The following is an 84,199-nucleotide window of genomic DNA, read 5'->3' as shown; positions in this document are numbered from 1 at the left end:
CACGCAGCTCAGAATGAACCGAAGCATTCAGGCGGAGGGTTCATTTGCAAATGTAAAAGAAGACATGAACTTCAGAAGATATTTGTATAAGGGGACGAAGAATGTTCTTGCACAAAGTGTGTTGCTTGCAATCGGATTCGATATCAATAAACTGCATCACAAGATCATGGCCGGCCGAACAGGAACTCATCTTTTTGAGCTAAAGAAAACGGCATAATTTTTGATCCTTAAAAATCAAACTCCTGTATCTGATCCGAAGATATCTTCGGACTATTAAGTTACTCTAAAAATATGAGATATGAGCAGAAAGCAGATATAAGTACCGATTTTTAGGCCTGAAAAAGGGCCATCGTCCAGATGATTTAATCATCTAATGCGACAGCCCCTTTAAATATATATTATTATAAACCGTACTGAGCCATGATATTGCTAAATTCCTGTGAGTTTGCAAATCCGCTTATAACTCCATCACGGGTATTTTCACCTCTATCAAGCTGTCCTACCCAGTTTGCAAGTCCTGCATCATCATACTCTCTTCCGAGGAATGTGCGATATAAAACCTTTACAAATTCTGTGTTAGTAAGGTTTTTATTAGTAAACTCCTGAGAGTGGAAGAATCCGTTTGTTGAAACATTAAGGATATTTGATCTTGAAGAATTCGCATTAATTCTTCCGCACCAGTCATTAAGACCATCTACATCATAGTTTCTGCCAAGCGCCTGTGTATAAAGGCGGCTGACAAATTTTGTAACGCCTGCGTTTTTATCACGTTCCTCTGTAAGTACAAATGTTCCCGGCTGAATACCATATGATGCACAAAGGTTAGCAAATTCTTCACTGCCTACAAATCCTGCAAATATTGCATTTACCGACATTCCTGCATCAAGCTGTGATGTCCAGTCAGCATATCCGCCTTCATCTGCATCTCTCCCAAGCATTGACTGATAGCAATCGTTTACAACTTCTCCAGTTGATTTGCCTTTTCCGGAATATTCCTGTGAACAAAGAACACCCTGTACAATATCTACTGCCTTTTTCTCACCGCTTGTAAGAGAGTTTGTCCAATATTCAAGACCTTCCGTCTCAGGTGAACGATTCAGACATACTTCATAAAGGCTGGTTACAAAAATAGCAGCTCCATCTGAAGGTGAGATATTGATTACATTTATTTCAGATGATGTTGAAGGTGTTTTCTGCGGTTCTGTTTTCTGTGGTTCTGACTTCTGTGGCTCTGTCTTTTGTGTTTCTGTTTTCTGAGGTTCTGTCTTTTGCGGCTCTGTCTTTTGTGTTTCTGTCTTCCACAGGGCATAGAGTGTTATGGTCTGGCCGTTTTGAGTAGCCAAATTCCTAACGGTTGCTTTATTAGCATAAGTTACTCCACTGCCATCTGCCTTGGTGTTCCACCCCAGGAAAATACTATTAGCCTTAGTATAGGTGCATTCAGGAAGGACATAGTCTTTTTCATTCACACAACTATACAGACTTGACATATAACCCCTGTCGCCACTATTCCTATCGAAAGAAATTGTGTAAGTAATTTTGGGCTTTACATTAACAACATCACTTATGTGATTGCTGCCATCTGTTCCTGTCACTACACATCTGAATTCTTTGTTATATGTATCTGCAGTTACATAAAAAGACAACTTGTCTGTATTGTTGCCAGACTCAGAACAATTGATCCAACTGTTATTCCCAACCGCTCTGTACTGCCATTGATATTTCCTTACTCCTGTTGCTATTATTTGAAAGGTAACATTCCTTGAGGTAGCTTCAATAACACTCTCAGGCTGTTTGGTAATTGCAGTTTGTTCGCTGTCCGCATCTATTAAAGTTAACTGTTGTGTCCAGGAAATCTTCTCTGTAATTCCATCTTTAGCTGTAAAATTCACTACATGGAAGCATCCGACAGATGACGCCGCAAAAGCTCCCAAAAGGTCAGTGCTGTATATCGAGTATGAGGTCCAGTTTGCAATTAGTTCATCTGGAGTCTTTTTTCCTACGTTTCCAAGTTCAACTCCATCTTTCCACTGTGCTGTAAGAGTATTCCATTTTTGACCATTTGGACGATAGTATGAGTTATATATGGCATACTCTAACGCTCTTGTATCAGAATCAGCCTGTGTGCATTCATTATATGTGAGCTCGTCAAGTCCCTTCTCTTTACGATACTTGTTGGTAAGTTCCCACGCTTTTTTAGCATAATCATGATCAAAATAGCCTTTTACTTCTACAAATGTACCATCTGACTTTTCAATCCGATAAGTATCATATGGATGAATGTCTTTTGATTCAATTACTTTTCCACAGTAATCACAACGTTTTTCCATACGCCCATACTCGGTGGCCGTGGCTTCCTTTGTTATAACATAAGAACAGGTGATTTGATGACCATCAATAAATGATTTATGATCACAGATGTCTGGATCTGCTTTCCATTGAGCGTAGAGGGTTATAATCTGTCCCTCTTCGGTAGCGAGATTCCTTACGGTCATACCATCTGAATAAGACTTACCTGTACCATCTGCTTTGGTGTTCCAACCTACAAATTTGTTACAGTCCTTTGTGAACACGTTTGCATTAAGCTTATAGTCCTGACCATTGATACAGGTCATACTATTCATATTTTTATAATTTCCTGTGTTACGATCAAATTTAATAGTGTAGCTGAAAGGATCAACAGGCATAGATTCAGAACTATAATCGTTGTCGTTAAGAGCCAATTCTGAAAGATCATAAGAATAGAGGTTTAACATGTCATTGCTGTATGTGTATGAAATCTCTTTTTTAGTAGAATTGGTTTTCCGAGTTATAATGTATCCGGAATTAACGTCACCGGAGGTGTAACCCTTCATGAAAAGACCTGTATTACCCTGAGGCATAATATCCCCATCGCAATTAGTAACGTCAGTGAGATAGTTTTTATCATCAATATGAACTATATTCCACATATGCGGGCCTCCGTTCATCTCACCCGTAACGGAAAGAACATAGAGGTCATAGTTATTAAAACTACTTATATCACACAAGTACTGAAAGGCTTTTGAATAACCTTCGCAGACAACGTTAGTTTCCGGGTCATCATCAAATACATAAATTAGTTCCCATGGATTACTACCCATGGTGGATACGCTATTGTGTGAAGCGGTGTAATTGTATTCTACCAAAGAACAGATTTTTTCTTTGAAAGCAACAATCTTTTCGAAATCGTCAAGGTCTGCAAAACTGTCAGCGATATCTTGTGCGTTGGCTAAAGCTGTTGAAGTAGCACTGGTTTTTTCAGTATCCGCCTTATATGTGTAGTAATGGCTGTCATCTGACGCCAACCCATAGGATTGCGATACAGAAAAAGAAATAATGAATTTTGCTACTTGAATAAAGCCATCTTTGGTTCCTGCAGTTTCGGAGGTCTTTTTTATTTCTCCATTGTTTTCGCCAAAAGAATAAGCGAAGCTTCCAATGGCGTATTGTCGGCCAAACCAATAAAGTGACTCTGGGTGGTCTGATATTATTGCAGTTATAATCTTTGTACCATCAATTTCAAGTTGAGCTTTTAAACTCTCAATCCCCTGATTCTTTTTGTCTGTATTTATGTTGCGAGTCCATATATTGTTTGAATATGAATAGTCAAACAAATCTTCAACTTGAATTTCGTCGAGAGATATTCCAAGTTCTTCCGTAGTTAACTCAATCTTAGTATCGCTTGTCTGTCCGCTGGCCACCCTGGAAATCAAATCATAAGCTTTGTCATAAAGCTTTTTTTCATTATCAGTTAAGCTATTGTAAGCTGAAGCACGTCTGAAAAGCATAGTACTAAGAGCTGTATCCTGCTCGAAGTAGTCAACGCCAAATTGCTTATCAACATATTTTGCAAATAGTTTTTCCTCATCGGGGAGATTGTCAACCTCATTCTCCTCTATGTTAACTGTGATGGTCTCAGGCTCCATTGCCTCGATGTATGATTCGTCAATGGAAAAAGAGCTATCAGCGGAACTTTCACTTGAAGATGTGCTTGTACTGGCATCGGAATTGCCACTTAAGGAGGCACTATCACTGGCAGAGGAATTGTCATTTAAGGAAACGCTGTCACTGGCAGAAGAATTGTCATTTAAGGAAACACTGTCACTGGCAGAAAAATTGCCATGAAGTGATCCCGTTTTCTCTGTGCTTTCTTTGTTTGAATCTGTATCAGCCTCATTGGAAGAGGGGATCGTAGTTGAATTTATATCCGAATATATTTTTTCGCCGTCAAGTGTTGTGGCCTCATCGCTAACTGGCGCTGTATCATTGTAGACTGACGAAGTAGCTTCGCTAAGACTAGTGCCTACGTCAGAAGTCTTTTCTGAAGACGCTGAGACTTCGTCTGTTTCTAAATTTTCTTCAGTATCATCAAAAGACTCTTCTGATAAAAGAATGGTTGCAACATCACCAGTATCTTCAGCGAATGCAACCACAGGATATGTGAAGAACATTATTCCTGATAAGAGCAAAGAAAGAAATCTTTTTTTCATTGAAACCCTTTCTACCTTTTTGGCATGTAACCGATATATCATTAGGTTTATTCTAATTAGTCCGAATTTCATTATAGACGATGAGACATAACGTGCAATACGGTAAAACGATTTTTCAATATGTTTTGAAAGGATGTTGCAACATATTTTAAAATGAGTGAAATATATTTGGCGCTTACTTTATCACTAAGTATATTGTTTTTACAATAGTTCTTTTTCTATTCTTTTCTCAAAAAAAAGACGCTCAATGTAGTGATAAGCTACATCAAGCGCCTTTTATTATGAGTTTTTGAAAATTATAGTCCGTACTGAGCCATGATATTGCTAAATTCCTGTGAGTTTGCAAATCCACCGATGACTCCATCACGAGTATTTTCGCCACGATCAAGCTGTCCTACCCAGTTTGCAAGTCCTGCATCATCATACTCTCTTCCGAGGAATGTGCGATACAGAACCTTTACAAATTCTGTGTTATTAAGGTTTTTATTTGTAAACTCCTGTGAATGGAAGAATCCGTTTGTTGAAATATTGAGAATATTTTCTCTTGATGGATTGGCATTTATTTTTCCGCACCAGTCATTAAGTCCATCTACATCGTATGCTCTTCCAAGGGCCTGTGTATAAAGGCGGCTTACAAACTTTGTAACACCAGCGTTTTTGTCACGCTCTTCTGTAAGTGTAAATGTTCCTGGCTGAATACCATATGATGCGCAGAGGTTAGCAAATTCTTCACTTCCTACAAAACCTGCAAAGATAGCATTTACTGACATTCCTGCATCAAGCTGTGATGTCCAGTCAGCATATCCAGATGCATCAGCATCTCTTCCAAGCATTGACTGATAGCAATCGTTTACAACTTCTCCGTTTGATTTGCCTTTATTGCTATATTCCTGTGAGCAAAGAACTCCCTGTACAACATCTACTGCTTTCTTCTCTCCGCTCATAAGACTGTTTGTCCAATAATTTAGTCCATCCGCTTCAGGTGAACGGCCAAGGCCTACATTATAAAGACGTGTAACAAAACTTTCTGCTCCTGCGGAAGCTGATGTGCTGTTGACTTTGATTGTATAATTCACATTAGTTGGATGTGAATAATAATATCCATCTATCTTGATATAATATGTTCCCGCTGCAGCATCAAATACATCAGACGATATTGTTTTTAAATTGTTAGCAGAAACCTTTTGTTCATATATGTTTTTACCTGATGGGTCGATAAGTCTTACTGTCCAGTTACTACTGCTATCTAAATGTTTGTTACTAAAATCTAATGATATCTTACCAGGAGAGTTAACAGCAAAACTATAATAATCAACATCCTTGTCATTATATAAGTTACCATTTATATTTTTACCAGTTGATATAACTGTAGCTTTATCAGTACTATCATTATCTTCAAATTCCCAGTCTGTCGTTGCTGTAAAGTTAGCTTTGATATAATAATTTACATTAGTTGGATGTGAATAATAATATCCATCTATCTTGATATAATATGTTCCTGCTTTTACTCCATAGGTTGGTGATGATACTGTTTTTAAATTGCTTCCATATACATTGGTGGAATAAATATCACCACATTCTGTTCCAATTAACTTAACTGTCCAATAATTAGAGCTCGAACCTGAATCATTTCTAACATTTCTAAAATCAAAGGATATTGTGCCATTTTCTGGTGCTATAAATTTATAATAATCAACATCCTTGTTATTATATAGATTTCCCTCAATTTCTTGTCCCGGGATAATCTCATTTGCTGTGTCAGCACTTTGGTTTAATTCATTTTCCCAATCTGTTGTTGCTGTAAAATTTGCCCTAATAGTATAATTCACATCAGTTGGATGTGAATAATAATAACCATCTATCTTGATATAATATGTTCCCGGTTTTACGCCATATGTTGGTGAAGATACTGTTATTAAGTTGCTTCCATATACCTTGGTGGAATACATATCACCACATTCTGTTCCAATCAGCTTAATTGTCCAATAATTAGAAGAACTTTCACTTGGTTTATTACTAAAACTAAAAGATATAATTCCTGTCTCTGTCGTAGTAAATTTATAATAATCTATGTCCTTATCTGTTGATAACACTCCAGAATAGTCTTTATTAGTTTCAATTACTGCTGCTGTGTCAGAATTTTCATTAGGTTCAAATTCTTCATCTACAGCCACACCACTATCATATGTCTCAATTTCATATATCTGTTTCAGCTGCTCTTCTAACTCCTTGCCTTCCAAAGCTGTTGAGCTTGCTAATGAAGCATTTAATGCGTCTCCAGAAATACCTTCTGCTGCCGATATTATCTCAGAGCTTTCTGTCACAGCTTCCAATACTTCTGTTGAAGCTTCAGTTAATGAAGCATCTCCCTCTGCCAAACTAGCTTCCTCTGCTGATACAGCCTCTACTGAGCCTTCTGTTACAGCTTCCTGTGATTTTTCTGCTCCATCTGTAATTTCATTTACCACATTTTCTGAGCTATCTGTGTTAGCTAATGATATTTCTTCCTGTATTTCTACTTCACTATCTATCAGCTCCCCAACATTTTCTACAGCAAAAGATGTTATTCCCTGCGACAATACAAGTGTCATTGCAGTAATTAAACATATCAACTTCTTTTTCATATATAATCCTTTCACACAACAAAACTCAATTCTTTTCCTTAATAATTAAGTGTTTTATCAGAAATAAAAAAAAATCTATAGAGACTCACAGTCCCTCATTCAATGTTTATCCGCTTCTGATATATTCATTTTTGTTCCAAGGCAAACTATCAATTAATTGCTTGCTCAAGGATATTTTCTGAATGCATCCTTGTCATCCCATCCCCCTTTTCATTATCTTGTTCCTATGTATTGCTCATATTATGATGCTAGCACGAATATAAATATAAAAAATTGTAAGCATTTCCATTTTCCCCAATATATCGTGCCATAATTCAAGCCAATATTACAGTATATGTTTTAGTTAATCCAAAGTAAAGTAACATAAAATAATTTTTATAATAGATTGATTATAAATTTCATTCTGCGCCCACAATATTTGCATATATATTTCAAAAAACTAATATTTTCTCCCCCTATTTGCCATTACGTCAACATACGGAATAACAATATTTAATATATTTTTAATAATACAATTTCTACTACTAGATGTCTATCACTATTTCGTTAAAAACGCTATATGTTGTGTTTACAGCAACTTAGCAAATTATCACGGATGTTTGACAGTCTAGCCTCATAAATCTTAGTTCATAATCCCCCCAAGCCCGCATAAAAAAAGAACATGTATAAAAAGGCGCTTGATGTAGTGATAAGTTACATCGAGCGCCTTTTATTATAAGTTAATGAAAATTATAGTCCGTACTGAGCCATGATATTGCTAAATTCCTGTGAGTTTGCAAAGCCGTTGATGACTCCGTCACGAGTATTCTCGCCACGATCAAGCTGACCTACCCAGTCTGCAAGTCCGGCATCATCATACTCTCTTCCAAGGAATGTACGATAAAGAACCTTTACAAATTCTGTGTTATTAAGGTTTTTGTTTGTAAACTCCTGAGAATGGAAGAATCCGTTTGTTGAAACATTTAGAATGTTATCTCTTGATGGATTAGCATTTATTCTTCCACACCAGTCATTAAGACCATCTACATCATATGCTCTTCCAAGAGCCTGTGTATAAAGGCGGCTTACAAAGGCTGTTACTCCTGCATTTTTATCACGCTCCTCTGTAATTTGATATGTTCCGGGAGCTATTCCGTAACTTGCACAAAGGTTAGCAAACTCTTTGCTACCAACAAAACCTGCAAATATCGCATTTACAGACATTCCATTATTCAATCTTCCAGTCCAGTCGTTGTAACCTGCACTATCTGCTGCACGGCCTAGCATGGCCTGATAGCAATCATTAACTACTTCTCCATTAGATTTACCCTTGTTAATATATTCAGGAGAACATAGAACTCCCTGAACAACATTAACCGCTTGAGCTTCTCCACTCATAAGTTTGTTTGTCCAATCATTAAGACCTGCCGGTTCAGGAGAACGTCCAAGTGCAGTTTCATAAAGACGTGTTACAAAAGCTTTTACTTGTTCATCGTTATAAAATACATTAACTCTTATCCTATATGTTGCAGCACCAATCGAACTATAACTTCCACTTCCCATCGTCACATAAACATAATATGTTCCTGCTGAAACTGCAGCTTTTCCAATGTTTGTATAACCTTGATTAGTACCTTGAACTTCCTTTTCAAAAATATTGCTATAACTACTAGTATCTCTAATCAATTTAATTTTCCAGTTGGAACTAGTATTTACGTAATCATTACTAAAATCTACTGATATATAAGCGTCTCTTTCGACCGAAATCTTGAAATAATCCATATCCCCTGAATTATCTAAGCATCCTGATTTTTCTTTACCACTTTCTATTGGATTTGCAACACCCTTATTTCCATTGCTCTCGTATTCCCAAGAATCTGAAGGCGTAAAATCAACTTTTACTTTATATGTATTGGCACCAATCTGACTATATGTACCCGATCCCATCTCTACTCTTACATAATATGTTCCGGATGCTACTCCATAATTGTTTGAAGTAACCGTTCCTTTATTATCACCTTGAATTTTGCTTTCATAATATGTACGTTTATCATCTACTAATACAATCCTCCACCCCGAACTAGTATCAACGAAAGCATTAGTAAAAGATATATTAATATATCCCGGTTCATATACCGTAAGTTTGTAGTAATCTTGATCACTTGAGTTATCAATACATCCTGCTTTCTCTTTGCCATTTTCAATAGGGTTAGCAACATCTTTATCTCCATTACGTTCATATTCCCATGAATCTGAAGGAGTAAAATCAACTTTCACTTTATACGAAGCCGTACCTATCTGGCTATACTGCCCCGATCCCATCGTCACTCTTATATAATATGTTCCTGGTGAAACACCATAATTATTTGATGTTACCGTTTTTTTATTATCTCCTTGTATATTCTCACGATAGTATGTATGATTATCATCTAATAGTAATACGCTCCAATTAGAACTGGTATCAACGAAAGTATTAGAAAAAGAGAGATTTATATAGCCTTTGGTATCAACTGTTATTTTATAATAATCCTCATCCCAACTAGCACTTAAACTTCCGGTTATCCAGTTTCCACTTGTTATTCCATTCGCAGTAGCCTTTGAACCATTGCTTTCTTGCTCAAAACTAGTTACTCCGTCATCATATTTCTCAATTTCATATATTTCTTTTAGCTTTTCTTCTGACTCTTTATTTTCCAGCTCTGTAGTACTTCCAGTTGCTGTATCTATCACATCTCCAGAAATGCCTTCTGCTGCTGATATTATCTCAGAGCTTTCTGTCACGGCTTCCAATACTTCTGTTGAAGCTTCAGTTAAAGATGCGTCTCCCCCTGCCAAACTAGCTTCCTCTGCTGATGCCGCCTCTACTGAGCTTTCTGCTACAGCTTCCTGTGATTTTTCTGCTCCATCTGTTACTATATTTACTGTATCTTCTGTGCTCTCTGTGTTAGGTAATGCTGTTTCTTCCTGTATTTCTATCTCACTATCTATGAGTTCCCCAACATTATCTATCGCAAAGGATGTTATTCCCTGCGACATTACAAGTGTCATTGAAATAATTAAGCATATTATCTTTTTTTTCATATATACATTCCTTTCCCACAACAAAACTCAATACTTTTCCTAAATAATTAAGTGCTTTATCAGAAGTAAAAAACCATCTTATGGAGAGACTTATCATCGCTCACTCAATGTTTATCCACTTCTGATATATTCATTTTTGTTCCAAGACAAACAATCAATTAGTTGTTTGCTCACTTGCTAAAGGATATTTTCTGAATACATCCTTGTCATCCCCCCTCTTTTCAATATTTTGTTCACATGTACTGCTCATATTATGATGCTAGCACGAATATAAATATTATAAAGCATATAAGTATTTCCATTTTTTCAAATTAACTCAATCGATTCTTCATACACTTAGCTTACAATCCAAAACCTGCAAGCATATTTGCAAATTCCTGAGAACCACCAAATCCATTCATGACATCTTCTCTGGAAGCTCCATTTGCAAGTTTGGATAACCAGTCTGCTTTCCCTGCTTCATCTGATGGTCTGTCAAAGAGTGCCTGGTAAAGATCCTCAACAAACTCATCGTTGGTGCGATTTTTAAGTACATACTCTTGTGAATTAAAGAATCCTGCTTTTGCTACTTCTGCAGCCTGCCACTCCCCACTTACGATGCGCTGTGTCCAGCTATTTATACCATCTTCTTCTCCATGACGTCCAAGAGCCTTTACATACATTCTTTCAACAAAAGCTCTTACCTGAGCATTTGTTTGCTGACTTCCTGCATCAAGTGTTCCTCTTGTAATACCAAATTTATTACAAAGATTTGTGAACTCTTCTGAATTAACAAATCCTGCAAGGACAAAGCGTCTTGATGTGCCATTATTAAGCTGTGCAAGCCAACTCTGATATCCGCCTTCATCTGGATCACGATCAAAGAATGTATGATACAGAACATCAAGATACTGCTCATTCGAAAGATTTCTATTTACGAACTCTGTGCTTTCAATAAATCCCTGTGCAATCCCAGCTCCATCATTTGTTCCATTTTTCAACTGGCTCGTCCAATCATTTAAACCACTTTCATCATAAGAACGGCTTAATGCAACAGTGTACATACGAGAGACAAACGCCACTACCGGGTCAGCAAAGATGTCAGTAACATTCACTACAACAGAACCATATGGTTTATTTGTGCTTGTATTATACTTATCTTTTGCTGTTGCCCGTATCTCAACCTGTCCGGCACCTATTGCAGTAATCAGTCCGTTTTCGCTTACTGTTGCAACTGAAGCATCACTTGAAGTCCATTCATATTCTTTATCTGAAGCATTTTCAGGTAAAACCGTGGCCGAAAGTTGCATTTTATCATCAACATTAAGCTCAATTGAATTATTACCGGCAACGTTAACCTGTGTTACGCTCTGATACACCTCAATAGGGAAGGTATTCTTAACCACGCCATCATTTGTTTCAGCTACCAACGTAGTCGTTCCTAGCTTTATTCCGGTGATATAAACATCCTGATTATTATTTGTAACACTAGCTATGGAGCTGTCCGCAACACTCCAATTTACATCTTCATTTAAATAAACATCATAAGGGTTAAGGCTTGCCTTGATTGTTTCTTTAGTACCTACTGCAACCTTGATATCTGGTTTAGAAACCTCAATTTTAGTATCTACTACTTTAACATGAGCAGTAGTCATAAAAACCATATCCCCAAGCTGGCAGTTTGCTGTAAGCGTGGTTTCTCCAACTTTATTCGCCTTTAAAGAGCCATTTGAGATAGAGGCGATACTACTGTCGGCAATTTCCCAGGTTGGATTAGTCGCAACCACTTTTTCAACGTAGGATCCATCATCACATACTTCAAACAATATATCCATATTAGAGAGGCTGTATGTTGTTCCCAGCTGTTGCCAGTGCTTATCTCGTGAATTTGGTCTGTACGCATCACCATGCAAAGACTCTTTAGTATCTATATACACACATCCTATATTGTCTTCAGATATAGCCGCATTCTTGATACATGTGCTGTTATCAGCACTTGTCTCTACATATGAGGTGGATCCACTTTTCGAAAATTCCTGTACCCAGTAATATTTTCCCTGATACTTAACGCATGCAAAACCACAGTCAGTAAATGTACTACTTAACATATTTCTGCGGTGTTCCTGACCTTCATAGAGATCATCATCTTCCTTCCAGGCGTTAAACACTTGATTAGCATTAAATTGCCCACATGCTATGTTTTCACCACTCGACATGTAAGTATATCCTAGATCATTATATGTTTTAGTGAATTTTGCCCCATCAGCTCTGTAATGGTCATAATTCAGTGCAATTTCCACGGCACGCTGCATTGCAACTTTCTCAAGATTATAATCATAATTCAGAGTGCTGAGAGTTGGCGTTGTCTTTGTCGTATTGTCACTATTCCAATACCATGCCTCACTTCCTGTACGAAAAGAGTTCACCATATCTAACTCTTTTCTTGCTTCTGTCTGGCAGAATGTAACCTTTAACGGCATTTGATATACATTTGCAGCCTGTACAGGCATTGATGGAAATAAAGTAAGAGCCATTATTAAAATGATCAGTAGAATTGCTGTAGTCCGTCGTTTCATTTCTTCCTCCCGAGGTTATCTACATAAGAGCCGTGAAAAGACATATCGACTTTTCACATCTCTTTTCTTAAAAACACTCTTCTAACTTGCTATATATTCTTGAATACATACTTTATAGTCCGAATCCAGCAAGCATATTTGCAAATTCCTGAGAACCACCAAAACCATTCATGACATCTTCTCTGGAAGCTCCATTTGCAAGTTTGGATAACCAGTCTGCTTTTCCTGCTTCATCTGATGGTCTGTCAAAGAGTGCCTGGTAAAGATCCTCAACAAACTCATCGTTGGTGCGATTTTTAAGTACATATTCTTGTGAGTTAAAGAATCCTGCTTTTGCTACTTCTGCAGCCTGCCACTCCCCACTTACAATGCGCTGTGTCCAGCTATTTATACCATCTTCTTCTCCCTGACGTCCAAGAGCCTTTACATACATTCTCTCAACAAAAGCTCTTACCTGAGCATTTGTTTGCTGACTTCCTGCATCAAGTGTTCCTCTTGTGATACCATAATTATTGCAGAGATTTGTGAACTCCTCTGAATTAACAAATCCTGCAAGGACAAAGCGTCTTGATGTGCCATTATTAAGCTGTGCAAGCCAACTCTGATATCCGCCTTCATCTGGATCACGATCAAAGAATGTATGATACAGAACATCAAGATACTGCTCATTTGAAAGATTTCTATTTACGAACTCTGTGCTTTCAATAAATCCCTGTGCAATCCCAGCTCCATCATTTGTTCCATTTTTCAACTGGCTCGTCCAATCTTTTAAACCACTTTCATCATAAGAACGGCTTAATGCAACAGTGTACATACGAGAAACAAATGCAGTAACCTGATCTGTAGAACTGTTATTTGCATTTGCAAAAGCAAAAGTACTAAAACTTGTTATGGTAAATTTAGCCTTAGTTCCATTTTCAATAATTGCAGGAGTAATTTTTTCATAGGAACCATCACTCTTAAAATGTAGAATAAACATGTCAGTAGTATTCATTCCTGCAGGAATAGGAAGTGTGATAACTGCCGGTATTTCCAGATTAGTAAGTTCAGTTTTTGTATCTCCCTTTACATCTACGAGTTTCATATCGAAAGCTATTACATTTTTATAAATATCGGTATCATATTTTGGATCTGTAGGTGTAGGTGATACATTAAGATTAACTGTTGAACCTGCCTCAGCATTAAGCCCTGCTCCTATAACAGATATTCCTTCGGTAGGAATTGATTCAACTTCAGAATTAGTGCTAACAGTAATTCCATTTTTCTGATTATAAGTATTCTCAAGCTTACTTAAGTTCTGCTGGGTAGCTTCACTATCCTGTATGGCATTACACATAGCACTGGCGTTATCTTGTGACTTAAGCTGATTAACTACATCGTTAACAGTATTTTCATCTGCATTTGCCGCACTTGCAATATTATCTTGAATTGCCTGAGCTTGTGATGTTCCACCATATGGTTCTGAAGCCAAGGAATTATTACTGTTTGCCCATTTATTTATGTCTTCACTATACGCTATTACTCGAAAAGTATATGTATGTCCTTCAGTATCTGCCATATATTGTGAAAAATTAGCTTTTGTTATACTGGCCGGCGAGTATAAACCTATAACAAACTGATCATCACGACTCAGTATCGCCATATAACTCTGTGCATGTTCAACCGGATCCCATTCTCCGACATTTTGCTGCTCACTACTCCAACGAAGGTTTCCAGGTGTTGCAAGTTCTTCTGAAGGTCTATTATAAACAAATGGTGCACTCTCTACAGAAACAGCACCATATGACATATCCCTTGAACCATCACTGTTATCAGCAGACATCTTTACTTTAAAAGTATAGATTCCTGAATAATTCATATTTGTATTGAATGTATAAGAGCGCGTAGACGTACCATCACTGGAACCTCTGCTTGTTGAAATCTGCTTTCCATCTTTATACAGAGCTGCTACAACATATCCTTTTGTCGAATCAACTATATCAATATATCCCACTCCCGGCTTAGTCTCATCCCATCTTGGATTTTCCGGCGGAATATACTCATGAGCTTCCTGACCTTCTGTAGCCATTACAGGTAGTTTAGCTCCAGAAACCATCATCAGACCAACCATCAACGCTGCAAGTAACCTTCGTACGCCATTCATAGGCTCTCCCCCCACATCTTTTAACATACTTTTCTTCATTTCGTTCCTCCTAGTTTTTCTACACCCCAATTTTCTATTCCATCAGCAAACGGAATAACAACATTTTATATATTTTTAATAATACAATTCCTACTACTAGATGTCTATCATTATTTCGTTAAAAAAGCTATATGTTGTGTTTCAGCAAATTTGCAATGATACTTTTGCTATCATCAATGAACTATATAAAAAGACGCTTGTTGTAGTTTATTGGCTGCGCCAAGCTCCTTATTCATTTCCACATAGGAGATTCCCAAATGAATATTTCCAAAAACACTCAAAATAAAATTTATATCGCTATAATAGCAATTGCTTTAATAGCGATCATTGGACTGACTGTTGGATACTTGAAAGAGCGCAAGGCATCTATTGATGATTCAGGTGAAACTACAATAGCTACCATGAAACCAAAAGAAGACAAAGTGGTAGTTACCATAAATACTGAAGTTATTCAGGATGGCCTTACTAATATGGGAATCCTTATAACACAGGAATACTAGTCTCTTAGAGACACTCGCAGTAATGATCGTCACCTCGTGCATCATCCCGCTTCTTGTCTTTGTGTTCCTCGTCTGGCTTGTTAAAACACTATTTTCATCGAACGTTCTTACACTAGATAGCAGCACATTAGAAAAGCTCTCTGATAAAATATCTGGTAAAATAAGAGAATAACTTTACTATATGATACGCAAATGATGCACAGCCAAAGTGCAAAGAAAGTGTCTTGCGAAGGATTTATTTCGAGCAGATGATACATGGCAATATAAAAATAGCGCTAGGACTTATGCTTTGAATAACATGAAATAAGTCATAGCGCTATTTTATATTGTCTTATGTATCACTGTGAGAAATACCCGAGTGAGCAAGACACTTTCTTTCCCTTTGGCGTCCTTCTCGCGTTACCTATCGCGCAGCCACTTCTTATAGCTCATCGCTCTTTACTGCAACCGGTCTTGAACATGTAATCTCAAGGTTTCCGTTTCTCTGACGGATTTCATCGATCATTCCTTTAGTTGAAGCTTTTTCTCTCATAGCAACTTTGTAGTTAAGCTTATAGAGGCTTCCCATTCCTGATGTCTTAACTTCCTGAAGCTCGGCCTTTGTTGTATATCTCTCAAATATGTCATCAAAAATCCCTTCAAAATCGAGACTCTCCGGAACAGTTATCTTTACTGTCTTTTCTTCATTAGCACCCTCACCAAAGCTGCAGTTTGAAAGAATAAGATTAGCTACTGAAATGATAACTGCAAAAATTGCTGCAAGTCCGATATATCCCATACCTGTTGCAAGGCCTACAGCCATAGCCAGGAAGATAATCGCGATTTCTTTTCCTGAACCAGGTGCTGAACGGAATCTTACAAGTGAGAAGGCTCCCGCTACTGCGACACCTGCGCCAACATTTCCGTTAACCATCATGATAACCACTCCAACAATTGCCGGAAGTAATGAAAGTGTTAAGATAAAGCTCTTTGAATAGCTGTTCTTTATCGTATACATGAAAGCGATGAAAATACCTATCGCCAGGGAACAAAGGGTTGCTATAAGAAATGTTGCTCCTGTTATTGTTCCGTTTGTAAAAATTGATCCAAAAATTAAATCTGTCTGTGTTGTCATTTTATATAATCTCCTTCCAATTATCCTTTTGTTTAGACTGCTTTGCGAAACACGGCCACGTTTGATTCCTCTTTTTTCTGATCAGGTACTATGCCATTCATGATCATTTCATTGGTCTGTCCATACATATATTCGAGATACCCTCTTCCATATTTGGAAAAAGAAATCTTTCTGATATTAAGTTCGTCGAGAATTCTTGCAAGTTCCATTGACATAGCTCCTGCAATCTTAAGCTCCATAAGGTGCTGTCCCGGAAGTAAAATATCTTTTCCAACATTTCCTTGTGAAAGGCTTAAATTCTCTGTCCTCCATCTGATATTTCTATCAAATGTGATCCTAAGATCCGGATCTGAAATGCCTGCCATTGCTATTCTGTCATAAGAGATAGCCATTGCCGGTCTGATTCCTTTGTAGTACTTGAGGAAATAATCAATCTCATTTGAGATCTGTGTTTTGTTTTCAATTTCCTTTCCATTTACGAGGTAATCAATTGCTTTGGCATAAGGCATTGAGATTCTTCTTTTGTAGACGACTCCTGCATATTTTTTCTTGATCTCTATAAAAGCATTTGTGTCATCACTTGCAACGCCGTAAGTACGAAGCCTTAACTTTTCCTTGTACTTTGGTTTTTCAAGTGATCTTTCGATAAGCTTAAAATCCGGAGTGTCAAAATATATATTTAAAATGGAGGTCTCTCCATAGCTGTCTATAGCAGCCATTCCTTCAAGCCTTTTCATAAGCTCATTGTATTGAATATCATCCAGCAAATATTTAACTTCGATTCTCTGAAATACATCTTTGAAACCTGCCATGATTTTTCTCCATTTCTTTCTCTATGTGATGTTTTATCTTATGATGCCATTCTAAAATTGAAACCTAAAAATAACTTAAAACGATTTATAGTTTATAAATTCTTAATAAAAAATCGCAAAAAGCCCGTAGCCAAGGTCTTTTTCGCATGATTATTTATGCTATAATGTCATTAAGTAACACCTAATTACATCAATTGTTTTCTTATCACTAAAGGGGGAGGTGTCTATGTACAAAAAGGGAGATAAGGTAATCATTCTTGATTACAACGGAAAACCTGCAATTCCAAAGGTTGTTGCAGAAATTGAAGATGTTTACGGAGAAGACAGGGTAAGGCTTCATCTGCCTGATAATGCCTGTTGTCTTGAGTTTACGGATCGATTTGAAAAGATCGATGATGACACTTATGATGAGATTCTACATGCTGTTCAAGAGAGGGAGAAAGAAATGCCTGTAGATCTTCAGCTTGATATCCGCAAGTTTGCTTCAAAGCATCCTCGCAGAAGGAAAGACGAAATCATTAAGATGTTTAATCAGGATAAACGCTATGTTTCAATCCTGAATGCCTATATGGGCAGAGTTATGATGTACGGAAAAGAGAATATCAATGAAAGATTTCTTTTTGAGTATAAGGAAGCTCTTTTTGGAATAGTTGAAACCAGAACTTTCTTCCATGAGCTTGATGATTCTATTTCTATTCCTGAGCTGACTTAAGAGAAAGACCTATTCCAATAGTCATGAATAGGAATGTTGTGGATACAGTTGTGGAAAAAGACACAACGCTGTTAAGCAAATATGAAATTATAGGGAGTGAGCAGATGATAGCTGCTGGCTCCTTTTTTATTATTTTTTTCAATGAGTATCCGATAAATCCATAGTATAGAGTTGCTCCTACGATTCCTCTTTCTATCAGAATTGTCAAAAGTTCGCAGTGAGCGTTTGTAAGCCTGTTGCCCTCAAGAACATTCAAAAGAGAATCTGCCCACATCGGGTTGTGATAAGCATATGAAAAGTAGCAATCCTGACCTACTCCAAATATCTTTTGCCAAGATGACAGATTAAGGAACATATCTAAAGAAATCTGCCAGATAAAAAGTCTGCCATTTCCGAAATTGTAAGGTATCCTGCCATCAATAATTACTACTGTACAAACTACAGCAAGAGCCAAAACTAATCCACAAAAGACTCTCCTGTACAGGGTCTTTTTCCACAAAAAATCTATTTCATCCAGAAAAGCCGACAATCTATATAAGAAAAATGATGCCGCAATAATAACAATCCCTATGTGATTACTGCACAGGGAAATTAGCACATTCCCTTCATAATTATAAGCTTTGGAATTAACGAGCATTATAAGATTGACTATCTCTGCAGACAATCCAAATGTAAAAATCTGAACCAGAAACCTGTGAAACGACGCTCTATCTGAAAGAGAAAAAAACAGTAACAGTCCATAAGTACCAAGTATTACAAGAAGTCCGCTGTCAGCTCCCTGTAGTAAAAGTGCCATTAGCCCTGCCACAGTGTATAAACTGCATGCATAAAAACTATTGCTTCCGGGCCTTTGAAGATATGATAATCCTACACCTGCCGGAACAAATATAGATAAGAATCCCACATACCAGTTGATGTTTCCAATGGTTGCAAGAAAAGATGCGTTACTTCCATAAATTTCAATCGGATAAATACCGAACCTTCCAAGTGATCCAATAATAAATATAAGAAACGGTGTTATAAAGACTGCTGCAAAAACATACTCATCTACATAGAGGCCTTTAGTAAGAAAATAGCAATCAAGGATCATTATCGCAGTAGTCAAAAAACCTATTCTCCATCCCTCCATACCAAGAAAAGATGTTTTTATGTCGCAGGAAAAAAGCATTGTTACGAGATTTGTTAAAAAAAGTGATCTTAAAAGAATGTCATGAACACCTTCACTTTTTCTGGTTAATCCAACAAGAAAAGAGGCTATAAGGATAAATACTCCGCCAATTAACATGTACATTCTTCCTTTTGCCTCGCCAAGTTTATAATAACCCTGCTCCATATACAAAGGCAGAATGGAGCACAGCATTATCACATGTATAGTTGAAAATATTTTTAGAATCTTAGTTCTCATGGTCTATGAATCCCGGTTTAATTTCAAAAAAGACTTTTTTTCTTGTTGTCGGATGCTTAAATCCAAATTTATAACAGGCAAGACATACTGTCTTTATGCCATTTTCTTCTGTATACTGCAGTGACTCTTCGTTCCCATATTTGACATCTCCAACAATAGGATAGCCAAGGCCTGCCATTTGAACTCTGATCTGATGAAATCTTCCGGTCATTAGCTTGATTCTCAAAAGAGTTGTCTCCTTACCGGTAGATACTACTTCATAATCAAGGGCAGCTTTTTTCACATCACCGTTTATAAGCCGTATCTTCTCACCATCTCGGCTAGTAATAGTGCTTTCATTAAGAGTATCTTTTTCATCATCAGAAAAGATAGCTGCTAATCCACTATCTTCTCTTCTGCCAAGATAGTTTTCCACATGTCCTTCCCTTGGTTCCACATTTCCATAACAAAGAGCATAGTAATACTTATCTGTAGTGTGCTTTTTTATCTGCTCTGCGAGACTTGATGTTGCTTTTTTATTTTTGCCCATTACAACAACACCCTCTACGGGCTGATCAAGTCTATAGACGCTTCCCACATAAGCAGGACCTCTGCTGCCTTCCTGTCTGTTTTTCCTTGTGAGGTAGTTTCTTACCTGACTTACAAGGTCCATTTTACCGGGACCTGCTCCTTCCGTGGCAATCCCTGCTGGTTTATGACATACTATTATGTCGTTGTCTTCATATATATACTCTATTTTTTTCATTATCTACAATTCAAATTTCAGTCTATAAGATTTTACTATTATAAAAAAGAATGTCGCTTGCGACATTCTCGCGCCTGTTATAAAAAAATAGCGGCAGTGTTACCTGCCGCCACAAAATCAACGGTTATCAAACTTTGAATCTGTAACCAACGCCCCAAATTGTCTCAATATACTGAGGGTTTGAGGTATCGTATTCGATTTTCTCACGGATCTTTTTGATGTGAACAGTTACAGTCGCAATATCTCCGATTGAATCCATGTTCCAGATCTTACGGAAGAGTTCTTCCTTGGTAAACACGTGGTTCGGATTTTCTGCAAGGAAGGTGAGAAGATCGAACTCCTTGGTTGTAAAGCTCTTTTCTTCACCATCAACATATACTCTTCTGGCTGTCTTATCAATTCGAAGTCCTCTGATTTCTACATAATCATTGGATTCATGACCTGATCCGACAAGCCTTGAATATCTTGCCATGTGTGCCTTAACACGAGCCACAAGCTCTGATGGGCTAAATGGCTTGGTAATATAGTCATCCGCTCCAAGACCAAGACCTCTGATCTTATCGATATCATCTTTTTTGGCTGATACCATAAGAATCGGCACATCTTTCTTTTCTCTGATATGTTTGCAAACCTCGAATCCATCCATGCCTGGAAGCATCAGATCCAATATAATAAGATCAAAATCCTCTGCAAGGGCAGTCTGAAGACCTGCATCTCCTGTGTTCTCTATTGCGACCTCAAAATCACTAAGCTCCAAATAGTCTTTCTCGAGGTCGGCAATAGCCTCTTCATCCTCAACAATAAGAATTCTACTCATACACGTATCTCGCCTTTCTTTGGATTTTATGTTTCGTTATCTACTGTAACTGCTTCGGAACCGTTGGCAAATTCTATATACTTTCTAAGTACAAAATGCATACAGGTTCCTTCTCCCTCATGGCTCGTTGCCCAAATATAACCGCCATGATCTTCTACTATCTTTTTAACTATAGACAAACCAATTCCACTTCCTCCCTGTTTGGAATTACGGGAAGCATCTGTTCTGTAGAACCTGTCAAAGATATTCGGTATATCTTTTTGAGCTATTCCTTTACCGTTATCTTCAAGCTCTATTCTTATGGAATCAACTTCATCCAGAATCCTTATATCTATCTGCTCTTTTCCATCAGTTCTCTGCATGTATTTTACACTGTTGCTGACAATGTTATTGATTACACGCTTGATCTGCTCAGGGTCTGCAACAATCTGTGTATCCGGGCCGGTAAGATTGGAATAATTGAGTTTGATCTGTTTACTCTCAAGATCAGCTCCGATTTCCTCAACACAGTCACCAAAATACTCTGCCACATTAAGCTTAACAAAGTTATAAGGGATTCTGTTGTTATCAATACTTGAGTACAAGGTAAGTTCATTAATAAGGTTGTTCATATCATTAGCCTTGCTATTAATGATCCTTATGTACTTCATCTGCTTCTCAGGATTATCAGCAACACCTTCCAAAAGTCCCTGTGAATATCCTTTGATAGCAGTAATAGGTGTCTTCAGATCGTGAGAGATATTACTGATAAGCTCTTTGTTTTGCTTTTCTCTCTCTATCTTTTCATCAGCTGATTCCTTTAATCGAAGTCTCATGTCTTCGTAATTGCGATACATGGCTCCAAGCTCCCCTTTTTCCATAACGTTGGTAGGAAGCATGTAATCAAAGTTTCCATCCTTGATATGCTGCATCGCCACATTGAGTTCGCTGATAGGTTTAAATATACTTCGTGCGATCCAGGTAGTTAAAAGAACACTCGTAACCAGCAGGATAAACACTATCGCAATGGTCATATAAACTACAAGTGATGTAGTAAGACCAGTTCTGATACCGGATATGATATAAAGGCTACCCTCATCACCATCTGAGAAGTAGAAATCAAGCTGCCTTACAAGATGCTTAGAGGTAGTATAGTAAATACCCTTAATATCCGTTCCAAATCCCGGAAGTTCATAAATAACTTCTTTCGCCTTGTTCTTATCTGCTACGTAGTAGACCGTAAAGCCTTTTTTTACAATTATAAATGAATAGCTTGGTGCAACTTCTTCATCCAATTGCTGAAGATAGTTCTCATCCTCCAAAATGAATGGATCAGCCAACATAGTAACCAGAATTTCTTTTACCAGCTGCTCTGTCATCTCGGAGAAGGTTCCTCCGGGATCCGAGATCATTCCATAATCTACCACTTTGGAATACTGATCAATCTGCTGATCATATATCAGATACCTTCCAACAGCAAAATATGTCGCCATTGCAAGTATTATCGGTATGATTACTATCGCCAGTGAGGTAATTAAGAGTTTTGTTCGGAATCGCATAATTCCTCCTATGCTCTTTTAGTATACCATATTTTGTTAATTGTTTGGATAGTTCTCTTTCAACCTTTTATACTCCTCATCAGTAATTTCCATAACTGTTCCATGTTTAAAGCCATACGGAAAACTGAACACTTTGTCAGAACGCACGAATTTTCCTGTAGAAATGTCTTTTGCAACGAATGGAACATAACCCTGTTTTTCTTTTTCACATCCGTAAAAATCAAGCATCAGACACCAGCTTCCATCAGGAAGTTTATAACATGTAGGTGCTTCATACTGACCATCCTCAAGCTTGTTCATCTCTTCATCAAAAAGAGGCATTCTCTCATATTCACCTGTAAGAGATGTTCCTCTCTCCAAAATTATGTGAGCAGGATTGAAATCGCTCTTCGTAAATCTGTAGTAATAACCATTCTCATATACTATGTTTGAGTCGATTATTCCCGTGTCCGGCTTATGGCAAAGCTCTCTTGGCTGAGTATAGGTCTTGAAATCCTTGGTCTTGGCATAATAAATAGCCATTTCGTTAGTAGAATCTGCAGGGTATCTTGATGACCAGTGAACCATATAGTCCTGATTTTCCTCATCATAGATGATATCAGGAGCCCATGCGCATCCGTAATTGTCATCTACAACTTTTATAAGTTCCTGCTCTGACCAGTGAACAAGGTCGTCAGATTCCCATTTTGAGAGGTTTTTACTGCCCTCTCTGTTTACTTTATTCCAATTGCTTTCATATTTTTCTTTGAAATTGTAAGCAAGAGAAAGATCTGTAGCCAGAATAACAAAGGTGTTGTCTTTTTTTCTGGTGATGGTAAAATCTCTTACTCCCTTCTCACCCATAGTGCTCTCCAGAACAGGTTTCCCATTATTTACCTGTTCCCAGTTAAAGCCATCTTTAGAAATACCGAAATAAACCTGTTCCCCATCCGGTGTTGTTTTTTCTTTAAAGTGTGCAAATAAATATGCGCTCATGTAACCCTCCCAAGACTGATCATAATGTATTTCATAATTATACAATATAAAAGACTTCTCCTTCAACGGAGAAGCCTTTATAGTATATATTTCTTTATCAGATATTTAAAAGTTTGCTGTACTCAGCAAGTGCGCCATCTGTCTCGTGTGCGAGAACTTTCTTGGCAAGAACCTTACCAAGCTGAACACCTTCCTGATCAAAGCTGTTGATGTTCCATACAAAGCCCTGGAACATAACCTTATTCTCGAAGTGTGATAAAAGAGCTCCAAGTGACTTAGGGTTAAGTTCTTCACCGATGATGATGCTTGATGGGCGGCCACCCTTGAAGTTCTTGTTAAGATTCTCATCTTTTTTACCACATGCAAATGCAACAATCTGAGCAGCAACGTTAGCGCAGAGTTTCTGCTGGCTTGTGCTGTCCTGGATATTTACATCATTCTGAAGCTGGCTGTTCTTGAAACCAATGAACTGAAGAGGAATGATATCTGTTCCCTGGTGAAGAAGCTGGTAGAATGAATGCTGTCCGTTTGTACCAGGCTCACCAAAGATGATAGGTCCTGTTACATAGTTTATAGGCTCGCCAAAACGGTTAACGCTCTTACCGTTAGACTCCATGTCAAGCTGCTGAAGGTGTGCAGGGAAACGGCTAAGTCCCTGTGAGTATGGAAGTACAGCTGTGCTACCATATCCAAGGATATTTCTCTCATAAACACCAATCATAGCATCGAGCATAGCAGGGTTTTCGAAGATGTTCTTGTTTGCTGCAAGCTTATCCTCTTCTGCAGCTCCATCAAGGAACTGAGCAAATACATCAGGTCCAAATGCTAGAGAAAGAACTGCTCCGCCTACGCCTGATGTTGAAGAATATCTTCCACCGATATAATCATCCATGAAGAATGCTTCAAGATAATTATCACTCTTAGCAAGTGGTGATGTCTCTGAAGTTACGGCGATCATGTGCTTTGATGAATCAAGACCTGCCTTCTTAAGAGCATCAATAACGAATGACTCGTTTGTAAGTGTCTCAAGTGTTGTACCTGACTTGGATACAAGGATAAAGATTGAATGAGCAACATCAATTCCGTTAAGAACAGCTGATGCATCATCAGGATCTACGTTACTGATGAACTTGGCTTCCATCTTGAAGTTGCCCGTTCTGCGTGCCCAGTTCTCAAGAGCAAGGTACATAGCTCTTGGGCCAAGGTCTGAACCGCCGATACCAATCTGTACTACTGTTGTAAATTTCTCGCCCTTAGCGTTTGCAATTTCACCTGAGTGAACTTTATTTGCAAACTCTGCGATTCTCTTCTGTTCATTTAAATAAAAATCGCGCTTATTAACTCCGTCAGCCATAACATTCTCGCCAAGCTGACCTCTTGTTAACTGGTGAAGGACCATTCTCTTTTCACCGGTATTTATTACTTCTCCGTTATAGAGTGCTTCAAATTTCTCTGAGAGCTCAGCTTCTTTTGCAAGAGCTTCAAGAGCCTTTAATACGTCATCATCAACTTCTTTTGCAGCATAGTTGTATGAAAGACCGGCAGCCATTTTTACAGAATAGTTCTTTACTCTGTTTGCACCGTTTTCACCAGACATAGCTGATACAAGATCTACATGTTTTACAGTTTTTAAATCATCAAAAGATTTAAGTGTGTCAAGATTTTTCCAATTGGCCATTATAAAATCCTCCTATAGTGATGCTCGGAAAACGTATTCCGCCATCAGCTAAAAGTGTATCAAAGAAATTTTTGCATATCAAGCACATAACTATAAAAAATAGGTTAAATCAGAATGAAAAAAGGCTTCTCCGATCACCTCAGAGAAGCCTTTCGCATTCTATTTAATCATTTGAAATATCTATCAAGAAGTCCCTGGAAGCCTTTTCCATGTCTAGCTTCATCGCGGCCGATCTCATGAACTGCATCATGGATCGCATCAAGATTAAGCTCTTTTGCCTTCTTAGCAAGATCTGCACGGCCCTGAGTAGCGCCATATTCTGCTTCTGCACGAAGTTCAAGATTCTTCTTTGTAGAATCAGTTAATACTTCACCAAGCATTTCAGCGAACTTAGCAGCGTGTTCAGCCTCTTCCCAGGCAGCCTTCTCATAGAAAGCACCGATTTCAGGGTAACCTTCTCTGATGGCAACTCTTGACATTGCAAGATACATACCAACTTCTGAGCACTCACCATTAAACATCTCACGAAGACCATTCTTGATTTCTTCCGGAGCTTCACTAGCTACACCAACAACATGCTCGCATGCCCAAACCTTCTCACCTTCCTGTTTCTGGAACTTAGAAGCCGGAGCGTTACATACCGGACACTTTTCTGGTGGCTGATCACCTTCATGAATGTATCCACAAACCTGACATACCCATTTCATAAAATTAAATCTCCTTTCCTGCGAAACAAAAAACTAGCTACCCACAATTAAATTGCCTACATCGAGCATATCATAATAGTCAGAAAATTAAATGGTTTTCACAAATATTTTATAATTACTTATGAAATTTAATTTCAAAATGGTTTACAATTAAGAATATATGATTGATATGGTTTGGAGGCCAATTTTTATGAATGTTGTAAGCGAAAGAATTAAAAGTTGCTATAACTCTCTCCCTGCTTCAGAAAAACTGGTTGCTGATTATGTTTTACAAAACAAGGATGATCTGTTTCTTTTTCCCATAAAAGAACTTGCTCAAAAATCAGGCACAACACAGGCATCATGGACCCGATTTGCCCAGGCTATAGGATATGATGGACTAAAAGATCTGAAAAATGCATATTATGCAGAGGCTAATACATCGTTAAAACAGGCTGATAAAGGACCAAAGATTGCTTTTAAGGATGTAAATGAATACACGTCACTTCAGTCAATTGCAGATAATATCTGCGCAACAAGTGTTCAGGCTGTTCAGACAACCTATAGACTTTTTGATGTGGGAACCTTTAATGACGTTGTTACAAAAATTGTTGGAGCTAAACAGGTACAGCTCTTTGGAATAGGAACAGCCAGCGTAGCTGCTTATGATTTATATTGTAAGCTTTTGAGAATCCATTATAATGTTGTCTTTAATCAGGATTTTCATATGAGTTTAATGACAGTATCTCAGGCAGCACCGGGCGATGTATGTTTATTCTTTAGTGACAATGCCAAAAATAAAGAAGTCATGCAGTGCTTCAATATTGCAAAGGAGTCTGGCGCGACAACAATTGCAATCACCAAGCTTGGAAATAACACTCTTACTACCAGCTGTGACCATGTTCTATTTGCTACTTCTCCGGAAATAGATAAAAAGAGCGGTATTACAAGTTCACGTTTTGCTCATCTTTTTTTAGTTGATACACTTTATACTGCCATTGCCAATAGAGATTATGATAATATAAGAGAGTATCTCAGAGATTCCTACGAGGTATTCAATGAGATGCCCAAAGACTAATTTTATTTGAAAGGAGATACAGATATGGATTTAATCCCTAGCTTTTCTGTAGACCACACCAAAATCATACCGGGAATATTTACCAGCAGAGTAGATACTCTTGGTGACTATAAGGTTACAACTTATGATATCAGAGTAACAAGACCAAATGTTGAACCGGCAGTTGATGTAGCTGCAATGCATTCTTTAGAGCACATCATTGCAACTTTCCTCAGAAACGATCCTGATTGGAAAGATCAGATTATTTATTGGGGCCCAATGGGATGTCTTACAGGTTTTTATCTCATTATGAAAGGCAATCGTGAACCAAAAGAAATTCATGATCTTCTTTTAAGAGCATTTCAGTCAGTAGAAAATACAGAGGAAGTACCGGGTGCATCGGCTGTTAATTGTGGTAATTACCTCATGCACAATCTTGAGATAGCTAAATGGCATGCACGTAAATTTGCTGCTTACCTTGCTGAAAATGCTAATAACTCCATGATTTTCGAATATCCTAAGTCAGAGAGACTTGTAACAGATGATGGTCGTCAGTTCTTTGATTCATAATTAAAGGAGAAGCTACAATGAAAATTGGAATAATTGGAGCTATGGAAGTCGAAGTCGAGACTCTTAAAGGCTCAATGAACGTTAAAAACGTAGTCAAAAAAGCTTCCATGGAGTTTTATGAAGGAACAATTGAGAATACTGAAGTTGTAGTAGTAAGAAGCGGAATCGGTAAAGTAAATGCCGGAATATGTGCCCAGATTCTTGCAGATATCTTTGGTGTTAATAAGATTATCAACACAGGAATCGCGGGATCCCTTAACAACGATATAAATATCGGTGACGTGGTTCTTTCAACGGATGCTATTTATCATGACATGGATGTAAGAGTATTTGGATATAAAATGGGTGTCGTTCCTCAGCTTGGAGTGGAATCTTTTGTAGCTGACGCTGATATGAGAGAAAAAGCAAAAGCAGCTATAGGGAAAGTTGCTCCTGACATCGGAGTTTTTGAAGGAAGAGTTGCCAGTGGCGACCAATTCATCAGCGGAAAAGAGACAAAGGACAGAATCATAGCTGATGTCGGAGGCATGTGCGCTGAGATGGAAGGCGCAGCAATTGCTCAGGCGTGCTACCTTAACAACATTCCGTACCTTATAATCAGAGCCATTTCTGACAAGGCAGATGGAACTGCTGATGTGGATTATCCTACATTCGAAGCAAAAGCAGCAAAAGACTGCGCAGCACTTACAATGGAACTTATAAAGAATCTTTGATAAAAATAAAGGCTTCTCCGAAATAGAGGAGCCTTTTTTATTTCATATCATCTTTCCAATATGTATTTATTTCTTTGGTTTCAAAGCCCGTTATCCTGATTCCGTCATAGGTATGCTCAGCAGTAAAAAGAGCTTCTTCTCCAATTTTAGTTTCTTCAGAAAAACCCTGATCAGCCCTGAAATTTCCAAGAGAATAAAAAACTATTGTCTTGTTTCCATCAGGTCTTATGATCTCTTTTGTCTCCTGAACCACATGTGGGTGCGTACCTATAACTACATCCGCATTTCCCTCTGCAAAGAGCTCTGCAAAATGTTCCTGAAAACTGCTTATTTCTGTCTGATACTCTTCTCCCCAATGGACGAATACAACTACAATATCCGCTTCTTTCCGGCTTTCCGTCAGGTCTTTGACCAGCTCTTTTTCGCCATCTTCATCCTGTGGAAGGTAATGGACCAGATTTGGATATTTCTCAGTAGATTTTTTCACATTAGTATCATAAGTATAGGCAAAGAGCGCGAATTTTATGCCATTTCTTGATATCAATTCATAGGGCCTGTAAGTTTTGTCAGTACTTTTCTGAATTCCAACAGTTTTTAATCCACAATCCTCGTAGAAATCCTTTGTAAAATCAACAGCACCTATGCCTTTATCCAGAGTATGATTGTTGGCGCACACTGCTATATCAAATCCTGCATCAGCCAGAGCTTGTCCCACTTCTTTGGGTGAACCAAATGTGGGATAGCCGCTTACCATGGATTTTTTATCCACAAGTACTGTCTCAGCTTGAAATGCCGCTATATCAGCATTCTCAATTTCTTTTTTGAAAGGTTCATATAAAAAGTCAAAGCTTCCATTTTCATTGGAATAGGCGTGTTTATAAATCTCTTCGTGGATGATATTATCGCCAAATGCTATGAACCTTACCGAGTTATCCACATTCTTAAGTCCAAATCCATCCCATCTCCACAGGGAATTGGTTTTATCTACATCTTCTACGAGGATTATTTTTCCGCTTTCATCCTCAAGCTTCATCCGCCTGATAAGGTGCCCTGTTTCAGAGGCAAACCACTTTGGCCTTACCTTGTTTTCATCCTCGATCTCATAAATGAAGATATGCTGCGAATATGCCTTTTCATCTTTATCAATCCAAAAAGGCTTGTACTTTCCGTACTTTCCTCTTTTCCACACAAGGGCAATTATATCCTTATGCCCATTTCCATCAATATCAGTCAAAAGAAAATCCTGAACCTTAACAGTTTTCTCTGTGGAAAAGATTTTATTTCCCTGCTCATCATATAAGGTGAGCATTTTATCTTTAAGCACTAAACGCCCATTATTCATGGCCTTTTCATTCCATGTAACCCATCGTGGAATATAACTATCTTTAACCAGGAAAAAGAGTATACAAAGAACTACTGCCACTCCGAGGAGTAGCAGCAGTCCTATAGATATTCTTAATTTGGTTTTACTATTGTTTGTAACCTGCATCAATTATTTTTTATCCTGTAGCTCTGAGTCCATGAAGGCTGCTCCGGTGCATGCTCAACTTCAACCCAGTTCCATTCCTCGTCCAAATAGCCACCGGACAGAGCATTTTTCCATTCTTCGTCTGTCATTCTGTCTGTAATCGAAGTTGTAAACTGATAAAAACTATATGCACTTCCTCTTCCAACGTGTAGCTCTCCATCTATTGGGAAGACCACATAAATTGTTGCAGCATAACCTGAACCAACTTCAAGGACGCTGCCGTTTGGATCAGTTGCAATATCAGCAATTACAGGGCATGGGGCCTGTGTGCTGTCAATCGCATCCTCGCCTAAGGAGTCTTTAGTAACTTCTTCCCAGAAGTGCTCAATATATCCACCATAACATCTGATAAACTCATACTCATCTTCTGTAATCGTGTCGTTTGTCAGCTCTTTTTCAGAAATCGTAATAAGTGTTCCTGCTATCTCTGACAGTTTATCAAGGTCATCACTTGCTCCATCTGACAGCATATTGCAGCTACTAAGCATTTCTTTTGTCTTCTCAGAAAGAGCCTTGAATCTGCTGTATACTACCGGCTGTGTATCAACATATCCTCTGTCATCAAGTGGCTCAAAATCAGGTCCACCCATCTCAGCCATAGGCTGTTTGGTATAAAGGATTGTGTCATGTTTAAGCTCAGCATAGGAGCCCGCAAAGGTCTCAAGATTCTTTTTATCCCATTCTTCGCTCTGCATATATGAAGGATAGCCATCTCTCTTTTCTTCAAAAAGAGGTCTTAAGGTATACAGCCATCCTGAATAGAGACTTGCGTTCCACAAATCCTGCTCATCGTTATTAAATACTGCCTTAAGAGCCTGAATATTCTCGTTGTAATTCTCATATTTTGTATCGCCCTGCTCATCAAGGATCTCGTAAGCTTTTTCTGAACCGAGAACTGCTGCTGTATCAAGGGTATCAGGTAAGTTCCTTCTTTCGCCCTCCGGGTTTTCTTTTACTGAGCTGTATATAAGTCTCTGCATTATTGCAGCATCAATAGTAAATCTCTGTCCCATGAATCTGTAGGATGGAATTATTGGGTCTTCTCCATCGTAGACAGGAATTGAATTGACTGCAGGTGGATTGACTTTCTTTAGAGCAGGCAAAATGCTGTCTTTAAATGTCTTTTCATCTGTTACTGCCCGAAGTGACGGCGCCTCTGCGCAGCTCTCTTCCAGAGCATCATAGATTTCTTTAAAGCCTGCATCATCAGACTTTCCTGCAAAAAAGCTTGTGACTTCGTAGATGTTACTCCACTCTTTATTATCTGCTGAAAGCGCAATTGTCTGAAGGATCACGCTCTTTGCCATCTCCTCGTTATCAAGCTCAAATGCAATTCGTCCGTACCACATCATAGCGCGGAAATAGTGCTCTAGCTGGTCATCTCCGTCGTAGTAGCCTCTTGGTTTATACTGGGTATAATCCTCATTCAAATCTGTCAGAGCGCATACCTCAATTCCTTCTGCAGCCATAACCTTGTCATATTCGCCCTTAACGATTGCGTCTAACTCAGGATCACTTACAGGCGCTGTAACGCTCTCATCCTGTAATAAACTTCCTACATAGAAAAACGCAAGGTTTCTGAATGCCGCATTTTCCCAATCTGTTCCCTTCAGCTCCTCATACTGTTTTGCAGATTCTGCCAGCATATTTGAGCTGACTTTTTTTAATTCATCAGACAGATACTGCTGCTCGCACTTTTTCATAAGGTGGGCAAAATACAGATGATATGTATGCATCAGTGAATCCACTGTTATAAAATTAGGGAACATAACATATCTGTTATCCTCATAAATGTCAAAAAACTCTCTGCTACTGTCAGCTGTAACAGCAAAATTATTTTTGATAAGTGCATTTCTGAGAATTGAAGGATGATTATATTCGCTTTCATATTCATCACTAAAAAGATAAGCAAAATCAGATGCATATACTACATTAGAAAAATCTTCATTTACGCTGTAAGGTGCAATTGAAGGAATAAGATTTGGATCATAGTAGATCTTTTCACTTGAGTCTGAGCTCTTTTCTTCATTAACAGTTGCAGGCTCACTGCTTTCTCCAACGGCCGCATTCTGCTCGTTTCCTTCAGAAACTTCTGTTGTTTCCTGCGCTGACTGCGCGTCAGGACTTTCAACCGGGGTTGAAGCACAGGCAGATAGAACCATTGTCAGTGCCATAACTAAAGCCACATATCCTTTCTTCATAACTTTTCTCCATCATATAAATTTACGCTAATTCAATAATACACCAATTCTCTGATAAATGAAAAAGCCCCTCCATCTTTATGGAGAAGCTCTCTATTACTGGATCTGTTCGTCAATAAGTTTGACGATTGTATTTGTTGCGCTGTGAAGATTACTCTTGTTCATGTTCTCAATGAATTTCTCGCGGTTTTTGTAGAGATCTTCGATTGTTTCCACAAGGATGTCCTCATCAAGATCATCGTTATCAATTACAAGTGAGAATCCCTGCTGCTCGAAAGACCTTGCATTAAGCATCTGGTCTCCTCTGCTTGACTTGGTTGAAAGCGGGATCAAAATGTTCGGCTTTTTAAGTGCAAGTAGTTCGCAGATTGAGTTAGCTCCTGCTCTTGAAACTACTATATCAGCCATAGCAAAGATGTCTTTTAACTCATTTTTAACGTATTCAAACTGCTTGTAGCCCGGGACAGTAAGTTTCAAATTGTCCATTTTTTCTTTTCCGCAAATGTGGACAACGTTGAAATATGGAAGGAGTCTTGGAAGGGCATATCTTACAGTCTCATTAACTGACTGTGCGCCAAGGCTTCCGCCGATTACCATAAGTACAGGCTTATCATCCTCGAATCCGCAAAGCTCTTTTCCAACTTCTTTATCGCCAAGTCCAAGCTCTTCTCTGATTGGAGTTCCTGTAAGAACAGCCTTATCAGCAGGTAAAAGACGCATTGTCTCCGGGAAGTTACAGCATATTTTTTTGGCTCCTGACATGCTAAGTTTATTGGCTAGTCCGGGTGTCATATCTGATTCGTGAACAAGATATGGAATCTTTAATGCTCCCGCAGCTCTTACAACAGGAACACTTACAAATCCGCCTTTAGAAAATACAACGTCCGGCTTAATTCTTTTAAGAAGTTTAACCGCCTCTGTAAATCCCTTTAAAACTCTGAAAGGATCAGTAAAATTCTTTGGATCAAAATATCTGCGAAGCTTACCTGTGGCTATTCCAAAGTAAGGAATGTTGTAGTCCTCAATAAGCTTTTTCTCAATTCCATTATATGAACCAATATAGTAGATTTCATATCCAGCTTTCTTAAGCGCTGGTATCAATGCGATATTAGGTGTTACATGTCCGGCACTTCCACCACCTGTAAGCACTATCTTTTTATTCGGTTTATCGCTCACTTTTTATTCCTTCTTCCAGTTTTCAAATTATTCTGCACAACATTATACCATAATTTACCTGATTTCGTAGGTAAGCATATCCTGTTCTTCATATGGCACAATAAGCTCATTAACAATTCTATCCGAGAAATCTTTTACTCCATCCAGAACTTCCTCATAGTTTTCAAGAGTCATCTCGTACTCGCCATTTATCATCTGATCAAGCATAAGCTTGTTTATTTCAGGAGAGAAGTGGATTGAATCCATGTAATTATACAGATTTGTTATTACATCCGGTTCGTTCTGGAAGCAGAAGATTCTGACATTATCATATTGCAAAAGAGCTTTCGTCATCTCTTTTTCACAATAGATATAGGCATCTCTTTCTCCTGTTCTATAAACACCGTCCCACCAGAGCATTGAATAGGCTGGGTAAAAGAACATGAACTGTGTCTCAGGGTGATCAGCTACCTCTTTTGTCAAAAGAGCTATGTTAGCAACGAGCTTGTCATTATATATAGTCTCATCCTGCATTTCTACTACATCGATAGGTCTGTAATAAAGCCCGAGAGCCATCTGAATATCAAAAGTTTTCCATTTCGCCCAGTTATATGAAAGTCCCTCATCGTAATTCCCGAGGTAAGAATTGGCTACCATATATGGAATCTTTTCAAAGAGTACATCTTTATTAAAAAGATATTGTACATCGTTAAACGGGTTGTGGTCGTAAAGATACATTGGGCAGCCTGTAGACTCATAGGTAGTTTCCGCATCTGCTGAAAGTGATGAAGGGTCAATGTTGTAAAATACATACTTTATATCATGACTTTTATAGGCTTCATCCATAAGATAACAAAGGTCTGCAGTGGCACCATATGAGCGGATCGCCTTGATCGATTTTACGCCATAGGCCTCATCATACCAGGCATTGTCGTTGTTCTCCATAACAGAGGAACCAACTAAAAGAGTATCGTAATCAAAGTGCCTTAGTGTGCCTATGCATTGGTATTCTTTGTCGTTAAGAACTTCCTTAAGTCCGAGCCACGGCTTATGGTAGTGGTAAAAAGGATCAAACACATAAACTATTGCACCAACTGCAAATATGAGGACAAGTATCGTTATTATCAGTTTTTTTATAAACTTTTTTGATGACATTTTATTATTATCCATTAAACTCCTTAGAACTGGAAGTATATAAAGGTGCTGACATTTGACAGTGATATGAATGACCATACAAATAATATCGCCAGTCCAAGAATCATTTTTTTACTGTAATTTGCTTTTTCAACAATTTCCTGTGTGTTTTTCCTTGTCATAATATAGGCTGAAATAGCGATATATATTACAAGTGTCACTACGTATACGGTATTGTCAGCGTTCATACCAAGCTGTGAAAAGAACTGTCTAGGTATGTAGTTTTCTGCAATCTCGAGTTTTGATGCTGTTCTGTACAAGAATCCCGGATATGTCCAGAAAAAAAGCCTCTTGAACATGCCAATTGCATGAGCCATATCTTCTGATCTGAAGAATACGAGTGATATAACAAACATCAAAAATGTAAGTGCGTTTCCAAGCGCTCTTGGAATTATTAAAAGAGGCTTTTCAAAAAACAGGTATCTTGCTTTTTGTTCTTTCCCTTTTTCCGGAGCTACACTCACAATTCCAAGGTCATCCCAAACGACCAGAAGTCCCTGCATAAGTCCCCAACAAATATAGGTCCATCCGGCTCCATGCCAGAGTCCACTTAGAACAAATACTATCAATACATTTACTACTGTTCTTACTTTTCCTTTTCTGCTTCCACCAAGCGGGATATACACATACTTGATAAAAAACCTGGAAAGTGTCATGTGCCATCGCTGCCAGAGTTCTTTTGCACTGGATGCTTTATAAGGAGAATTGAAATTCACAGGGAGCTTAAAGCCAAGCATCATGCTGACTCCATTTGCCATGTCGCAATATCCTGAGAAATCAAGGTATATCTGAAACGTATAAGCCAGCATTACTGCTATTACTGTTACAGTATCCAAAAAGTAGGTCTGCTGAAATCCATAGTTCACAGCACCAGAAAGGGTATCTGCCAGAATAACCTTTTTAGCAAGTCCTATTATGAAGGAAGTAAGTCCTTTGGCAAAGTTATCCACATTAAAGCGTCTTAAATCCTTGTTTTTAAACTGATCTATCATTTCTTTGTGGAAAGCTATAGGTCCCTGAATCAGTTTTGGGAAATACACTGTGTATAATGCGTATTTCAAAAATGGATAGTGGGGCGCCTCGTTATTGGCTCTATCCACAATAAATGAAATCTGTCCGAAGGTAAAAAAGCTTATTCCTATGGGCATAAGGATTTCTTTTGCCTGTAGGTGAGCCCCTGAAATCGCATTAACATTGTCGATAAAAAATCCAAGATATTTGAAATAGAATAAAAGTAACAGGTTAAATATCACACCTATTATCTTTATTATTTTTGAAGTTTGCGGCTTATTTTTAATAATGAAGCTAAGGCAATAATTAACTGCAATGCTAACTAAGAGAATAAGTAAAAATGACACCCCAAAAGTGTAATAGAAATACAGTGACATCAGTGTTAAAAAACCCTCTGCCACCGTATATTTTTCTAATTTATTCAGCGCAAACCACCCAATAAGAAGTATGGGCAGAAACACTAATATAAAAGTAAACGAATTAAAACCCATCAGCAAAGATTCTCCACAAGTCCAATTGAAACGTAATTATCCAAAATCGCACCATAATCAGTGCCTTCTTCCGGAGTTGGTGAGAAAGCGCCATCTACCATGTATCTCACTCCATCGTTTGGAAGTTGTTCTATTTCTTTATAACTGTCTTTGTAAAATGCACTTCTTGATACTACCCTGTCTTTTAAAACGCCTTTGCATTTTTCAAGCTTACACCCGGGGAAATTCACGTTATAGATAAATCCCGGAGTATATTCTTTTTCCACAAGCTCAGCCATTATATCTCTTAAGTATTTATCTGTTGTCTCGTGAATCCCATTCATCCCTTCAGAAAAAGCAATGGAGAGATATCCCTGAAACTCACCTTCAAGTGCTGCTCCAACAGTTGCTGAATACTGTATATCAGAAGCCACATTGTATCCAAAATTAATTCCTGACATTACAATATCAGGCTTTTCTGACATCACGCTAAGACTGCCTACTCTTACGCAATCAGCAGGTGTTCCGCTGCATGAATATGCCTTAACTCCTTCTACAGGAAAATCATGCGGATAAACATCTATTCCATGTCTCAAAGTTATGCTGTGAGATGCCGCGCTTCTCTGGTCATCAGGCGCAATTACATAAACTTCTCCAAATTCCTTTGCAGCCTCTGCAAGCCTTATTATTCCATCTGATTTTATTCCATCGTCATTAGTAATTAGTATTCTTTTAACCATTCAAAAACCTTTCTTATCCAATACTACTATCTTATAGAATTAGCTTCAAAATCACCAGCATAATTAAAAAGAAAATATTTAACAAAGTAAATATAAGTACGTACTTTCCTGTGTTTTCTCTATATTCTTTAGTATAGGCCTTAAAAGAGATAAGGCTTGCCATTGAAGCAATAAGTGTTCCCAATCCACCAACATTTACTCCAACTAACAGTTCCTTATAATTTTTTGTAAAACCTGACAGCATTAATGTGGCTGGGACATTACTGATAAATTGGCTTAAAATTATTGATATAGCAAACTCTTTTTCATTGATGGTATTCCTGAAAAATTCACTAATTATGCTGATTTTACCCATATTACCAGTGAATACAAAAAAGCCTATAAATGTGAGTAGAAGAACATAATCTGCTCTAAAAAGTATTTTGTAATCCATTCCAAATATTACTAATAAAACGACAATTACAAAAATGTACCATGGTACAAAAATTCTTAATACCGTTAAAATAGCTATTATAAAAAGTATGCTGTAAATTAAAATTTGAATTTTGCTGCCAAAATTCTTTGTAACAAGCGTTGAATTTTTTGCCGAAGGTGTTACACTTTTGAACGATATTACGATAATAGTGCAAAATAACATAATTGCTGATAATAAGCTATATGGCAGCATAGTTGCAACAAATTGAGTAAGTCCCATACCGGCAAGTCCATATAGGTATAGGTTTTGAGGATTGCCAATTGGAGTAAGCATACTTCCAAGGTTTGCAGCAATGGTCTGAAGAACGATCACAGGTATCATCATATCTTCCATATCACAGTTATGTAATATCATGATAGCAAACGGAACAAATGTTATAAGTGCTACGTCGTTAGTTATGAGCATACTTCCCAAAAAGCACATAAATACTAAAACTGCCACCAGATGCCACCCTTTTTTTACTTTAGACAAAAGAGCTGATGCTATCTTTTCAAACACAGAATTCTCTTTAAATCCCTGAATAATTACCATAAGTCCCCACAGAATTCCTAAGGATCTAAAGTCTATGTAAGAAATATACTCTTTTCCCGGATGAACAAAAAACGCTGATATAATTGCAAGAATCCAGGATATTAAAAGAACTTTATCAATCTTTTTTAACATTACTTATCCTCACCTCGTAAGGTCTTTTACCCATTTATATTTTCTAAATCTGTACATAACCCACGGAATCTTTCCTACTTCATCAAGACAAGTACAGGCATATACCGCAAGAGGTGACCAATGAAATACAAATGCTCCTGCAAATGCCAAAGGAATTGCTATCATCCACATACATACAATAAGGCTGTACATATCAAATAGTGTGTCTCCTCCGCCATTCAATACTCCATTTATGGTTACAGTGTTAACCGCTCTTCCTATCATGTAAACAGACATAATGATCATCATTCCTATGAGATATTCTCTTGCTGTGTCTGTAAGAATCACACCACGAACTACTACTGGCGTAACTGCCAGAACAATTGCCGTAGAAACAAAACCTATAACATAAGAAATGTTCTTTAGCTTAATTCCATATTTTTTGCCAATTTCCAATTTGCCGGCTCCAAGTTCATTACCAACTATAATTCCGGCTGCAGTTCCGATACCATTGCACATGCAGCATACAAGATCTCTTACGACAGCAGCCACGGAATTGGCAGCTGCCGCATCTACCCCCATATGTCCCATTATAGCGGTATAAGAGGTGAATCCCACTCCCCAACATAGTGATCCACCCATAAGAGGCAGACACTGTCTTATGAAGTCTTTTATAAGCAGAGGCGGTACCTTAAGAAATCTTGATAAAGCCGGCTTTACATACTTTTCACCTGAAGATAAAAAGATACACAGGAACAATTCAATAATTCTTGATATTGTCGTTGCAAGAGCAGCTCCCCTTGCTTCCATCCTTGATACTCCGAATAGTCCAAAGATAAAAATACCGTTGAGAATTATATTTGAAATAACCGCTGTTGAGCTTATTATCGCACCTGTTTTAACATGCTCAGATACTTTCATTATTCCCAGATAACACTGTGAAATTCCTGTTATAAGGTATGACCAACCTGCAATTCTTAAATATCCACTGCCAATTTCTATTAGTTCTTTATCTCCGGCAAAGATACTCATAAGAATTTCCGGGCAAAGTTCGCAGGCTGCAAAAAACAGTATAGAAACAATTCCGCAAAACCACAGCATCAGATTAAATATGTTCTCAAGTGTTGCTTTATCGCCTTTTCCCCAATATTGGGCTCCAAGAATTGCTCCTGCCGATGTTGCTGAAAAAATAAACATATTCTGAACAAATTGAATCTGTGTTGCCAGTGATACTGCTGTCATCTGCTGCTGGGCTACTCGTCCAAGCATAAGTGCATCAGCTGCCGCAACAAGAGCCAGCATCAGGCTCTGAAGGGCGATAGGAAGAGCTATCCTCGCAAGATTCCTATAAAACATCTTGTTATCTATTTTTACTTCCATGTTATTCCTCTTTAGCTATTCAAACTATATTATCAACTAGTCTATTATATAGAAAATGGACATGTCTACCAAGACATGCCCACTCATTATAATAAATAATATTTACTTTGCAAGTCTGATTACATTCCAGCTCTTTGCAGGAAGTTTACTTGTAAGAATTCCATTGTCAACTTTAGAGCCCTTTGTGAAATCTACAGGCTTAACATTGTCAGGGTTTTGCTCTGTATTTTCAGCCTTAAGATCATTGTGAGTAAGTACACTGTGTTCAACAACCTTGTAGCCCGCATATTGTCTAAGGTCACATGTAAGCTCGAAATCTTCTTCAAGATTCTTATTAACCGCAAAGATCGTAAGAGCTTCATTTTCTTCGTCAGTGACAACTACACTATCTACATATGGTGCATCGCCATGTTTTGATTCGTATGTTGGTGCTTTTACTACGGTGTTTAAAACTTCTCCTCTGCCATAAACACTAGCCTGCATATATGGATAGAAAATTGTTTGTCTCCATGCACCTGTATCTGATGTCATAATAGGTGCAATAACATTTACAAGCTGTGCAAGGCAAGCAATCTTAACTCTGTCTGCATGTCTAAGAAGTGTAATGAGCATTGATCCTACTAAAAGTGCATCTTCAAAGTTATAAACATCCTCAAGCTGGTGAGGGTGCTCACACCATTTCTCAATTTTTTTATCCTGCTCATTGGAGTGATACCATACATTCCATTCATCAAATGAGAGATTAATTGTCTTCTTTGAACGCTTAACAGCCTTAACGTAATCGCATATGCTGATAACCTGACTGATGAACTGATCCATTGCTACGCTGCTTGCAAGGAAGTTTGGTGTATCATTTTCAGCATTTCCATAATATGTGTGGAGTGATAGATAATCGGTTGTGTCATAGCTGTTTTCCAGAACAACTCTTTCCCACTCGCCATAAGTATTCATATAAAGAGAAGATGATCCGCATACTACAGTTTCAATTGAAGAATCAACGAGCTTCATTATATGACCTGCTCTTCCTGCCTTGAGTCCATACTCCTGTGCTGTCATATGCCCCATCTGCCATGGTCCATCCATCTCATTGCCAAGGCACCAAAGTTTTATATTATATGGATCCTTTGCACCATTTTTAATTCTCATATCACTATATTTTGTGCCGCTCTTTATATTGCAGTACTCAATAACATTTTTAGCATCCTCGATGCCTCTTGTACCAAGGTTTACTGCATACATTGGCTTTGTGCCAACTTTTTTACACCAATCCACAAACTCATCGAGACCAAACTGATTTGTTTCAACCACTCCCCATGCAAGCTCAAGTCTCCTAGGTCTGTCTTTTTTAGGACCAACACTGTCTTCCCAGTTAAATGCAGATACGAAATTTCCACCTGGATATCTTACGATTGGAACTCCAATCTCTTTTATAAGATTCATTACATCCTCACGATACCCATTTTTATCAGCGAATTTATTATCAGGCTGATAAATACCTTCATATACTGCTCTCCCAAGATGCTCGATAAATGAACCATATATACGCTCATCTACCTTACTGATCGTAAAATCACGATCAATACATAATTGAACTTTGTTATCGATTTTTGCTTTTTTCATTTTAAATACCCCTAAAATAATTTACAGTTATACAAATAATATAAACCAATTCTTTCAAAATGAAAATGGAAAATATCTTAATCTTTAAAATAATGTTATTATATATATAACCTTTTTGAGGTTTATTTATTACGAGATTGGAGACACAATGAGTAAGAATAATACAATTTTTAAACTTGGTTTATTTTCAGCCCTTTTTGGTGGCGTTTATGCATTTAGTAACTATATCTACAAGATTACTTCTGTACCACATCAGCACAGCGATGGAGATGCCGATTTTGACAAGCTGATTACGGACGGAAGGTATTTTGTAAGAAACAATCCTGACAGACAGGACATGTATATTGAAAGCATTGATCAGTTAAAACTCCACGCCTCATATATTCCGGCAAAAGAAAAGACAAATAAATATGTGATTCTTATCCACGGAATTTGGGACAATCACGAAAGTAACGGTATATATGCCAAGCACTACCTTGAAAAAGGCTTAAATGTCCTTCTTCCTGATCTTAGAGGTTTTGGAAAAAGTGAAGGTAAGTACATCGGCTATGGTCTTGATGACAGGCTCGATATCATGGAATGGATTTACTGGATAATAAAGAGAGATCCTCAGGCAAAAATAATTCTCCATGGTATGTCTATGGGTGCTGCTACAACTCTTATGACCACAGGAGAGAAACTCCCTGAGAATGTTAAAGCTGCAATTGCAGACAGCTCATATTCAACACTTCGCGAGCAGTTTGCTTCAACATACAAGAGTTTCAAGGGTTCTTTTGTACCTATTCCGATAGCTATTGCTATTGCACGCGCTGTAATTCTTATTCGTTCCGGATATGATATCAACGATGCCAGCCCTATTAAAGCTGTAGCCTCATCATCAACTCCGACTCTTTTCATTCATGGAGATGATGATACATTCATCGATCCACATATGTGTTCAAGGCTCTATGAGGCAGCAAGCTGTCCCAAGCAGTATTGCATGATACTTGGCGCCGGACATATTGAGAGCGTTGTAAAAGACCCTGATAATTACTGGAAAAAGATATCTGAATTTCTTACAAAGATTGATTTTTAACTAAGATAAAGGCTTTGTGAATTATCCATTCACAAAGCCTTATTCTTATATGATCCCTATTGATTTTAATATGTATAACCAGAAAGTAAGTGAAAATCCACATCCAAGTGTTGTCATCATTATAATGCTGCTACTAAGAGTTCCTTCATGTCCCATGCTTTTTGCCATTATATAGCAGCTTACAGTTGTAGCTGAGCCAAGCATTACGAGTATTGCTACAATCTGCTCCCCAATAAATCCCATCCACACTGCAATTGGCATTATCAGAGCCACTAGTAAGAACAGCTTTATAAAACTCGCAAGTAGAGCGGGTTTTATTCCTTTCGCTGCCTTTTTTATTTCAAAAGTCGCTCCCATAGACATAAGTCCAAGTGGTGTTGCAAGAGCTGCCACACTAGAAGTCATGCTCTTAAGTAATTTAGGCATTGGAATTTTTAGAATCGACCATACCATTCCACAAAGGATACCAAGAATGATAGGATTTTTTAATATTCCAATTATTGTATCCTTTACCAGTGCCTTTTTATCACTATTGTCAGCATTTTCCTTTGGAGCAGTCAATGTAAGAATGATCACAGCAAATATATTGTAAATTGGCACACTTCCAAGAATCATAAGTGGCGCCATTCCGGAATTTGATTCTCCATAGATATTGTGGATAAAAGCAATTCCAAGCAAAGCCGCGCTGCTTCTGTAGGATCCCTGTATGAATTCTCCGCGTTTTGATCTATCTTTTATTATTATTTTTGATAATACTGTGATTACTGAAATGCTTATTATCGTTGCAGCTAAACAAAACAGCACAAACTTGCCATCCCAGGTTCCAGCAAAATCCTGAGTTGATAAATCATTAAAAAGCAAAACAGGAAGTGCTATCTTAAATACAAATTTATTCATCCATGATGCTGCTTTTTGGTCGATAATACCTATTTTCTCAAAGATATATCCAAGCACCATCAAAAGAAAAATAGGAAGAGTAGCATTTAAACTAAAAATTATATTTTCCATTACTTTAATGTCAGTCCTACCGGGCAGTGGTCTGAACCAAGGGCCTCACTATATATTTTTGCATCTTCTATCTTTGGTAAAAGAGATTCTGAAACAACAAAATAATCTATGCGCCAACCTGCGTTCTTGGCTCTTGAATTAAATCTGTATGACCACCATGAATATGCGCCTTCAAGGTCTGGATAAAAATGACGGAATGTATCTACGAGTCCGGAATTAACTACATTATCGAACTTTGCTCGCTCTTCATCTGTGAATCCCGCATGACCTCTGTTTGGTTTAGGATTTTTAAGGTCTATTTCTTTATGGGCAACATTTAGATCTCCACAATATATTACAGGCTTTGTTTCTTCAAGCTTTTTAATATATGCTAAAAAATCATCCTCCCAAACCTGTCTGTACTCAAGTCTTGAAAGATCTTCTTTTGCATTCGGTACATATACAGTTACAAGATAGTAATCCTCATATTCTGCTGTTATTACTCTTCCTTCATGATCATGCTCTTCAATTCCAAGTCCATATGTAACAGAAAGAGGTTTTTCTTTTGTAAAAATAGCTGTTCCTGAATAACCTTTCTTTTCCGCATAATTCCAATACTCTTCATATCCTGGAATGTCCATCGTAATCTGACCTTCCTGAAGCTTTGTCTCCTGAAGACATATTACATCAGGATTTTCTTTTTCCATAAATTCCTGAAAACTTCCCTTTGATACACATGCTCTTAAACCATTTACATTCCATGATACGAGCTTTTTTCCCATTAATTCTAACCTCCTCTATAAATACTACCATGTACATTACCAAGCTCTCATATTACAAAGTGAACGCAGGATAACCCTGCGTTCACCTCTATTGCATTTGTTTAATTTTTTGAAGATTGTCATCTGTTTCTTTTAACATTTCTCTGAGTGAGAGATTATCTTCATAGCTGAATTCACAGATAGAATACTGAAGATGGTTCATATATCTGCTTGATTCTTCAAGAAGACTGGCATTCTGTGCTGACATTTCATGTCTGAAATTTTCAGCCTTTCCTTCTTCTTCTGTTATTTCTATTACTGCAAATTCGTCGCCTCTTATTCTACCGTAAATACTCTGCTTAAAAACGTTTTCAAGAACTTCTGCTACCCTTATGACTGCTCTATCGCCTTCTTCATGACCATATAATTCGTTTATTTTCTTAAGCGAATCCATATGAATATAAGCAACGATTACATATTTTCCTGGTTTAAAGTCTTCTTTTAACAGATCATATGCTTTTGCAAAAAATCCTCTTCTATTAAGGCCTCCTGTGAGATAATCCTGATCTCCGATATGATCAAGAACCGAATCATCTCTTGCAAGTTCTTCCTGAACTTCATACAGCTCTTCTGTAGTTCTGAGCAACTCTTTTTCAAGATAAGAAAGTCTTGAAACGCCAGTCACTACACTAACAAGTGAACAAAAGAAATAGTCTATAAGTGTCTTTGATTTAAACTCGGTTACCATAACACCAAGTTGATTTTCTCCAACAAATATATCACCTGCAATAAGTACTGTTGATTTGTCCTTAATGAATTGCGAAAAAATTTTATCTGTGCCGATTATCCTCTTTTCTTCATCATACACATCCACTTTTCCACAAATTGCTGTGCTTTTTACACTTATTTTTTCAGGTAATACCCAATTGTACTTGGGATTATTCCTTATTTTTGTGTCATAAAGAAAAATACCAAAGTTCTTTATTCCATCTGCAACAGCTTTTTTCGCAAAAATACCATATGCTTTGTCATTTCCATATTTTCTGTTCAGAAGTAGATTTCCTAATTCTGATAGAGTTTTAATCGCATCGGAGTCAGGTTTTTCCACAAAAGAAAAGCTCTTTGGCACTTCATTTTCCGGGAGTTTTCTTTCCTTTGCAAAAAAACATGCATCATGAACTGCTTCATATCCCAATTGCTCAAGCTTATCATGATCAGTGTTTACTTCATTTACTGAAGTAAATCCCTCTTGTTCTGTTAGTGTTAAAATCGGTACCTTATCAAATTTCTTTAAAAAAGACTCTTTTTTCAGTATAGTTGCGTTTCTTCCAATACGCTCTATATCTATGATAAGTGCATCAAAATCAGCAGTATTTGCATATTCAAATAGTGCTGAAAATTGATAATTATAAGGATGATCCGAATCTTTATTATCAGAAATCAAATATTTACCAGGCATGATGACAAGAGAAATTCCCTTGTCATCTGCAGCCTGACTAGCTCCTATACAGATTTTTTTTACATCCTTATCTTCTAATTCAGATACTAACAGTCCGATGTTCATTGGCCCCTCATTCCTCTGGAATATCTTCTGTTACGTCATCAATATTATCTAGTTCTTTATCGCCGTCTGATATTTTTTCTCTTACTTTTGCAATCTTTGCTACTGTAACACCCTTATCAAGATTAATCATCTTAACACCTGATGTTACTCTTCCATGGACTGATATCTCATCCATTCTGAGCTGTATTATAATTCCGGCATTTGTAATCATCATTATTTCATTGTCGTCATTTACTGCCTTAACTCCAACCACATTACCGGTTTTTTCTGTTATCTTATAACACTTAACTCCCTTACCACCTCTGAACTGATTATGGAATTCATCAAGCGTTGTTCTCTTTCCATAGCCATTTTCTGAAACGATAAGAAGTGAATCACCCTGTGTATTAAGCTGCATTCCAACGATCTCATCTGTATCGTCAAGCATCATTCCTCTTACACCCATAGAAGATCTTCCGGTTGAACGAACATCATCTTCATCAAAATGGATACACATACCATTCTTAGTAACAAGGAATACTTCAGAGTTTTTCTTTATTGTCTTTACTTCAATAAGCTCATCATCATCACGAAGATTTATTGCAGCCAGTCCTGTTTTTCTAACATTTGAGAAATCTGTAATTGGAGTTTTCTTAACAGTTCCCTTTTTGGTTACCATAAAGAGACTCTTTTCCTCATCCTCAAAATCTTTAACAGGAATCATTGCTGATATCTTCTCACCAGGAGCTAACTGAAGCAGATTCACAATAGCCATTCCACGTGATGTCCTTGAAGCTTCCGGAATCTGATAAGCTTTTAATCTGTATACCCTTCCGGTATTTGTAAAGAACATTACATAGTTATGTGTAGTAGTCATAAGAATATCTTCAACAAAATCATTATCAATTGTTGTTATACCCTTAATTCCTTTTCCACCACGGTTCTGAGATTTGAAATTGTCGATAGACATTCTCTTTATATATCCCAGATCTGTCATAGCAATCACTGTATTCACATTAGGAATAAGATCTTCCATGTCGATGTCTGAGTCATCATGTCCTATCTGTGATTTTCTGTCATCGCCATATTTATCTGATATTTCCTGTATTTCTGTCTTGATTACTCCAAGAAGTATTTTTCTGTCTGCAAGTATTGCTTTCAATTCTTCTATTCTCTTTAAGAGTTCTGCGTGCTCCTGTTCAAGTTTGTCTCTTTCCAAACCTGTGAGAGTACGAAGTCTCATATCTACAATAGCCTGCGCCTGAACATCAGAAAGACCAAACCTTCCCATTAACTGTTCTTTGGCAATTGCAACTGTTTCACTTCCTCTGATAATCCTGATAACTTCATCAATATTATCAAGAGCAATAAGCAATCCCTCTAATATATGATTTCTTTCTTCTGCTTTGTTAAGATCATATTTTGTTCTTCTGGTAACAACCTCTTCCTGATGCTTAATATAATGCTTAAGCATATCAACAAGACCAAGAACTTTAGGTTCGTTATTAACAAGAGCAAGCATGATAATTCCGAAGGAATCCTGCATCTGAGTGTGCTTATAGAGCTTATTGAGCATGATGTTAGGATTTACATCATTTCTAAGTTCGATAACTACTCTCATTCCTTCTCTGTCTGATTCATCACGAAGAGCTGTGATTCCATCAAGTTTTTTAAGCTTAACCAGCTCTGCAATCTTAGAAATCATATTTGCTTTATTAACAAGATATGGAAGTTCAGTAACAACAATCCTGTTCTTTCCATTAGCCATAGGCTCAATGTTTGTAACAGCTCTGATTATTACTTTTCCTCGACCTGTTCTGTAAGCCTCTTCAGCTCCTCTTGTTCCAAGAATTATTCCGCCTGTTGGGAAATCAGGAGCCTTAACTATTTCAAGAAGTTCCTCTACTTCAGTTTCTCTGTCTTCGAGAATTCTGTTGTCTATCATCTTTACAACAGCTTTTATAACTTCCCTAAGATTGTGTGGCGGGATATTTGTAGCCATACCAACCGCAATACCCGTTGTTCCGTTTACAAGAAGGTTAGGATATCTGCTTGGAAGTACAGTAGGTTCTTTTTCTGTTTCATCAAAGTTTGGTACAAAATCAACAGTATCTTTATTGATATCTGCAATCATTTCCATGGAGATTTTGGTAAGCCTTGCCTCTGTATATCGCATGGCAGCTGCACCATCACCATCCACAGAACCAAAGTTTCCATGTCCGTCAACAAGACAATATCTCATTGACCATGGCTGAGCCATGTTTACCAATGCTCCGTAAATTGAGCTATCACCATGAGGGTGATATTTACCCATTGTATCACCGACGATACGGGCACATTTACGATGTGGCTTATCCGGACCATTGTTTAGTTCTATCATGGAATAAAGAATTCTTCTCTGAACCGGCTTTAAACCATCCCTAACATCCGGAAGAGCTCTGGAAGCAATAACACTCATAGCATAATCAATGTAATCTGCTTCCATTGTTTTTTGAAGATCAACTTCTTTTATTCTGTCTGTAGTGACTTTATCAAAAACGTCTTCTGATAAATCGTTATTGTTATTATTGTTATTTTCAGCCATTTCTAATTATTCCCCTTTGCAATGGATGAGCTATTATTAAATATCCAGATTCTTAACGAATTTAGCATTCTTCTCGATAAACTCTCTTCTTGGTTCAACTTTATCCCCCATGAGAGTTGTAAATGTTACGTCGACATCAGATTCTGATTCTTCATCCATGTTTACTCTAAGAAGAATTCTTCTTTCAGGGTCCATTGTTGTTTCCCAAAGCTGTTCAGGATCCATTTCTCCAAGACCTTTGTAACGCTGGATCTTATTATTCTGATCTCTTCCAACATCTGTGAGAATCTTATTTAATTCCTCATCACTGTATGCATACCAAACCTTTTTATTCTTTTCAAGTTTATAAAGAGGTGGCTGTGCAAGATATACATGTCCTTCTTTTATGAGTTCAGGCATAAACCTGTAAAGGAACGTAAGCATAAGTGTGGCAATGTGAGCACCATCTACATCGGCATCGGTCATAATAATTATCTTGTCATAACGAAGTTTCGAAATATCAAAATCATCATGAATGCCTGTTCCAAATGCTGTGATCATAGCCTTAATTTCAGCATTTCCATATATTCTGTCTACTCTGGCTTTTTCTACGTTGAGGATTTTTCCTCTAAGTGGAAGAATAGCCTGTGTAGCACGACTTCTCGCTGTCTTCGCAGATCCACCGGCAGAGTCTCCCTCTACGATAAAAATTTCGCAGTTCTTTGGATCTTTATCTGAACAATCTGCAAGTTTTCCAGGAAGACCAAGTCCATCAAGAGCAGACTTACGCCTTGTTAAATCTCTTGCCTTTCTGGCTGCATCCCTGGCTCTTTGAGCAAGAATAGCTTTCTCTAAAATCTGCTTAGCTACTGCAGGATTCTGTTCAAGATAATATGTAAGCTGCTCTCCGACAACACTTGCTACAGCTCCTCTAGCCTCTGAATTACCCAGCTTTTGCTTGGTCTGTCCTTCAAACTGAGGATCTTCAATCTTTACACTTATGATTGCTGTAAGACCTTCTCTGATATCTTCACCAGTAAGGTTTTCCTCGCTATCTTTGAGCATTTTGTTTGCTCTTGCATAATCATTAAAAGTCTTTGTAAGAGCCGCCTTAAATCCCTCAAGATGTGTTCCACCTTCAGGAGTATTAATATTATTTACGAATGTATAAATACTCTCGTTATAGGAATCATTATGCTGGAAAGAAACTTCGACCTGAACATTGTTCTTGATTCCCTCAAAGTACATGATATCGCTATAAAGAGATGTCTTGCTCTTGTTGAGATATTCAACAAATTCCTTTATTCCACCTTCGTAATGGAATGTCTGCTTTATTGGATCCTCGCCTTCCTCAACTCTTTTATCTGTAAGGGATATCCTAAGTCCCTTTGTAAGGAAAGCCATCTCTCTAAGTCTCTGCTTAAGAATATTATACTCAAATACTGTTGTCTCTTTGAAAATGAGCGCATCAGGTTTGAAATAAACTCTTGTACCTGTCGCATTTGTAGGCGCATCTCCAACAACTTTAAGAGGATAGCATACTTTTCCTCTTTCGTATCTTTGCTGGTAAACTTTGCCATCTCTTGTAACCTGTACTTCAAGCCATTCTGAAAGAGCATTTACTACAGAAGCACCTACTCCGTGGAGACCTCCTGATACCTTGTATCCCCCACCGCCAAACTTTCCACCTGCATGAAGAATTGTGAATACAACTTCCACACCTGTAAGTCCGGATTTATGGTTTACGTCTACAGGAATACCTCTACCATTGTCTTTAACAACTATGGTATTATCCTCGTTTATAGTAACTTCGATATGATCACAAAAACCAGCAAGTGCCTCATCTACAGAGTTATCCACAATTTCATACACAAGATGATGTAATCCTCTGCTTGCTGTCGTTCCGATATACATACCAGGTCTTTTTCTGACTGCTTCAAGTCCTTCCAGAATCTGAATTTGGTCAGCGCCATATTGTACTTCTTCGTTACCCATTATTTGCTCCATTTCTTAGTTTTCACTATTTACTGTTCCTTCAGTTACTTTGAACAGTTTATCTATTTCAAATCTGTTATTAACAAATTCATCAAGTCCGGTACATGTGATAATTGTCTGTATATCTCCAATCGTATTTAGAAGATAATTCTGTCTGTTACTGTCAAGCTCAGACAATACATCATCAAGCAAAAGAACCGGATTTTCCTTTTTAGCTTTCTTCACAATTTCAATTTCAGATAGCTTTAATGACAGTGATGCTGTCCTTTGTTGTCCTTGAGATCCGTATTTTCTGATATCTATTTTTTCACTTTTATCGCTATTTCTCTTTACAATAAAAGAAAAATCATCCTTATGCGGTCCTACAGTGGTCTGCTTTGCATAGATATCTCTTTGTCTGGAAGTACTTAATTTTTTTTCAAAATCAGCAGCATCCACATTCGGCTCATAATAAATCGACAGGTCTTCCTTTCCACCTGTAAGCTTATCATGAATAGGTCTTATTATTTCATTAAGATCACCAATGAATTTTTCTCTAGTCTTGATTATGACAGATCCATATTCGCATAACTGCTTATCTTGAACATCAAGAAGAACACTGTTTTCAGGATGTTCAAACAGATCTTTTAGAACTTTGTTTCTTTCGACAACAAGTTTATTGTATTTAGATAGACTATTTAAATATACCTGATCAAGCTGACACAGCTCCATATCCATGAATCTGCGCCTCTCGGAAGGTCCATTTTTGATAATACTCAGATCTTCAGGTGAGAAAAAAACTACATTTAACTTTCCGATAAGATCCGAAGCCCTTTTTATCTTTTGACCATCAATTGCAATTCCCTTAGTTTTACTACTCCTAAGGTGCATATCAATACGGTACTCTGCACTGTCTCTCTCAAGAATTGTCCTAATATGAGCCTCGTCTTTTCCAAATCTAATAATCTCTTTGTCCTTACTACCTTTATGTGACTTAGTTGTAGCTGACATAAATATAGCCTCAAGAATATTAGTCTTTCCTTGAGCATTGTCACCATAGAGAATATTAGTTCCTCTACTAAAATCTATTTTTAAATTTTCGTAATTTCTAAAATCAGATAACTCTAATGATTTTATTATCATTTTTCTATTTTTACCTGTGTGCCATCATATTCCAAAATGTCACCATCATAAAGCTTGCGGCCACGTCTTTCTTCTATTTCTCCATTAACCTTTACAAGACCTGCCTGAATATCCATCTTGGCATCAACACCAGATTGTTCAAGACCTGCTTTTTTAAGAGCCTGTCCGAGCTTAATAAAATCATCCTGTTCTCTAAGTTTTACTATTTCCATGATATTTCCTTTTATTTTTATTAGTCAACAGTTGTGAAGTTGACAGGAAGAACAAGATAAATGTATGATCCGTCTTTATCTCTTATAAAGCATGGTGCCTTAGGATTAACAAGATAAATATCAACTGTTTCGTCTTCGATTACTCTGAGTGCATCAATAAGGAATTTAGGATTAAATCCAATCATAAGATCCTTACCCTGTTTTTCAATATCAATTTCTTCATCCATGCTACCAATTGCAGAATTGATCTTAAGTTCCATTTTTCCATCAGTAACTGAAATGATAACAGGTTTTTTATCGCCTTCTTTTACGAGAAGAGTAGCTCTGTCTATACACTCAAGGAACTCTTTTCTATTGATTGACATCTTTGTTTCATAGTCGCTTGAAAGCATCTGATCAATGCTGAAATATTCACCTTCAATAAGTCTTGAAACAACTATAGTCTTATCAAACTCAAATAAAACATGTTTATCTGTGAAATAGATGCTGACCATTTTATCAGCACTATCACTTAAGATTTTGCTTATTTCACCAAGTGTTTTTCCTGGAACGATTACCTTTTTGTATGAATAACTTCCGTTAAGTTTAACTTTTCTAATAGAGATTCTGTGTCCATCAAGAGAAACAAGCTTTAAGTTTTCTCCATCAACTTCAAAAAGCTCACCAGCCATCATCTTATTGGCATCGTTCTCTGAAATTGAAAAGATTGTCTGCTGAATTACATTCCTAAGTGTAAGATGTGAAACTGAAACACCATCAATTTTTTCAATTGATGGAAGGTACGTAAAATCATCACCTTTTCTGCCGATAAGATTAAACTTTGCTTTTTCACAGCTAATTGTAACTTTATTGGATGAATCAGATTCGATAGTAACATTATTATCAGGGAGTTTTCTAACTATATCTACAAAGAGTTTAGCATCAAGTGCTATAAAACCTCTTTCAACAATATCTCCATCTACTATAGTCTGAATACCAAGTTCCATATCATTGGCAATAAACTTTATAACACCTTCTGTGGCATCAACAAGTATACATTCAAGAATAGACATTGTTGTTTTAGAAGGAACTGCTTTTGATACAATTTGGAGTCCACTCACAAGATTAGATTTAGAGCAAACAAATTTCATTTTGAATTATTACTCCCTTCGCGTGCGTAAATATAAAATAATTATAAATAAATAATAAAAGAATTAATAATAGCTGTTGATAAGTGTAAAACCTATTCTATTATACTATTTGTGCGGCTTTTTTACAATTTTTTGATTGTTGAAAAGAAAAAGTTTCATGTTGAAAATTAAAAAGTTATAAACAAGCCAAATTTTAACAAATGAGGACCAATTTTATTTATCCACCCGGAAATAACACATAATCCTCTTTTAAATCACAAATAATCACCAAGGTTATCCACAAAGGGATAAATATGATTGTTATTTAAAGTGATGGATTGATTTTCTTCATTATTATATCTATGTTTTTGTTGAGTTCATCATCAACAGCTATTTTCTTTTTTATCTTATTTATTCCGTTCATAACTGTTGTGTGATCCTTCTTACCGAGAAGTTTTCCTATTTCTTCCAGTGAAGAATCAGTGTGTATTCTGCAAAGATACATTATTATCTGACGTGGAAGAACAATATCTGAATTTCTCTTTTTTGAAAGGATATCCTCTTTTTTAGTTCCATATTGTTCACAAACTGTGTCGATAATGAGCTGTGGTGTGATTACTTTGGATTTATCAGGATAAATAATATCTTTCAGAGCTTCCATTGCATTCTCTAGAGTAACGTCCACATTATTAAGGCGTGAATAAGCAATTATCTTATTATAAGCGCCTTCAAGTTCTCGAATGTTTGATTTGATATTTGTAGCAATATAATCAATTACCTGATCATCTATATTTTTACCATAATTTTCAGAGTTCTTTCTGAGAATGGCCATTCTGGTTTCATAGTCAGGGGATTGTATATCAGCAATAAGACCCATTTCAAATCTTGATCTGAATCTTTCTTCCAGAGTTTCCATTTCCTTTGGGGGCTTATCAGATGAAAGAATAATCTGTTTACCAGCCTGATGGAGTTCGTTGAAAGTGTGGAAAAACTCTTCCTGTGTTGATTCTTTTCCTATAATAAACTGTACGTCATCGACCATAAGAACATCCACAGTTCTATATTTTTCACGGAGTTTTGACATGCTCTCAGTTTTACCACTTCTAATAGATTCAATAACTTCGTTAGTAAACTGTTCAGATGTTACATATAATACTTTTGCTCTGTGATCATGTTCCATAATGAAATGACCGATTGAATGCATAAGGTGAGTTTTTCCAAGACCAGGACCTCCATATAAGAAAAGAGGATTGTAGGAAATTCCAGGTGACTCAGCAACAGCAAGAGAAGCAGAGTGAGCAAACTTGTTATTGCTACCTACTACGAATGTATCAAATCTATATTTTGGATTAAGATTTGAATGCTCATAATTCGCATTATTTTCATAAGTTCTTGCATTATTTTCATCGTTCACATTTTGAGTTTCTTCATTATTAATAATATCCTTATTCAAAATGAACGTGACATCAATCATGATTTCTAAAAACTCTGAAATTGTAACGCGGATAAAGTCCATATAGTGATTTATTATGTATTGAAGCGCCATTGAGTTATCAGAAGGAATAAGAATCTTAACATTATTATCCTGAACACTATATACTGTCAAAGGATCAATCCAGGTACGATACGATATTTCTGTTATACCTGATTCTATCTTTATTGTATGTTTAATAGACTCCCAATTATCTCTTAATTTTTTTGTTATTTCTTTTGATGATTGCATGAAAAACTCCTGATAAGCATAATTTTAGACTTTAATTATTGTATATTAAAAGGCTATAAATATCAAACAAACTCGAATTGTGGATAACTTATTTTTAAAATGGATTATTATTAGATACTATTTACGCATGTGGAAAACTTGTTTGTTTTCCACTTATAACTATCTACACTTATAATGCCCATAAATTCAAGGGTTTGAGAAAAAAATACACGATTAATGTACTGCTTTATCCACAATTTTTCGGAAAATTGTGGATAAAATAGTTAAGAAAAAAATAATCAACAGGTTATCCACAAATTCAACATTTAGCTGTGGAAATTTTTTAAAAACACTACATATTGTTTCTATTTTTTTAGAAAAAATATTAATGATTTATTATATGATTTTGTGGGCATTAATGGCTTGACTTCGGGCTTTTTATTTTTTATAATTATATAGATTTTTTCCACACTGGATAATTTTGAGAATGTTAATTATGAACATTTTCATTTAACGGACCTTTATGGGTTAGTTTGTATAAGAAGGAGGTGTTTCCAATATGAAGATGACATTCCAGCCTCATAAGCTTCAGAGAGCCAGAGTTCACGGCTTCAGAGCAAGAATGGCTACAAAGGGCGGCAGAAAAGTACTCGCTGCTAGAAGAGCAAAGGGAAGAAAGAGATTATCTGCATGATATTAAAGGCCGCAATTAATGTGGCCTTTTTTCTTCTTAATAAAAAGGATAGTAATGATGCTTTTTTCAGAATCTATGAAAAAAACGAATGATTTCCTGAATGTTTATAGGAACGGTAAGAGTTACGCTGACAAATATGTTGTTATTTATGTGTGGAAAAATGAAGGTTCCAAAAATAAACTCGGGATTTCATGTAGTAAAAAAGTTGGGAACAGTGTTGTGAGGCACAGGTTTGCAAGACTTGTTCGAGAAACGTACCGACTACATGAAGATGTATTCAATAGTGGTTTGGATATAGTAGTCGTGGCCAGGGCCTGTGCAAAAGATGCAAGTTTTTTTGATATTGAGAGATCAGTATTAAACCTGGCTGGGAAGGCCCGCATAATAAAAAATGGCGGAAATTTATGAAAGAAATACTTATCTATTTAATAAAATTTTATAGGAAGTATCTGTCTCCATTGAAAAGAACAAAATGTCCATATATTCCTACATGTTCAGAATATGGACTAGAAGCAATAGAAAAATACGGAGCCCTTAAAGGGGGACTTTTGGCTGCATGGAGGATACTTAGATGTAATCCTTTCTCAAGCGGTGGATATGATCCGGTTCCGTAGGCTTTAGAGGAGGTCAATTTTGACGGGAGCATTTTTTTTAACCCCTTATCAGGGTAAGATAGTTGGGCCTGTAGCTTGGGTATTGGGACACATCATGAATGGTATTTTCAATATTTTAAATGCAATTGGTATTCCAAACATCGGTCTTGCTATTATCATTTTCACTTTAGTTATCTATATTTGTCTATTACCACTTACATACAAGCAGCAGAAATTTTCCAAACTTCAGTCTAAGATGAGTCCTGAGTTGAAAGCTATTCAGGCTAAGTATAAAGGAAAAAAAGACAACGATTCTATGCTTGCTATGCAGGAGGAAACAAAAGAGCTTTATGCAAAGTATGGTGTTTCTCAGACTGGTAGCTGTCTTCAGCTTATAATCCAGATGCCTATTTTGTTTGCTCTTTATCGTGTTATTTATTCTATTCCAGCATATGTTACTATTGTTAAAAATGCGTTTTATCCACTTGTTGAGCAGTTACGTAATACTGAAGGAGCTGTAGCTTTTATTCAGGAAACTTTATCAAGTGCCAAGAACTACTCAAATCAGTTTAACAACGAGTTATTTACATCAGGTGATCCAACTTATGTGGAAAACACATTGGTTGATGTTCTTAATAAAGCATCAACAGCTGATTGGGATGCACTTACTTCTAATTTTGGAAGCTTAGCTGATTCTATTAATAGTACACATGCACAGTTGAATCAGTTTAACTCTTTCCTTGGACTTAACATTGGTGATTCACCTATGTACATGGTTCAGACAGCTTTTGCAAACAAGAACTTCATTCTTCTTATTGGAGGAATTATTGTTCCTGTTCTTGCAGCCCTTACTCAGTGGATCAACACTAAACTTATGCCTCAGCAATCTGACAATAATGGAAAAATAGATCCTGATGATCCGGCAGCTCAGATGCAACAGTCTATGAAGACTATGAATATTATGATGCCTTTGATGTCAGCATTTTTCTGTTTCAACCTTCCTGCAGGTATGGGTCTTTATTGGATTGCCGGTGCTGTAGTTAGATCAATTCAGCAGATCGTTATCAACAAACATATCGATAAGATTGATATCGATGCTGAGATTGCAAAGAATACTGAGAAATATAAGCAGAAGATGGAGAAGATGAAATCTACTCCTCAGATGAACAGATATGCTAACATGTCTACAAGAAATATTAGTTCTAGCGCTAATACTTCTGTAAAGTCTGATTCTGAAAAAGAAAAGCAACTTGAGGATGTAAGAGCTAAGTTTAATGGTAAGGAAATTCGTAAGGATTCACTTCTTGCCAAAGCCAATATGGTTAAAGAGTTCAACGAAAAAAATAATAAATAAATAAGATTTCCTTATGTGGAGGATAAAATGGAATACAGAGAGTTTAGCGCAAAGAATGTTGATGATGCTATTACAGAAGCTTGCGAAACATTTACAGTTACCAGTGATAAACTTGATTATGAAGTTATTTCCGCTGGTTCAACAGGATTTCTTGGTATTAACTCCAAGCCTGCAGTTATAAAAGCAAGAGTAAAAGAAGAGAACGAAGTTTTAGAGAAAAAGGCTGAGGATTTTGTAGAAGTTAAAAAAGCTTCTGAAAAAAAGACAGAAGAAGTTAAAGCAAACAATACATCAGTTGATAGTGATGATCTTTGCAAAAAGGCCAATGAATTCTTAAAAGAAGTTTTCGAAGCCATGAAAATGGAAGTTAGTATCGAAACAAAATTTAATCAGCAGGATAAAATCCTTGATGTTGAATTAAATGGACCTGAAATGGGAGTTCTCATTGGTAAGAGGGGTCAGACACTGGATTCTTTACAATATCTTATTTCTCTTGTAGTTAACAGAGGACAAGCTGATTACATTCATGTAAAAGTTGATACAGAAAACTATCGTGAAAGAAGAAAAGCTACTCTTGAAAACCTTGCAAAGAATATTTCTTATAAGGTTAGGAAGTCAAGACAGTCAGTTGCTCTTGAACCTATGAATCCTTATGAAAGAAGAATTATTCATTCAGCTCTTCAGAATGACAGATATGTTACAACACATAGTGAAGGTGAAGAACCATTTAGAAGAGTAGTAGTTACTTTAAAGAAATAATGTTAATCAAATACCCCTTGGACAATTTGTTCCTTGGGGTATTATTTAAGTAAGTGAGAGGACTTCATATGTCTACTGTACTTAATAATTTTAGTAATGATACTATTTGTGCTATTGCAACTGCTATGTCTGATGCCGGTATTGGTATTATCAGAGTTAGTGGAAAAGATGCAGTTTCAATATGCGATAAAATCTATATTTCAGCTAATAAGGAACATACACTTATTAAACACGTTCCCAATTCAATTCGATTTGGATATATTTGTGATGATTCTAAGATCATAGATGAAGTCATGATTTCTTATATGAAGGCTCCCCATAGTTATACAAAAGAAGATGTTATAGAAATCAATTCACATGGTGGAATGCTGGTGATGAATGAAATCTTACAACTTTTATTGAAAAATGGTTGTAGATTAGCTGAACCAGGTGAGTTTACTAAGAGAGCTTTTTTGAATGGCCGTATTGACCTTACAAAAGCAGAAGCTATCATGGATGTTATCAGAGCTCAGAATAATTTTGCACTTGAGAGTTCCAGGTCACAGCTTCAGGGAAAAGTTTATTCTAAGATAAAAGAGCTTAGAGAAAAGATTCTTTATCAGATGGCATTTATTGAATCTGCTTTGGATGATCCTGAGAATTATGATCTTACAGGTTTTCCTGAAAAATTAAGAGGAATCATCGAATCTGTTAATTCAGAAATTAGCTTTTTGATCAATACTGCAGATGAGGGTAAGATCAGAAAAGATGGAATAAAAACAGTAATTGTTGGTAAACCTAATGCTGGTAAGTCATCTCTTTTGAACACTTTAACAGGAGATGAGAGAGCGATAGTTACTGATATTGCCGGTACAACACGAGATATTATAGAAGAGACAGTAAGGCTTGGAGACATTGTTCTTCATGTTATAGATACTGCCGGTATCAGAAATACTGATGATGTTATTGAAAAAATTGGTGTTGATAAAGCCAAGAGTAAAGTGAGTGAAGCGGATCTTGTATTATATATATTAGATTCTACTTCAGCTCTTGATGATGAGGATAAACAGATCATTGATCTTTGCAAAGATAAAAAGACCATTGTTCTATTAAATAAAAACGATCTTTCTGATAATATTAAAATAACAGAAGATATCCTTCGTATGCAATTTTCAGAGATTAAAACTGATAAATTACCTGTTATTAGTACCTCAATGCTTAAAGGAAACGGTATTCAGGAATTAAAGGAAGCTGTTGCTGATCTTTTCTTAAATGGCGACATTGTTCCTAAACAGGAATTGTATATTACTAACTTGAGACATAAGGCTTTATTAAAAGAAGCTTATGATAGTTTAATGCTTGTAATCGATAGTATTGATAAAAAGCTGTCTGAAGATTTTTACAATGTTGATCTTACAAATGCATATGCTGCACTTGGTGAAATAATTGGTGAAGAAGTTGGAGATGATTTGGTTGAGGAAATCTTTTCCAAGTTCTGTATGGGTAAATGATTTATGATAGATATTAGAGAAAAATATGATGTAATTGTTATTGGTGCTGGTCATGCGGGATGTGAGGCTGCTCTTGCTTGTAGTAGACTTGGCCTTAATACTATTGTTTTTACAATGAGCGCAGATAATATTGCATTTATGCCATGTAATCCACATATTGGTGGATCTTCTAAAGGACATTTAGTAAGAGAAATAGATGCTCTTGGTGGAGAAATGGGAAAAAATATTGATAAAACATTTCTTCAGTCAAAGATGCTCAATACTTCTAAGGGACCTGCTGTGCATTCACTCAGATGTCAGGCAGATAAGATGGAATACTCCAAGGAAATGAGAAAAGTACTTGAAGCACAGGATAATCTTACAATCAAGCAGGCAGAAGTCTCAGAAATACTTTTTGAAGATTATAACGATGATGGTTATAAAAAGATAATTACCGGAGTCAAGATTTTTTCCGGAATGATATATGAAGCTAAAGCTGTTATTCTTTGCACAGGTACTTATCTAAAAAGTAGATGTCTTACAGGTGAGTCTATCACCTATAGCGGACCAAATGGTCTTTTACCATCTAATTATTTATCTGAGTCACTTATTAATGCAGGTATTTTACTTAGAAGATTCAAGACAGGAACACCAGCTCGTATGGACGGACGTACTATTGATTATTCAAAAATGTCCGAACAGTTTGGTGATGATCCGGTTGTCCCATTTTCTTTTGATACGGATGCTGCAGATGTTCAGAAGCCTCAGGTGTCATGTTGGTTAACTTATACCAATGAAAAAACACATGAAATAATACGAAATAATATTGATAGATCTCCAATTTATGCAGGCATCATTGAGGGAATTGGACCAAGATATTGTCCATCAATTGAGGATAAAGTGGTTAAGTTTCCTGATCATGAAAGACATCAGGTCTTTGTTGAACCTGAAGGAACATATACAAATGAAATGTACATTGATGGAATGTCTTCATCTTTACCGGAAGATGTTCAGCTTGCAATGTATAGAACAGTTCCTGGTTTGGAAAACTGTAAGATTGTAAAGAATGCATATGCTATTGAATATGATTGTCTTTGTCCAGGTCAGCTTTCTCCTTATTTGGAAATAAAGGAAATCAAAGGTTTATTTAGTGCCGGACAATTTAATGGAAGCAGTGGATATGAAGAAGCTGCTGCGCAAGGTCTTTATGCTGGAATCAATGCATCAATGCAAATTCTTGGAAAGCCTTATCTAAATATTGATAGATCTGAGGGATATATTGGAGTTCTTGTTGATGATCTTGTAACAAAAGAGAATCTTGAACCTTATAGAATGATGACTTCCCGTGCAGAATACAGATTACTTTTAAGACAGGACAATGCTGATATAAGACTTCGAAAAAAAGGTTATGAGGTTGGACTCATCGACCTGGAAAGATATGATAAGCTGCTTTCTAAAATTGAAGCAATAGATAATGAGGTTAAGAGATTAAAGAATACTGTTGTTGGTGCTAATAGTAAAATGCAGGCTTTCATGGAAAAAAATGGAAGTTCACCTTTAAAGACAGCAACTTCATTAGCTGAACTTATTTGCAGGCCGGAATTTTCATATGAAACAATTGCTGAGATTGATACTGATAGAAAAGAGCTTCCTTCAGATGTAATAGAACAGGTTGAAATAACTATCAGATATGAAGGTTATATTAATAGACAGGAAAGACAAGTTGAACAATTCAAAAAACTTGAAAAGAAATTAATTCCTGTCGATATTGATTACAATGATGTTGGTAGCCTTAGATTAGAAGCTAGACAAAAACTTGAAAAATTCAGACCTACAAACATTGGACAGGCTTCTAGAATTGGTGGAGTTAATCCTGCAGATATATCTGTGTTACTTATTTATCTTGATTCATTGTATAGGGGCAATAAGGATGAGAACTAAATATAAAAATATGATAGAAGATTTCAATTCATATGGAATTGAATTATCTGATAGACAACTAGAGCAATTTAATATGTATTATGAATTGCTCATCAAATGGAATGAAGTTATGAATCTTACAGCTATTACAGATTTTGATGATGTATGTAAGCTTCATTTTGTTGATAGTATTTCTGCATGTCAATATTTTGATTTTAGTTCCAAGGATTATTCATTAGTTGATATCGGTACTGGAGCAGGATTTCCTGGTATACCATTAAAGATTGTTTTTCCAAACTTACATATTACATTATTAGATTCTTTGAATAAACGCCTGAATTTTTTAAATGAAGTTATTGATACTTTAGGTCTTAATGAAACAGGTTCAATAATGACACTTCATGGAAGAGCAGAAGATTATTCACAACCTAAGGTCGGTTCACTTAGAGAGACTTTTGATATTGCAGTTTCAAGAGCAGTTGCAAATATGTCTACACTTTCAGAGTACTGTCTTCCTTATGTTAGAGTTGGCGGAGTGTTTATTGCTTATAAAAGTGAAAAGGCATCTGAAGAATTAGAAAATGCAAAAGGAGCAATTCATCTCCTTGGAGGTAAGCTTTCAAGTTCTAATGAATTTCTTTTAGCGGGTACGGATGTAAGTAGAACTATTTGTATTGTTAATAAGAAAGAAAATACCTCAAAGAAATATCCTCGCAAAGCAGGTACTCCTTCAAAACAACCTCTATAATAGATATTGTGGCTTTATTTTTTTGTTAGTCAATGTTTCACGTGAAACATTACAATTAACTACAATTATTAACACAAAAAATTGTTTCACGTGAAACATATAAACCCAAGATATTGTAATCGTAATCGTGAAACATTAATATTCAGATAAAATTGTATTGTGAAACCGTACAATTTTAAATACAATATCTAGATTTATAAAAATAATTAGTGATAAAGATGAAATGTATTAAGCCACATTGAAGAATTGATGTTATACTTAATATAGTGTGTTTTGAAAATAGGAGGGAAAATGGGAAGAGTTATTGCGATAGCAAACCAGAAGGGTGGAGTCGGAAAAACCACTACTTCGATAAATCTATCGGCAGCGCTTGCTGAAAGAGGAAAAAAAGTATTAGTTATTGATACTGATCCACAGGGAAATACAACAAGTGGTTTTGGTCTTGATAAAAATGAACTTGAAAATAGCATCTATGAACTAATGATAGGTGAGTGCTCTATTGAAGATGCAATACAGAAAAATGTTGTTGAAGATCTAGATGGAGTAGATATCATTCCATCAAATGTTAATCTTGCAGCTGTTGAGATTGAGTTAATAGACGCAGATCAGAAAGAATTCATTCTTAGAGAAGCAATAAGTAAAGTAAAAGATAATTATGATTTTATTATTATAGATTGTCCACCTTCACTTAGTATGTTAACAGTTAATGCAATGACTACAGCAAATACTGTTTTGGTTCCAATACAATGTGAGTACTATGCGTTGGAAGGATTAAGCCAGTTAGTACATACAGTTAATCTGGTCAGGGATAGATTAAATCCTGAACTTGAGATGGAAGGCGTTGTATTTACGATGTTTGATTCAAGAACAAACCTTTCACTCCAAGTTGTAGAAAATGTTAAAGAGCATATTCAGGAAAATGTTTATAAAACAATTATTCCTAGAAATATTAGACTTGCTGAAGCACCTAGTTATGGCTTGCCAATAAATATATATGAACCAAAGTCAGCCGGTGCAGAAGCATATAGACTTTTGGCAGACGAAGTTATAGAAAGAAAGTTTGATTAAGTTGGAGGGGAGAATGGCACCGAAGAGTACTAAAAGAGGTCTGGGAAAAGGCCTTGATTCAATAATACCTGCAAAGGTATCAACTTCTAAAAAAGAAGTACCCGAAGAAAAGCATGTTGAGGGTCAGGTAGTCACAGTAAATATTACAAAGATTGAACCAAATAGAAGTCAGCCAAGAAAAACATTTGATGAAGATAGTCTTATAGAACTTGCTGATTCAATTAAACAGTTTGGAATAATCAATCCACTTATTGTTACTGATAAGAAAGATCATTATGAAATAGTTGGCGGTGAAAGAAGATGGAGAGCTGCCAAGAAAGCCGGCTTAAAAGAAATCCCTGTAATTATTAAAGATTTAAGTGAACAGGAAATTGCTGAAATAGCATTGATAGATAATATCCAGAGAGAAGATATCAATCCTATTGAAGAAGCACTTGCTTATAAAAAACTCATTGATGATTTTGGATATACTCAGGATGTAGTTGCTGAAAAGGTATCAAAGAGCAGAGTAACAATCACAAATTCATTAAGATTATTAAAGCTGTGTGACCATGTAAGACAGATGGTTATCGAAGGAAAGATTTCAACTGGTCATGCAAGAGCATTGATCTCAATCGAGAATGAAGAAGAACAGATAACAATTGCTCAAAAAGTTTTTGACGAGAAGCTCAGTGTAAGAGAAACCGAAAAACTGGTTAAGTCACTTGGAAAGCCAACAAAGAATAAAAAGAATAATACTAAGAATGAAAGTATCGATGCAGTATATGCAAGCCTTTCAGAAAAGTGTAAACAGGCAGTTGGCACAAAAGTAGATATTATCTCTAAAGGTGATGGCGCAGGAAAGATTGAAATTGAGTTCTATAGCAATGACGATCTTGAAAAAATCATCGATAGATTATGTAAGGGATAAGATGGAGATAATATAAATGAATAGTGTATTATTTAATGCTATAGGAATAGGAAACTTAGATCCTGCAATATTATTTATATTACTAATGGTTCTAATCATTGTTTTGTTTGTGCTACTTATTATCAATGCAAATAAACTGAAGAAATTAGAAAAAAAATATAACAAGTTTATGCAGGGTAAAGAAGCTAAATCCATGGAAGAAGAAATCTCTGGATTATTTCATGATAACAGACTTATCAGAAGTGAGAATGAGAAAAACAGAAAAGATATAATTGATATCAATAGAAGATTATCTAGAACATTCCAAAAAATAGGATTAGAAAAGTATGATGCATTCAACCAAAGCGGTGGAAAACTTAGCTTTTCATTATGCCTTTTGGACGAAAATGATAATGGATTTCTATTGAATTCTGTTCATGGAACTGATGGAATAAATTATGCCTACTCTAAAGAAATAGATGCAGGAGTAGCAGATGTTGAGTTAAGCAATGAAGAGAAGAAAGCTTTAGAGCAAGCGCTTGACAGTGTAAATAGATAACAACTTATTTTAAGTTAAATTGTTATAAATATATTTCAATAATATTTTTTTGGAGGAGATCGAAATGATCGACATTAAATTTTTACGTGAAAACCCAGATGTAGTAAGAGAAAACATCAAGAAAAAATTCCAGGATGAAAAGCTTCCTCTTGTTGATGAAGTAATAAAGCTTGATGAAGAGAGAAGATCAAACCAGCAGGAAGCTGATGAAATCCGTGCTCATAAGAACAAGATTTCTAAAGAAATCGGTGGACTCATGGCTCAGGGCAAAAAAGACGAAGCAATGGCCCTTAAGGATGAAGTAGCAAAAGAAGCAAAGAGACTTGAAGAACTTGAGGAAAATCAGAAGAAACTTGATGAAGAAGTTACTAACAGAATGATGATCATTCCTCAGATAATAGATGATTCTGTTCCAATCGGTAAAGATGACTCACAGAACGTTGAGATTGAAAAGTTTGGCGAGCCTGTAGTTCCTGATTTTGAGATTCCTTATCATACAGATATCATGGAGAGCTTCAACGGCATCGACCTTGATGCAGCAAGAAGAGTTGCAGGTAATGGATTCTATTATCTTATGGGTGATATTGCAAGACTTCATTCTGCAGTTATTTCATATGCAAGAGATTTCATGATTGACAGAGGATTTACATATTGTGTACCTCCTTTCATGATCCATGGAAACGTAGTTGCAGGTGTTATGAGTTTCCCAGAAATGGAAGCTATGATGTATAAGATTGAAGGTGAAGACCTCTATCTTATCGGAACTAGTGAACATTCAATGATCGGTAAGTTCATTGATCAGATTATTCCAGAAGACGAAGTACCGAAGGCACTTACAAGTTATTCACCTTGTTTCAGAAAAGAAAAAGGTGCTCACGGAATAGAAGAGCGTGGAGTTTATAGAATTCACCAGTTCGAAAAGCAGGAAATGGTTGTTATATGTAAACCAGAAGAATCAAAGACATGGTATGACAAGCTCTGGAAGAACACTGTAGATCTTTTCAGATCAATGGATATTCCTGTTCGTACACTTGAGTGCTGTTCAGGAGATTTGGCAGACCTTAAGTGCAAATCATGTGACGTAGAAGCTTGGTCACCAAGACAGAAGAAATACTTTGAAGTTGGTAGCTGCTCTAACCTTGGAGATGCACAGGCAAGAAGACTTAAAATCAGAATCAAAGGTAAAGATGGAAACTACCTCGCACATACACTTAACAACACTGTTGTTGCTCCACCAAGAATGCTTATCGCATTTCTTGAGAACAACCTTCAGGCTGATGGAAGTGTAAGAATTCCTGAAGTTCTTCGTCCATACATGGGTGGAAAAGAAGTTCTTGTTCCTACAAAAAAGAACTAATTGTATAATCGAAACTCAGAAAGAGGTGAAATCTGATTGCATAAATTCTTAAGAGCGGTAGGTTTTTCCAAAATTAAAGATAGAAAAGAACTGACAAAATTAATAACTGATTCTATACAAAATGCAGGAAAGCGCTCATATGTAACAACAAGTGATAACGTAATATTGGCTGAATTTGCAAGAGATTTTGCTGATGGAATTGGATTTGCTGTTTGCGGAGAATTTGATGAAGAGGATAAGTTTATTTATGAATATTACTATCCTTATCTAATCCCAACAGGGATAAGTACTGAAGAAGATATCAATGTTGAGAGACATGCAGCACAATATTCATATGCCGGAGTTTGTAATGAACCCAGAATTGGAGTGACACTTATTTTTTATCTTCAAAATATGATTCCATATGTGAAGTATGAGAATGAAGATCATTTTCCAATACGAGGAACAACGCTATCTCTTTCTGCTCTGTCAATTAAGGGACAGATACTAATGCCCATAGCCAAGACAGAAGAGGAAAAAGAGGTTGCCAAAAAGAAAAACAATTATAGAAATAAGTTAATAAATAATGCAAGGAGAGGGGATGAGACAGCAATCGAATCCCTGACCCTTGACGATATGGATCTTTACACAACTTTATCTAAAAAAATCAGAAAGCAGGATGTATACAGTCTCGTTGATTCATACTTTATGCCTTATGGAGTAGAGTGTGATCATTATTCAGTTCTTGGTGAAATAACAGAAACTAGGGCTGTTGAAAATAATATGACAAAAGAAAAAATTCATATTATGCGTGTTAACTGTAATGATCTTGAATTTGATGTTTGTATAAATGATGAAGATTTGTTGGGAGAACCAGCAGTTGGTAGAAGATTCAAAGGAAATATCTGGATGCAGGGGTATATTAATTTTCCAGATGCAAATTGAAAGGAGATTAAACTATGTCAACACCACATAATAGCGCAGAAAAAGGTGATATAGCGAAGACCGTCTTAATGCCAGGTGATCCACTTCGTGCGAAGTTTATAGCTGAGACATTTATGACTGATATAAAGTGCTTCAATGAAGTAAGAGGAATGCTCGGTTTTACAGGTAAGTATGATGGAAAAGAAATATCAGTAATGGGACATGGTATGGGAATTCCATCAATTGGAATCTACACTTATGAACTTTTTAACTTCTATGATGTGGATAACATCATCAGAGTTGGAAGCGCCGGTGGATTACAGGATGATGTTAATGTAAGAGACATCATTTTTGCAATGGGTGCTCACACAGATTCTAACTATGGATTCCAGTTCGGACTTCCAGGAACATTTGCTCCAACAGCAAGCTACAAGATTCTTGAAAAAGCAGTAGCTATAGCAAAAGAAAAAGGTGTTACCTACCATGTAGGCGATGTTCTTTCATCAGATGCATTCTACAAGAAATGCAATGAGAGCGAACTTTACAAGAAGATGGGAGCCCTTGCTGTAGAGATGGAAACACCAGCTCTCTACATGAATGCAGCAGAAGCTCACAAGAATGCACTTACAATTCTTACAATTTCGGATCACCTCTTCAAGAGTGAAGAGCTTTCAGCGCAGGAGCGTCAGACAAGCTTCACAGACATGATGGAAATTGCACTTAAGACAGCAATTCAGCTTTAATTATAAAAAGGAAGTCGCATGACTTCCTTTTTTGATGCAATGTAATCAAATAGAGAGAACAATTATAATTAAACTATACCTAGAAATCAAAAAGACTCATTTGCTTATATTTTTCAGGAAGCTCCTGTAAAAATTTAAAACAATCATCAGGTGTTGATAGAAGCCCGTTATCCATGCAGATGTTTTGAAATAGTTTCTTTAATTCTTTTGAATTAGGACTAGGTAATTCATATGAATTTCCGTACTGTTTGATATACCGCTCTTTCATCCCTGGGAAAAACTTATCTAATGCTGCATAATAATATTCTCTGTCGCCTTCACGAAGAGTAAGGCCCATACCAAAATCGATAACACCTTTAACGCCTGTTCTAACACATTCATTAAGTATGGCTGAAATATTTTCTTTTGTATCATTGATAAACGGCAAAATAGGAGTAAGCCAAACTATAGTCGGAATACCTTTTTCCTGCAAAATTGATAAAACTTCAATTCGGCGCTTGGTATTACAGACATTAGGTTCAAGGATTTTGCAAAGATCATCGTCATAGGTTGTAAGTGTAATTTGTACTACACATTTGGCAGTTCTACTAATCTCTGTAAGTAAATCGATATCGCGAAGAATTAAGTCTGATTTAGTTTGAATAGCAGCTCCAAAGCCATATTGAAGTATTATTTCCAAACAACGTCTCGTCAGTTGTAGTTCTTTTTCGCAATGCATGTATGGATCGGACATTGCACCAGTCCCAATCATGCACGTTTTTCGTTTGGATTTCAGAGCTTTTTCTAAGAGTTCAGGAGCATTCTGCTTTACCTCAACATCTTCAAAGGGATGTGTGAATTGATAGCATGTGCTCCGGCTGTCACAATAAATACAACCGTGGGTGCATCCACGGTAAATGTTCATTCCACAGTATCCATTTTTTCCGGACAGAATACTCTTTGCGTCAGTAAAATGCATCTTTTCACCATCCATTCTGACTAACTATTTTGCATATTGCTTGAGCATCTTTTTAGGATTTTCCTTATCTTTAGAAGCTCTTTGTTTAGGTGTTCCGGCCGTTCTTACCCAAAAATCCGCTATTTTGTCTTTCTCATCTATAGGATCTTCAAGTATTCCTGACATATAACTCCTATCATCTAAAGTATATCATAAACAAAGTCCTTATTGCTTTGGTTCAGACATTTCCAAAATACGCTCTCTAAATGGGATATGTTTTGTAAAGCCAGAGTCAGGATCAAGATATGGCCCTAATGTGCTTATTTTCGAATATATATCGTCGTAACAGCTTGTACAAAAATCCATTGATAATCCAGATTCTGACCCAACTTTTACTATGTCGTCTCTGGAAATATCTTTGCCTTTGCCATTTACTGATGTTGTCTGTTCACCCCAATATGTATCACTGTATGTAATGTCGTATGCCGGAGCGAGTTTCCATCCATGAAGATCAGTATATTTAAAAGAGAAGTTCTTTGTGTGATCATCCCGGTTATGACCAGCCACGTTAAAGGCCATTATTCTATACAACTGTTCTTTATCTAACGTGGCATCTTTCGTAAGCGCCCGAACTAATTTGAAATAGGTTTCATAATCGCATGAAGGAGTTCGATAATCTGCTTCCAAAAGGGCTGCAAACGTGATGGTGAATATTTTTTCTCCATCTTTCCTGTCGAATCGTTCAGTTTTAAAATATCCTTCACAGACAGCAGATGGAATTAGAGATGTTTCCGTCATTACTATACTGCAGTCTTTGGCACATAGTGAGTAATCGTATTCTCTTTTTCCACTTATTTCCGGATCATTTTTTGATGGGAATTTTACTATCCAATCGCGATTGTCTTCTGAAAGAAGCACTTTAGGTCTAGTTCCCCCGCTAGAACCACCCATCTTATATAAAATGTCCAATTGGTCTGCTTTTTTTGATGAGAGAACTTTTTCACATTCTTTTGCAATTGTATCAAAATTCAGTCCCGTGTTCTTGAAATCAAAGTCAGATTCCTTGGATGGGATATATTCAAGAGCTCCCATTCCGTTTTTTCCAACGTATGCTAGTCTTTCTAATGTAGTTATTTCTCCTTTTTTTATACCGATGGATTCTAAATATCTTTCCAAAAGAAGTTGGCCCCAACTATCAGGTAGGCTGTCGGCAAAAACTCCGAATAGTCCGCCAAAGCGTACCAAAGACCTTTCATTTGGTACAAAAACGTCATTTCGCAGCGGAAGCGAGAAAGGACTGATAGAAAAGCCATGTTTTTGCCATTCACTATCATACTGAAAAGCAATTCTTTTGTCCGGAGTTTCGGCAAGCGTACCTACATGCTGTTCATGATAGTATACATCTAACTTTTTATTTACTTGCATTTATTACCTCCTCGATGCTGCTATAAACCGGCTCGGTAAACAGATTGTTTATCTCCTGTATAAGTCCTAATTCCATAGTAAGCTTTATAAAGGATTCAAGTGATATCTGTCCGGTTTTCTCAAATTTGCGCAATGTCGCATAACTTACATTACTTCTTCCTGCAAGCTCTTTCTGCGTGATTTTTTTTCTTTTTCTTATATCTTTGATTTTTCTTGCCAGTCTCAGGGCTACGTCTGATGGGGTATCCCATAAAAAGTTCATTTGATCCATATTTCGCTCCGTGGTTTGAGGTTTTATTATATATTGCTATTATTATAGCAATTATCGGCTTGAACAGCAATAAATTGACATAATGATAGCATTTATTACATAAAAGGTTAAAAAATTGCTTACCGCTGGCTATAAGCCATGCATGAACTCGGAAGCAAAGCTTCCTTCGTCGCGGGCTGGCGCCCTATAAAAAAAGATACATAAAAGCTCTTTAGTGAGTAAACTCCCATTGAGCTTTTATGTATCTTTTTTTGCATGGCTTGTAGCCTTCACGAATGTTCCCGATGCGATTCGAACGCACGACCTTCCGCTTAGGAGGCGGACGCTCTATCCTGCTGAGCTACGGAAACATGCACAAATAATATTAACATAAAGACATAGGTTATTCAAGTGCGTTGGCTAAGTATAAAAAGCGCTTTACGGAGCTAATATAGATACGTAAAATATATTATGATATTTTGAATGAGAAAATGGAAAGTCGCATTAGACTAAAATAATCCAATAACTAATGAACATCAGAAAAAGCAGCATGGATAATAAGAAAAGAGCAAAGAAAATAATAGTATCAATTCTTACAGGAGCAGTAATGCTCCTTATTTCGTCATGTGGAAATAGTAAAAGACAAGAACAGATAGATTATATCTCAGAAAAATATAGTGTTTCTGAAGAAAATCAGCTTATAGTCTATACTTCCCATAAAGAAGAAGTGTACCTTCCAATAATCAGAGAATTTGAGAACAGAACCGGGATATGGGTTGAGGTGCACGCTGGTGGAACAGCAGAAATGATGCAGAAGGCAAAAGAAGCATCGGAGCAGGGAGCTTGCGATGTGATGTTTGGCGGTGGTATAGAAAGCTATGAAGCTCAAAAGGATATTTTTTTACCATACAAAACCAGTGAAGTTCAGTATCTGGACAAGGCATATGTGTCAGAAGAAGGGGCATGGACTGCATTTACAGAGCTTCCAATAGTATTTATCTATAACAGGAAACTGGTATCCTCATCTGAAGCGCCAAGGGAATGGAAAGATCTCTTTGATGAAAAATGGAAAGGCAAAATTGCCTATGCAGATCTTAATAATTCAGGGACAAGCTTTACCATCATTTCAACGATGGAGCAGCTTTTCCACGAATCTTACGAAACATTACTTCCAAGGTTTTATGAACAGCTTGATGGAAATATCTTGAAATCATCAGGAGACATCATACCTGAAGTTTCTGATGGCGACTGCCTTATAGGAATAACTCTGGAAGAAACAGCAAAAAAATACATTGAGCTCGGCTATGAAATTTCTATCATATATCCAAACGATGGAACAAGCACAGTTCCTGATGGGTGTGCCATGCTTAAAAACGCACCACACAGCTACAATGCCGGAAAATTCATTGACTTTGTTGTTAGTTATGATACACAGCAATACGCCATGGACTATTTTTACAGAAGACCTGTCAGAACAGATGTAGAGCTTACTTCAAGTTATGGAACCATAAAAGAGATTTCATTTGATGTAAAAAAGTCAGCGGATGAAGAAACAAAAGTTTTTTCACTGTGGAATGAACTTACAAATAAGGAGGACTGAAGATGAATCTGATAAGACAGTCCTTCAAAAGACAGCTCTTTGCAATACTGATGATAACCACTGTAATATTGGTAATTTGCGGTGGAATCCTTACTATACAGGGATTTCAGGCAAGGCTTACAGCTGATTATGAGAAAAGAGATATTGAGCAGAGCAGGATAATCAATACAAGACTCATAAATGACCTTGAGCAGGCAGAAAATGCAGTGCAGGAGCTTTCAGAAAATGAAGTTATAATAAATGCCATTTCAAGGAAAAGGAACAATTCACTAAGTATTTATTCAGAGCTTTACGCAATTTCAAAGGATATTCGCGATTTTGCTGCTGTGGATATATATCAGGGAAGCAAGTGCATATTCAGCACTGCAACAAGTTCATTGTCAAAAGAACTGCCATTAAACTATTCAGTGTTAAGAGAAGCGGCAGAGAAAGAAGACAGTATCATTTTTTCTCTTGATCCGACATATTCATCAGAAAATGGCGCAGACCTTCTCATAGCAAAAGAGATAGCGGGAGAAGACAATCCGGGATTTGTAATAGTAAGGATCGAGCAGGAAGAAATAGAGTCAAGGTTAAAAGACAGTATTAACGCCAAAGACGGATTTATGCTTACGGACAGATTTTTTAGACCTTATTGCCTTATTGGAACAGCTAAAGACAGTAAAGCTTTGGCACTTATAAGGAGCAACCTTCTCAATAAGATCAGGTATAACAGCAACATAACAGGAAATGTGTACATAAATGAAGTAGGAGAGACAGGGCTTCTCAGCGTTTATATTACGCCGCCTGTTCTTGGCGAATCTGCGGCAAAAGTGGGTTATCAGATACTGATATTTGAGGCAATAATAAGTATTTTCATATGCCTTTTGGTTGCATCAAGGCTGAGCGCATATTTTTCAAAACCAATAAATATATTGTCCTCCGGAATGAGGACCTTTAGAAAAGGCGACTTCGACACGAAAATCGAACTTAATAGGGAAGATGAGTTTGAGCAGCTGGCAGTTGGATTTAACAAAATGACCTCGCAGCTTAAGCAGACCATAAATGAAAGAGTAAAAGCCGAGCGAACTATAAACGAGACCAGAATACAGATGATGCAGGCCCAGCTCAATCCGCACTTTTTGTATAACACTCTGGATACAATAAAATGGGTGGCTAAAGCAAACGGTGTTCCTGAAGTTGCAACAATGTCAGCTTCACTGGCTGGAATCCTCAGAACCAGCATATCTGAAAAACAGTTCTGCAAGCTGTCAAAAGAGCTGGAACTAATTCAGAATTATTGCGAGATACAAAAGATACGATTCGATGATAAATTTGACATTACTATAGATGTGCCGCAAGATGTGATGGATGCAATCATTCCTAAGCTTATTATGCAGCCAATAGTGGAAAATGCCATTATCCACGGAATGAATGAAACCGAAAACGGGCATATCTATGTAGCTGCCGTAAGAGATAAAAATGAAGAAAAAGATCTTTTGAAAATATCAATACAGGATGACGGAGTCGGAATAAGTGATGAGATGATGAAAGCACTTAACAACGACGATGTGGAGACACTAAAAGGTCATCTTGGGCTTAATAATGTGAATACAATTATTAGATTATATTATGGAAAAGAGTATGGAGTAATGGCAGTAAGGCCTACAGAAGGAGGCACTGTAATGATCATCACGCTTCCATATTCTGAAAAGGAACCGGAGCAATAAATATGACAAAAGTACTTATTGTAGATGATGAAAAATATGTGCGTATGGGAATAAAAGCAGAGACAGACTGGACGCTGATAGGATGCGAAGTAGTGGGCGAAGCTGCTAATGGAGTAGAAGCCCTTGAAGTAGCAGAAACTACAAAGCCGGACCTCGTCATCTCAGATATCAGAATGCCCAAAATGGATGGAATAGAGCTGGCAGAAAAACTGATTGATAAGTATCCCGGAATAAAAGTTGTTTTCCTCACTGCCTATAACGAATTTGAATATGCCAGAAAAGCAATAAGGATTGGAGTATCTGACTATATTTTAAAGCCATTTCAGGATGGCGAACTTGAGGGAGTGATCCAGAGGCTTTTGCACCTGCATCCCAATTTGCCGGCAAAAGAAACAGAGCTTGAAAATGAGCTTATTTCAATAAAGGGGAAGAATGAAATTGCTAACAGATACGTACAATCAGCTATTGAATATATTGAAAAGAACTACACAGATACGAACTTTAGCGTTGGAAAACTGGCAGAATCCTTAAGTGTAAGCGAAGGCCATATAAGCAGGCTTTTTAAAGCTGAAACTGATAACAGCATAAATAACTATCTGACAAAATACAGAATAAAAAAAGCAATGGACTACTTAAAAGATATAAACATCAAAGTATATGAAGTTGCAGAAAAAGTAGGATACCAGGATATAGCGTATTTTTCTAATACATTCAAGAAACTGACAGGAAAAAATCCGTCTGATTATCAGGCAAAGGGACTTCAATAAAACATATCAAAAAATTACAAAAAATATCAGAATTGTCTTCTCAAAAAATTTATAAACAAATCATAAACTGTAATTACAAGCAAAGAACTGCCCGTAATTACAGTTTTTCTTTTATCGGGCTAATGTAAAAAGGAGGAAACGAAGTGAAAAAGAAGGTATTATCAACAATCTTAGCATTCTCAATGGTTGTTTCAGCCCTTGCAGGATGCGGAAGTGCAGCATCGGGAACAACCGAGGCAACCACAGACACACAGACTTCCGGAGAAACACAGATTCAGACACAGGAAGCAGCTCCTGCAGAGACACAGGCAGAGCCGGCAGCTGAGCTTACCGGAATTGATGCTATCATCGCTGAAGCAGAAACAATGACAATGGAAGAGCTTGCTGCAAAGGCCATTGAAGAGTCAAACGGAAAGACATTTTATGGCGTTGGTAACTCCAGCCGTGGTAAGTCTGCACTGCCGGTATTTATCGAGTATTTACAGTCAATTGATCCATCATATTCCATGGAATTTGAATGGCAACAGCCAAAGAACAACAAGATCTTTGAGCAGCTTACATCTGATTCACTTAAGAGCGAAGGCACATTTGCAATGACTCTTATCCAGGATGGAAATCAGATCCAGACAAAGATGGTGGATACAGATATCTTAAAGACATTCGTACCTAAAGAATGGGCTGAGGCAAATGGAACAACCGCTGATGCTTTCTCCGGATTCCTTCCACTTCAGACACTTAATAAAGTATTCATGTACAACAACACAGGAAGCGCAACATTTACTAACTGCTGGGACTTTGTATATGATGGCTCACATCCACTTTTCATGGGTGTTGATTCAGAAATCGTAGGAAAGAACTTCCTTATGATGCTTACAGAAGATAAGTATGCAACATGGCTTAAGGAAGCATATGACAAGCTTGATGATACAAAGAAAGCTTATTTTGAGCCTGTTATCAAAGAGATGCAGGCAGATGCCAGCGATCTTGGCCTTGGAGCAAATGGAGCGTATGCTCTTGCATGGATTAAGCTATGGGTTAACAACTACAACGAGCAGACTGATGACGGACCTATCTGCAACACTCTTGTAGATGCTTCAGCTACAGATCAGTCAGGATTGTTAGTTTATTCGAAGCTTCGTTCAGTTGAAGAGTCAGCTACAGTATCAGTAAATAACATCAATGTTGCTGCATATCAGGACGGCTATACAGGAATTGGCGGATATGGATATTGTCACTACCTCTTCCTTACAAAGAACAGCCCACTTCCTTGGACAGCATGTGCATTCATCGCATTCATGACATGTACTGAGGCCGGCTTTGAGCCTTGGGGAAAAGACATGGGTGGCTATTCAGCAAATCCTAATGTAGCAAAAGAAATCGAAGAGAAATTCCAGCATTCAAATGGTGGCGGAGATGAATTCCCAGCTAAGAATGACAGAGGATATGACTGGTGGACAACCACAGGAGAACTCGTTCTTGAAGATCCTGCATACTGCTCAGAGGTTTCATTTACAGTAGGCAGCTGGATTGACGTTCTCGATCACTACGCACCAGGCGAATAAGAATGACTTCTTGAACTAAATTCCAGAAATCCGCATATACTGCGGATTTTGTGAGAATATGAGTGAAGAGTCAACCAAGCCTCATCGACGAAGTCGATTTAAATTGGCTTGGTTGATGCATTCTTGAATTGTTGATTCAAGAATGCATACTATAGGTGATGAAAGTACAGATGCGTTCATGCTTGCATGAAACGCATTTGTACTTTACACCACCGATATCTTGGATAATTGAGAAAGGAATGCAAAAAAATGGAGGCAATCGCAAAACCAGACAAAAGTGCGATTTTTAAAAATAAGGTAAAGACATGGTTTTCCCAACCTCAGAACATAATACTTTTGCTGTTTGGGATTGTTCTTACCTTTAGTACTGTCGCACCAATCGTTGCTATAGTAAAAGACACTTTTGCTATTCATCCCGGTACTATAGATCAGCATCTTACCGGCCGAACAACGGGATATACGGTAGTAAACTATATAGATCTTTTTACCAGCAGACTTGCTGTAACTAATCTTTGGAAACCCTTATTAAATACAATCATCTTATCTGTACTTACATGTTTCATATCAATACTGTTCGGTGGACTCTTCGCATTTTTAGTAACCAGAACAGATATGAAATTTAAAAAGTATTTAAGTTCAATCTTTATTTTCCCATACATCATGCCTCAGTGGACTTTGGCTGTTGTTTGGCAGCACATGTTTTATTCAAATAAAGTTACCGGAACATCAGATGGTCTTCTTGCAGCAATATTCCAGATTTATTTTCCTCATTGGTGGTGCCAGGGTGTGTTCCCAAGTGCAGTAGTTCTTGGCCTTCACTACGCACCCTTTGCTTACATTTTGATAGGCGGAATATTTAAGAATATGGATGCAAATCTTGAAGAAGCAGCAACAATTCTTGATACTCCCAAGTGGAAGATCATGTTCAAGGTAACCCTTCCAATGATCAAACCGGCTATTCTTTCAACGATACTTTTAGTATTTGGAAGTGCAATGGGAAGCTACCCGGTACCTCATTACCTGAGTCTTACAACACTTTCTACCAAGTACATCTCAATGAACAGCAAATACACCGGTGAAGCCAGTATCCTTGCAATCATCATGATGGTATTTGGAGTGCTCATTTTAGGCCTAAACCAGATGAGTTTAAAGAGCAGGAAAAATTACACAACAGTTACGGGTAAATCAGGACAGCTCACCAAGCTAACAATTGGAAAGATTGGAAAATATCTTGTAGGAATAATCTTTATAATAATCACATTCTTTACGAGCATATGGCCAATAGTTCTTTTTGCACTGGAAACATTCCTTCCAAACCCCGGAGATTACAGTTTCCTGTACACAGGAAACCTGGCACACCTCACAACAAAGTGGTGGGTAACTAACGAAAACATTACAGAAAACGGCATGTATGGACAGTCCGGAATTCTCTACAACAAGACCATATGGCATGCGTTCTTTGGAACACTGTTTTTGGCGGTTGTATGTGCACTTATTGCAGGAACCATCGGAACTCTCATCGGTTATGCCGTTGCTAAAAAGAGAAGAAATAAGTGGGCAAACTACGTGAACAACGTTGCATTTCTCCCATATCTTATGCCTTCAATCGCAGTTGGAGCAGCATTCTTTATCCTGTTCTCCAACGAGCATATAAATCTGTTTAACACATATACACTTCTGATAATTGCAGGTGTAGTAAAATACATACCATTTGCTTCAAGAAGTTCCCTTAATTCTATGCTTCAGATAAGTAACGAGCTGGAAGAGGCGGCAATTATCATGAATACTCCGTGGATAAAGAGAATGACAAGGATCATTATTCCAATTCAGAAGTCATCAATTATCAGTGGATATCTTCTTCCATTTATGACATGTCTTCGTGAATTATCCCTGTTCCTTCTTCTTTGTACACAGGGCTTTATCCTTTCAACAACACTTGATTATTTTGATGAAATGGGACTTTACGCATTCTCAAGCGCAATAAACCTGATACTTATCGTCACAATTCTTGTGTTTAACACATTAGTAAACAAGCTCACAGGCGCCAGCCTTGACAGCGGCATAGGAGGAAAGTGATCATGCCAGAAATAGTTTTAGAAAACATAACAAAGCGTTGGGGTAAATTCTTTGGCGTTGATAACGTAAGCCTCAATATTCCCAATAATTCTTTTATCACACTCTTAGGACCTTCAGGATGTGGAAAGACAACAATCCTTCGAATGATCGCAGGACTTGAGACACCTACTGAAGGCAGGATCACAATCGGTGATAAAGTTGTATTTGATTCAAATGCAGGAATCAATGTGCCAGCCAACAAGAGACGAGTAGGCTTTCTTTTTCAGAACTATGCATTGTGGCCCAATATGACAGTTTATGAAAATATCTCTTTTGGCCTTAAGAACATTCATGAAGAAATGCCTGTTTTAGATGTTGAGGCAAAAAGAGCCGGAGACATAATAAGGGCTCTTCAGAATGGCACAAAGATAAAAGAAATTGTAGAAGAGTGCCGCGATAAAAATGGAAAGCTAGATGAGAACAAAGCATATGTAAAGCTTATTGATAATTACAGCCTTTCAATCTATACGGCAAAAGAGCTGTTTGCACTTGGAATACAGCAGTCACAGGATCCTGATACACAGGCCAAGGCAAAAGCTACTGAGTATGAGGCAAAACTTTCAGAGATAAAAAAGAAGCTAAAAAGTGAAGGTAAAGACCTCAACGAAAAGTTCCAGGTTACAAAAGATGGAAATGTAGTCGTTGAAAGCAGAAAGCTTACAAAAGAAGAAATAGATTCAAGAGTAAGAGCCTGCTCCAGAATAGTTAAGATTGGAATGTTTATGGACAGATATCCTGCAGAGCTTTCCGGCGGACAGCAGCAGAGAGTAGCAATTGCAAGAACTCTTGCTCCGGAGCCACAGGTTCTTTTCATGGATGAGCCGCTGTCAAACCTTGATGCAAAGCTCCGTCTGGAGATGAGATATGAGCTGCAAAGACTCCATGTGGAAACGGGTAGCACATTTGTATATGTTACTCATGATCAGATGGAAGCTATGACCCTTGCTACAAGAATATGCCTTGTAAGTAACGGTGTCCTTCAGCAATATGCAGCACCTCTCGATGTTTATAACAGACCTGCAAATCTCTTTGTAGCAGATTTCGTTGGCAATCCTTCAATGAACTTTGTGGATGGAAAAGGAAAACAGCAGCAGGATGGCAGTGTTGTTCTTGATATCTTGGGTGAGCATAAGGCAAAATTTGTTCCAAATGAAAAGATTCTCTTATCTGACTGGAGAGCAGCAAGGGATAAAGAAGATGCTGATAAGCAGGAGTTCGAGCGCCAGAGACTTATGAAGAAAGGCGCTGTTGAAAAGAGCAACAAGGATGAAGTTTTCAAATACCATGTTCAAAAGGTGGAAGAGCAGGACGAGAGTATCATGGACGAACCTGTCATTACAGATGAAGATTTTGTTCTTGGAATCAGACCGGAAGCAATTGATATCGAGCCAAGCGGAAAGATAAATACCAAGATATATGGTGCGATGCCTACAGGTATGGAATCTACCTTAAAGCTCAGAGTAGGAGAATTCCTTCTGACTAGCGTTATCTTCGGTAATTCAATTTATCTGATCGGACAGGATGCTAATATTGATATCAAGGGAAAAGACATTCTTTTATTTGACAGAAAGTCAGGAAAACTTATTACAGCAGGAACATTAGAAATAATGTAATATCAAAAGACCTCTCGCACGGGAGGTCTTATCTTGATGCTTTATGTTGTTTTTTCATTTCATACATTCTTTTGTCTGCAAGTTCTATAAGAGATAGAAGAGAGGTCGTTTCGGAGTAAAGTGCATGTCCAACGGAAGCCTTTACCGTAAACTTAACGCCATCCAGATTTCTAGGGCTATCAATGGCTCTGATGAAGCGCTTTTGAAGTAATTCTATTTCATTTTCTGACTGAAGCTGATGAAGTACAACAAATTCATCGCCCCCGTATCTAAATAGCACACAGTTATCAGATGCAGCAACAGTAAGGCTTTTACAGATCGACTGCAAAACAAGATTGCCATATTCATGACCGTAGTCGTCATTTACAGATTTAAAATCATCCAGATCTATCATGTATAAAACAAAATCAGTATGATTCTGTTTGTACTGTTCTTCATACTGGAGCACAATTTCAGTGTAAGCTCTGCGGTTCAAAACACCAGTGAGCTCATCTGTCTGCGAGAGAGCAGAGAGCCTTGTCTGTTCCTGAACAGCATCGGTAACATCCAAAAAATAACCAATAAGCCCTACAATCTTTCCATCAGAAAAAAGAGGGCACTTGGAAGCTCTTATATTGCGAACTCTTCCCTGAACTATGCATTGTCCGGGGACGTTAAGAACAGATTCTCCGTTACCTATAACCCTGAGCTCAACATTTCTAAATGGCACAGGATCAATATGCCAACCCATGTCTTCATCAGTTTTACCGATTATTTCATCAACTGATTTTAGATTGTAATAATCCAAAAACATCTGGTTGGCGCCAAGGAATCGTCTGTCTGTGTCCTTCCAAAAAATACCGGCAGGAATCAGAGTCATCAAGTTATTTAGTAAATCAGATTCACTTATTTGTTCCATAGTCTTCTTATTTTTATCTGGAGAATTACCTACAATAGTTCAGATTAATTTTAGCATGGTAAAGGAGCGCAATTATAAAGAGATTATTACATCTTAATAAATAATCTCTTTAATATGACAAAAAAGGATACTAATTGAATATTTGTCTATGATAAAATTTAATAGGGTAGGCTAATAATTTCATATTTTTATAAATGTTCGGAGGGCAAGCGATGGACAACTCTTTTCCACAGATAAAGACATTTTTCGGTTTTGGATGCATGAGACTTCCTATGAACGGCTCAGAAGTTGATATTGAACAGTTCAAAGAAATGACTGATTATTTTATCGATAATGGATTCAACTATTTTGATACAGCACACGGATATATTGACGGAAAATCAGAGCTGGCAATAAAGGAGGCTCTTACAAGCAGATATCCGAGAGAGAAATATCTTTTAACAGACAAACTCACAGAACCCTATTTCCATAAGGAAGAAGATATAAGACCATTTTTCCAGAGTCAGCTTGATGCATGTGGCGTTGAGTATTTTGACTTCTACCTTATGCACGCTCAGAATGCTACAAATTTTGAGCACTTCAAAAAATGCAGAGCTTATGAGACTGCATTTGATCTTAAAAAAGAAGGAAAGATCAAGCATGTAGGTCTTTCATTCCATGATAAGCCTGAGGTTCTTGATAAAATACTTACTACATATCCTGACGTTGAGATCGTTCAGATTCAGTTAAACTATGTTGATTATGATGATGCTTCTGTTCAGAGCCGTAAGTGCCTTGAAGTGTGCAGAAAGCACGGCAAGCCTGGTATCGTTATGGAGCCTGTAAAGGGCGGAAGCCTTATAAAGCTTCCTGACGAGGCACAGAAAGTTTTTGATGAAATGCCATCTAAGCTTTCAAATGCAAGCTATGCTATCAGATTTGCTGCAAGCCAGGAAGGAATCCGTGTTGTACTTTCAGGTATGAGCGATATGGCGCAGATGAAAGACAACGTATCTTTCATGAAGGATTTCAAACCTCTTTCAGAGGAAGAGATGGGAGCAGTTGCCAAGGTAACAGCTATCTACAAAGGACTGGATATGATCCCTTGCACAGCATGCCATTATTGCGTAGAGGAAAATCATTGTCCGATGAATATTAAGATTCCTGAATTATTTGCATGTCTTAATACAAAAAATGTCTTCAATGACTGGAACCAGAAAATGTACTACGATCTTTTAACAACCGATGGTGCAGGCAAGGCAAGCGATTGTATAGAATGTGGCGGCTGCGAAAATGTATGTCCACAGCATTTAGAGATCAGAAGTCTTCTTAAAAAAGTTGCATCAGAATTTGAAAAATAATCTAAATAAGACATAAATAAAAGAACTCCATGGTATGTATGGCAAGCATACAGCAAGGAGTTCTTTTTTCTTATATTTTAATCTGAAATTTCCTGATTGGCTTCGTCAGTACTTTCTTTTCCTAAATTGAGCATTGTGGTGATGAAATCCTCTTTTAGGGTGGACATTTGGCTTCTGTCTACGAGACCAAGAGTCTCTCCATTAAGAGTTACAAGGCAGCTGTCACCGTCAACTCTATAAAGAGAAATTGCCAGAGAAGTATTAGCTTCATCGTTAAGAACAATAGTGACAGAGAACTCTTCAGTGCCTGAAGCATTAGTAGAATCAAATTCTTTTACGCTGAGAGAGGTGATGTCGCTTACGATTGTACTTCCCTCGATTTCATAACCATTAACTGTATAGGTAACGATGTCATCGATTGTTTCCGCATCAATAATGTACTGATCAGAATCTATGCTTGCTGTAATGGTCTGAACCTGTGATGCAGAGATATCAACAACTGCTGTCGGGCGAAGTGATTCATAATCATAGCCTGTCAGAGTTTCGTAATCCTCAGCAGTATATGAGTAAATGATCTGTGATTCATCAACTCTTAGATAAATAGTCTCATCATCAATCTTCTTAAAGTACAGATAGTGATCTTCCTCTTCACCCAGGTCATTGTCGTCAGTGAAGTCTGTGTCGTAGCCATATCCCTTTACATGTATGGTCAAAGAAGGTGCATCAAATCCCCAGTTAGAGAGCTCTTCGTCAGTGACACAGTATGTGACGTAATCAGAAAATGTTATATGAGTGAAATACCCCAAAAAGCTTGTGACAAAAGAGTCAGAAAGAGGAAGGTAAGTATCGCCATCCTTTAAATAATAGTTATAGCTTGTAGTATAGTCATATGTAGCATCTTCCTCATATATCAGCGAAAGGTTACTATCTCCTGTAAGTTCAACAGATTCAATCTGCTGGTAATAAGGAATCTCGTCGTTATCAAGATAGTCATCCTTTTCAGAAGAAAGATATTCTTCAATGTCATCGTCAATAAGATATACGGTTCCGCCGTTTATGGAGATATATCGTTTTGAATCCATAGTTGAAAAAGTTCCGCAGGAGAGAGTAGTTTCTCCATCCGAAGTCACAAATGTGATCTCTGCCTCAGGATCATCAAGACCGTACTGGCTGTAATCTTCAACATCCTCAATAATGAAACTCGCATGCACTTCTGCAAAGTTTTCTATCAGGTAAGAAATCTCCTCCTGATCTACAGGAAAAGAATCATCACCTGAATAAGTCCATACATCATCGGTTTTTATGAAGTCCAGTGTCTTATCTTCAAAAGTCCATTTAATCTCTGTCAGACTTTCAGCGTCTGAGGCATAAACAACTTCATCGATAGTTGAAATGCTTTCAACATGCTTTTCGACGGCATTTACTATAACTATCCCGCCGATAATGAGCACGAGAAGTGCACATAATATAATAAGAGTTTTTTTACGCTTCAACTGCTTTTCCCTCCTTCCTTCTTCTGAATACCTCATCTATTCCGTAAACCAGATAGCCAATAGGAAGGATGAAGATCATTATGATCTTAATACGTTTTGCTGCAGTCTCGCTGATGGTCAGATAGTTGTAGTCAAGAGACTTTGATCTGATTGAGATTGTCTCCTCTTCGCCAATCATCCATGAAATTGAGTTCATGATAAAGTCCACATTGGCGCCTGAAGAGTAGGAGTTATATCCATCATCCAGCATTACATCAGATGCAACCCAGACAAGCTTTCCGTCAGTTAACTCACTTGCTACAGACACAGCCAGTGAAAATGGTCCGTCGATATCGCCATCCTCTTTTTCATATGTCTCAAGTGAATAGCCTGCAATCTTTGAGAATGAATCAGCAGATGTAGTCAAAAGAGATGTGACAGTGTAAGAACTTGATGAACTGTCTACATTAAGGCCTGAAGCGATAGGTACAATAACATTGCTCTTTTCATTGATAAGCGCATCTGTAATGTCAGATGACTCTATTTCAGGTAAAAGAATATACGGCTGGGAGAAAGCATAGTAATCCCTGTTTCCTTCTATTACAACACCATCATTTATAGATACGCCAAGGCTTTCGATAATGCCACGAAGGTTAGAAAGATCTGTATCATCCTGAAGAGGACCGGATAGAACAAGAAGGTGCCCTTCGTTTTCTATATAGTCTTCAAGCATTGTTACTTCTTCAGAAGAAAGATCACTAGTTGGTGAATTTATGAGGATCATATCCGCATCCTCAGGTATTTCATCAACATTTAAAAGAGAAAACTCCTCAGTTTCAATATTTGCTTTTTCAAGGCTGTCAGTGAAAGTTGAAGACAGCTCACTTTCTCCGTGTCCTGTAAGGACATAAACCTTAGGGAGATCTTCGGAAACCACATAATCGATAGCTGTAGTTATTTCACTTTCACCATCAAAACTTGAAGAGGCAGAGCCTGTCATGTAATAACTTGAGGAATCGACTTCATAGATGTCGTTGTAGCTGATGAACCTGTATTTATCGCCGCATTCAACCACCAGTGAGTTGTTGGAAACATAGTCCTCAGTGTACTGCTGTGCAAAAGTAGGATACACATCAGGGTTCTTTTTTACGACAGTGATGTGCTCTGACATATCGTCGTATACATCAAGAAGCTTTTCAATTACTGAATCTTCCTGGCCTGATTGAACGATCCAGTAAATAGTCACATCTTTTTCCAGATTGTTTACAACTACCTTTGTTGAGGAAGTCAGGGAGTAAAGCTGCGCTGCAGATATGTCAAACTGAGTGATAGTAGATGGAAGAGCGCTAAAAAGCACGTTTACACCAATAAGTATCAGAAGGACAATGACTGTGATGAGGAAATTGTAGCTTCCGATCTTTGCAGTCTTACTGGTGAGAGCCTCCTTATTTTTATTAAGTGCACTATTAAGAGAATTCTTTATGCTGATCATCCGTTGTACCTCCTCTTTTCAAGGGCCTGAACACATAAAAACAGGAAAAATACGATTACACTGATGTAATAAACAATTCCTGTAAGGTCGAAGATTCCGTTTACGAAAACAGAAAATCTCTCAAAGAGTGATATCTTTTTCATAATATTTGGAAGGAGGTTGTTTAAAAGATCTGAGTTAACAAAGTAAACAACGACTGAAGCTACGCCGCAAACTACGAAGAG

General features: G+C 37.1%; 68 protein-coding genes and 1 tRNA gene (1 of these 69 cut by a window edge). 28 read left to right on the top strand and 41 right to left on the bottom strand.

Annotated features, from left to right (window positions below):
* Positions 1-217, top strand: a 217-nt coding sequence (locus tag BM146_RS08285) for a transposase (RefSeq protein ID WP_177201623.1), incomplete at its 5' end; no start/stop codon positions are given.
* Between the two features lie 184 nt (positions 218-401).
* Here the strand turns inward: BM146_RS08285 and BM146_RS08280 are convergent.
* The 5 genes from BM146_RS08280 to BM146_RS08260 all read right to left on the bottom strand — a co-directional run bounded on the left by BM146_RS08280 (position 402) and on the right by BM146_RS08260 (position 14,932).
* Entirely contained in the window at positions 402-4,511 is a 4,110-nt protein-coding gene (locus BM146_RS08280; RefSeq protein ID WP_074887133.1) for a DUF4214 domain-containing protein, read from the bottom strand.
* A gap of 296 nt (positions 4,512-4,807) precedes the next feature.
* Positions 4,808-7,135 (bottom strand): DUF4214 domain-containing protein, encoded by a 2,328-nt coding sequence (locus BM146_RS08275; protein ID WP_074887129.1) that lies wholly within the window; start codon positions 7,133-7,135, stop codon positions 4,808-4,810.
* Positions 7,136-7,864: 729 nt separating this feature from the next.
* The gene (locus tag BM146_RS08270; RefSeq protein WP_074887126.1) at positions 7,865-10,195 is read right to left on the bottom strand and encodes a DUF4214 domain-containing protein; all 2,331 of its coding nucleotides are present in this window, start codon (positions 10,193-10,195) and stop codon (positions 7,865-7,867) included.
* A 341-nt stretch (positions 10,196-10,536) separates the two neighbouring features.
* Positions 10,537-12,750, bottom strand: a complete 2,214-nt coding sequence (locus tag BM146_RS08265) for a DUF4214 domain-containing protein (RefSeq protein WP_074887123.1) — start codon at positions 12,748-12,750, stop codon at positions 10,537-10,539.
* 112 nt (positions 12,751-12,862) lie between these two features.
* Positions 12,863-14,932: a DUF4214 domain-containing protein gene (locus BM146_RS08260; protein WP_074887120.1), complete on the bottom strand. Its 2,070-nt coding sequence runs from the start codon at positions 14,930-14,932 to the stop codon at positions 12,863-12,865.
* A gap of 257 nt (positions 14,933-15,189) precedes the next feature.
* Between BM146_RS08260 and BM146_RS08255 the strand changes: the two genes are divergently transcribed.
* Positions 15,190-15,432 carry a hypothetical protein gene (locus BM146_RS08255; RefSeq protein ID WP_074887117.1) on the top strand — a complete coding sequence of 81 codons (243 nt, stop codon included), beginning with the start codon at positions 15,190-15,192 and terminating at the stop codon, positions 15,430-15,432.
* 421 nt (positions 15,433-15,853) lie between these two features.
* Here BM146_RS08255 and BM146_RS08250 read toward each other — a convergent pair whose 3' ends face one another.
* Both BM146_RS08250 and BM146_RS08245 read right to left on the bottom strand, forming a co-directional pair.
* Complete coding sequence (locus tag BM146_RS08250; protein WP_074887114.1) at positions 15,854-16,546, bottom strand: DUF4956 domain-containing protein; 693 nt, start codon at positions 16,544-16,546, stop codon at positions 15,854-15,856.
* A 32-nt stretch (positions 16,547-16,578) separates the two neighbouring features.
* Entirely contained in the window at positions 16,579-17,358 is a 780-nt protein-coding gene (locus BM146_RS08245; RefSeq protein WP_074887110.1) for a polyphosphate polymerase domain-containing protein, read from the bottom strand.
* A 226-nt stretch (positions 17,359-17,584) separates the two neighbouring features.
* On the opposite strand from BM146_RS08245, the gene BM146_RS08240 reads away from it, so the two are divergent.
* On the top strand, positions 17,585-18,070 hold the full coding sequence (locus tag BM146_RS08240) for a hypothetical protein (RefSeq protein WP_074887108.1): 486 nt from the start codon (positions 17,585-17,587) through the stop codon (positions 18,068-18,070).
* Here the strand turns inward: BM146_RS08240 and BM146_RS08235 are convergent.
* The 7 genes from BM146_RS08235 to BM146_RS08205 all read right to left on the bottom strand — a co-directional run bounded on the left by BM146_RS08235 (position 18,051) and on the right by BM146_RS08205 (position 25,935).
* Positions 18,051-19,475 carry a hypothetical protein gene (locus BM146_RS08235; protein ID WP_074887106.1) on the bottom strand — a complete coding sequence of 475 codons (1,425 nt, stop codon included), beginning with the start codon at positions 19,473-19,475 and terminating at the stop codon, positions 18,051-18,053. The two genes, BM146_RS08240 and BM146_RS08235, sit on opposite strands and share 20 nt — an antisense overlap.
* The gene (locus BM146_RS08230; RefSeq protein WP_074887102.1) at positions 19,465-20,220 is read right to left on the bottom strand and encodes an RluA family pseudouridine synthase; all 756 of its coding nucleotides are present in this window, start codon (positions 20,218-20,220) and stop codon (positions 19,465-19,467) included. Before BM146_RS08230 ends, BM146_RS08235 begins: the two co-directional genes overlap by 11 nt.
* A gap of 127 nt (positions 20,221-20,347) precedes the next feature.
* A complete protein-coding gene (locus tag BM146_RS08225) occupies positions 20,348-21,037 on the bottom strand; it encodes a response regulator transcription factor (protein ID WP_022772142.1) in 690 nt (229 codons plus the stop codon).
* 26 nt (positions 21,038-21,063) lie between these two features.
* The gene (locus BM146_RS08220) at positions 21,064-22,575 is read right to left on the bottom strand and encodes a sensor histidine kinase (RefSeq protein WP_074887100.1); all 1,512 of its coding nucleotides are present in this window, start codon (positions 22,573-22,575) and stop codon (positions 21,064-21,066) included.
* Positions 22,576-22,611: 36 nt separating this feature from the next.
* Entirely contained in the window at positions 22,612-23,550 is a 939-nt protein-coding gene (locus BM146_RS08215) for a glycoside hydrolase family 43 protein (protein WP_074887097.1), read from the bottom strand.
* A 97-nt stretch (positions 23,551-23,647) separates the two neighbouring features.
* Entirely contained in the window at positions 23,648-25,228 is a 1,581-nt protein-coding gene (locus BM146_RS08210) for a glucose-6-phosphate isomerase (protein WP_074887094.1), read from the bottom strand.
* Positions 25,229-25,395: 167 nt separating this feature from the next.
* Positions 25,396-25,935 (bottom strand): NADH peroxidase, encoded by a 540-nt coding sequence (locus BM146_RS08205; RefSeq protein WP_022772152.1) that lies wholly within the window; start codon positions 25,933-25,935, stop codon positions 25,396-25,398.
* A 190-nt stretch (positions 25,936-26,125) separates the two neighbouring features.
* Between BM146_RS08205 and BM146_RS08200 the strand changes: the two genes are divergently transcribed.
* Genes BM146_RS08200 through BM146_RS08190 form a run of 3 tightly spaced genes read left to right on the top strand, consistent with a single transcriptional unit; the run spans position 26,126 to position 28,254 of the window.
* Positions 26,126-26,992: a MurR/RpiR family transcriptional regulator gene (locus BM146_RS08200; protein ID WP_074887090.1), complete on the top strand. Its 867-nt coding sequence runs from the start codon at positions 26,126-26,128 to the stop codon at positions 26,990-26,992.
* Between the two features lie 24 nt (positions 26,993-27,016).
* On the top strand, positions 27,017-27,541 hold the full coding sequence (locus tag BM146_RS08195) for an S-ribosylhomocysteine lyase (RefSeq protein WP_074887087.1): 525 nt from the start codon (positions 27,017-27,019) through the stop codon (positions 27,539-27,541).
* 17 nt (positions 27,542-27,558) lie between these two features.
* Positions 27,559-28,254: a 5'-methylthioadenosine/adenosylhomocysteine nucleosidase gene (locus tag BM146_RS08190; RefSeq protein ID WP_074887085.1), complete on the top strand. Its 696-nt coding sequence runs from the start codon at positions 27,559-27,561 to the stop codon at positions 28,252-28,254.
* A gap of 37 nt (positions 28,255-28,291) precedes the next feature.
* Here BM146_RS08190 and BM146_RS08185 read toward each other — a convergent pair whose 3' ends face one another.
* From BM146_RS08185 to BM146_RS08145, 9 genes are all read right to left on the bottom strand, one after another.
* On the bottom strand, positions 28,292-29,677 hold the full coding sequence (locus BM146_RS08185; protein WP_207649910.1) for a CapA family protein: 1,386 nt from the start codon (positions 29,675-29,677) through the stop codon (positions 28,292-28,294).
* 65 nt (positions 29,678-29,742) lie between these two features.
* A complete protein-coding gene (locus BM146_RS08180; protein ID WP_074887080.1) occupies positions 29,743-31,983 on the bottom strand; it encodes a DUF3160 domain-containing protein in 2,241 nt (746 codons plus the stop codon).
* 96 nt (positions 31,984-32,079) lie between these two features.
* Positions 32,080-33,159, bottom strand: a complete 1,080-nt coding sequence (locus BM146_RS08175) for an undecaprenyldiphospho-muramoylpentapeptide beta-N-acetylglucosaminyltransferase (protein WP_074887076.1) — start codon at positions 33,157-33,159, stop codon at positions 32,080-32,082.
* Positions 33,160-33,213: 54 nt separating this feature from the next.
* Positions 33,214-34,308 (bottom strand): hypothetical protein, encoded by a 1,095-nt coding sequence (locus BM146_RS08170; RefSeq protein WP_074887073.1) that lies wholly within the window; start codon positions 34,306-34,308, stop codon positions 33,214-33,216.
* An 8-nt stretch (positions 34,309-34,316) separates the two neighbouring features.
* The gene (locus tag BM146_RS08165) at positions 34,317-35,585 is read right to left on the bottom strand and encodes an MBOAT family O-acyltransferase (protein WP_242949366.1); all 1,269 of its coding nucleotides are present in this window, start codon (positions 35,583-35,585) and stop codon (positions 34,317-34,319) included.
* A gap of 248 nt (positions 35,586-35,833) precedes the next feature.
* Positions 35,834-36,553, bottom strand: a complete 720-nt coding sequence (gene surE / locus BM146_RS08160) for a 5'/3'-nucleotidase SurE (protein ID WP_074887067.1) — start codon at positions 36,551-36,553, stop codon at positions 35,834-35,836.
* A 31-nt stretch (positions 36,554-36,584) separates the two neighbouring features.
* On the bottom strand, positions 36,585-37,691 hold the full coding sequence (locus BM146_RS08155; protein WP_074887065.1) for an SLC13 family permease: 1,107 nt from the start codon (positions 37,689-37,691) through the stop codon (positions 36,585-36,587).
* Positions 37,692-37,700: 9 nt separating this feature from the next.
* A complete protein-coding gene (locus BM146_RS08150; protein ID WP_074887062.1) occupies positions 37,701-39,050 on the bottom strand; it encodes an MATE family efflux transporter in 1,350 nt (449 codons plus the stop codon).
* Between the two features lie 102 nt (positions 39,051-39,152).
* The gene (locus tag BM146_RS08145) at positions 39,153-40,670 is read right to left on the bottom strand and encodes an arabinosylfuranosidase ArfA (protein WP_074887059.1); all 1,518 of its coding nucleotides are present in this window, start codon (positions 40,668-40,670) and stop codon (positions 39,153-39,155) included.
* A gap of 148 nt (positions 40,671-40,818) precedes the next feature.
* On the opposite strand from BM146_RS08145, the gene BM146_RS08140 reads away from it, so the two are divergent.
* A complete protein-coding gene (locus BM146_RS08140; protein WP_074887056.1) occupies positions 40,819-41,745 on the top strand; it encodes an alpha/beta hydrolase in 927 nt (308 codons plus the stop codon).
* 45 nt (positions 41,746-41,790) lie between these two features.
* Here the strand turns inward: BM146_RS08140 and BM146_RS08135 are convergent, their stop codons facing one another.
* The 9 genes from BM146_RS08135 to dnaA all read right to left on the bottom strand — a co-directional run bounded on the left by BM146_RS08135 (position 41,791) and on the right by dnaA (position 53,760).
* Positions 41,791-42,753, bottom strand: coding sequence for an AEC family transporter (locus BM146_RS08135; RefSeq protein WP_074887054.1), 963 nt, complete (start codon positions 42,751-42,753; stop codon positions 41,791-41,793).
* Positions 42,753-43,514 (bottom strand): exodeoxyribonuclease III, encoded by a 762-nt coding sequence (locus BM146_RS08130; protein WP_074887051.1) that lies wholly within the window; start codon positions 43,512-43,514, stop codon positions 42,753-42,755. Before BM146_RS08130 ends, BM146_RS08135 begins: the two co-directional genes overlap by 1 nt.
* 88 nt (positions 43,515-43,602) lie before the next feature.
* The gene (locus BM146_RS08125) at positions 43,603-45,057 is read right to left on the bottom strand and encodes a GGDEF domain-containing protein (protein ID WP_074887042.1); all 1,455 of its coding nucleotides are present in this window, start codon (positions 45,055-45,057) and stop codon (positions 43,603-43,605) included.
* A 7-nt stretch (positions 45,058-45,064) separates the two neighbouring features.
* The gene (gene gyrA / locus BM146_RS08120; RefSeq protein ID WP_074887040.1) at positions 45,065-47,620 is read right to left on the bottom strand and encodes a DNA gyrase subunit A; all 2,556 of its coding nucleotides are present in this window, start codon (positions 47,618-47,620) and stop codon (positions 45,065-45,067) included.
* Between the two features lie 36 nt (positions 47,621-47,656).
* Positions 47,657-49,594: a DNA topoisomerase (ATP-hydrolyzing) subunit B gene (gene gyrB / locus BM146_RS08115; RefSeq protein WP_074887037.1), complete on the bottom strand. Its 1,938-nt coding sequence runs from the start codon at positions 49,592-49,594 to the stop codon at positions 47,657-47,659.
* Positions 49,595-49,609: 15 nt separating this feature from the next.
* Positions 49,610-50,716: a DNA replication/repair protein RecF gene (gene recF / locus BM146_RS08110; RefSeq protein ID WP_074887027.1), complete on the bottom strand. Its 1,107-nt coding sequence runs from the start codon at positions 50,714-50,716 to the stop codon at positions 49,610-49,612.
* A complete protein-coding gene (locus BM146_RS08105) occupies positions 50,713-50,928 on the bottom strand; it encodes an RNA-binding S4 domain-containing protein (RefSeq protein ID WP_074887025.1) in 216 nt (71 codons plus the stop codon). The genes recF and BM146_RS08105 overlap by 4 nt, the downstream gene beginning before the upstream one ends.
* A gap of 20 nt (positions 50,929-50,948) precedes the next feature.
* Positions 50,949-52,058 (bottom strand): DNA polymerase III subunit beta, encoded by a 1,110-nt coding sequence (gene dnaN / locus BM146_RS08100; protein WP_074887022.1) that lies wholly within the window; start codon positions 52,056-52,058, stop codon positions 50,949-50,951.
* 304 nt (positions 52,059-52,362) lie between these two features.
* Complete coding sequence (dnaA, locus tag BM146_RS08095) at positions 52,363-53,760, bottom strand: chromosomal replication initiator protein DnaA (RefSeq protein WP_074887021.1); 1,398 nt, start codon at positions 53,758-53,760, stop codon at positions 52,363-52,365.
* Positions 53,761-54,298: 538 nt separating this feature from the next.
* Between dnaA and rpmH the strand changes: the two genes are divergently transcribed.
* The 14 genes from rpmH (at position 54,299) to deoD (ending at position 66,795) form a co-directional block, all read left to right on the top strand.
* Positions 54,299-54,433 carry a 50S ribosomal protein L34 gene (gene rpmH, locus BM146_RS08090; protein WP_013282343.1) on the top strand — a complete coding sequence of 45 codons (135 nt, stop codon included), beginning with the start codon at positions 54,299-54,301 and terminating at the stop codon, positions 54,431-54,433.
* A 57-nt stretch (positions 54,434-54,490) separates the two neighbouring features.
* A complete protein-coding gene (rnpA, locus tag BM146_RS08085) occupies positions 54,491-54,841 on the top strand; it encodes a ribonuclease P protein component (RefSeq protein ID WP_074887146.1) in 351 nt (116 codons plus the stop codon).
* A complete protein-coding gene (gene yidD / locus BM146_RS08080; protein ID WP_022772180.1) occupies positions 54,838-55,047 on the top strand; it encodes a membrane protein insertion efficiency factor YidD in 210 nt (69 codons plus the stop codon). Before rnpA ends, yidD begins: the two co-directional genes overlap by 4 nt.
* Before the next feature lie 19 nt (positions 55,048-55,066).
* Positions 55,067-56,380, top strand: coding sequence for a YidC/Oxa1 family membrane protein insertase (locus BM146_RS08075; protein ID WP_074887019.1), 1,314 nt, complete (start codon positions 55,067-55,069; stop codon positions 56,378-56,380).
* 27 nt (positions 56,381-56,407) lie between these two features.
* The gene (jag, locus tag BM146_RS08070) at positions 56,408-57,139 is read left to right on the top strand and encodes an RNA-binding cell elongation regulator Jag/EloR (protein WP_074887016.1); all 732 of its coding nucleotides are present in this window, start codon (positions 56,408-56,410) and stop codon (positions 57,137-57,139) included.
* 68 nt (positions 57,140-57,207) lie between these two features.
* Positions 57,208-58,629, top strand: a complete 1,422-nt coding sequence (mnmE, locus tag BM146_RS08065; RefSeq protein WP_074887013.1) for a tRNA uridine-5-carboxymethylaminomethyl(34) synthesis GTPase MnmE — start codon at positions 57,208-57,210, stop codon at positions 58,627-58,629.
* A gap of 3 nt (positions 58,630-58,632) precedes the next feature.
* Entirely contained in the window at positions 58,633-60,549 is a 1,917-nt protein-coding gene (gene mnmG, locus BM146_RS08060; RefSeq protein ID WP_074887009.1) for a tRNA uridine-5-carboxymethylaminomethyl(34) synthesis enzyme MnmG, read from the top strand.
* Positions 60,539-61,276 (top strand): 16S rRNA (guanine(527)-N(7))-methyltransferase RsmG, encoded by a 738-nt coding sequence (rsmG, locus tag BM146_RS08055; RefSeq protein ID WP_074887007.1) that lies wholly within the window; start codon positions 60,539-60,541, stop codon positions 61,274-61,276. Before mnmG ends, rsmG begins: the two co-directional genes overlap by 11 nt.
* A gap of 291 nt (positions 61,277-61,567) precedes the next feature.
* On the top strand, positions 61,568-62,344 hold the full coding sequence (locus BM146_RS08050) for a ParA family protein (protein WP_074887005.1): 777 nt from the start codon (positions 61,568-61,570) through the stop codon (positions 62,342-62,344).
* A gap of 13 nt (positions 62,345-62,357) precedes the next feature.
* Entirely contained in the window at positions 62,358-63,254 is an 897-nt protein-coding gene (locus BM146_RS08045; protein ID WP_074887002.1) for a ParB/RepB/Spo0J family partition protein, read from the top strand.
* 16 nt (positions 63,255-63,270) lie between these two features.
* On the top strand, positions 63,271-63,792 hold the full coding sequence (locus tag BM146_RS08040; protein WP_074887000.1) for a DUF4446 family protein: 522 nt from the start codon (positions 63,271-63,273) through the stop codon (positions 63,790-63,792).
* Between the two features lie 64 nt (positions 63,793-63,856).
* Positions 63,857-65,149 (top strand): serine--tRNA ligase, encoded by a 1,293-nt coding sequence (gene serS / locus BM146_RS08035; protein WP_074886997.1) that lies wholly within the window; start codon positions 63,857-63,859, stop codon positions 65,147-65,149.
* Between the two features lie 36 nt (positions 65,150-65,185).
* Entirely contained in the window at positions 65,186-66,073 is an 888-nt protein-coding gene (locus tag BM146_RS08030; protein ID WP_074886992.1) for a DUF3881 family protein, read from the top strand.
* Between the two features lie 14 nt (positions 66,074-66,087).
* Positions 66,088-66,795 (top strand): purine-nucleoside phosphorylase, encoded by a 708-nt coding sequence (deoD, locus tag BM146_RS08025; protein ID WP_022772195.1) that lies wholly within the window; start codon positions 66,088-66,090, stop codon positions 66,793-66,795.
* 79 nt (positions 66,796-66,874) lie between these two features.
* On the opposite strand, the gene BM146_RS08020 is transcribed toward deoD, so the two are convergent.
* From BM146_RS08020 to BM146_RS08005, 5 genes are all read right to left on the bottom strand, one after another.
* Positions 66,875-67,753 (bottom strand): SPL family radical SAM protein, encoded by an 879-nt coding sequence (locus BM146_RS08020; protein ID WP_074886990.1) that lies wholly within the window; start codon positions 67,751-67,753, stop codon positions 66,875-66,877.
* A gap of 24 nt (positions 67,754-67,777) precedes the next feature.
* Positions 67,778-67,918: a hypothetical protein gene (locus BM146_RS19450; protein ID WP_177201622.1), complete on the bottom strand. Its 141-nt coding sequence runs from the start codon at positions 67,916-67,918 to the stop codon at positions 67,778-67,780.
* Between the two features lie 39 nt (positions 67,919-67,957).
* Positions 67,958-69,157 carry a type II toxin-antitoxin system HipA family toxin gene (locus tag BM146_RS08015; RefSeq protein ID WP_074886988.1) on the bottom strand — a complete coding sequence of 400 codons (1,200 nt, stop codon included), beginning with the start codon at positions 69,155-69,157 and terminating at the stop codon, positions 67,958-67,960.
* The gene (locus BM146_RS08010) at positions 69,144-69,419 is read right to left on the bottom strand and encodes a helix-turn-helix domain-containing protein (RefSeq protein WP_074887144.1); all 276 of its coding nucleotides are present in this window, start codon (positions 69,417-69,419) and stop codon (positions 69,144-69,146) included. The genes BM146_RS08015 and BM146_RS08010 overlap by 14 nt, the downstream gene beginning before the upstream one ends.
* 285 nt (positions 69,420-69,704) lie before the next feature.
* A tRNA-Arg gene (locus BM146_RS08005) sits at positions 69,705-69,778 on the bottom strand.
* 158 nt (positions 69,779-69,936) lie between these two features.
* Between BM146_RS08005 and BM146_RS08000 the strand changes: the two genes are divergently transcribed.
* The 6 genes from BM146_RS08000 to BM146_RS07975 all read left to right on the top strand — a co-directional run bounded on the left by BM146_RS08000 (position 69,937) and on the right by BM146_RS07975 (position 78,773).
* Positions 69,937-71,007, top strand: coding sequence for an extracellular solute-binding protein (locus tag BM146_RS08000; protein ID WP_083413458.1), 1,071 nt, complete (start codon positions 69,937-69,939; stop codon positions 71,005-71,007).
* 2 nt (positions 71,008-71,009) lie between these two features.
* The gene (locus tag BM146_RS07995; RefSeq protein WP_074886985.1) at positions 71,010-72,716 is read left to right on the top strand and encodes a sensor histidine kinase; all 1,707 of its coding nucleotides are present in this window, start codon (positions 71,010-71,012) and stop codon (positions 72,714-72,716) included.
* A 2-nt stretch (positions 72,717-72,718) separates the two neighbouring features.
* Entirely contained in the window at positions 72,719-73,483 is a 765-nt protein-coding gene (locus BM146_RS07990) for a response regulator transcription factor (protein WP_074886982.1), read from the top strand.
* A 143-nt stretch (positions 73,484-73,626) separates the two neighbouring features.
* On the top strand, positions 73,627-75,045 hold the full coding sequence (locus BM146_RS07985) for a hypothetical protein (protein ID WP_074886979.1): 1,419 nt from the start codon (positions 73,627-73,629) through the stop codon (positions 75,043-75,045).
* Between the two features lie 249 nt (positions 75,046-75,294).
* A complete protein-coding gene (locus BM146_RS07980; protein WP_074886976.1) occupies positions 75,295-77,121 on the top strand; it encodes an ABC transporter permease in 1,827 nt (608 codons plus the stop codon).
* 2 nt (positions 77,122-77,123) lie between these two features.
* Positions 77,124-78,773: an ATP-binding cassette domain-containing protein gene (locus BM146_RS07975; protein ID WP_074886974.1), complete on the top strand. Its 1,650-nt coding sequence runs from the start codon at positions 77,124-77,126 to the stop codon at positions 78,771-78,773.
* A 28-nt stretch (positions 78,774-78,801) separates the two neighbouring features.
* Here BM146_RS07975 and BM146_RS07970 read toward each other — a convergent pair whose 3' ends face one another.
* Positions 78,802-79,671, bottom strand: coding sequence for a sensor domain-containing diguanylate cyclase (locus BM146_RS07970; protein ID WP_083413457.1), 870 nt, complete (start codon positions 79,669-79,671; stop codon positions 78,802-78,804).
* A 212-nt stretch (positions 79,672-79,883) separates the two neighbouring features.
* Here BM146_RS07970 and BM146_RS07965 point away from each other — a divergent pair, with 212 nt between their 5' ends.
* Entirely contained in the window at positions 79,884-81,011 is a 1,128-nt protein-coding gene (locus BM146_RS07965; RefSeq protein ID WP_074886969.1) for an aldo/keto reductase, read from the top strand.
* 77 nt (positions 81,012-81,088) lie between these two features.
* On the opposite strand, the gene BM146_RS07960 is transcribed toward BM146_RS07965, so the two are convergent.
* The 3 genes in view from BM146_RS07960 to BM146_RS07950 are tightly spaced (each overlapping or abutting the next) and all read right to left on the bottom strand, a layout consistent with a single transcriptional unit that may run on beyond the window.
* Entirely contained in the window at positions 81,089-82,504 is a 1,416-nt protein-coding gene (locus tag BM146_RS07960; RefSeq protein ID WP_074886968.1) for a DUF4340 domain-containing protein, read from the bottom strand.
* The gene (locus BM146_RS07955; protein WP_074886966.1) at positions 82,494-83,975 is read right to left on the bottom strand and encodes a GldG family protein; all 1,482 of its coding nucleotides are present in this window, start codon (positions 83,973-83,975) and stop codon (positions 82,494-82,496) included. Before BM146_RS07955 ends, BM146_RS07960 begins: the two co-directional genes overlap by 11 nt.
* Positions 83,972-84,199 carry the final stretch of an ABC transporter permease gene (locus BM146_RS07950; protein ID WP_074886963.1) on the bottom strand. Its footprint extends 639 nt past the window's final position, so the window shows 228 of its 867 coding nt (coding positions 640-867); its start codon lies off the right edge, out of view; it ends in the stop codon at positions 83,972-83,974. The genes BM146_RS07955 and BM146_RS07950 overlap by 4 nt, the downstream gene beginning before the upstream one ends.

Origin of the sequence: Butyrivibrio proteoclasticus (assembly GCF_900115735.1) — a bacterium.
In the GTDB taxonomy this organism is placed as follows: domain Bacteria; phylum Bacillota; class Clostridia; order Lachnospirales; family Lachnospiraceae; genus Butyrivibrio; species Butyrivibrio proteoclasticus_B.
The sequence above is the reverse complement of the archived record's forward strand: the minus strand, read 5'-3'. Positions and strand labels throughout refer to the sequence as shown.

Excerpts from the sequence above, each read along its gene's own strand:
- BM146_RS08280 (WP_074887133.1), bottom strand. The coding sequence starts at position 4,511 with ATGAAAAAAAGATTTCTTTCTTTGCTCTTATCAGGAATAATGTTCTTC.
- BM146_RS08275 (WP_074887129.1), bottom strand. The coding sequence starts at position 7,135 with ATGAAAAAGAAGTTGATATGTTTAATTACTGCAATGACACTTGTATTG.
- BM146_RS08270 (WP_074887126.1), bottom strand. The coding sequence starts at position 10,195 with ATGAAAAAAAAGATAATATGCTTAATTATTTCAATGACACTTGTAATG.
- BM146_RS08265 (WP_074887123.1), bottom strand. The coding sequence starts at position 12,750 with ATGAAACGACGGACTACAGCAATTCTACTGATCATTTTAATAATGGCT.
- BM146_RS08260 (WP_074887120.1), bottom strand. The coding sequence starts at position 14,932 with ATGAAGAAAAGTATGTTAAAAGATGTGGGGGGAGAGCCTATGAATGGC.
- BM146_RS08255 (WP_074887117.1), top strand. The coding sequence starts at position 15,190 with ATGAATATTTCCAAAAACACTCAAAATAAAATTTATATCGCTATAATA.
- BM146_RS08250 (WP_074887114.1), bottom strand. The coding sequence starts at position 16,546 with ATGACAACACAGACAGATTTAATTTTTGGATCAATTTTTACAAACGGA.
- BM146_RS08245 (WP_074887110.1), bottom strand. The coding sequence starts at position 17,358 with ATGGCAGGTTTCAAAGATGTATTTCAGAGAATCGAAGTTAAATATTTG.
- BM146_RS08240 (WP_074887108.1), top strand. The coding sequence starts at position 17,585 with ATGTACAAAAAGGGAGATAAGGTAATCATTCTTGATTACAACGGAAAA.
- BM146_RS08235 (WP_074887106.1), bottom strand. The coding sequence starts at position 19,475 with ATGAGAACTAAGATTCTAAAAATATTTTCAACTATACATGTGATAATG.
- BM146_RS08230 (WP_074887102.1), bottom strand. The coding sequence starts at position 20,220 with ATGAAAAAAATAGAGTATATATATGAAGACAACGACATAATAGTATGT.
- BM146_RS08225 (WP_022772142.1), bottom strand. The coding sequence starts at position 21,037 with ATGAGTAGAATTCTTATTGTTGAGGATGAAGAGGCTATTGCCGACCTC.
- BM146_RS08220 (WP_074887100.1), bottom strand. The coding sequence starts at position 22,575 with ATGCGATTCCGAACAAAACTCTTAATTACCTCACTGGCGATAGTAATC.
- BM146_RS08215 (WP_074887097.1), bottom strand. The coding sequence starts at position 23,550 with ATGAGCGCATATTTATTTGCACACTTTAAAGAAAAAACAACACCGGAT.
- BM146_RS08210 (WP_074887094.1), bottom strand. The coding sequence starts at position 25,228 with ATGGCCAATTGGAAAAATCTTGACACACTTAAATCTTTTGATGATTTA.
- BM146_RS08205 (WP_022772152.1), bottom strand. The coding sequence starts at position 25,935 with ATGAAATGGGTATGTCAGGTTTGTGGATACATTCATGAAGGTGATCAG.
- BM146_RS08200 (WP_074887090.1), top strand. The coding sequence starts at position 26,126 with ATGAATGTTGTAAGCGAAAGAATTAAAAGTTGCTATAACTCTCTCCCT.
- BM146_RS08195 (WP_074887087.1), top strand. The coding sequence starts at position 27,017 with ATGGATTTAATCCCTAGCTTTTCTGTAGACCACACCAAAATCATACCG.
- BM146_RS08190 (WP_074887085.1), top strand. The coding sequence starts at position 27,559 with ATGAAAATTGGAATAATTGGAGCTATGGAAGTCGAAGTCGAGACTCTT.
- BM146_RS08180 (WP_074887080.1), bottom strand. The coding sequence starts at position 31,983 with ATGAAGAAAGGATATGTGGCTTTAGTTATGGCACTGACAATGGTTCTA.
- BM146_RS08170 (WP_074887073.1), bottom strand. The coding sequence starts at position 34,308 with ATGGATAATAATAAAATGTCATCAAAAAAGTTTATAAAAAAACTGATA.
- surE (WP_074887067.1), bottom strand. The coding sequence starts at position 36,553 with ATGGTTAAAAGAATACTAATTACTAATGACGATGGAATAAAATCAGAT.
- BM146_RS08155 (WP_074887065.1), bottom strand. The coding sequence starts at position 37,691 with ATGTTAAAAAAGATTGATAAAGTTCTTTTAATATCCTGGATTCTTGCA.
- BM146_RS08150 (WP_074887062.1), bottom strand. The coding sequence starts at position 39,050 with ATGGAAGTAAAAATAGATAACAAGATGTTTTATAGGAATCTTGCGAGG.
- BM146_RS08145 (WP_074887059.1), bottom strand. The coding sequence starts at position 40,670 with ATGAAAAAAGCAAAAATCGATAACAAAGTTCAATTATGTATTGATCGT.
- BM146_RS08140 (WP_074887056.1), top strand. The coding sequence starts at position 40,819 with ATGAGTAAGAATAATACAATTTTTAAACTTGGTTTATTTTCAGCCCTT.
- BM146_RS08135 (WP_074887054.1), bottom strand. The coding sequence starts at position 42,753 with ATGGAAAATATAATTTTTAGTTTAAATGCTACTCTTCCTATTTTTCTT.
- BM146_RS08130 (WP_074887051.1), bottom strand. The coding sequence starts at position 43,514 with ATGGGAAAAAAGCTCGTATCATGGAATGTAAATGGTTTAAGAGCATGT.
- BM146_RS08125 (WP_074887042.1), bottom strand. The coding sequence starts at position 45,057 with ATGAACATCGGACTGTTAGTATCTGAATTAGAAGATAAGGATGTAAAA.
- gyrA (WP_074887040.1), bottom strand. The coding sequence starts at position 47,620 with ATGGCTGAAAATAACAATAATAACAATAACGATTTATCAGAAGACGTT.
- gyrB (WP_074887037.1), bottom strand. The coding sequence starts at position 49,594 with ATGGGTAACGAAGAAGTACAATATGGCGCTGACCAAATTCAGATTCTG.
- recF (WP_074887027.1), bottom strand. The coding sequence starts at position 50,716 with ATGATAATAAAATCATTAGAGTTATCTGATTTTAGAAATTACGAAAAT.
- BM146_RS08105 (WP_074887025.1), bottom strand. The coding sequence starts at position 50,928 with ATGGAAATAGTAAAACTTAGAGAACAGGATGATTTTATTAAGCTCGGA.
- dnaN (WP_074887022.1), bottom strand. The coding sequence starts at position 52,058 with ATGAAATTTGTTTGCTCTAAATCTAATCTTGTGAGTGGACTCCAAATT.
- dnaA (WP_074887021.1), bottom strand. The coding sequence starts at position 53,760 with ATGCAATCATCAAAAGAAATAACAAAAAAATTAAGAGATAATTGGGAG.
- rpmH (WP_013282343.1), top strand. The coding sequence starts at position 54,299 with ATGAAGATGACATTCCAGCCTCATAAGCTTCAGAGAGCCAGAGTTCAC.
- rnpA (WP_074887146.1), top strand. The coding sequence starts at position 54,491 with ATGCTTTTTTCAGAATCTATGAAAAAAACGAATGATTTCCTGAATGTT.
- yidD (WP_022772180.1), top strand. The coding sequence starts at position 54,838 with ATGAAAGAAATACTTATCTATTTAATAAAATTTTATAGGAAGTATCTG.
- jag (WP_074887016.1), top strand. The coding sequence starts at position 56,408 with ATGGAATACAGAGAGTTTAGCGCAAAGAATGTTGATGATGCTATTACA.
- mnmE (WP_074887013.1), top strand. The coding sequence starts at position 57,208 with ATGTCTACTGTACTTAATAATTTTAGTAATGATACTATTTGTGCTATT.
- mnmG (WP_074887009.1), top strand. The coding sequence starts at position 58,633 with ATGATAGATATTAGAGAAAAATATGATGTAATTGTTATTGGTGCTGGT.
- rsmG (WP_074887007.1), top strand. The coding sequence starts at position 60,539 with ATGAGAACTAAATATAAAAATATGATAGAAGATTTCAATTCATATGGA.
- BM146_RS08050 (WP_074887005.1), top strand. The coding sequence starts at position 61,568 with ATGGGAAGAGTTATTGCGATAGCAAACCAGAAGGGTGGAGTCGGAAAA.
- BM146_RS08045 (WP_074887002.1), top strand. The coding sequence starts at position 62,358 with ATGGCACCGAAGAGTACTAAAAGAGGTCTGGGAAAAGGCCTTGATTCA.
- BM146_RS08040 (WP_074887000.1), top strand. The coding sequence starts at position 63,271 with ATGAATAGTGTATTATTTAATGCTATAGGAATAGGAAACTTAGATCCT.
- serS (WP_074886997.1), top strand. The coding sequence starts at position 63,857 with ATGATCGACATTAAATTTTTACGTGAAAACCCAGATGTAGTAAGAGAA.
- deoD (WP_022772195.1), top strand. The coding sequence starts at position 66,088 with ATGTCAACACCACATAATAGCGCAGAAAAAGGTGATATAGCGAAGACC.
- BM146_RS08020 (WP_074886990.1), bottom strand. The coding sequence starts at position 67,753 with ATGCATTTTACTGACGCAAAGAGTATTCTGTCCGGAAAAAATGGATAC.
- BM146_RS19450 (WP_177201622.1), bottom strand. The coding sequence starts at position 67,918 with ATGTCAGGAATACTTGAAGATCCTATAGATGAGAAAGACAAAATAGCG.
- BM146_RS08015 (WP_074886988.1), bottom strand. The coding sequence starts at position 69,157 with ATGCAAGTAAATAAAAAGTTAGATGTATACTATCATGAACAGCATGTA.
- BM146_RS08010 (WP_074887144.1), bottom strand. The coding sequence starts at position 69,419 with ATGAACTTTTTATGGGATACCCCATCAGACGTAGCCCTGAGACTGGCA.
- BM146_RS08000 (WP_083413458.1), top strand. The coding sequence starts at position 69,937 with ATGAACATCAGAAAAAGCAGCATGGATAATAAGAAAAGAGCAAAGAAA.
- BM146_RS07995 (WP_074886985.1), top strand. The coding sequence starts at position 71,010 with ATGAATCTGATAAGACAGTCCTTCAAAAGACAGCTCTTTGCAATACTG.
- BM146_RS07990 (WP_074886982.1), top strand. The coding sequence starts at position 72,719 with ATGACAAAAGTACTTATTGTAGATGATGAAAAATATGTGCGTATGGGA.
- BM146_RS07980 (WP_074886976.1), top strand. The coding sequence starts at position 75,295 with ATGGAGGCAATCGCAAAACCAGACAAAAGTGCGATTTTTAAAAATAAG.
- BM146_RS07975 (WP_074886974.1), top strand. The coding sequence starts at position 77,124 with ATGCCAGAAATAGTTTTAGAAAACATAACAAAGCGTTGGGGTAAATTC.
- BM146_RS07970 (WP_083413457.1), bottom strand. The coding sequence starts at position 79,671 with ATGGAACAAATAAGTGAATCTGATTTACTAAATAACTTGATGACTCTG.
- BM146_RS07965 (WP_074886969.1), top strand. The coding sequence starts at position 79,884 with ATGGACAACTCTTTTCCACAGATAAAGACATTTTTCGGTTTTGGATGC.
- BM146_RS07955 (WP_074886966.1), bottom strand. The coding sequence starts at position 83,975 with ATGATCAGCATAAAGAATTCTCTTAATAGTGCACTTAATAAAAATAAG.